Source organism: Microbacterium sp. DWRC1-3 (assembly GCF_049896645.1).
GTDB lineage: Bacteria > Actinomycetota > Actinomycetes > Actinomycetales > Microbacteriaceae > Microbacterium > Microbacterium maritypicum.
In genome coordinates, this window is sequence record NZ_JAFCUS010000001.1 from 909465 (window position 1) to 1022138 (window position 112674).

At 69.1% G+C, this 112674-nt stretch carries 106 protein-coding genes and 1 tRNA gene (2 of these 107 running past the window's edge); 44 read left to right on the plus strand and 63 right to left on the minus strand.

Annotated features, from left to right (window positions below; all coding sequences use genetic code 11):
• Positions 1 to 214: the end of a TetR/AcrR family transcriptional regulator gene (locus ACP699_RS04390; RefSeq protein WP_426169480.1), read on the plus strand. 368 nt of this gene lie to the left of the window's left edge; the window shows 214 of its 582 coding nt (coding positions 369-582); its start codon lies beyond the left edge, outside the window; it ends in the stop codon at positions 212 to 214.
• A gap of 2 nt (positions 215 to 216) precedes the next feature.
• A complete protein-coding gene (locus ACP699_RS04395; RefSeq protein ID WP_426169483.1) occupies positions 217 to 981 on the plus strand; it encodes an alpha/beta fold hydrolase in 765 nt (254 codons plus the stop codon).
• Positions 982 to 984: 3 nt separating this feature from the next.
• Here the strand turns inward: ACP699_RS04395 and ACP699_RS04400 are convergent, their stop codons facing one another.
• Entirely contained in the window at positions 985 to 1830 is an 846-nt protein-coding gene (locus ACP699_RS04400; protein WP_426169486.1) for a DUF2993 domain-containing protein, read from the minus strand.
• Positions 1831 to 1870: 40 nt separating this feature from the next.
• Complete coding sequence (gene argS, locus ACP699_RS04405; RefSeq protein ID WP_127482521.1) at positions 1871 to 3535, minus strand: arginine--tRNA ligase; 1665 nt, start codon at positions 3533 to 3535, stop codon at positions 1871 to 1873.
• A 92-nt stretch (positions 3536 to 3627) separates the two neighbouring features.
• Here argS and ACP699_RS04410 point away from each other — a divergent pair, with 92 nt between their 5' ends.
• Complete coding sequence (locus ACP699_RS04410) at positions 3628 to 4443, plus strand: SGNH/GDSL hydrolase family protein (RefSeq protein WP_051056627.1); 816 nt, start codon at positions 3628 to 3630, stop codon at positions 4441 to 4443.
• A gap of 16 nt (positions 4444 to 4459) precedes the next feature.
• A tRNA-Arg gene (locus ACP699_RS04415) sits at positions 4460 to 4532 on the plus strand.
• 110 nt (positions 4533 to 4642) lie between these two features.
• Here the strand turns inward: ACP699_RS04415 and ACP699_RS04420 are convergent.
• The 9 genes from ACP699_RS04420 to ACP699_RS04460 all read right to left on the minus strand — a co-directional run bounded on the left by ACP699_RS04420 (position 4643) and on the right by ACP699_RS04460 (position 16021).
• Positions 4643 to 5182, minus strand: a complete 540-nt coding sequence (locus ACP699_RS04420; protein ID WP_017831020.1) for a histidine phosphatase family protein — start codon at positions 5180 to 5182, stop codon at positions 4643 to 4645.
• Positions 5179 to 6246, minus strand: a complete 1068-nt coding sequence (locus ACP699_RS04425; protein ID WP_426169492.1) for an ABC transporter ATP-binding protein — start codon at positions 6244 to 6246, stop codon at positions 5179 to 5181. The genes ACP699_RS04420 and ACP699_RS04425 overlap by 4 nt, the downstream gene beginning before the upstream one ends.
• Positions 6247 to 6260: 14 nt before the next feature.
• Positions 6261 to 7931: an ABC transporter permease gene (locus tag ACP699_RS04430; protein WP_426169495.1), complete on the minus strand. Its 1671-nt coding sequence runs from the start codon at positions 7929 to 7931 to the stop codon at positions 6261 to 6263.
• A complete protein-coding gene (locus ACP699_RS04435; RefSeq protein ID WP_141386420.1) occupies positions 7932 to 8966 on the minus strand; it encodes an ABC transporter substrate-binding protein in 1035 nt (344 codons plus the stop codon). It lies immediately after the preceding gene.
• A 16-nt stretch (positions 8967 to 8982) separates the two neighbouring features.
• Complete coding sequence (locus ACP699_RS04440) at positions 8983 to 9771, minus strand: metallophosphoesterase family protein (protein WP_055869024.1); 789 nt, start codon at positions 9769 to 9771, stop codon at positions 8983 to 8985.
• The gene (locus ACP699_RS04445) at positions 9768 to 10439 is read right to left on the minus strand and encodes a tyrosine-protein phosphatase (RefSeq protein WP_426169500.1); all 672 of its coding nucleotides are present in this window, start codon (positions 10437 to 10439) and stop codon (positions 9768 to 9770) included. The genes ACP699_RS04440 and ACP699_RS04445 overlap by 4 nt, the downstream gene beginning before the upstream one ends.
• Before the next feature lie 122 nt (positions 10440 to 10561).
• The gene (locus ACP699_RS04450) at positions 10562 to 11425 is read right to left on the minus strand and encodes a MurR/RpiR family transcriptional regulator (RefSeq protein ID WP_235562524.1); all 864 of its coding nucleotides are present in this window, start codon (positions 11423 to 11425) and stop codon (positions 10562 to 10564) included.
• A 48-nt stretch (positions 11426 to 11473) separates the two neighbouring features.
• Entirely contained in the window at positions 11474 to 13069 is a 1596-nt protein-coding gene (locus tag ACP699_RS04455) for a DHA2 family efflux MFS transporter permease subunit (RefSeq protein ID WP_055872856.1), read from the minus strand.
• Between the two features lie 147 nt (positions 13070 to 13216).
• On the minus strand, positions 13217 to 16021 hold the full coding sequence (locus ACP699_RS04460) for a DUF11 domain-containing protein (protein ID WP_162243042.1): 2805 nt from the start codon (positions 16019 to 16021) through the stop codon (positions 13217 to 13219).
• 294 nt (positions 16022 to 16315) lie between these two features.
• Between ACP699_RS04460 and ACP699_RS04465 the strand changes: the two genes are divergently transcribed.
• From ACP699_RS04465 to ACP699_RS04480, 4 genes are all read left to right on the plus strand, one after another.
• Positions 16316 to 16489: a hypothetical protein gene (locus tag ACP699_RS04465; protein WP_017831028.1), complete on the plus strand. Its 174-nt coding sequence runs from the start codon at positions 16316 to 16318 to the stop codon at positions 16487 to 16489.
• 64 nt (positions 16490 to 16553) lie between these two features.
• Positions 16554 to 17846, plus strand: coding sequence for a Na+/H+ antiporter NhaA (nhaA, locus tag ACP699_RS04470; protein WP_055872861.1), 1293 nt, complete (start codon positions 16554 to 16556; stop codon positions 17844 to 17846).
• Between the two features lie 37 nt (positions 17847 to 17883).
• Complete coding sequence (locus ACP699_RS04475) at positions 17884 to 18561, plus strand: response regulator transcription factor (RefSeq protein WP_055872864.1); 678 nt, start codon at positions 17884 to 17886, stop codon at positions 18559 to 18561.
• The gene (locus ACP699_RS04480) at positions 18558 to 19532 is read left to right on the plus strand and encodes a sensor histidine kinase (protein ID WP_055872867.1); all 975 of its coding nucleotides are present in this window, start codon (positions 18558 to 18560) and stop codon (positions 19530 to 19532) included. The genes ACP699_RS04475 and ACP699_RS04480 overlap by 4 nt, the downstream gene beginning before the upstream one ends.
• Here the strand turns inward: ACP699_RS04480 and ACP699_RS04485 are convergent.
• The 3 genes from ACP699_RS04485 to ACP699_RS04495 are packed head-to-tail and all read right to left on the minus strand — an operon-like array spanning position 19510 to position 22234.
• The gene (locus ACP699_RS04485; RefSeq protein WP_055872870.1) at positions 19510 to 20322 is read right to left on the minus strand and encodes an FAD:protein FMN transferase; all 813 of its coding nucleotides are present in this window, start codon (positions 20320 to 20322) and stop codon (positions 19510 to 19512) included. The genes ACP699_RS04480 and ACP699_RS04485 overlap by 23 nt on opposite strands.
• Positions 20322 to 20798, minus strand: coding sequence for an FMN-binding protein (locus ACP699_RS04490; protein WP_055872873.1), 477 nt, complete (start codon positions 20796 to 20798; stop codon positions 20322 to 20324). Before ACP699_RS04490 ends, ACP699_RS04485 begins: the two co-directional genes overlap by 1 nt.
• A 14-nt stretch (positions 20799 to 20812) precedes the next feature.
• Complete coding sequence (locus tag ACP699_RS04495; RefSeq protein ID WP_426169511.1) at positions 20813 to 22234, minus strand: ferredoxin reductase family protein; 1422 nt, start codon at positions 22232 to 22234, stop codon at positions 20813 to 20815.
• 138 nt (positions 22235 to 22372) lie between these two features.
• Between ACP699_RS04495 and ACP699_RS04500 the strand changes: the two genes are divergently transcribed.
• Positions 22373 to 24283, plus strand: coding sequence for a heavy metal translocating P-type ATPase (locus ACP699_RS04500; RefSeq protein ID WP_055872878.1), 1911 nt, complete (start codon positions 22373 to 22375; stop codon positions 24281 to 24283).
• Between the two features lie 45 nt (positions 24284 to 24328).
• On the opposite strand, the gene ACP699_RS04505 is transcribed toward ACP699_RS04500, so the two are convergent.
• From ACP699_RS04505 to ACP699_RS04530, 6 genes are all read right to left on the minus strand, one after another.
• Positions 24329 to 25798: an amino acid permease gene (locus tag ACP699_RS04505; protein WP_426169515.1), complete on the minus strand. Its 1470-nt coding sequence runs from the start codon at positions 25796 to 25798 to the stop codon at positions 24329 to 24331.
• 76 nt (positions 25799 to 25874) lie between these two features.
• Complete coding sequence (locus tag ACP699_RS04510; RefSeq protein ID WP_426169518.1) at positions 25875 to 27245, minus strand: glutamate decarboxylase; 1371 nt, start codon at positions 27243 to 27245, stop codon at positions 25875 to 25877.
• 199 nt (positions 27246 to 27444) lie between these two features.
• On the minus strand, positions 27445 to 29562 hold the full coding sequence (locus ACP699_RS04515) for a heavy metal translocating P-type ATPase (RefSeq protein WP_426169521.1): 2118 nt from the start codon (positions 29560 to 29562) through the stop codon (positions 27445 to 27447).
• 165 nt (positions 29563 to 29727) lie between these two features.
• Complete coding sequence (locus tag ACP699_RS04520; protein WP_426169524.1) at positions 29728 to 31125, minus strand: hypothetical protein; 1398 nt, start codon at positions 31123 to 31125, stop codon at positions 29728 to 29730.
• 49 nt (positions 31126 to 31174) lie between these two features.
• Positions 31175 to 31516: an SHOCT domain-containing protein gene (locus ACP699_RS04525; RefSeq protein WP_055872888.1), complete on the minus strand. Its 342-nt coding sequence runs from the start codon at positions 31514 to 31516 to the stop codon at positions 31175 to 31177.
• A 1-nt stretch (position 31517) separates the two neighbouring features.
• Positions 31518 to 31952 carry a DUF6325 family protein gene (locus ACP699_RS04530; RefSeq protein WP_055869036.1) on the minus strand — a complete coding sequence of 145 codons (435 nt, stop codon included), beginning with the start codon at positions 31950 to 31952 and terminating at the stop codon, positions 31518 to 31520.
• A 215-nt stretch (positions 31953 to 32167) separates the two neighbouring features.
• Here ACP699_RS04530 and ACP699_RS04535 point away from each other — a divergent pair, with 215 nt between their 5' ends.
• Positions 32168 to 32554 carry a PLDc N-terminal domain-containing protein gene (locus tag ACP699_RS04535; RefSeq protein WP_055869037.1) on the plus strand — a complete coding sequence of 129 codons (387 nt, stop codon included), beginning with the start codon at positions 32168 to 32170 and terminating at the stop codon, positions 32552 to 32554.
• A 49-nt stretch (positions 32555 to 32603) separates the two neighbouring features.
• On the opposite strand, the gene ACP699_RS04540 is transcribed toward ACP699_RS04535, so the two are convergent.
• Positions 32604 to 35060, minus strand: coding sequence for a LuxR C-terminal-related transcriptional regulator (locus tag ACP699_RS04540; RefSeq protein ID WP_426169529.1), 2457 nt, complete (start codon positions 35058 to 35060; stop codon positions 32604 to 32606).
• A 187-nt stretch (positions 35061 to 35247) separates the two neighbouring features.
• Between ACP699_RS04540 and ACP699_RS04545 the strand changes: the two genes are divergently transcribed.
• From ACP699_RS04545 to ACP699_RS04555, 3 genes are read left to right on the plus strand one after another with little or no spacing between them, the layout of a single operon-like run.
• Positions 35248 to 35718, plus strand: a complete 471-nt coding sequence (locus ACP699_RS04545; RefSeq protein ID WP_200935137.1) for a MarR family winged helix-turn-helix transcriptional regulator — start codon at positions 35248 to 35250, stop codon at positions 35716 to 35718.
• 26 nt (positions 35719 to 35744) lie between these two features.
• Positions 35745 to 36167, plus strand: coding sequence for an organic hydroperoxide resistance protein (locus tag ACP699_RS04550; protein ID WP_017831045.1), 423 nt, complete (start codon positions 35745 to 35747; stop codon positions 36165 to 36167).
• 26 nt (positions 36168 to 36193) lie between these two features.
• A complete protein-coding gene (locus tag ACP699_RS04555; protein WP_288967781.1) occupies positions 36194 to 37171 on the plus strand; it encodes a zinc-binding dehydrogenase in 978 nt (325 codons plus the stop codon).
• Between the two features lie 73 nt (positions 37172 to 37244).
• Here the strand turns inward: ACP699_RS04555 and ACP699_RS04560 are convergent, their stop codons facing one another.
• The 5 genes from ACP699_RS04560 to ACP699_RS04580 form a co-directional block, all read right to left on the minus strand.
• A complete protein-coding gene (locus ACP699_RS04560) occupies positions 37245 to 37625 on the minus strand; it encodes a hypothetical protein (protein ID WP_127482540.1) in 381 nt (126 codons plus the stop codon).
• A 109-nt stretch (positions 37626 to 37734) separates the two neighbouring features.
• Entirely contained in the window at positions 37735 to 38127 is a 393-nt protein-coding gene (locus ACP699_RS04565; RefSeq protein WP_426169536.1) for a DUF1304 domain-containing protein, read from the minus strand.
• A 73-nt stretch (positions 38128 to 38200) separates the two neighbouring features.
• Complete coding sequence (locus tag ACP699_RS04570) at positions 38201 to 39091, minus strand: CPBP family intramembrane glutamic endopeptidase (RefSeq protein ID WP_302792830.1); 891 nt, start codon at positions 39089 to 39091, stop codon at positions 38201 to 38203.
• Positions 39088 to 39813, minus strand: coding sequence for a tRNA (guanosine(46)-N7)-methyltransferase TrmB (gene trmB, locus ACP699_RS04575; protein ID WP_055869043.1), 726 nt, complete (start codon positions 39811 to 39813; stop codon positions 39088 to 39090). The genes ACP699_RS04570 and trmB overlap by 4 nt, the downstream gene beginning before the upstream one ends.
• Before the next feature lie 56 nt (positions 39814 to 39869).
• The gene (locus ACP699_RS04580; protein WP_055869044.1) at positions 39870 to 40709 is read right to left on the minus strand and encodes a DUF3097 domain-containing protein; all 840 of its coding nucleotides are present in this window, start codon (positions 40707 to 40709) and stop codon (positions 39870 to 39872) included.
• A 122-nt stretch (positions 40710 to 40831) separates the two neighbouring features.
• Between ACP699_RS04580 and ACP699_RS04585 the strand changes: the two genes are divergently transcribed.
• The 4 genes from ACP699_RS04585 (at position 40832) to ACP699_RS04600 (ending at position 44988) form a co-directional block, all read left to right on the plus strand.
• A complete protein-coding gene (locus tag ACP699_RS04585; RefSeq protein ID WP_426169542.1) occupies positions 40832 to 42874 on the plus strand; it encodes a TPM domain-containing protein in 2043 nt (680 codons plus the stop codon).
• 58 nt (positions 42875 to 42932) lie between these two features.
• Entirely contained in the window at positions 42933 to 43676 is a 744-nt protein-coding gene (locus ACP699_RS04590) for a PspA/IM30 family protein (RefSeq protein ID WP_055869046.1), read from the plus strand.
• Between the two features lie 65 nt (positions 43677 to 43741).
• Positions 43742 to 44545 (plus strand): arginase family protein, encoded by an 804-nt coding sequence (locus tag ACP699_RS04595; RefSeq protein WP_426169546.1) that lies wholly within the window; start codon positions 43742 to 43744, stop codon positions 44543 to 44545.
• Positions 44542 to 44988, plus strand: a complete 447-nt coding sequence (locus ACP699_RS04600; RefSeq protein WP_055869048.1) for a hypothetical protein — start codon at positions 44542 to 44544, stop codon at positions 44986 to 44988. Before ACP699_RS04595 ends, ACP699_RS04600 begins: the two co-directional genes overlap by 4 nt.
• 89 nt (positions 44989 to 45077) lie before the next feature.
• Here the strand turns inward: ACP699_RS04600 and ACP699_RS04605 are convergent, their stop codons facing one another.
• The 3 genes from ACP699_RS04605 to ACP699_RS04615 are packed head-to-tail and all read right to left on the minus strand — an operon-like array spanning position 45078 to position 46806.
• Positions 45078 to 45548: an SIP domain-containing protein gene (locus ACP699_RS04605; RefSeq protein WP_055869049.1), complete on the minus strand. Its 471-nt coding sequence runs from the start codon at positions 45546 to 45548 to the stop codon at positions 45078 to 45080.
• A gap of 44 nt (positions 45549 to 45592) precedes the next feature.
• Positions 45593 to 46333: a tyrosine-protein phosphatase gene (locus ACP699_RS04610; RefSeq protein WP_426169551.1), complete on the minus strand. Its 741-nt coding sequence runs from the start codon at positions 46331 to 46333 to the stop codon at positions 45593 to 45595.
• The gene (locus tag ACP699_RS04615) at positions 46330 to 46806 is read right to left on the minus strand and encodes a carboxymuconolactone decarboxylase family protein (RefSeq protein ID WP_055869051.1); all 477 of its coding nucleotides are present in this window, start codon (positions 46804 to 46806) and stop codon (positions 46330 to 46332) included. The genes ACP699_RS04610 and ACP699_RS04615 overlap by 4 nt, the downstream gene beginning before the upstream one ends.
• Positions 46807 to 46978: 172 nt before the next feature.
• Between ACP699_RS04615 and ACP699_RS04620 the strand changes: the two genes are divergently transcribed.
• From ACP699_RS04620 to ACP699_RS04645, 6 genes are all read left to right on the plus strand, one after another.
• A complete protein-coding gene (locus ACP699_RS04620; RefSeq protein WP_055869052.1) occupies positions 46979 to 47905 on the plus strand; it encodes an alpha/beta fold hydrolase in 927 nt (308 codons plus the stop codon).
• Positions 47906 to 47997: 92 nt separating this feature from the next.
• Complete coding sequence (locus ACP699_RS04625) at positions 47998 to 49518, plus strand: ABC transporter substrate-binding protein (RefSeq protein ID WP_426169556.1); 1521 nt, start codon at positions 47998 to 48000, stop codon at positions 49516 to 49518.
• A gap of 17 nt (positions 49519 to 49535) precedes the next feature.
• Positions 49536 to 50486 (plus strand): ABC transporter permease, encoded by a 951-nt coding sequence (locus tag ACP699_RS04630; RefSeq protein WP_426169559.1) that lies wholly within the window; start codon positions 49536 to 49538, stop codon positions 50484 to 50486.
• Positions 50483 to 51352, plus strand: coding sequence for an ABC transporter permease (locus ACP699_RS04635; RefSeq protein WP_426169562.1), 870 nt, complete (start codon positions 50483 to 50485; stop codon positions 51350 to 51352). The genes ACP699_RS04630 and ACP699_RS04635 overlap by 4 nt, the downstream gene beginning before the upstream one ends.
• Positions 51349 to 52137 carry an ATP-binding cassette domain-containing protein gene (locus ACP699_RS04640; protein WP_055872927.1) on the plus strand — a complete coding sequence of 263 codons (789 nt, stop codon included), beginning with the start codon at positions 51349 to 51351 and terminating at the stop codon, positions 52135 to 52137. The genes ACP699_RS04635 and ACP699_RS04640 overlap by 4 nt, the downstream gene beginning before the upstream one ends.
• Positions 52137 to 52934 carry an ABC transporter ATP-binding protein gene (locus ACP699_RS04645; RefSeq protein WP_127482550.1) on the plus strand — a complete coding sequence of 266 codons (798 nt, stop codon included), beginning with the start codon at positions 52137 to 52139 and terminating at the stop codon, positions 52932 to 52934. Before ACP699_RS04640 ends, ACP699_RS04645 begins: the two co-directional genes overlap by 1 nt.
• Before the next feature lie 30 nt (positions 52935 to 52964).
• Here the strand turns inward: ACP699_RS04645 and ACP699_RS04650 are convergent, their stop codons facing one another.
• The 3 genes from ACP699_RS04650 to ACP699_RS04660 are packed head-to-tail and all read right to left on the minus strand — an operon-like array spanning position 52965 to position 55085.
• Complete coding sequence (locus tag ACP699_RS04650) at positions 52965 to 53582, minus strand: GNAT family N-acetyltransferase (protein WP_055869057.1); 618 nt, start codon at positions 53580 to 53582, stop codon at positions 52965 to 52967.
• A gap of 4 nt (positions 53583 to 53586) precedes the next feature.
• Positions 53587 to 54300, minus strand: a complete 714-nt coding sequence (locus ACP699_RS04655) for a uracil-DNA glycosylase (protein ID WP_426169568.1) — start codon at positions 54298 to 54300, stop codon at positions 53587 to 53589.
• A gap of 2 nt (positions 54301 to 54302) precedes the next feature.
• The gene (locus tag ACP699_RS04660) at positions 54303 to 55085 is read right to left on the minus strand and encodes an SDR family oxidoreductase (RefSeq protein WP_017831067.1); all 783 of its coding nucleotides are present in this window, start codon (positions 55083 to 55085) and stop codon (positions 54303 to 54305) included.
• Positions 55086 to 55280: 195 nt separating this feature from the next.
• On the opposite strand from ACP699_RS04660, the gene ACP699_RS04665 reads away from it, so the two are divergent.
• From ACP699_RS04665 to metX, 3 genes are all read left to right on the plus strand, one after another.
• Positions 55281 to 56603: a bifunctional o-acetylhomoserine/o-acetylserine sulfhydrylase gene (locus tag ACP699_RS04665; protein ID WP_017831068.1), complete on the plus strand. Its 1323-nt coding sequence runs from the start codon at positions 55281 to 55283 to the stop codon at positions 56601 to 56603.
• 124 nt (positions 56604 to 56727) lie between these two features.
• Positions 56728 to 57672: an endonuclease/exonuclease/phosphatase family protein gene (locus ACP699_RS04670; protein WP_426169573.1), complete on the plus strand. Its 945-nt coding sequence runs from the start codon at positions 56728 to 56730 to the stop codon at positions 57670 to 57672.
• Between the two features lie 124 nt (positions 57673 to 57796).
• Positions 57797 to 59002 carry a homoserine O-acetyltransferase MetX gene (metX, locus tag ACP699_RS04675; protein ID WP_426169576.1) on the plus strand — a complete coding sequence of 402 codons (1206 nt, stop codon included), beginning with the start codon at positions 57797 to 57799 and terminating at the stop codon, positions 59000 to 59002.
• Positions 59003 to 59012: 10 nt separating this feature from the next.
• On the opposite strand, the gene ACP699_RS04680 is transcribed toward metX, so the two are convergent.
• Genes ACP699_RS04680 through ACP699_RS04705 form a run of 6 tightly spaced genes read right to left on the minus strand, consistent with a single transcriptional unit; the run spans position 59013 to position 63757 of the window.
• Positions 59013 to 59624: an NUDIX hydrolase gene (locus tag ACP699_RS04680; protein ID WP_302792853.1), complete on the minus strand. Its 612-nt coding sequence runs from the start codon at positions 59622 to 59624 to the stop codon at positions 59013 to 59015.
• Between the two features lie 9 nt (positions 59625 to 59633).
• The gene (locus tag ACP699_RS04685) at positions 59634 to 60863 is read right to left on the minus strand and encodes an MFS transporter (RefSeq protein ID WP_055872941.1); all 1230 of its coding nucleotides are present in this window, start codon (positions 60861 to 60863) and stop codon (positions 59634 to 59636) included.
• A 4-nt stretch (positions 60864 to 60867) separates the two neighbouring features.
• The gene (locus ACP699_RS04690; protein WP_055869063.1) at positions 60868 to 61350 is read right to left on the minus strand and encodes a GNAT family N-acetyltransferase; all 483 of its coding nucleotides are present in this window, start codon (positions 61348 to 61350) and stop codon (positions 60868 to 60870) included.
• Positions 61343 to 61687 (minus strand): thiamine-binding protein, encoded by a 345-nt coding sequence (locus ACP699_RS04695; protein WP_426169582.1) that lies wholly within the window; start codon positions 61685 to 61687, stop codon positions 61343 to 61345. Before ACP699_RS04695 ends, ACP699_RS04690 begins: the two co-directional genes overlap by 8 nt.
• 4 nt (positions 61688 to 61691) lie before the next feature.
• Positions 61692 to 62927 carry a hypothetical protein gene (locus ACP699_RS04700; RefSeq protein WP_426169585.1) on the minus strand — a complete coding sequence of 412 codons (1236 nt, stop codon included), beginning with the start codon at positions 62925 to 62927 and terminating at the stop codon, positions 61692 to 61694.
• Positions 62924 to 63757, minus strand: a complete 834-nt coding sequence (locus ACP699_RS04705) for an NAD(P)H-hydrate dehydratase (protein WP_055872948.1) — start codon at positions 63755 to 63757, stop codon at positions 62924 to 62926. Before ACP699_RS04705 ends, ACP699_RS04700 begins: the two co-directional genes overlap by 4 nt.
• 56 nt (positions 63758 to 63813) lie before the next feature.
• Between ACP699_RS04705 and ACP699_RS04710 the strand changes: the two genes are divergently transcribed.
• A complete protein-coding gene (locus tag ACP699_RS04710; RefSeq protein ID WP_426169589.1) occupies positions 63814 to 64881 on the plus strand; it encodes an NADH:flavin oxidoreductase/NADH oxidase in 1068 nt (355 codons plus the stop codon).
• Between the two features lie 70 nt (positions 64882 to 64951).
• On the opposite strand, the gene ACP699_RS04715 is transcribed toward ACP699_RS04710, so the two are convergent.
• The 3 genes from ACP699_RS04715 to ACP699_RS04725 all read right to left on the minus strand — a co-directional run bounded on the left by ACP699_RS04715 (position 64952) and on the right by ACP699_RS04725 (position 68897).
• Positions 64952 to 66013 (minus strand): hemolysin family protein, encoded by a 1062-nt coding sequence (locus tag ACP699_RS04715; RefSeq protein WP_017831078.1) that lies wholly within the window; start codon positions 66011 to 66013, stop codon positions 64952 to 64954.
• Positions 66010 to 67329, minus strand: a complete 1320-nt coding sequence (locus tag ACP699_RS04720; protein ID WP_426169592.1) for a hemolysin family protein — start codon at positions 67327 to 67329, stop codon at positions 66010 to 66012. The genes ACP699_RS04715 and ACP699_RS04720 overlap by 4 nt, the downstream gene beginning before the upstream one ends.
• Before the next feature lie 113 nt (positions 67330 to 67442).
• Positions 67443 to 68897 carry a GuaB1 family IMP dehydrogenase-related protein gene (locus ACP699_RS04725; RefSeq protein ID WP_055869069.1) on the minus strand — a complete coding sequence of 485 codons (1455 nt, stop codon included), beginning with the start codon at positions 68895 to 68897 and terminating at the stop codon, positions 67443 to 67445.
• Positions 68898 to 69057: 160 nt separating this feature from the next.
• On the opposite strand from ACP699_RS04725, the gene ACP699_RS04730 reads away from it, so the two are divergent.
• Positions 69058 to 72795 (plus strand): multifunctional oxoglutarate decarboxylase/oxoglutarate dehydrogenase thiamine pyrophosphate-binding subunit/dihydrolipoyllysine-residue succinyltransferase subunit, encoded by a 3738-nt coding sequence (locus ACP699_RS04730; RefSeq protein WP_426169596.1) that lies wholly within the window; start codon positions 69058 to 69060, stop codon positions 72793 to 72795.
• On the opposite strand, the gene ACP699_RS04735 is transcribed toward ACP699_RS04730, so the two are convergent.
• From ACP699_RS04735 to ACP699_RS04745, 3 genes are read right to left on the minus strand one after another with little or no spacing between them, the layout of a single operon-like run.
• On the minus strand, positions 72755 to 74059 hold the full coding sequence (locus ACP699_RS04735) for a GNAT family N-acetyltransferase (protein ID WP_426169599.1): 1305 nt from the start codon (positions 74057 to 74059) through the stop codon (positions 72755 to 72757). The genes ACP699_RS04730 and ACP699_RS04735 overlap by 41 nt on opposite strands.
• 33 nt (positions 74060 to 74092) lie before the next feature.
• Positions 74093 to 74338: a zf-HC2 domain-containing protein gene (locus tag ACP699_RS04740; protein ID WP_017831083.1), complete on the minus strand. Its 246-nt coding sequence runs from the start codon at positions 74336 to 74338 to the stop codon at positions 74093 to 74095.
• Entirely contained in the window at positions 74335 to 74997 is a 663-nt protein-coding gene (locus ACP699_RS04745; protein WP_373695454.1) for a sigma-70 family RNA polymerase sigma factor, read from the minus strand. The genes ACP699_RS04740 and ACP699_RS04745 overlap by 4 nt, the downstream gene beginning before the upstream one ends.
• A gap of 70 nt (positions 74998 to 75067) precedes the next feature.
• Here ACP699_RS04745 and aroA point away from each other — a divergent pair, with 70 nt between their 5' ends.
• From aroA to bcp, 3 genes are read left to right on the plus strand one after another with little or no spacing between them, the layout of a single operon-like run.
• The gene (gene aroA / locus ACP699_RS04750) at positions 75068 to 76384 is read left to right on the plus strand and encodes a 3-phosphoshikimate 1-carboxyvinyltransferase (protein WP_055869073.1); all 1317 of its coding nucleotides are present in this window, start codon (positions 75068 to 75070) and stop codon (positions 76382 to 76384) included.
• 2 nt (positions 76385 to 76386) lie between these two features.
• Positions 76387 to 77457 (plus strand): ribosome small subunit-dependent GTPase A, encoded by a 1071-nt coding sequence (gene rsgA, locus ACP699_RS04755; protein ID WP_055869074.1) that lies wholly within the window; start codon positions 76387 to 76389, stop codon positions 77455 to 77457.
• Between the two features lie 9 nt (positions 77458 to 77466).
• Positions 77467 to 77940 carry a thioredoxin-dependent thiol peroxidase gene (gene bcp / locus ACP699_RS04760; RefSeq protein ID WP_055869075.1) on the plus strand — a complete coding sequence of 158 codons (474 nt, stop codon included), beginning with the start codon at positions 77467 to 77469 and terminating at the stop codon, positions 77938 to 77940.
• A gap of 55 nt (positions 77941 to 77995) precedes the next feature.
• On the opposite strand, the gene ACP699_RS04765 is transcribed toward bcp, so the two are convergent.
• Entirely contained in the window at positions 77996 to 78382 is a 387-nt protein-coding gene (locus ACP699_RS04765; protein ID WP_426169606.1) for a hypothetical protein, read from the minus strand.
• A gap of 230 nt (positions 78383 to 78612) precedes the next feature.
• Here ACP699_RS04765 and ACP699_RS04770 point away from each other — a divergent pair, with 230 nt between their 5' ends.
• Positions 78613 to 78861 carry a WhiB family transcriptional regulator gene (locus ACP699_RS04770; protein WP_017203224.1) on the plus strand — a complete coding sequence of 83 codons (249 nt, stop codon included), beginning with the start codon at positions 78613 to 78615 and terminating at the stop codon, positions 78859 to 78861.
• A gap of 63 nt (positions 78862 to 78924) precedes the next feature.
• Here the strand turns inward: ACP699_RS04770 and ACP699_RS04775 are convergent, their stop codons facing one another.
• Positions 78925 to 80409, minus strand: a complete 1485-nt coding sequence (locus ACP699_RS04775; RefSeq protein WP_055869076.1) for a sensor histidine kinase — start codon at positions 80407 to 80409, stop codon at positions 78925 to 78927.
• 24 nt (positions 80410 to 80433) lie between these two features.
• Positions 80434 to 80820: an Rv3235 family protein gene (locus ACP699_RS04780; RefSeq protein ID WP_017831090.1), complete on the minus strand. Its 387-nt coding sequence runs from the start codon at positions 80818 to 80820 to the stop codon at positions 80434 to 80436.
• A gap of 129 nt (positions 80821 to 80949) precedes the next feature.
• Here ACP699_RS04780 and ACP699_RS04785 point away from each other — a divergent pair, with 129 nt between their 5' ends.
• The gene (locus tag ACP699_RS04785) at positions 80950 to 81561 is read left to right on the plus strand and encodes a hypothetical protein (RefSeq protein WP_426169613.1); all 612 of its coding nucleotides are present in this window, start codon (positions 80950 to 80952) and stop codon (positions 81559 to 81561) included.
• On the opposite strand, the gene ACP699_RS04790 is transcribed toward ACP699_RS04785, so the two are convergent.
• Positions 81549 to 81827 (minus strand): helix-turn-helix domain-containing protein, encoded by a 279-nt coding sequence (locus tag ACP699_RS04790; RefSeq protein WP_017831092.1) that lies wholly within the window; start codon positions 81825 to 81827, stop codon positions 81549 to 81551. The genes ACP699_RS04785 and ACP699_RS04790 overlap by 13 nt on opposite strands.
• 97 nt (positions 81828 to 81924) lie before the next feature.
• On the opposite strand from ACP699_RS04790, the gene ACP699_RS04795 reads away from it, so the two are divergent.
• The gene (locus ACP699_RS04795; RefSeq protein ID WP_127482563.1) at positions 81925 to 82545 is read left to right on the plus strand and encodes an SAF domain-containing protein; all 621 of its coding nucleotides are present in this window, start codon (positions 81925 to 81927) and stop codon (positions 82543 to 82545) included.
• Entirely contained in the window at positions 82542 to 83783 is a 1242-nt protein-coding gene (locus tag ACP699_RS04800) for an AAA family ATPase (protein ID WP_426169618.1), read from the plus strand. Before ACP699_RS04795 ends, ACP699_RS04800 begins: the two co-directional genes overlap by 4 nt.
• Here the strand turns inward: ACP699_RS04800 and ACP699_RS04805 are convergent.
• Both ACP699_RS04805 and secA read right to left on the minus strand, forming a co-directional pair.
• Positions 83707 to 84933 (minus strand): pyridoxal phosphate-dependent aminotransferase, encoded by a 1227-nt coding sequence (locus ACP699_RS04805; RefSeq protein WP_017831095.1) that lies wholly within the window; start codon positions 84931 to 84933, stop codon positions 83707 to 83709. The genes ACP699_RS04800 and ACP699_RS04805 overlap by 77 nt on opposite strands.
• 67 nt (positions 84934 to 85000) lie before the next feature.
• Positions 85001 to 87802, minus strand: a complete 2802-nt coding sequence (gene secA / locus ACP699_RS04810) for a preprotein translocase subunit SecA (RefSeq protein ID WP_055869191.1) — start codon at positions 87800 to 87802, stop codon at positions 85001 to 85003.
• Positions 87803 to 87991: 189 nt separating this feature from the next.
• On the opposite strand from secA, the gene ACP699_RS04815 reads away from it, so the two are divergent.
• Positions 87992 to 88612 (plus strand): PadR family transcriptional regulator, encoded by a 621-nt coding sequence (locus ACP699_RS04815; protein ID WP_055872968.1) that lies wholly within the window; start codon positions 87992 to 87994, stop codon positions 88610 to 88612.
• 105 nt (positions 88613 to 88717) lie between these two features.
• Positions 88718 to 90046, plus strand: coding sequence for a hypothetical protein (locus ACP699_RS04820; protein WP_055869081.1), 1329 nt, complete (start codon positions 88718 to 88720; stop codon positions 90044 to 90046).
• A 74-nt stretch (positions 90047 to 90120) separates the two neighbouring features.
• On the opposite strand, the gene hpf is transcribed toward ACP699_RS04820, so the two are convergent.
• The 5 genes from hpf to mtrA all read right to left on the minus strand — a co-directional run bounded on the left by hpf (position 90121) and on the right by mtrA (position 95733).
• Positions 90121 to 90777: a ribosome hibernation-promoting factor, HPF/YfiA family gene (hpf, locus tag ACP699_RS04825; RefSeq protein ID WP_055869082.1), complete on the minus strand. Its 657-nt coding sequence runs from the start codon at positions 90775 to 90777 to the stop codon at positions 90121 to 90123.
• Between the two features lie 132 nt (positions 90778 to 90909).
• Positions 90910 to 91557 (minus strand): ComF family protein, encoded by a 648-nt coding sequence (locus tag ACP699_RS04830; RefSeq protein WP_151486160.1) that lies wholly within the window; start codon positions 91555 to 91557, stop codon positions 90910 to 90912.
• Positions 91558 to 91650: 93 nt separating this feature from the next.
• Positions 91651 to 93369 (minus strand): LpqB family beta-propeller domain-containing protein, encoded by a 1719-nt coding sequence (locus tag ACP699_RS04835; protein ID WP_229778893.1) that lies wholly within the window; start codon positions 93367 to 93369, stop codon positions 91651 to 91653.
• A complete protein-coding gene (gene mtrB, locus ACP699_RS04840; RefSeq protein ID WP_055869085.1) occupies positions 93366 to 95045 on the minus strand; it encodes an MtrAB system histidine kinase MtrB in 1680 nt (559 codons plus the stop codon). Before mtrB ends, ACP699_RS04835 begins: the two co-directional genes overlap by 4 nt.
• A gap of 7 nt (positions 95046 to 95052) precedes the next feature.
• Positions 95053 to 95733, minus strand: a complete 681-nt coding sequence (mtrA, locus tag ACP699_RS04845; protein WP_017831103.1) for an MtrAB system response regulator MtrA — start codon at positions 95731 to 95733, stop codon at positions 95053 to 95055.
• A 98-nt stretch (positions 95734 to 95831) separates the two neighbouring features.
• On the opposite strand from mtrA, the gene ACP699_RS04850 reads away from it, so the two are divergent.
• The 5 genes from ACP699_RS04850 to ACP699_RS04870 are packed head-to-tail and all read left to right on the plus strand — an operon-like array spanning position 95832 to position 101435.
• The gene (locus tag ACP699_RS04850) at positions 95832 to 97274 is read left to right on the plus strand and encodes a glycerophosphoryl diester phosphodiesterase membrane domain-containing protein (RefSeq protein WP_426169629.1); all 1443 of its coding nucleotides are present in this window, start codon (positions 95832 to 95834) and stop codon (positions 97272 to 97274) included.
• Positions 97271 to 97912: a DUF4129 domain-containing protein gene (locus ACP699_RS04855; RefSeq protein WP_055869087.1), complete on the plus strand. Its 642-nt coding sequence runs from the start codon at positions 97271 to 97273 to the stop codon at positions 97910 to 97912. Before ACP699_RS04850 ends, ACP699_RS04855 begins: the two co-directional genes overlap by 4 nt.
• A complete protein-coding gene (locus ACP699_RS04860) occupies positions 97909 to 99159 on the plus strand; it encodes a DUF4350 domain-containing protein (RefSeq protein ID WP_426169632.1) in 1251 nt (416 codons plus the stop codon). Before ACP699_RS04855 ends, ACP699_RS04860 begins: the two co-directional genes overlap by 4 nt.
• A 44-nt stretch (positions 99160 to 99203) precedes the next feature.
• Positions 99204 to 100127, plus strand: coding sequence for an AAA family ATPase (locus tag ACP699_RS04865; protein WP_208323723.1), 924 nt, complete (start codon positions 99204 to 99206; stop codon positions 100125 to 100127).
• A complete protein-coding gene (locus ACP699_RS04870; protein ID WP_288968138.1) occupies positions 100128 to 101435 on the plus strand; it encodes a DUF58 domain-containing protein in 1308 nt (435 codons plus the stop codon).
• 52 nt (positions 101436 to 101487) lie between these two features.
• Here the strand turns inward: ACP699_RS04870 and ACP699_RS04875 are convergent, their stop codons facing one another.
• Positions 101488 to 102480, minus strand: coding sequence for a stage II sporulation protein M (locus tag ACP699_RS04875; RefSeq protein WP_055869090.1), 993 nt, complete (start codon positions 102478 to 102480; stop codon positions 101488 to 101490).
• A gap of 16 nt (positions 102481 to 102496) precedes the next feature.
• Between ACP699_RS04875 and ACP699_RS04880 the strand changes: the two genes are divergently transcribed.
• Positions 102497 to 103306: an RDD family protein gene (locus ACP699_RS04880; protein ID WP_426169635.1), complete on the plus strand. Its 810-nt coding sequence runs from the start codon at positions 102497 to 102499 to the stop codon at positions 103304 to 103306.
• A gap of 47 nt (positions 103307 to 103353) precedes the next feature.
• Here the strand turns inward: ACP699_RS04880 and ahcY are convergent, their stop codons facing one another.
• The 5 genes from ahcY to ACP699_RS04905 form a co-directional block, all read right to left on the minus strand.
• Complete coding sequence (gene ahcY / locus ACP699_RS04885; RefSeq protein WP_426169638.1) at positions 103354 to 104799, minus strand: adenosylhomocysteinase; 1446 nt, start codon at positions 104797 to 104799, stop codon at positions 103354 to 103356.
• 43 nt (positions 104800 to 104842) lie between these two features.
• The gene (locus tag ACP699_RS04890) at positions 104843 to 106057 is read right to left on the minus strand and encodes an ABC transporter permease (protein WP_426169641.1); all 1215 of its coding nucleotides are present in this window, start codon (positions 106055 to 106057) and stop codon (positions 104843 to 104845) included.
• Positions 106054 to 106806: an ABC transporter ATP-binding protein gene (locus tag ACP699_RS04895; protein WP_082524237.1), complete on the minus strand. Its 753-nt coding sequence runs from the start codon at positions 106804 to 106806 to the stop codon at positions 106054 to 106056. Before ACP699_RS04895 ends, ACP699_RS04890 begins: the two co-directional genes overlap by 4 nt.
• Positions 106803 to 107729, minus strand: coding sequence for an efflux RND transporter periplasmic adaptor subunit (locus ACP699_RS04900; protein ID WP_127482574.1), 927 nt, complete (start codon positions 107727 to 107729; stop codon positions 106803 to 106805). The genes ACP699_RS04895 and ACP699_RS04900 overlap by 4 nt, the downstream gene beginning before the upstream one ends.
• A 100-nt stretch (positions 107730 to 107829) precedes the next feature.
• A complete protein-coding gene (locus ACP699_RS04905) occupies positions 107830 to 108036 on the minus strand; it encodes a DUF3499 family protein (RefSeq protein WP_021199833.1) in 207 nt (68 codons plus the stop codon).
• A 78-nt stretch (positions 108037 to 108114) separates the two neighbouring features.
• Between ACP699_RS04905 and ACP699_RS04910 the strand changes: the two genes are divergently transcribed.
• Positions 108115 to 108543, plus strand: a complete 429-nt coding sequence (locus ACP699_RS04910; RefSeq protein ID WP_229778928.1) for a hypothetical protein — start codon at positions 108115 to 108117, stop codon at positions 108541 to 108543.
• 29 nt (positions 108544 to 108572) lie between these two features.
• Here the strand turns inward: ACP699_RS04910 and ACP699_RS04915 are convergent, their stop codons facing one another.
• Positions 108573 to 109958 (minus strand): DUF5719 family protein, encoded by a 1386-nt coding sequence (locus ACP699_RS04915; protein WP_426169647.1) that lies wholly within the window; start codon positions 109956 to 109958, stop codon positions 108573 to 108575.
• Positions 109955 to 112674, minus strand: the 3' portion of a protein-coding gene (locus tag ACP699_RS04920) for a glycosyltransferase (RefSeq protein ID WP_426169650.1). It continues 295 nt past the right edge of the window; the window shows 2720 of its 3015 coding nt (coding positions 296-3015); the start codon falls outside the window, past its right edge — the gene reads right to left on this strand; its stop codon occupies positions 109955 to 109957. Before ACP699_RS04920 ends, ACP699_RS04915 begins: the two co-directional genes overlap by 4 nt.

Genomic DNA, 112674 nt, shown 5'->3' on the forward strand with positions numbered 1-112674 from the left:
TCGGCAGCGACGCGTGATCGAGTGGCTCCACGCACTGCAGGACCGGGGGGAGATCGTGGCGGACGTGGACGTCGAGGCGCTCGCCCTGGCGCTGTCGAGCGCCTCGATCGGGCTGCTCTCCGCGGCGCGACTGCTCGGCCCGTTCGAGCCCGCCCACCTCGAACGGGCCATCGACACGATCGGCCGCATGGCCGAGACCTTCGAGAGGAACTGACCATGCACGTCGAGACCTTCGGCGCCCGCGACGGGCATCCGCTGCTGCTCCTGCACGGCGGAGGCGTCGCCGGATGGATGTGGGAGCCGTTGCGCACCCATCTCGGCGAGGGCGTGCGCGTCATCGTCCCCGACCTGCCCGGTCACGGACGCAGCGCAGACGAGACCTATGTCTCTCACGCAGCCACGACGGCGGCACTCGCCCGCGTGCTGGAGCAGGAGGGCCGAGCGGCGACCGTCGTCGGGTTCTCGCTCGGGGCGCAGCTGACCGTCCAGCTCGCCGCACTGCACCCCGACCGCGTGAGGAATGCCGTCGTCGTCAGCGCGCAGGCCGTGCCGATGCGGGCGACCCGCCCCACACTCGCGCTCCTGTCCGCGACGGCGGGACTGGCGAAGCGGGAGTGGTTCGCGAGGGTGCAGGCACGGCAGCTGTTCGTCCCCGATGAACTGCTGGACGACTACCTGCAGGCATCGGGCACGATCTCCCGAGAGACACTGCTGCGCTCCGTCGAGGAGAACCTCCGCTTCGCACCTCCGGACACCTGGCGGTCCTACCCCGGCGCCGCGTCCATCCTCGTCGGCGCGAAGGAGAGGTTGCTCATGAAGCGGTCGGCCGCACTCCTGCATGCGTCGCTCCCCCACAGCGACCTGGAAGTCGTCGAGGGGTGCGGACACGGTATCCCGCTGCAGCGGCCCGCCTGGCTCGCACGCCACATCGCCGCGACGTTCGGCGACCGTCCCGACGTCGCTGAGCCTCCGGGGCACTGAGGGTCAGCTGGGGCAGACGCCCTTGTCCTGGAGCGTCGTGTCGGTGACGATCGCTCCGTTCACGTCGACGTCGATCACGGCCGCGCCATCGATGATCTCGAGCCCCGTGAGGGTGAGCCCGGCCGGCAGCTGATCGGCGATGCACACCCGCTGGGGCTGGGTCAGGCCTTCGCCGAGGGAGCCGAGAGTGGAGGCGACCCGGTCGAGATCGATGTCGAGTCCGCCGATGCTCGCCCCGACGGGTGTGAGCTCGAGGTCACCGTCGACCGTGCCGGGCGTGAGGGTCAGCGAGAGCGGCACCGCCGCTCCGAGCACGCTGATCGACCCGCTCACCGTGGCGTTCGGGGCCGCGAACTCCACCGATTCCACGGGCAGATCGGTGCCAGCGAGCAGTGCGGTGAACTGCTCCTGATCGATGCGGATCGTCCCGGTGGCACCACCGAGATCTCCCCCGCGCAGCGGGACGCCCGTCGCGGTCACATCGGCAGCTCCGGTGATGCCCTCCAGCGTCACGGAATCCGTGGACAGACGCAGAGTGTCGAGTGTGCCGCCGATCAACTGCGGCAGCAGCAGACCCTCCGTCTGCACATCGAGTTGCTGGTCGGAGGGCAGATCGAGCTGTTCCACGACGATCGACCGCACGACTCCTGGCAGCACGGCTCGTGCGATGAACTCCGCGGCGACCACGAGAGCGGCGAGGACCACGACCACGATGAGCAGCACCCAGGGCCACCGCGGCCGTGTCCGCGGTGCGGCGTCCGCAGCGTCAGGCGCGGAACCCGGGATCACGAGCGTCGGATGCTCCGCCGCGGCATCCGGATACGGCAGGGTCTGGTTGTCGTCGCTCATGACTGCCATCCTGCCGTACCGAGCAGGAGGCCTGCGTGCGCTACATGCGCTCCGGCGCGGAGACTCCGAGGAGGTCGAGCCCGTTGCGCAGCACCTGGCCGGTGGCGTCGTTGAGCCACAGGCGGGTGCGGTGCACGCTCTCGATCGGGTCGTCGCTCAGCGGGATCACGCGGCAGTTGTCGTACCAGCGGTGGTACAGGCCGGCGAGCTCCTCGAGATAGCGGGCGACGCGGTGCGGTTCGCGCACCTCGGCGGCGAACGCCACGATGCGCGGGAACTCCTGCAACGCGCCGAGCAAGGCGCTCTCGCTCTCGTGCGTCAGCGTCTCCGGCGCGAACTCGGAGCGATCGATGCCCGATTGACCGGCGTTGCGGGCGACGTTGTGCGTGCGCGCGTGGGCGTACTGCACGTAGAACACCGGGTTGTCGTTCGTGCGCTTCTGCAGCAGCTCGGGGTCGAGATCGAGCGGCGAGTCGGCAGGTGAGCGCTCCAGCGAGTACCGCAGCGCATCGGTGCCGAGCCAGTCGAGCAGGTCGTCCATCTCGATGATGTTGCCCGCGCGCTTGCTGAGACGGGCCCCGTTGATCGAGACCATCTGGCCGATCAGCACCTCGACGTTCTTCTCCGGGTCCTCCCCCGCCGCACCGGCGACGGCCTTGAGGCGGTGCACGTAGCCGTGGTGATCGGCGCCGAGCAGGTAGATCTTGTTCTGGAAGCCGCGGTCGCCCTTGTTCAGGTAGTAGGCGGCGTCGGCGGCGAAGTACGTGTACTCGCCGTTCGAGCGGCGGATGACGCGGTCTTTGTCGTCGCCGAAGTCGGTGGTGCGCACCCAGACGGCGCCCTCGTCGTCGAACACGTGGCCCTGCTCGCGGAGGCGATCGACGGCCTGATCGATCAGGCTCGTTCCGGAAGCATCCTTCGCGTGCAGCGTGCGCTCGGAGAACCAGACATCGAACGGCACGTTGAAGCGATCGAGCGAGCTCTTGATCTCGGCGAGCTGGAACCCGTAGGCGAGTTCGAGTGCGACGCTCGACTGCTCGGCGTCGGGGAGTGACAGCAGGTCGGGACGCGCTTCGAGAACGCGACCGGCGAGGGTCGTGATGTACTCCCCCGGATAGCCGCCCTCGGGGGTCGGCTCGCCCTTGGCCGCGGCCAGGACCGAGACGGCGAAGCGCTCCATCTGCGCGCCCGCGTCGTTGATGTAGTACTCGCGGACGGCGTTCGCGCCGCTGGCGAGGAGCAGGCGCACGATCGAGTCGCCGAGAGCTGCCCAGCGCGTGTGGGCGATGTGCAGGGGTCCGGTCGGGTTCGCCGAGACGAACTCGACGTTCACGCTGACGCCCGCCTGAGAGGTGTTCGTGCCGTACGCGGAGCCGGCATCGACGATGACCTTCGCCAGTGCACCGGCGGCAGCGGCATCGAGGCGGACGTTGATGAACCCCGGGCCTGCGACCTCGGCGCTCGCGATGCCGTCGACGGCGGCGAGGCCGTCGACGATCTGCTGTGCGAGCTCGCGCGGGTTCGTGCCGAGCGGCTTGGCCAGGCGCATGGCGATGTTCGAGGACCAGTCGCCGTGGTCGCGGTTGCGGGGGCGCTCCAGCACGATGTCGGATGCGGAGAGCTCCAGCGGCTCGCCGGGACGTCGTTCCTCGGCGATCGGTGCGAGGACGGCGAGGAGGGCTGCGGCGAGGGTTTCGGGGTTCATAGCCTCCCCAGTTTACGGGGCCGGAAGACCTCGGCCGACGGCGCGGACGACGACGAATTTGCGTTCGGCCTCCCGTGATCTACTCTCATGCCATGAAGCCGCCCACCGCCCGACGCCGTGTGGGAGCGGCGGGCATCGTCGCCGGGCTTCTGCTCGCCGTCGCAGCCGTGGTTCTCGGGGTGTGGCGGCCGTGGATCCCCGCACCGTCGACGACCCCGATCAGCGCCGCCGCCGATGGCGCATCCGAGACGTCCACGGTCATCGCACCGGCACCGCTCGTGCTGCCGGAGAAGCCCACGGTGCTCGTGTTCGGGGACTCGTGGACCTACGGCTCTGCCGCGACCGTCCCGACCCTCGGCTACGCCTACCTCCTCGCCGACCTTCTCGGCGGCGAGACGATCGTGGACGGCGTCCGCGGGAGCGGATATCTCAAGCCCGGACTCGACGGCCCCACCTTCGGGGAGCGCATCGCCGCACTCGACCCGTCCACCACGCCCGACCTGGTCATCATCCAGGGATCGATCAACGACCGCGCACAGGGCGTCGCCGGCTACCGTGACGCCGTGAACGCCGCGTGGGACACGTTGGCCGCCACGTACCCGCAGGCGACGATCGTGGTGCTCGGCCCCGCTCCGCACGAGCTCCCCGTCGGAGCGGCCACCGCACGCATCGACACCGATCTCTCCGCGCTCGCCGCCGCACGTGGCTGGTGGTACATCTCCCCGATCGCCCAGGAGTGGATCACCGCACAGAACTATCTCGACGTGATCGACGTGGAGGTGGGGCGCAAGCATCCCTCCACGAACGGGCACCGCTACCTGGCGGAGAGACTCGCCGCCGCCCTCGATGAACTGCGCACCGCCCCGGTCACCGAGGCCGGTGGGTCGGAGTCCACCCCCGACGAGTGATATTGTCGATCGGTACGCCTCCGTAGCTCAGTGGATAGAGCGCCGGTTTCCGGTACCGTAGGTCGCAGGTTCGACTCCTGTCGGGGGCACAAAGGTTGTACGGGTCACGTCCGTGAGCCCGTACATGAAGTTCTTCATCACGAGAGAAGCCGCCTGATTCCAGGCGGCTTCTCTCGTTCGTGCTCCGTGTTGCGGGGGGCTACTCCGTCAACCACCGTGCGGTGTACCCGACGGCTTCACTCCCCTCGAGCAACACGACGTCTCCGTTCGAAAGCCGTGAGCACGGGTGCCCCGTCACGGCTTCGATGCCGAGCCGCAACAGGGTCCCGTGAGCCACGACGACGGTGTCCACGTCGTCGCGGAGAAGCTCTCTCAGCGCGCTGGCGGCGCGGTCGGCGGTGGCAGCGACGGATTCTGCGCCGGGATAGTTCTGGTCGGGCCATCGCTCCCACGCTTCGGTGACCTGCAGACCGTCGGCCTCACCGTAGTGACGTTCGACGAGGCCGTCATGCACGCGGTACTCCGCATGGGGCATGTGCCTACGGATGATCTCGGCCGACTGCGAGGCACGTCGCAGAGGAGACGAGACGATCCGTGTCCAGACCGCCGTCGCCAGCAGACGACCGGCCGCTTCGGCTTGGGCTTCGCCGACCGGATCGAGAGCGATGTCGGACTGCCCCTGCATTCTGCGCTCGCGGTTCCATGCGGTGCGGCCGTGCCTGACCAGTGCGAGGGTCATGCCGACATCACCGCCTCGCGCTCGGGCGCGTCTTCCACAGACTGCGGGTAGACCACCGCATCCGTGATGTGGACGGAGACGGCGTCGCCGACCCGGTGCCGGCTGCCGTGGGTGCGCACCCGCAGATGCGTGCCGCGCCAGTCCACGACGACGTCGCTGCCGTCCGGTGTGAAAAGCGAGGAGCGGACGGTGGCATCGCCGCCGGGAGTGAGGGTGACGGCGGCCGGAAGCACGGCAGCGGTAGCCCGCGCGGCATTCGCCACTCCAGGACAGGGCACGGTCAGCGGGTGGTCGCCGGCGGAGAACCGGCCCTCGGTGACGCGCCCGTCGACCAGCGTCGCGTCGGAGAGGAACTTCGCGACGAACGGACTGTCGGGGCGGGCGAGCAGGTTCGACGGGGTGTCGACCTGCTGGATACGGCCCCCATCCAGCACCGCGACCCTGTCGGCGAGCGCGAGAGCCTCGGAGCGGTCGTGGGTCACGTGCACGACGGTCAGGCCCATCTCCCGGGTGAGGGTGTGCAGCTCGAGGCGAAGCCGGTCACGCAGCGGCTCGTCGAGGGCGGAGAGCGCTTCGTCCAGCAGGAGCACCCGGGGGCGGGCGACCAGCGCCCGGGCCAGGGCGACACGTTGCCGCTGCCCGCCGGAGAGTGTCGCCGGGTCCCGGCGCTCGTAACCGGCGAGTCCCACGAGGTCGAGCGCTTCGCCGACACGGGTGCGGCGCTCGGCGAGGGGCACCTTGGCGCGTCGCAACGGATATTCGACGTTGCGCCCCACGTCCCAGTGCGGCCAGACGGCATGCTGTTGGAACACCATCCCCAGCCGGCGCTGCTCCGGCGGTACGGCGACACCGGGACCGGCGATGACGCGGTCATCGAGCAGGATACGGCCCGCTGTGGGAGTCAAGAACCCGGCGATACTGCGCAGCAGCGTCGTCTTCCCGGATCCCGAGGGACCGACGAGAGCGAGGAACTCCCCGTCCGCGACCTGCAGGTCGACGTCGGCGAGGCCGACGGCACCCGAGCGGTATCGCAGAGAGACGTGTTCGAGTGTGACGGAGGCCATGGGCACCCTTTCTGTTACTTCGTCTTCGGGATCGCGAACCCGATGACAGCGAGTCCGAGCACGGCCACGATGAGCGACCATGCGGCGGCGGTGCTGAACGCACCCGCCTGCTGAAAGCTGAAGATCGCGACGCCGAGGGTCTGCGCCCCCGGTGACAGCAGGAGCACCGACAGCGTGAGCTCGCGCACGGCGGTGACCGCGACGATCACCGCGCCCGACAGCGCAGCCGGTGCCGCCATCCGACTGGAGATGTCGATCAGGGCGCGCACCCGTGTCGCGCCGCCGATCCGCGCCGCCTCTTCCGCACTGGTCGGTGTCGAGGAGAGCGGAGCGGCGACGGCCTGCACGACGAGCGCTGTGAACGAGGTGACGTAGGCGGCGAGGATAAGCCACGGCGTGTTGAACAGCCCCAACGCGGGCGCGAGCACCAGCCATGCGACCGCGATGACGATGCCGGGGACGGCCTGCGGCACCACGGCGACGGCCCCCAGCGCTCGGTTGGCTCGGCTCGGCACCCGCGCCACGAGCAGCCCGATGGCCAGACCGACGACGCCGCAGATAACGGCCGCCATGATGGCGAGCATCACGGAGTTCGCCGCCCCCTCCAGCGCGTTGCGCGTGGTGAGCGCGCGGACGAGGTGGTCGAGGGTGAGGTTGTCCCAGGTGAGCGGCACGCCGGGAGCACGCAGCAGCGTGTGCGTGAGCAGGGCGAAGAGCGGGAGGACCGTGATGAGGAGCACCACGAGCCACATCGCCACCCCCAGTCCCCCACGGGCGCGGCCCAGGGAGACGCGTTCGACGACGGCGCTCGACGAATCCAGCTCCCACCCGCGCCGACCGACCATGGCGTCGGCGACGAGGGCGAGGACCGCCAGGATCAACAGGACGACGCCGATCGTCGCGACCACGGCCAGCGGGTCCTCGACGGTGCCCGACTGCAGGTAGCGGTAGACGAGGGTGGCGAGGGTGGTGAAGCGTTCAGGGAGCCCGATGATCGACGGGATGCCGAAGTCGGCGAGGTTCCCGACGGCGATCAATACGAACGATGACAGCAGCGCCGGCCGTAGCAGAGGGATCGTCACCGAGGTGAGCGCTCGCACGGGACCTGCGCCTCCGACCCGCGCGGCCTGCTCCAGGTCGGTGGGGATACGGCGCAACGCCGCGGAGACGATGAGCATGGCGATGGGATAGCTGTGGATCGTGAGCAGCGCGATGACGCCGTCCGCCCCGTAGATCGACCAGAGCGGTCCGCCGAAGATGTCTCGCCACCACAGGTTCAGCGGACTCGTGGGGCCGGCGACTCCGAGCCATGCGATGGCGCCGACGAACGGGGGCATGAGCAGTGGGCTCAGAGCGAGCAGGCGAAGCGCCGACCGCCCCGGCAGGTCGGTGCGGTCCAGGAGCACGGCGAAGACAGTGCCGACCACGACGGCCAGCACCGCAGACACTCCGGCGGAGAGCAGGCTGTTCGCTCCGGCTTCGAGGACGTCGCCCTGGAGGAGCACCTCCGCCTGCTGCCCGCGGCTCGCCAGCACGAGGATCGCGCCGATGGGGAGCAGGATGAACGCGCCGCACGCCAGCCACAGGACGAGGGTGAGGATGCTGACGCCGTCGAGCCTCCGGCGCCCGCCACCGCGGGCCCGGCGCGATGCCGGACCCGCGGCGAGAGTGGAGATCTCGGTCATTTAGAGGAACAGCGAGCGGAAGGTCTCGACCGCAGCGTCCTGCGTGCTGCGGATGGTCTCGAGGTCCGGGGAGAGGATCTCGATGTCGTCCATCGACGGGGCGCCCTCGGGCGTGCCGACGTCGGAGCGCACCGGCAGGTACGACTGCTCGACGGCGAGCTCCTGGCCGGCGGCGCTCACCAGGAAGTCGACGAACGCCTTGGATGCTGCCTCTTCGTCGGTGTCGGCGAAGATGCCGACCGGCTGGGACACGTACGGCACGCCCTCGCTCGGGTACGACACGGCGATGGGCGACCCCTGTGCGGCGAGCTCGCGGACCAGGTAGTCCACCACGATGCCGACGGGCTGCGCGCCCGTGGCGACGGCCTGAGACACGGGGCCGTTGCTGTCGGCGATGACCGGACGGTTCTCGGCCAGGGCCGTCATCCACTTCTCACCCAGCTGGTCGTCGTCCAGCCACACGGCGGCGTTGTACGCCGCTGCCCCGGACACGTCGGGGTTCGGCATCACGATCTTGTCGGCGTACTCGGCGTCGGTGAGGTCCTTCCACGACTCGGGTGCCTCGGTGATGATGCCGGTGTTGTACGCGATGACGGTCGGGATGATCCTGGTGCCGGTGTAGAAGCCCTCGGGGTCGACGACGTCGGGATTCAGGGCGTCCACGTCCGCCGGCGTGTACTTCAGCAGCAGGTCGTCGGCGGCGTACCCCTCGAAGGTGCCGGCGTCGGCGGCGAGGAACACGTCGGCCTGGATGCCACCGGACTCCTGCTCGGTCGCGACTCGAGTGGTCAGGTCGCCGGTGCCGGCGCGGAACACCTCGACGGTGATCTCGGGGTGGACCTCGTTGAAGGCGGCGACGAGTTCGTCGGCCTTCTCCTGCGGCTCGGAGGTGTACAGCGTGATGGTCGCCGGCTCCAGGGCTGCGGCGGACTCCTCGGGCGTCGCGGCGGGAGCCGGCGTCGAGGAGCAGCTGGCGAGGGCGAGTGCGGCGACGCCGAACAGTGCCACGGGAGCGGTCTTGCGAAGGAATGACATGGTGTCCAATCAGGGTTCAGGTGGAGATGACGGAGGAGAAGATCGGTGCGGGCGAGTCGAGCCCGACGTTGGTGACGGCGACGCCGCCCGGCAGCAGATGCACGAGGGAGAACATCGCCAGGTCGTGGCCGCTGACGCGGTTCGGGCCGGCGTCCATCACCTGGTGATAGGCCAGCGACGGACCGACGAAGACGGGGATGCCGCGCAGGGTCGCGGACAGCGGGTGATGGAAGTGCCCGGCCAGAACCGCCCGCACGTCCGAGCCGGCCATGGCGTCGAGGAAGTCGTCCGCGTCCCGCAGCCCCGCCTTCGCCAATGTCGGCAGCGGAGAGCCCAGCGGCGCATGGTGAACAGCGACGACCGTGCCGAGGCCGTGCGGAGTGCGCAGCACGTCGCGGAGCCACGCCCGCTGGTCGACTCCGAGCTCGCCGCGAGACGAATCCAGGATGATGAAGCGGAGCTCGTCGACGATATGCACTCTGTGGTGGGTCTGCTCGTGGCCGCGCAGCACCCGCGCGGCCTCCGGCTCGTCGTGATTGCCGAGCGCGGTGAGCACCGGGACACCGGCGATCTCCGCGAGCTCGTCGAACGCCTCGCGCAGTGCCGGATAGGCATCCGCGTTCCCCCGCTGCACCAGGTCGCCGGTGACCACGACCGCCTCCGGTGTGATCCCGGCGTCGCGCAGGTACGCGCCCACGGCGCGCAGGCGAGCGAACCCGTCCACGGTGTCGTACAGAAGGCCGCTGCTCATGGCGTGGACATCACTGAGGTGCAGCACCGTCAACCGACCGGTCGCGCGACTCATGCCGACACCCCTTCCTTGCGGCGCAGCGCCGCGAGCTGATCGGAGCGGAGACCGTGCGCGCGGAGGTACTCCTCCGCCCCGCCGAACTCGCGGATGACCGCCAGCGCGTGCACGATGGCCTCCGGGGGGCTCTCCAGGTGCAGGCGCAGAACATCGGCGCGTTCCCCGGCTTCGACAGAGGCGGCGATGCGCTCGGCATGCTCCCCTCGCACCGGACGCACCTGTGGTGCGGAGAGCACGTAGTCCGCGACCACGTCGCCCTCGCTCGCCCCCGCGGCGAAGCGCGCCAGCGCGACGACGAGGCCGGTGCGGTCCTTGCCGGCGGTGCAGTGGACCAGGGCTGCGCCCTCGGCATCCGCGATGGCTCCGACCGCCGCGGTCAGCGCGCGCCCTCGGCTTCGCAGCAACCCCTCGTAGATCTCCTCGAGGGTGCCCGTGGCCGGGGGCTCGGTGCCGTAGACCGGGACGGACGCCGAAGGGATGCCGTGGACGACGGCTTCGCTCTCCGCGGGTTCGCGCAGGTCGACGATCACGCTCACCCCGAGCGCGATCAGGAGCTTCTCCCCCGCTTCGCTCAGCGCTTCGGGCGCACCGGAGCGGACCAGCCATGGCCTCCTGGTGTCACTCGCCCGGACGTTGAAGAGCCCGTCCACGTCAATCGCCAGCATGAGACCGTCCCGCCGTTACATGTATTTCGAACCACACGAAACGTCATTACAGTCGGGGTACGTCACCGTCTGCTGACCCGGCGATGACGCCCGGCTGGCCGGGAGGTGAACGGTCGGGTGCGCTACTCCTCGGCGATCGCTTCAGCGACGACGTGACGCATGCCCGCAGCGTCCGACGGGGCCACATCGCTGGCGAGGGCAGAGTGCAGCGCGTGCAGTACGACGGTGTGTCCGATTCGCGCGAGGAAAGGGTCGACGTCGTGCGTCAGGGCTGCAGGGCCCGTCGCGACGACGATGTCGGCGGTGCGCCCGATGGGCGAACGAGCGAAGCTGGTGACGACGGCGACGCGTGCTCCGCGGTCCGCAGCGGCAGCGCAGGCACGGAGCGTCTGGACGTTCGCACCGGAGTAGCTCAGCCCGAAGCACAGGTCGTCCTCGGTCAGGCTGTTGACGGCGAACTGCTGGGCGAGCGGGTCGACGGGCGCCTCCACCGGACGCCCCAGGATGCTGAGACGCATCGCGAAGTCCTGCAGCGGCGGCCCGGAGAACCCGTTGCTGACCAGCACCACGCGGCGGGCATGACGCAGCGCCGTCGCGGCCTCCTGAAGGAGCACCGGATTCACGCTGTCTTGGGCGAGGCGCACCGCTTCCACGGCGTCATCGAAGGTGTCGGAGGTGACATCGTCTTCCCGGGGACGCAGGGGCGTCGAGCGAGCGAGTTCCAGACGGAGGTGCTGGAAACCTCGGAAGCCCAGGCTCTGGCATGCGCGGATCACGGTTGCCGTCGACGTTCCCGCGGCCTGGGCGAGTTCGGCCGTCGACCACATGACGACCTCCGCCGGCCGCTCCAGTATCAGCGCCGCGACTCGCGACTCACTGGGCCCGAGCAGGGACGACGAGGCACGCACACGAGCGAGCACGCTGAGATCAGGGCGGGAGATGACCATGGCTTCCTCACCGGCGCACACGTCGGAATGCACCTGCATGGAATGTAGCGTCCGAAGTCGAACGGCGAGGAAACTCCGTCGCGTCCCTCAGACCTCGGCCTCTTCGGGGCGGGCGCGCACCGTGGCCGATCCGAGGGACACGGTCGCCAGCAACCCGAGCGCGAGGAACCCCGCGGCCGTCCACGCCGCATAGCGCGTGCCCTCGGAGAATGCCGCCTTCGCATCCTCAGCCGCGTCGGCCGTCGCAGCGTTCGCCTCGAGCCCGCTGATCGCCGCTCCCGCGCTGTCCACGACGGCCGAGACGATCTGGTCACGCTGCGCGGCGGGCACGCCCCGCTCGTCGAGCGAGGAAGCGAGGATTCCAGCCGTGCTGGTGAACAGCACCGTGCCGAGCACCGCGACGCCGAGAGCGGCGCCGATCTGCCTCGAGGTGGACTGCGTGCCGGATGCGGCCCCACTGTCCGCGACCGGGACCTCGGCGAGCACGACTCCTGTCAGCTGGGCGGTGGCAAGGCCCACGCCGAGCCCGTAGACGAACAGGAACGGGATGAGCGGTCCCCACGAGGCGTCGGGCCCGATCACGAACCCCACCCCCGCGACACCGACGATCTCTGCAATGAGGCCCACACGTACCACCCACACCGGAGCGATCTTCCCGCTCGCGGCGCCGGCGACACCGCTGGCGAGGAACGAGCCACCCGCCAGCGCCAGCAGGAGCAACCCGGTCTGCACCGCTTCGAATCCGAGGACGAACTGCAGCCAGAGCGGGAGTGCGAGGATGATGCCGAACTCCCCCAACGACACCACGGCCGCCGCGATGTTGCCGTTGCGGAAGGAGGAGATCGAGAACAGCCGCAGCGCCAGCAGCGTCGACTTTCCCGTGCGCTCGCGGTAGCGGCCCCAGAGGATGAACCCGATGACGGCGATGACGGCGACCGCGAAGAGCAGGGGTATCGGCGACAGCTCCCACGGCCACGCCCAGTCGCCGATCTGCGGACGCGTATCGATGAGCCACCAGCCGTATGTCCGCCCCTCGATGAGGCCGAACACGAGGCTCCCCATCGCCACGATGGAGAGCGCGGCGCCGACGACGTCGACTCTGCTGATGCGATCGCTGCGAGATTCCGCCACCGTCAGCAGCACGCCGATCACAATGATGATGCCGAGGGGGATGTTGATCCCGAACGCCCACCGCCACGAATACGCGGTCGTGAGCCACCCGCCCAGGAGAGGGCCGACAGCAGCCATACCACCGATCGTCGACCCCCACACGGCGAAGGCGATCCCTCGCTCTCGTCCTCGGAATGTCGCGTTGATGATCGAGAGCGTCGTGGGCAGGATCATCGCTCCACCGACGCCCTGGGCCAGACGCGCGAGGATCAGCATCCCCCCGTCCGGCGACAGCGCAGCGAACACCGACGACAGGGCGAACACGACGACGCCGATGAGCATCACCCGCCGCCGGCCGAAGCGATCGGCGAGGCTGCCGAACACCAGCAGCAGGGAGGCGAAGACGAGGGTGTACGACTCCTGCACCCACTGCACCTCGGTCGAGGTGATGCCGAGGTCCTCCACGATCGCAGGGATCGCCACGTTGACGATCGTCGAGTCGACGATGATCAGCGAGACCGCGATGCTGATGAAGACGAGCCCGAGCCACCGCAGGCGCACGTACCGTTCCATGATCGCTAGCTTAGTTAGCTAAATGGGATTCGGGTAGAGCGCCCTCCCTCCCCTGCTGCTCGCACGAAGAGCCCCCACCTGCTGCAGGTGGGGGCCCTTCGTTCATTTCTTCATCGGATCCTGCCACGAGGACAGGATCAGCCGATCTCAGTGCTCGATGTTCGAACGCCGGCGCCGACCAACGAGGAACAGCACGACGCCGATCCCCAGGAGCACCACGGCGGCGGTCCAGAATGCCGGCACCTCCGCACCGGTGTTCGCCAACGGGTCAGTGCTCGGCGAAGACGGGACCGGACCCGCAGGTGTCCGCGTGACGTTGGTCGAGGCGGACACCGACTGCGCACCAGGGGTCTCCCCGGCGACCGTCGCGACATTGCGCACCTCGCCCGCGGTCACATCCGCAGCCGTCACTCGGTACGCGGACGACACGCAATCGACCGTGTTTCCCGGCGCGAGCGCGCCGGTGGGGCAGACGACGTCGACCATGCGATCGTCCACAGTGACCTCGGACAGCGTGATGTCACCCGTGTTCGTCACGGTGATCGTGAAGACGATCTCCTCACCCGCATCGGCGCGGCCGTTGCCGTTGGCGTCCCTCAGGTCGGCGCTCTTCACCCCGCGGATCCCGGGGGTCGCCGCGCCCGTGGTCACCGTCGTCGACGGTGCGGATTCGACGGGCTCGCCGGCGGGCGGAGTACCCGTGGCCGTCGCGACGTTCACCACCTCCCCCGCGTCGATGTCCGTCTGCGTGACGACATACGACTCGTCAGCGACGCACAGTGCGGTGGCTCCGGGCGCGAGCGCCTCAGCCTCGCAGGTGACGCCGATGCCGAGGTCTTGCAGGAAGGGGTCACCGATCAGGACACCGGCGAGGGTGACGTTCCCGGTGTTCGTGACGCTGAAGGAGAAGAGGATCGTCTCCCCCACATCCATCGATCCGTCGCCGTCTCCGTCGGCGAGCTCTGCAGACTTCACCATCGCCAGCGCCGGTGCAGCAGCCACCGTGGGGAGCGTCGAGGTCGAAGGAGCGGACGACACCGGCGCTCCTCCCGGCCCAGCGGCCCCGGCCGTGGCCGTGTTCACCACTTCACCGGCGAGCACATCGGACTCCGTCACGACATAGGGATCGTCGGCCACGCAGTTCGTCGAAGCACCGGGCACGAGCGAGGCGACCGGGCACGACACACTCACCCCGACACCGGCGAGACGCGGGTCATCGACCGCGACGCCCTGCAGAGTGACATTGCCGGTGTTGGTCACGAGGAACGAGTAGTTGATCGACGCTCCGAGAGCCACGGGCCCCGCGGAGTCCGCGGACTTCACCAGCGAGACGGCCGGGTTGCTCGCGCTCGGCGCGACCGTGGAGGACGGATCGGATGCGACCTCGCCGCCCGGAGTGGTCCCGGCGGCGGTCGCCGTGTTCTCGATGCTCCCGGCATCGACGTCGCCCTGTTCGACCGTGTAGTCCGCCGTGCAGGTCGTACTCGCCCCCGGCGTCAACGACGTGGCAGGGCAGGACACGGCGCCCAGCGCGCCGGCCCCGGTGAAGGCCGTCTCATCGATGCGGAGGTCGGCGACCGCGACGTTGCCCGTGTTCGTCACGAGGAACGTGTAGGTGATGATCTGCCCCACGCTGATCGCTTCCTCGCCGGCATCGTTGGACTTCACCAGGGCGAGCGCCGGCGCCGGCACGATGACGGGCGAGACGGTCCAGCTGTCGGTGTTGTTCCCGGGGGTGGGATCCTGCTCATTGCCGGTGACGCTCGCCGTGTTGGTGAGCTCACCGGTCGTTCCCGCCGCGACGGTTCCCGTGACGGTGAGGGTGGTGCTCTCCGACGGCGCGAGTTCTCCCAGCGTGCAACTCAGCGCGTTGCCGTCGACATCGCAACCCGGAGTGGGTGAGGACACCGAGGTGACCGATGCGGGAATCTGGTCGGTGACCACGGATCCCGACGACGCTCCGGGCCCGTTGTTCGTGACGGTCAACGTGTAGGTGATCGTCCCGCCGGGCGTGTACTCGTCCGGTCCCGTCTTGGTGAGGCCGAGATCGACCGGCAGGCCGGGGATCGATGCGCCGTCGTTGTTGCTCGACGCCGGACCCGACGTCGAGGACACGAGCCGGAAGCCCGGCGTCGCGCTGCCGGGAAGGTCGATGGCGATCTGGAAGACCCGGCCGTCGACGTTGCGCGACAGGCCGAGGTTGCCGTTGCCGTACTGCCATTGGGCTCCGAAGTCTCCCGTGATGCCGAGCCCCGTCACCCAGGAGCTCACCTGTCCGTTGACGGGGTTGATGCGGTACATCCGGTCGTTGTTGTACATCCCCCAGAGGAACCCGTCCTTCCAGGTGATGTCGGACACGTTCGGCACCCCCGCCCCGGACAGGGCGATCCGCGTGGCCGACGCTGCTCCGGCGGCGGGAAGACTGCCGACGTTGATCGCCCACATCGAGTTCGCGTCGAGCTGGTTGCGCACGTACAGAGTTCCCGCGGTCGCGCCCGCCCCGAAGGAACCTTGGTTGTAGGCGTCATTCTCCGCGGGCGTCGGGAGTCCCGTCACACTGCCGAGACCGGTGACCTGGCCGTCCTGGCCGACGCGCTGCAACGAGGTCTTGTTTCCGCTCTCCACTCGCAGCCCGTACAGGTAGTTGTCGAGGCTGTTGAACCCGATGGCGTTGTAGGTGCGATCCGCGACCGGCCCTGTGGGCTCGAACGTCACCGCTCCCGCGCCCTGCACCGCGGTGTAGAGCTGCGTCGGCGACTGCTGCCCGATGAACACGGTCGGCACGCTCGGGTCGAACGGATCCCCCGCTGCCGCCAGCGCAGGCGCGGCCGGAACCAGCGCTGCGCCCACGGCCACGAGCGCGGAGAGTCCGAATGCGGCGGCTCCGCGCCACCGATCCTGCGGTCGCGGTCGTCTCCGCGAAGTCCGTGTCCGACGATCTGTGCCTGTCATGCCTGCTCCGATTCTCATGTCTCTCCCCTCCGCGTCCCTCGACGCCCGGCAGGAAGCCTCGGGGTGCGAGCGCACCCTCACGTCCGGGAGACGACAGACCACGGCCGACGGCGGGTCCTACGCCTCTCACCTAACCCAAGGAGAGCGAGCCGCACATAGCGATGGCGCACAATGGCCGCATTTTGACCTCCCTACGGGGGTCAAGATCGGAGGAGGCGACCGGAGCGGCGAGGAGATGCGCGGAGCCGTCCTCGTGCACAGAACGCTCAGCACACCTCGGGCTAGGCTGGACGCGTGCCCCTCCTCTCGATCGCCGGCTCGACGCGTGCCCCGCACCGTCTTCGCTCGGCGACCCCGATGAGGGAATGGATGCGGGTCATCCTGCACCCGGGCACGAACGGGTGGACCAGTGTGTGGGGCACGCTCTCGCACGGCGAGATCGCCGGCTGCCCGCCGCCACGGAACTAGACCACGCCTCGAACGGGGCGGTGGTCTTCTGCGCCATTCACCCCTTCTCGCGTGAGGTCTTTCCGTGTCCCCGAATTCATCACCTGCCCGTTTCTCCCTCGCCCCGCATGCGCTGTGGCAAGGCATCCGCTCCAACGCCCGCAGCGACGTCCTGGGCGGCTCCCTCCTGCTGGCGGCGACGTTCGCGGCCCTGATCCTGGCCAACAGTCCTGCCGCCTCCTGGTACGAGTCCGTGCGCGACTTCACGTTCGGCATCCCCGAGCTGCACCTCGAGCTCAGCATCGGCGCATGGGCGGCCGATGGGCTTCTGGCGATCTTCTTTTTCGTCGTCGGCCTCGAGCTGAAGGAGGAGTTCGTCGCCGGGCGGCTGCGCGACCCGCGCCGGGCCGCCCTGCCGATAGCCGCAGCTGTGGGCGGCGTCGTGGTGCCCGCGCTCATCTTCGTCCTGATCAACGCGGGCAGCGGAGCCGATGCGCTGCGCGGGTGGGCGATCCCCACCGCGACCGACATCGCGTTCGCGGTCGCGGTGATCGCCGTGGTCGGCAAGTTCCTCCCCCCGGCGCTGCGTGTGTTCCTGCTGACCCTGGCGATCATCGACGACCTGATCGCGATCACCATCATCGCGACGTTCTACACCGACTCGATCAGCTTCCCGTGGCTGATCCTCGCCCTGCTGCCGCTGGCCGGGTTCGCCGCGCTCGTCGCGAAGGGTGTCCGCGCATGGTGGCTGCTGCTCCCGCTCGCCATCGCCGTGTGGGTGTGCATCCACGCATCCGGTGTGCACGCGACCGTCGCGGGTGTGCTGCTCGGTTTCGTCGTCCCCGTCACGGCGACCGAACGCGCCAGGGTCCGCACCGGCAGCGACGATGAGGGCCTCCCCGTCTACGACGGCATGGCCGCCCACTTCGCCGACCGCTGGAGCGTCGTGGCCACGCTGTTCGCCGTTCCCGTCTTCGCCTTCTTCGCCGCCGGCGTCACGGTCGGCGGGTGGGACGGACTCGTCTCCGCGTTCTCCGACCCGATCACGATCGGGATCGTCGTCGGACTCGTCGCCGGCAAGCCGATCGGCATCCTTGTCACGACCTTCCTGCTGAGCCGATTCCCCGCACTGCGGCTCGACGAGACGCTGCGCTGGCCGGATCTGACAGGTATGGCCTTCCTCGCCGGAATCGGCTTCACCGTCTCCCTGCTCGTGGGAGAACTCGCCTACGGGTCGAGTTCCGTGGCGGACGAGCATGTGAAGATCGGGGTGCTCGTCGGATCCTTCGTCGCCGCGATCCTGGGTGGAGTGATCCTCGCCCGACGCAACGCACGGGGACGCCGCGAGCATCAGGAGGCGGAGGCGGGCGTACTCTGATCACCTAGATCACGGACGATTCCCGAGGACGGCCGCCATGAACCCGACCGATGCGCCGCGCGGATCGCTCCTCTACGTGGAGGACGATGCGGAGATCGCTGCCTTGACGGTCGAAGTGCTGGGCGACGTGTACGACGTGGATCATGCCTCGGATGGCGAGAGTGCCCTGCGGCTCGCGCTGAGCAGGCGCTACGACGCGATGGTCGTCGACAGGCGTCTGCCCGGCATGGACGGCATCGCCTTCGTGCGCGCGGTGCGAACGGCGCACATCACGACGCCCGTCCTGATGCTCACGGCGCTCGGCACGGTCGATGACCGCGTGACGGGTCTCGACGGCGGTGCGAACGACTACCTGGTGAAGCCGTTCGACTACGACGAGCTGCTCGCCCGCCTTCGAGCGCTGCGGAGAGCCTTCCGCGTGGAGGGCACGCGCAGACCGTTGGGTGAGTGGGTCTTCGTCCCCGCTGCCCAGGCGGTCTATGACCCCTCGGGATTCCGCGTGGCGTTGACCGCGACCGAGAGCGCGCTCCTGGAGCTGCTGACGGACAGTCCCGAGCACGTGTTCTCCCGGGAGGAGATCCTCCGTGCCGTATTCCACGAAGGCGACACGACGAGCTCGGTCGACACCTACGTGCACTACGTGCGGCGGAAGACGACCCCCGACGTGATCGAGACGATCCGTGGACGCGGCTATCGAGCGGGGACTCCCGCATGAGCGACGACGCGGCGCAGGTCCGTCGAGCGGCGTTGTCGATCGGGCTGTGGGTGGGAGTGGCATCGGGAGTGATCGTCGCGATGGGGATCGGGATCCTCATCGCGGTGATCCTCGCCACATCGCGCCGCGAAGGCGAGGAGCACGGTGGCGGATGGTTCGACGGTCCCGGCGGTACCCGCGATGACTTCATCGTCGACATCGACGTGGTCGTGCCGACCGTGATCGTGTTGGGAGTCATCGGCGTCGTGCTGCTGGGTCTCGTCGCCGCCATCGCTGCGCGCCGTTCGGTTCGGCCCCTCGGCGAGGCGCTGCGCCGCCAGCGCAACTTCGTCGCCGACGCGAGCCACGAGCTGCGCACGCCGTTGACGACGCTGACCAGCCGCATCCAGGTGATGCAACGCCGTCTCGAACGGGGGGACGACATCGGGCCGGGCCTGGTCGAGCTGCGTCGCGACGCCGACTCCCTGGGCGACGTGCTGAACGATCTGCTCATCTCGGCCGAGGGCGAGTCCCACGCCGAAGGTGAGGCCGACGTGGCACACGCGGCCTCCACGGCCGTCGCCTCGCTGTCGACGATCGCGCACGAATCGGCCGTGACTCTCGCTGTGGACGCCGACGCCGACGCCGTGGCCCGGATCCCGGCGGTGACACTGGTGCGCATCCTCGTGGCCCTGCTCGACAACGCCGTGCAGCACTCGCCGTCCGGAGGAACGGTCACGGTCCGCATCGGGCGTGCTTCCCGCGATGTCACCGTGCGTGTCATCGACGAGGGGACCGGGATCGAGGGGATCCCCCCGGATCAGATCTTCGAGCGGTTCGCCCGACCCGCCGAGAGCGGTCGACCCCGCGGCTTCGGTCTCGGACTCTCACTCGTGCGCGACGTCGCGCGCCGGGCGGGCGGCTCGATCGAGGTCGAGAGCTCGAGCTCGAGCGGTACGACCTTCCTCCTCACGCTGCCTGCGATCCGCTGACCTCGCACACATCGATCACCGTCGAACCGAGCCAGCGCGTCACGGCGCCGTCGTCATCCACGACGATGCCGGTGCGCGTTGCCGACGGCCCGATCCACGAGTGGTCCGTGCGTCCGGCGACGACGGCTGCGGTCGCCCAGACATCCGCCTGAGCGAGCCCATCGGCGACGATCGTGGCCGACGCGACCCCGGTCGCAGGCTCACCCGTCCGAGGGTCGAGGATGTGCAGGCCGCGCTCGGCGGTGCCCGACGTGGCGACGGCGCCGTCGGCGATGTCGAGGGTCGCGATCATCCGACCTCGCTCGTGCGGATCGGCGATTCCCACGTGCCAGCGCCAATCGGCTCCTGGCGCGGTGAAGAGCTGCAGGTCTCCGCCCGCATTGATCCCGACCGCGAGTGCCGAGGACAGCAGCGGAGCGAGGTGTCGACGACTCGCCTCCTCCACGGCCCACCCCTTCACCCATCCCGTGGGGTCGAACCACCCCTGCCAGTGTCCCGAGAACAGCCCACCGGTCGCCTGTTCCGCACGTTCGCAGGCCGCAGCGGCCACCCCCACCCGGGGGTCGGCATCGGCGAGCGCCACCTCTCCCCGACGGATGCGGTTGATGTCGGAATCCGGCCGATAGGTCGAGAAGACACGGTCGATCTCGTGCAGCTCGTCGAAGCACGCTCTGACGGCCCGTTCGGTCGTCGCCTCATCCCGCTCCCCCGCGGAGATCAGCTGGACGCTCATCGGGATGCCCATGATCTCCTCGACCCAGACCCGCGTCTGTCGATGTGCCGCGCGCATCAGCTCTGCGCCTGATCGATCGCGTTCTGCAACGACGACAGGTAGCCGTCGCTCGTGTATGTCGCGCCGGACACCATCTGGATCTGCGCACTCTGCGACTGCAGTGTCTCCGACACGAGACGCGGGATCGCTGTGCCGTTGATCTGGCGGTCCCTGCCGTTGCTGTCGGGATAGTGGATCGCCTGCACGTCGCTGATCTGACCGCCCGAGACCGTGATCTGCACCTGTACCGGGCCATACCGCGTCTGCGACGAGTCGCCCGTGTAGGTGCCGTCAACGAGCCCGGTGCCCGAGGTCGCACCGGAGGCGCCCGTCCCGGAGGTCGAGCCCGAAGTCGGCGTCCCCGAGCCGCCCACGGATCCCGTCGCCGCCGGAGCGGTGTCCTGCGGCGCCACCGCGTCGAGCGACGTGCGATAGCTGAACAGGAGCACGAGGCCGCTGACGGTCGCGAGCACGGCATACAGGATCTTCTTCATGGTGTTCTCCCTGGTCAGATCGTGAAGGACTCGGAGTGGAGACGGTGCGGAGGGAACCCGGCGCTCTCGAGGTCGCGCGTGAGGTCCTTCATCCACGCCGCCGTTCCGCAGATGAAGACGTCATAGGCCTCGGGGTCGGGGACGAGGTGGCGGAGGAGATCGGGTCCAGCCCAGGCGCTGTGGCTGGCCGCGATCCAACTCGACGGGCCCGACGAGCGCGGCCCGACGAACGGCAGATACCGCACCCCGCGACGGGAGACGAGGTCAGCGATCGCACTCTGACGAACGGCATCCTCGGCGACCGAGTCCCGCGTGAGCAGGATGGCATCCCGCGGCGCGTACTCCTCGGCCTCCAAGAGGGAGACGAGGGGCGCGACCCCCGCTCCCGCACCGATCATGAGCAGCTTCGTCCCGGTGCGGCGCTCCCCTGTCATCTCCCCGTAGGGCCCCTCCACGATCACCCGAGTGCCCGGTGCGAGCGCCGCGAGGCGGCGCGTGCCGTCACCGACCACGCGGGCCGTCAGGGTGACCTCTCGCCCCGGCGCAGCGGACAGGGAGAAGGGATGCCCGCGCGTCCACCCCGGCCCGTCGAGGAAGCGCCAGACGAAGAACTGCCCGGCTCGGGCGCCCAGCGACGAGAGGTCGCGTCCGGCGACCCGCACGGTCACTCCCCGCGCTCCGTCCGGTTCGACGCTCGCCACGCGCAGGCTATGACGGGTCGAGCGCAGCACGGGCATGCCGATCCGGAAGACGAGGACGGACGCCGCTGCGAGCGCCCAGATCGACCACCAGTACAGGGTGGCGAGCGGTGAGGAGAGGAAATCCGCACCCGTCCACAGCTGGTGCGGGAGCGCCAGCCCCACGCCCAGATAGGCGTAGAGGTGCAGGAGGTGCCACGATTCGTAGCGCAGACGCCGACGCGCACGGCGGATCGAGGTGATCACGACGAGCAGGATCAGCAGCGTGCCCGCCGCGGCCAGGAGCATCCCCGGGTAGTCCCAGATGAACCCCCACAGCTGGACGACCGGATTGATGCCGGCCGTGATCGCGTAGCCCAGGGCGAGCAGGGCGATGTGCGCGCCCATCAACCAGAACGACCAGAACCCGACGAAGCGATGCATGCGCGTGATGCCATCACGACCGAATCCGCGTTCGAAGAGCGGCACACGCGCCATGAGCAGCACCTGGTACAGCAGCAGATTCGCAGCGACCAGACCGGTCAATCGCCCCAGCGTGGTCACGGTCTCGCCGTTGAGTCCCAGGACGGCGGCGACGCCTCCCCCGGATACCCAGAGCGCCACCACGAAGAGGCTGGTCGCCCAGATGACGGTGATCGCTCCCACCCGCCATGCCCGCGCACGGCGACGGCTCGTGTGCTTCGAGGCTCCGGCCTTCGGAGGGACGGAGGCTCGGGGTCGCGTCGTCAGTGTGGTCATGAGGCCATGGTGCGGACTCGGCTCTGAGACAGCTCTAAGGAACGATGTACCTCAGAGTACTCACAGGGATTCCATGGGATTCGCCGGGGCACGCCGTCTCCCGCTGGTACTGCGTACCGATTCGCGGGAAGCTGGGGCATGAGGTTTCTCCGCCTGCTGTGGCGCTATCCGGCCATCACCACCACCGTTCTCGTGTTCATCGGCGTGCTGCTCCTCCACGCCGTCGACGCCACGGTCGCCGGTCGATGGATCGCCACCGGCTACGTGGCGGCGTTCGTCGTCTGGACCCTCGTCGGGATGGTGCGCGATGTGCTCCGCGGTCACGTCGGGCTCGACATCCTCGCCGTGGTGGCGATGGTGGCGACTCTCGCCGTCGGGGAGTACATCGCCTCGCTCATCATCGTGCTGATGCTCTCCGGCGGAGAGGCTCTCGAGGACTTCGCCGGCCGCCGCGCGAAGCGTGACCTGTCCGCCCTGCTGGATCGCTCTCCGCGCATCGCGCACGTGCTCCTGCGCCCGCAGTCCGCGGATTCGGATGAGGTCAGGGATCTGCCCGTCGACGAGGTGGACATCGGAGACGTGCTGCTCGTGCGTCCGGCGGAGATCGTGCCCGTCGACGGCGAGCTGCTCACCGAGACCGGGACTTTCGATGAGTCCTCGCTGACCGGCGAGAGCATGCCCGTGACCCGCGAGTCCGGGGGCGAGGTGCTCTCCGGCGCCATCAACGGAAGTCGGGCCGTGCGGATCAGAGCCGTGCGCACGAGTTCGGACAGTCAGTACCAGCAGATCGTCGCGCTCGTACATGCGGCGGAAGACTCCCATGCCCCCGTCGTACGACTCGCGGACCGCTTCGCCATCCCGTTCACCGCGGTCTCGCTCGTGCTGGCCGGAACCGCGTGGGCCCTTTCCGGGGATGCGACGCGTTTCGCCGAGGTACTCGTGCTCGCCACGCCGTGCCCGCTCCTGATCGCCGCACCGGTCGCGTTCCTCGGCGGCCTCTCCCGCGCGGCGAAGACCGGGGTGATCATGAAGGGCGGTGCGGTGATCGAACAGATCGCCCGCGTGCGCTCGGCCGCGTTCGACAAGACCGGCACGCTCACGCAGGGACGACCCGAACTCGTCGCCATCCGCCCGGCGGAGGGCTTCGACGAGGATGAGATCCTGCAGCTCGCCGCCTCTGCGGAGCAGTACTCGACGCACGTGCTCGCTGAAGGCATCCGTCGCGCTGCGCACGCGCGCGGACTCGCGCTCCGCAGCGCTTCCGAAGCCCGGGAGGAGGCCACGAACGGCGTCGTCGCCGAGATCGACGGCCGATCGGTCGTGGTCGGCAAACCGGCCTACGTGGCCGCACTCGCGCCCGACACCGTGCGGGCGACGCTGGAGCTGAGCCAGGCCGCGGCCTACGTCGCGGTGGACGGACGCTTCGCCGGGGTGCTGGTGCTCGCCGACCACCCGAGGCCCGAAGCGGCGGCCGTCGTCTCGTGGCTGCGCACGCACGAGGTGGACCGCGTGGTCATGCTCACGGGCGACGTCGGCCCGACGGCGGAGTCGGTGGCCCACCAGGTGGGCATCTCCGAGATCCACGCCGAGCTGCTCCCTCCCGAGAAGGTCGCGCTCGCCGCTGAGCTGCAACCGCGCCCGGTCATGATGGTCGGCGACGGCGTCAACGACGCCCCCGTGCTCGCCGCCGCCGACATCGGCGTGGCCATGGGGGCGAAGGGCGCGACCGCGGCCGGGGACGCCGCTGATGTCGTGATCCTCGTCGACTCGCTGGCGAAGCTCGTCGACGCCGTCGCGATCGGCCGTCACACCCTGCGGGTCGCGCTCACCGCGATCTGGATCGGCATAGGACTGAGCATCGGACTCATGATCGTGGCGATGACCGGACTCATCCCCGCCGTCGTCGGTGCGCTCGTCCAGGAGCTCGTCGATCTCGCGACCATCCTCTACGCGCTCCGCGCCCTGAGCGGCCCCTCCACGGTGCTTCCCGCAGCGCCGGCCCGCCCGAGCACGAGGACCGAGGCGGTTGCTCCGCAACGCGCGGACTGACGAGCCACCGCTCCCATGCTCGGGTCACCCCCAGAGACCAGCGGCTCAGCGGTGCTTCGCCGCCGCCGACGACCCCGGCCCCGGGGGAACCGGCGCCTCAGGGTGGGCATCGCTCAGGAGACTGCCGTCAGCGGGGCGACGGTCCCACGCAGGCTTGCGCAGAGCGTAGAACAGCAGCGGAGGGCCACCGAGGATCACGATGACCGCCCCGACGATCCATGGGTACGCGGCAGGAGAGAAGGCGGTGAATCCATCGGGAGGGATGAAGGCGAGAAGGAAGGCCGCGAGACACGCCACGAATCCGACCCCCGCCACCAGCGGCAGTGCGGCCACACGATAAGCACGGTGCACCGTCGGCTCCTTGCGACGCAGCACGATAGCGGACGCGAACATGAGCATGTACATGATCAGGTACAGCGCCGCGGCCATGTCGATCAAGGCCACGAAGGCCGCGCTGACGTTGGGAACGACGATGAAGATCGCCGCGAGGATCGTGACGATCGTTCCCTGGAGCATCAGGATGCCCGACTGCACTCCGGCCTTGTTGCGCTTCTGCAGCATCGGCGGGAGCAGGCCCGTCTCCGCAGCGGCGAGCACTCCCTTGGAAGGGCCGGCGACCCAGGTGATCACCGAAGCGAGGGCACCGGCGGCGATGAGCGCCGATACGACGGCCGTCGCCCAGCCCATTCCCCAGTGGTCGAAGTAGACCCCGAATGCGAGCATGATGCCGTTGGTGAGCCCTAGTTCCTTCGACGGGACGGCGACCGAGATCGCCAACGTCGGAAGGATGAACACGAGCAGGATCAGGCCGGCCGCGAGGAACACCGAGCGTGGAAAGCCCTTCCCGGGATCCTTCATCTGGTTCACGTGCACGGCGTTGACCTCCATGCCCGCGTAGGCCAGCACATTCGACACGATCAGCACGATCGATGCCAAGCCGGTGAAGGGAGGAATGATCGCCGAGGCCTCGAGCGGCACCTGTGACTTCTCGCCGCTGAACACCCAGATCGCCCCGAACACGATCAGCAGAGCCGCCGGGAGCAGCGTACCGAGGATGCCGCCCCAGGAGCCGAGCTTGGCGAAGAGGTTGCCGCCGCGCAGCGTGACGAACGTCGCACCCCAGTAGAAGACGATGATCACCACGGCGGTGAAGAAGCCGGAGCTCGACAACGACGGGTCGACGAAGACGAAGGCGAGCGCTCCCGCGATGAAGGCGAGCTGGGTGGGGAACCAGACGACATTCTGGATCCACTGCAGCCACACCGCCGTGAAGCCCCAGCGGTTGCCGAGGGCCTCACGTACCCATACGTAGATACCGCCCTTCCATCCGGTCGCGAGCTCCGCCGCCACGAGCGCGGTCGGCACCAGGAAGACGATCGCCGGAATCAGGTACAGCATGATGCTGCCGAGGCCGTACGTCGCCATCGCCGGCAGCGAGCGCAGGCTGGCGACGACGACGAGGGTGAGCAGGGCGAGCTGTCCGACGCCGAGGATGGCGACGGCGGGCCGCGACACCTGCGTAGCGGCCGAGATCTGAGGGGCGGATTTCGGTTCGGGGGTGGCCCCCGTGTTCGAGGTGGACATCGTCGGCTCAGTGGTGGAAGGCCGACTGGGGCTTCTCGGTCGGCATCGGCGACTCGAGTGCGTCGAGGTACGCGACCTCGGTCTCGATGGCCTGGAGCAGCTCGGCAGCGAGGTCCATGCTCAGTCCGTTGCGGACCACGATGCGCTGCACCGTGATCTGCTCGAGATCAGCGGGCATCGGATACGCCGGAATCAGCCAGCCCTTCATCCGCAACCGATCCTGCAGATGGTAGAGCGTCCAGTTCTTCGTGTGCCCGTCTTTCAGACGCCAGGCGAACACCGGGATGTCGCTGCCGTCGTTCCAGAGCTCGAACGCGTCGAGTCTCGCGATGCCGGCGGAGAGGAACTTCGCGACGTCCTGCGACGCCTGCTGCACGGCGCGGTACCCCTCGAACCCCAGGCGCAGGAACAGGTAGTACTGGAGCACCACCTGCGCACCGGGTCGCGAGAAGTTCAAGGCGAACGTGGGCATCTCCCCGCCGAGATAGCTGACCTGGAACACCAGGTCCTCCGGCAGCCACTGCGCGTCGCGCCAGACCACCCATCCGAGCCCCGGGTAGACGAGACCGTACTTGTGACCCGACGTGCTGATCGAGTGCACCCGGTCGAGACGGAAGTCCCACACCAGGTCCGGCTGCAGGAACGGCGCGATCATCGCCCCTGACGCGCCATCGACATGGATGGGGATGTCGAGCCCGGAGCTCTTCTGGATCTCGTCCAGCGCCGCAGCGATCTCGGCCACGGGCTCGTACATCCCGGTGTACGTCACGCCCATGATCGCGACGACGCCGATCGTGTTCTCGTCGACGTACTTCGCCAGGTCATGCCCGTCGAGCGTCTTGTGCTCCGCACTGATCGGCACGTACCGCGGTTCGACATCGAAGTAGTTGCAGAACTTCTCCCAGCACACCTGCACCGCCGAGGACATCACGAGGTTCGGCGACGACGCGTCCTTCCCCGCGGCGCGCCTCGCCTGCTGCCACCGCCGCTTGAACGCAAGGCCGCCGAGCATGCACGCCTCGGACGAGCCGATGGTCGAGGTGCCGATGCTCTTCTCCGCATCCGGAGCGTTCCAGAGATTCGCCAGCATGTGCCAGCAGTTGTCCTCGATCGCCGCCGTCTGCGGGTACTCGTCCTTGTCGATCATGTTCTTGTCGAATGACGCCGCGTACACCTGTTTGGCGTCGTCGTCCATCCAGGTACTCACGAACGTCGCGAGGTTCAACCGCGCATTGCCGTCGAGGATCGTCTCGTCCTCCACGATCTGCTTCGCCGTATCGGGAAGAGACTCTGTCGTGGGAATAACGTGACGCGATGTGAGCGTCGCCTCCCCCGGCCTTGTGAACATCGGCTGGTCGTCGCTGGAGGGAGCACTCATGTCCGGAACCTTTCGCATCGCGTGGCTTCACGCCGGCGACACGCTCGATCCTCGTCGCTGGTCGTGTGCCGACCACTATCGCAAGCTCGTCAGCGTCGCGCCATACGACCTTCGGCCAGAAGCGACGACCTCTCATCCACCGAGGAGGCCCTTGAAGGGGGAACCGTGGCGCAATGTCGGCGACGCCCACCTCAGGCGGTCACCGATCGAGGATGGCGCGGGTCGTCACCTCCGGGCGCAGGTCCAGGCGCCGCAGCAGCTGGGCGTTGAGCGCCACGACGATGGTCGACAGCGACATCAGGACCGCTCCGACCGACATCGGCAGCACGAAGCCGATGGGTGCCAGAACGCCGGCCGCGAGTGGCACCGAGAGCAGGTTGTACCCCGCCGCCCACCACAGATTCTGCTTCATCTTGCGGTACGCGGCGCGTGAGAGTTCGATCACCGAGAGCACGGAGCGCGGGTCGTCGCCGGCGAGGATCACCCCGGCCGAGGCGATCGCGACATCGGTGCCGGCACCGATCGCCAGACCCACGTCGGCCTGCGCGAGCGCGGGTGCATCGTTGACGCCGTCACCGACCATCGCAACCTTGCGCCCCTCGTGCTGCAGCTCCTGCACCTTCGCGGCCTTGTCCTCGGGGCGCACGCCGGCGAAGACTCGGTCGATGCCGAGATCTGCCGCGACCGTCTGCGCGACGGCCTCGGCGTCGCCCGTGATCATGACGACCTGCACACCGAGTGCGTGCAGTGCGTCGACGGCCTCGTGGGACTCCGGCCGCACCTCGTCGGCGAGTTTCAACGCCCCGATGACGTGACCGTCCTGAACCACGTGCAGGATGATGGCGCCGTCCCCGCGCCACCACTCGGCGACGGCGAGCTCATCCGCGTGCTCCTCGGCGAGCAGATGCGGGCCGCCGACGCGCACAGTCGTCCCCTCGACGGTCGCCGTGACCCCGACCGCCGGTGACGACGTGAAGTCGCGGCTCTCCGGAACGGACAGGTTCTTCGCGGCGGCGGCGCGGACGATCGCCTTCGCGAGAGGGTGCTCGCTGTCAGCCTCGGCAGCGGCGGCGAGCGCCAGCACTCGATCGCCGTCGTGCTCCCCGGACACGGACACCTCGGACACGACCGGCTCACCCTTGGTGAGCGTCCCGGTCTTGTCGAACAGCACGGTGTCGACGGTGCGCATGCTCTCCAGTGCCAGGCGGTCCTTGACCAGCACTCCCCCGCGGGCCGCACGCTCGGTGGCGATCGACACGACCAGCGGAATCGCCAGCCCGAGTGCGTGCGGGCAGGCGATCACGAGCACGGTGATGGTGCGGATCACGGCCGCATCGGGCAACCCGACCAGGCTCCACACGATCGCGGTGATCGCCGCGGACCCGAGCGCGAACCAGAACAGCCACCCCGCCGCGGTGTCGGCGAGGCGCTGCGCGCGCGAGGAGGAGCTCTGCGCCTCGGTCACCAGGCGCTGGATGCCGGCGAGCGTGGTGTCGTCCCCGGTGGCGGTGATCTCGACGCGGAGCCCAGAGTCGGTGGCCACCGTGCCGGCGGTGACCTGGTCGCCGATGCCTCGCGCGACCGTGCGCGACTCCCCCGTGACCATCGACTCGTCCATGGACGCCCGGCCGTCGACGATGTGCCCATCCGCGGGCACGCTTCCGCCCGGCCGCACGACAACGACGTCGCCGACCGCGAGGTCTGCGGGTGAGACGATGACGACCTGCCCGGCTTCCACGCGCTCGGCCTCGTCCGGCAGGAGCGCGGCGAGCGAGTCGAGAGCAGAGGTGGTCTGCGCGAGCGAGCGCATCTCGATCCAGTGCCCGAGCAGCATGATCACGATGAGGAGCGCCAGCTCCCACCAGAAGTCGAGCTCATGGTGGAGGATGCCGAGACTCGCTCCCCACGACGCGAGGAAGGCCACCGTGATCGCCAGACCGATGAGCAGCATCATGCCGGGCGTACGGGCTCTGATCTCACTGACGGCCCCGACGAGGAAGGGCTTGCCGCCCCACACGTACATCACGGTTCCGAGCACGGGTGAGACCCATGCCAGGCCCGGCACGTCGGGGAGCGTGTATCCGAGGATCATCGCGAACATGCCGGAAAGCGCGACGGTCGGGACGGCGAGGACGAGCATGATCCAGAACAGCCGCCGGAACTGTGCGACGTGGTCGCCGTGGCCCCCGTGACCTGCGTGGTCCCCGTGACCCGGGTGATCGTCGTGGCCCTCGTGCGCCGCGTGCATGGGTGCGGAGCCGTCCGACTCGTGATGCGGCGCGGCGTGTGCGGTGCCCTCGTGGTGCGAAGCGCTCATTGCTCTCCTCCTCGGAAAGACGATGCCGTGCAGGCAGCGGATGGAAGCCCCGCACAGATGGAGCGGGTCGTCCCGCTCACTCCTTCGGGTCAACCGAGTACCCTCCTGGGGTATTCCCACCCGCACCTCGCCCCGACGTTCGCACCCTCAGGTGCCATCCGCCGCTCAGGGAGCCGGCGCCGTGGCGTGGGAGTCCGGCTCTGGGGTGTCGTGATCGACCGTCGCGGATTCGCCGGGCTCCTCTGTCGGGAGCTCCTCCGCCGCGGACGCGTCCGCCGTGGACGCGTCCGCCGCGCGCGGGCGCCGGAGCAGCTCGATCACGACCGCGAAGACCACGAGCCCCACGGTCACCCCGATCACCGTGCCGAACGCGACCGGCCGCGACGTGATGAGGATGAGAACCGCGACCGCGAAGGCGGCGATGAGGATCGGTCCGTGGAAGCGATCGACCGCGACGCCCAGGCGGCCGGTCGACAGCCCTCGTCGCTCCCACGTGCTCCGGATCGCGGTGAACCCGCTCTCCAGGAGGCCGCGGATGGCCACAGCGCTGCGGCTCGACCCGGCGAGCCAGGCCCACACGGCGACGAGCACTCCGACCAGGGCCAGCGCCACGATCGTCGAGCTCAGCAGCGAGGTGACCTCGTCGAACAGCGACTGGGCCGCCCCCGCCGTCATGACCGACGGACTCACCGCGCCGATGAAGAACGTCCTCCCGATTCCCATCCCCGCGGACAGGAGCAGGAAAGCGACGGCGAAGCCCACGCTGGTCCACAGGAGGGCACGCGCGCGATCTCGCGCGATCAGGATGCCGACGACGACGAGCCCGAGCAGCACCCATGGCAGCCAGAACCCCGCGGCGACCGCGATCTGGTAGACGGTGCGCACCAGGACCAGCGCGTCGGCCTGGGCGATCGGGACCGACCTGTCGATCTCGGGGATGAGTGCGGCGAATCCGACGCCACGCTCGGTCAGCACCACCTTGACCCGGTCGACGACCTGACCGAGGTCGATCGAGAGCACTCCATCGTCAGCGAGCTGCACGGCGGTGTCCGGGCTGTTCTGCAGGATCGCGACCGCGCGTTCGTGCGTGAACCGCAGCGATTGCGCCCAGATGTCGGCGAACTGATCGGATGCCACGACGTCGTGGATCACGCCGTCGACGAGGGAGGTGAGCCCGCTGGCCGCCGGGGCCTCCAGCAGGGAGAGTGCGGATGACGCGCGGGGCGGAAGGTCGAGTTCACGGATTCCGTCGAACACCTCTGCGACGATCGCACTGAAGTCCACCTGCTCCTGGATGGCGGCGCTGACCTGATCCGCGACGAAGTCCTGCACGTCGGGATCCTCGGCGAGCGGCGCGAAGGTCGCGACGAACCGATCGGCATCGACGAGCTGCAGCCGGGCCCAGGTGCCCATCGCTGCTATCGGAGCCATCAGGACCGCGAGGGCGAGCACGATCCCCGCGACGACGCTCCTCCCCACCGGCCGGCGGCGGGGCCGCTTGAGCGTCTCGTTCTCGTGCTCGAGGAGGACGACGCGGGCACGCAGGTCTTCCAGTTCACTCATTCGCTGTCCTCGTCTCGGCTGTCGTTCCGACGGCGGGCTGCCGGTCTCGTCAGCTCAGGAGCTTCTGCTTCGCCGCGGCGAACTCCGCATCGGAGAGCACGCCGGAATCCTTGAGGGATGCGAGCTGCTGCAGCTTCGCGATCAGATCGTCAGCGGCGGCGGGTGCCGCCGGAGGCGGAGACGAGTACTGGGCCGCTGCATTCTTGGCGGCGGCATCGACCTGCGCCTGCTGCTGCGCGGCCGCGTACTGCTGCTGCTCGTACTCGCCCTGCGCACGCTCCTGCTGATGCCGCGACATCGCGCCGCCGACGGCCGAAGCCGTCCCTGCGACCACTGCGGTCCTGGCAGCGAGGCCGATCAGTCCGGGGCGGCCGAATCTTCTCATGGGCATGTCATTCATCTTCCTGGTCGAGGATGTCCATCACCGCATTCACGACGGGCGCCGGCACACGCTCGCTGCGCAGCACCTGTCCGCCCGCAGCAGCGAGTTTCTGCGCGAGGGTGCGCGCGAAGGCGAGCTCGAGCACCACCAGGGCGGCGGACTGCCCTGGGGCGATCGCGGCGGCGAGCGCTTCGACGTCCTCCTCACCGGCGAGACCCGCCGCGATCGGCTCGAAGCCGTCGAGATCGAGCTTTCCGTCCTCATCGTCGAGCTCGACGATCTCGACCTCTCCGGTCGCCGACTTCGCGAGCACGACGAAGTCGAGCAGTCGCACGACGCCGCTGTCCACGAGCTCCGTCAGCGCGCGGAATGTCGCCGGATCCGGGCGCTGACCCTCGAACCCGACGAGGTAGACCTCGGCCGGGCCGAAACGGAAGTCATTCATGGGTCGTCCCTTCTCCTGGCGCACGTCGCCCGTGACTGGGATCCATGCTCGCATCGCGGTCACGGGCGAGGAGTCCGGCCTCACCCCGAGAGGATGAGTGCTCCGTCGCCGGCAGCCCGTCACGGGGTCGCCCGCTCGGGGTGAGGGACGCCCCCGCTCATCTGCTCACCCTGCCACGATCGCCCTACGCAGTAACTCGACGAAAGAGGTGCGAAGTGTCCATTTGGGAAAGCTTCTGGGACATCATCTGGTGGTTCTTCTGGGTCTTCGTGTTCGTCTCCTACCTCATGGTGCTCTTCAACATCGTCGCCGACCTGTTCCGCGATCACACGCTCAACGGCGGGTGGAAGGCCGTGTGGATCATCTTCCTCATCTTCGTCCCGTTCCTGACGGCGCTCGTCTACCTGATCGCCCGCGGCAGAGGCATGGGCGAGCGCAGCGCGTCGGCGTACCGCGAGCAGCAGCACGCCGCCGACTCGTACATCCGCAGCGTCGCCGGCTCCAGTCCCAGCGACGAGATCGACAAGGCATCCAAACTGCTCGCCGCAGGGACCATCACCGCCGACGAGTTCGCCGCCATCAAGGCGCGTGCGCTGAGCTGACCCGCATCCGCGGCGGGCAGCGAGAGCCGCATCGGCGCGCCCGTCCCGATCAGACGGTGGTGCGCACCGCCTCGCGGCGGGACGACACCCCGAGTTTGCGGTAGATCGCGCGCTGGTGGGTCTTCACCGTGTTGATCGACACCGCCAGTTCACGTGCGATCTCCTGCAACGTGCGAGCGGTCTGCAGCTGCTGGAAGACATCGTGTTCACGCCCGGAGAGGGCATCCACCAACGACCCTGCCGAGCCCTTCGCGAGACACCTGCCGATGAAGTCCTCGAACTGCGTGCCGAAGTGCACATGCTCGCCGAGCAGTTTGCGCACGGCCGTCTCGCGGGGCCCGAAGAGAAGGCGGATGTTCTCCCCCGAGGCGACGGCGACACCCGCCTCGCACAGCTCATGCGCCTGGTCGTGGTGTCCGGCCTGACGTCGGAGCAGGGCTGCCGTGAGCAGAGTCGCCGATTTCACGTAGGACACCTCCGCGAAGACGCGCGGAGCCCGCAGCATCTCCAGGGCGGTGGTGTAGTCGCCGGCGCGGCGCAGAACGCCGGCGAGGGCGACGTTGACGACGGGAAGGTCCGGGCACTGGATGTACTTGCGCGCGATCCGCATCGCTCGATCCGTTCGTCCGACGGCTTCTTCGAGCAGGGCGACCGACGATTCGCGGAACGCCGGCCAGGAGACGCCGTGCACGACCTCCAGGGGGATCTCCTGGATGCCGATCGCCGCACGACGGCAGGCGGAGACATCACCCGATTCCGCCGCCGCGTAGGCGATCATCATGCGCGCCACATTCGTGAACGAACGATCGGAGCCCCCGTTGGCGATCACGGTGCCGAACTCGCGGATCGCTTCGTCGAGCTCACCCGACCAGTACGAGACGTATCCCGCGGCCGCGGCAGCACTGCCCCCGGCGTAGGTGCTCCAGGGAAGACCGACATCCTCCGCCCCACGAACGGCGATGAGCGACCGTCGCGCCTCGATGAGATGACCGGCCCAGGTCTGCCCGAAGGCGAGATGCCCCAGCGCGCGCTTCGCCAGTTCTCGATCTCCCAGGCTCTGCGCCTCCCTGGCCGCGGCGGAGAAGTACTCGAGCGGGACCATCGGGTTGCCGCGATGCCGGATCTCGGTCCACCCGAGGAGATAGTTCAGCGCCGCGCGGTCGCCGAGATCCGTCGAGTCCGCGTCGAGGAGCATCTGCTGCACCTTCGCGCTCGCCTCCGCGACCTCTGCACGCTCGTCGGCGATGAAGAGCCGGGCGATCTGCAGCACCGCGGGCTCATCGTCGTCGCCCGATCGACCGATCATCGCCTCCGCGCGCCGGAACAGCTCACGGGCCACCCGATGATCGCCGAGCACGTCGCTCGCACACGCGCGCACCAGCAGCACCTGCGCGTCATCGGGCGTGCGTCGCAGCATCAGCATCGCTGTGCATTCGACCTCGTCGGCTCTCGCCCCCACCACCAGGCCGAGCCAATGGTGAAGGAGGGTCTCGCGTGCGGTGAGGAACTCGGACGCATGGAGGGAGTGCGTGATCGATGCCGTCGGATCCGTCGCCTGCAGCGCGGCAGCGGCGCGGCGGTGGCATCCAGCGGCGCGTTCGGCATCGATGTCCAGGATCTCGGCGCATCGCCTGGCGAAGGAGGCATGCCAGCGGTACACGACCCCGTGAGGGCCCTCGAAGCGGTCGAGGAACAATCCGAGGCGCACGCAGGTCTCGAGCAGGGCCGCCGCGTCGGGGCGTCCGGTCACCGCGGCCGCGAGCGCAGGGGTCAGCTCGCTGCAGACGCTCGCCTCGAGAACGAAGTCGGCGACCTCAGGAGGGAGCGTCGCGAGCACGTGCTCCCGCACGTAGTTGCCCAGGAAGCCGGCGGCGCTCTGTGCGCGCTGGTCGGGCCTCGCTCCGCCGATCATCATCAGTCTGACCGCGATCGGCCACCCCTGGGTCTCCTCGAAGATGGTCTGCGCCGAGAGGCCGTCCGTCTCCCCGTCGAGCAGCAGCCGCACTTCCTCTTCCGTGAAGCTGAGCGTGTCCGCGCCGACGAAGGAATCCGGATGCGTCACGCGGTGCCGGGAGAGGGTCACCTCGAGCAATGTCGTCCCCACCAGCACGATCCGCAGGCTGTCCGGCGCCTGCTCGGCTAGCATCCCCAGAAGTCCCGCACGCCAGTCCTCCCCTGCGCGCTGAGCATCGTCGACGATCAGGTGCACGCGCTCGTCCGCATCCTCCAGAACTCTGCAGATCTCCTGGTACGCCCGGTGCGGGTCGTCCAGATCCCGGTCCAGGTCCAGGCGACGCCCCGAGCGCTCCGCGCCCCGGATCAGCGCGTTCACCACGCCCTGGGTCAGCCGCGACGGGTCGGAGTCGAAAGCGTTGAGCCCGAGCCACGCCACGTGTTCGAGCCCTGCCGCCCACTCGGCCACCGAGGTCGTCTTCCCGAATCCGCTGGGGGCACTGATCACGGTCAGCGGGTCTCTGGCGACGGCCTCCGAGATCACCGCGCTCACCCGATCGCGTCGAAGGGCACCCGGTTGGGGTGCCGGCGACCGGAATCGCACCGTGGGTCCCGGCCTCGTCGAGCGTACGGGGTGCGACATGGCACCAAAGCTAGTGCTGTGCCGGATGCACCTTCAAGGGCATCCTCGCGCGTTCAATCGAGTTGTGCACAATTGAATCGTATGCAATGCTTTACTCATGCCCGTGACCGATGAGATGGTGTGCTTCTCCCTCTACTCCGCTGCGCGCGCCACCACGCAGGCGTACCGGGCTCTGCTCGCCCCCTGGGGGCTGACGTATCCGCAGTATCTGGTCCTCGCCATCCTGTGGCACGAGGGCGATCAGACGATCGGTTCGCTCGGAGACGCCATGCAACTCGACTCCGGGACCCTCTCGCCCCTGGTACGCCGCCTCGAGCAGGCGGGCCTGGTTGCGAAGACGCGCAGCCCCCAGGACGAGCGCGTCGTCACGGTGCAGCTCACCTCCGCAGGCCAGGCGCTCCGCGGGGACCTCGCGAAGATCCCTGCCCAGATCGCGCAGCTCTCCGGCATCCGCGACGACGCGCACCGCCGCCGGCTCATCGCAGAACTCCACGAACTCACCGCTCTGCTGCAGAGCGGTGTCTCGACACCGGCCGCCGGCGCCACCGCGCTGCGCGCCGGCGAATGACCACCCTCCCGGAAGGAAACCCCTCAATGGAAGCCCTCTACACCGCAGAAGCCCTCGCCACCGGCGCCGGCCGCAACGGACACGTCGCCACGAACGACGGTCGCGTCGAGTTCGATCTCGCCATCCCCAAGGAGATGGGCGGCAGCGGCGACGGGGCCAACCCCGAGCAGCTCTTCGCGGCCGGATATGCCGCATGCTTCCACTCCGCTCTGCAGTCCGTCGCGCGGGCGCAGAAGATCAAGATCGACCACAGTTCGGTCGGCGCGCGCGTGCAGATCGGGTCGAACGGCGCCGGCGGCTTCGGCCTCGCGGTCGAACTCGAGGTGGTCATCCCCGAGCTCGCGCACGATCAGGCCCAGGCACTCGCCGACGCCGCACACCAGGTCTGCCCGTACTCGAACGCGACGCGCGGCAACATCGACGTCACGATCACCGTGTCGGACGACTGATCAACGGAAGGAAAGGAAACCACATCATGCGTGCACTCATCCATTCCCGATTCGGCGAAGCCGAAGACGTCCTCGCGGTCGAGGAGCGTCCCGTTCCGGAGCCCGCAGCAGGGCAGGTCCGCCTGCGCATCGTCCTCTCCCCCATCCACAACCACGACCTGTGGACCGTGCGCGGCACCTATGGGTTCAAGCCCGAGCTGCCTGCGGCCTCCGGTACCGAGGCCCTGGGCATCGTCGACGCCCTCGGTGAGGGCGTCGAGCACCTCGCGGTCGGACAGCGCGTCGCGACCGGCGGCACCTTCGGCGCCTGGGCCGAGTACATCGTGGCGAACGCCGCCGGACTCATCCCCGTGCCCGATTCCCTCTCCGACGAGAGCGCGGCCCAGCTCGTCTCGATGCCGTTCAGCACGATCAGCCTGCTGCAGTTCCTCGACGTCAACGAGGGCGACTGGATCGTGCAGAACGCGGCGAACGGCGCTGTCGGTCGCATGCTCGCGCAGCTCGGCGCCGCGCGCGGCGTGCACGTGCTCGGGCTCGTGCGCCGCGCGGAGGGTGTCGAGGAGCTGCGTGCCCAGGGCATCGACAACGTCATCTCGACCGATCAGGACGACTGGCGCGAGCAGGCTGCGCGCCTGACCGGCGGCGCGCCGATCGTCGCCGGTGTCGATTCCGTGGGCGGCTCGGCCTCCGGCGACGTGCTCTCGCTCCTCAGCGAAGGCGGCACGCTCGTCGCGTTCGGGGCGATGAACTCCCCCGTCATGGAGATCGCCTCCTCCGATGTGATCTTCAAGCAGGCCATCGTCAAGGGCTTCTGGGGCAGCAAGGTCATCCAGCAGCTCGACGCCGCCACGCGCGGGGCCCTGTTCGGCGAGCTCATCCAGCGCGTCACCGATGGGACGCTGACCCTCCCCGTCGCCGGCGTGTTCGACGCCGCCGATATCGCCGATGCCGTGCGTCTCAGCATGACGCCCGGCCGCGTGGGCAAGGTGCTGCTGCAGTTCTGATCGATCTGCCGCTTCGAAAGGGTCGTCCGCACACGGGCGGCCCTTTCGAAGCGCCGCCCTGCGGCGGCCGCGCTCAGTTGAGTTCGTCCGCCTCGGCGATCCTGTCGAGACGATCGACCAACAGGTATCCCGCGCCCTCCATCGCTGACGCCGCGTAGACCACGACACCTATCAGGATCACCGCGAACACGATGATCCCGGCGATGTTGCGGCGACGGGTGATGGTGATCACGAGCGCCGTCGCCGCGCCGCCGATCGCCACTGTCTGCCCGGCGATAGTGGCACACGCCATGCGGATCGCCGATTCGACGGTCAACGGGCCATAACTGTTGAGCAGTACCGCGAGCAGCACAGGTATGACGACCACGCTCAACACGAGGATCACCCGTCGGCGGGACCACCACGGCACGGGCCGGGCGAGAACCGGTGCGGTCTCCAGCGACAGTGTGCTCATCCCGTCACCATAGTGAGGGCGCTCCCAGGAGTCGAGTTCCCGCCGCCACGCCCCAATCGCGCGATCGGGTTGTGACCTCTCCCGCGACTGATTGCGACCCCAGCAGAGCTCAACCGATGGCGACGGCGATGGCCGTGGCGATGATCGCGAGCAGCGGAAGGGTTCCCTGCATCGCGGCGGCGCGGACCTTGGTGGAGTCCGACAGGACGAGCACCAGAGCAGCGGCGACCATCATGCCGGTGCCGGCGAACACGAGGGTCAGACCCACAGTCGCGAAGCCGACGATCGTCAGACCGATTCCGAGCAGCGCGGTCAGCGCGAGGAACAGGTTGTAGATGCCCTGGTTGAACGCGAGCGCCTTCATCGTCACGGCATCCGCCTCGCTGGCGACGCCGAAGATCTTCCTCGTCTCGGGCTCGGTCCACTTCAGCGACTCGAGCGCGAAGATGAACACGTGGAACGCGGCGGCAGCCGCGGCGAGGACCAGACCGACGATGAGCATACGGCGATTGTCCCGCGCCGGGGTGCCGCACACCAAACGCCCCCGGGCACCCGGCGCGTCTCGATGTGCCGTTCTAGACCAGGAAGATCGACAGCAGTCCCGGGTTGTGCGCGTGCACCAGAACGGCGAAGACCACGGCGTCGAAGAGCAGGTGCACGGTGACGACGTAGGCGAGCGAGTGCGTGCGGAGGAAGATGTAGCCCTGCAGCAGGGCGAACGGAATGGTCAGCAGTGGTCCCCACTCGCGGTAGCCCAGTTCCCACAGGAACGAGACGAAGACGATCGCCTGCAGCAGGTTCGCGACGAGATCCGGGAAGTGGCGCCGCAGCAGAGCGAACACCGTGCAGATGAAGAACAGCTCATCCCAGATGCCGACAGCACCCACGCCGACGAAGAGCCTCGCGATGAGATCGGGCGTGTCGACCACCGGCCAGTTCTGGTACACGCCGCTGGTGATGAAGTAGAAGGGCAGGATCAGCCACCCGAGCACCAGCACCGCCACGAGCCAGCCCCACTGCAGCCGGCCCCAGCGCTTACGGGTCCGCCAGGGGAAGCTGATCGCGCGGTCTCGATAGACGAACCGAGAGATCAGGTACGGCACCGCGACCGCCCCACCCAGTGCGAGGGTGAATCGCAGCATCGCGAGATTGTCGAGCTCTGCGGCCAACGGGATGATGCTCACGATCAGAAGGCCGATCGCGATCAGGGAGAGATCCCTCGTGAGAGACGGGGGCCGGTGCAGGCCGATCGCCCTCGCGCTCTCCCGGCGCGAACCCACGCTCACGACCTGGTCCTCGGGATGCCGACCCCGCTCGATCAGAGCGGCCACGGCGATGCCAGCCGCGAGCAGCGTCCAGCCGAGCCAGGGGATCTCCAGCACGAAGAACGCCGGAGCCGCGGCGCACACGAGCAGCGCCGGCACGAAGCTCCACCGCTGCCTCGTGTCGCGCCGCACGTCGGTCATGTGCGCGTCCTGCGCCGATAGACGAGGTCGCGGATGTCCCGCCCCTTGGCGATGCCCTTGCGCTCGAACGCGGTCATCACCCGACCGTCGAAGCGATCTGCCCATTCTCCGTCGAACGCGCGCTCGAACGACGGCTCGGCATCGAGCACGTCGCGCATCTGCAGCGCATAGTCCTCCCAGTCCGTCGCGAGCCGCAGCAGTCCGCCGTCACGCAGTGCCCTCGCGGCGGTGTCGCCGAATCCGGGCCGCACCAGACGGCGCTTGGTGTGCTTCTTCTTGTGCCACGGGTCGGGGAAGAAGATCCACACCTCACGCGCGGCCGCCTCGGGCAGGAACGAGGAGAGCACCTCGGGTGCGTTGGCCTCGACCACGCGCAGGTTCCGAGCGCCCTCGCGATCGGCATCGAGCATGGTCCGTGCGAGTCCGGCGCGGAACACCTCGACGGCGAGGAAGTCGTCATCCGGGCGCGACGAGGCCGCCGCCACGATCGCATGCCCCTGCCCCGAGCCGATCTCGACATAGAGATCCGCCGAGCGTCCGTACTCGGTCGCGGGGTCCAAGCGCGCCTCGGGGTGCACTGAGGTCCAGGCGACATCGCGCGGCACGTCGAGCAGATAGTGCGGGCCGAGCTCGGTGAAGGCGCGCTCCTGCGCGTCGGACATCCGGCCGCTGCGGCGCACGAACGAGACCGGCTCGTCTCGGAAGGTACGGGGTTCGGGCATGTTTCCAGGGTAGCCGCCGGCGTCGTGGCCTCCGGTGCCGCGGCGACCGCGGCGTCTCAGACCGCCGGTGCCGTGACGAAGTCGATGAGCTCCTCCACACGGCCCAGCAGCGCCGGTTCGAGGTCTCGATACGTCGTGACCTTGGAGAGGATGTGCTGCCAGGCGCGGGCGATGTCGGCCTGTGTCTCGTGAGGCCAGCCGAACGCGCGGCAGATTCCGACCTTCCACTCGATGCCGCGCGGGATCTCCGGCCACTTCGCGATGCCGAGAGCTCGCGGCGTCACGCACTGCCAGACGTCGACGAAAGGATGCCCGACGATGCGGAGATGGCGTCCGTGCGGGCCGCGCGCGACGGCGTCGGCGATCCTCGACTCCTTCGAGCCCGCGACGAGGTGATCGACGAGGACGCCGTAGCGTCGCGTCGCACTGGGCGGCTCGGCGGCCAGCAGATCATCCAGCAGATCCACGCCCTGGAGGAACTCGACGACCACTCCCTCGACCCGCAGGTCGGCGCCCCACACCTTCTCGACGAGTTCGGCATCGTGCTTGCCCTCGACGAGGATCCGACTGGGCAGGGCCACGCGGGCGCGCTGGTCGGCGACGACGAAGGAACCGGATGCCGTCCTGCGAGGTCCCTGCTCCTTCGCTGCGGGGACGACCAGCCGGACAGGTGCGCCGTCGATGAGGAACCCCCCGCCGAGGGGGAACAGGCGCCGGCGCCCGAGGCGGTCCTCCAGCTCGACGTTGCCGCCCTGCACTCGGGTGACCGCACCGCAGAAGCCGTCGTCGGCGACCTCGACCACGAGATCCGCCTCCGCCGCGACCTGTGGCACCTTCTTCGCGCCGCGGTCGCGCCAGCCCGTCGCCAGCACATCCGAACCGTACATGTCGTCCATGCCTCCCAGCGTATGTGTCTGCGCTGAGGGCGAACGGCGAACCCGCCGTGAGTGCTGTCGCGTGTCGGACGGAGTGCATAGACTCAAGGCATGGGGCTCGGCTGCCGGTCGGAGGGAACACGATGACGAAACGGTGGCTCGCGCTGGCCGCACTCACCCTCGCTGCGGTCGCCGGGGCGTTCACCGCCTCCGCGGCATCCGCCACCGATCCGGTCACGCTCGACGCCGGCTACGTCACCGACCAGGCCGGAGTGCTGAGCGCCGACGAAGAAGCCACCGTCGAGGCCAGGCTCCAGGAGCTGACCGACAACTCGAACGCCGATCTGTTCGTCGTCCTCGTCGACGACTTCACCAATCCCACCGACAACGTGCAGTGGGCCGACACGGTCGCGCAGAACAACAACCTCGGCACCGAGCAGTATCTCCTCGCGATCGCCGTCGACGGGCGCAGCTACTACATCTCCGCTGCGCCCGACGGTCCGGTGAGCTTCGGCCAGCTCGACAGCATCGAAGACAAGATGGTCCCCTTCGCCGCAGACGGCGACTGGGTCGGAGCGATCACCCTCGCCGCCGACGAGATCCAGGGAGACGGGGGCGCCGGCGCACTGCGCATCGGACTGATCGTGGTCGCCATCATCGCGGTGGCGCTTCTTCTCTGGCTCGTCATCGCCCTGGTGCGCCGCGCACGCCGCAGGGCCGAGATCCGCGAGCGCGGAGCCATGCCGGAGACGCCCGACCCCGCCGATCCCTTCTCCACCCTCACCGACCAGCAGGTCGAGACGCAGGCTGGACTCGCGCTGGTGCAGGCCGACGACGCCATCACCTCCAGTAGAGAGGAACTCGGCTTCGCCGTCGCGCAGTTCGGTGAAGGAGCGACCGAGGAGTTCACGCGCGTCGTCGACGCCGCGAAGGCGAAGATCTCCGAGGCCTTCGACCTCAAGCAGAAGCTCGACGACGAGATCGAGGACACGATCCACGACCGCAGGGCGTGGCACATCCGCATCATCCGGATCGCAGACGAGATCGACGACATCCTCGACGACAACACGGCGGCCTTCGACGCCCTCCGCAAGCTGGAGCAGAACGCCCCGCAGGAACTCGAGCGGGTCCGCGGTGAGCGCGCAGCCCTCGACCCCGTCCTCGCTTCGGCAGCTCCGGCTCTCGCCGCGCTGTCGACGACCTACGCCCCGGCGGCACTCGCGATGGTCGCAGACAACCCCGCCCAAGCCCGCGAACGCGCCGATCTCGCGGATCGGTCGATCGAGGCGGCCGCGGCGGCGATCGCGGCCGGGCGCTCGGGCGAGGCGGCCTTCGCCATCCGCACGGCCGAGCAATCCGTCGCGCAGGCCGCGCAGCTCGCACAGGCTGTCTCGACGCTGGGGGCCGAGCTCTCCACGATCGAAGCGCAGTCCCAGGCGCTCGTCGCCGAGCTGCAGGCAGACCTCGCGGCAGCGCAGCAGCTTCCCGACCCCTCGGGCACGATCGCCGCAGCGGCCTCCGCGACCGCGCAGCAGCTTCAGGTGGCGCAGACCGAGCTCGCCGGTTCCGCGCGCAATCCGCAGCGTGTGCTCGAGGCGCTCAGCGCGGCCAACGCACAGATCGACGCGGCGATCGCGCAGGGTCGGGAAAGCGTCGAACGCGCCCGCCGTGTGCAGCAGATGCTGGAGCAGACCCTCGCGCAGGCGAACTCCGAGATCCGTGCCGCTCGCGAGTTCATCGAGACCCGTCGTGGGACCGTCGGCTCCACCGCACGCACGCGTCTCGCCAACGCCGAGGCGAGTCTGTCGCAGGCGCTGAATCTGCGAGCCACCGACCCGAACGCCGCGCTGGCGGAAGCGAATCGTGCGCTCGCTCTGGCGGGACAGGCAACGTCCGCGGCGCAGTCCGACGTGCAGTCCTACAACCCTCCCGGCTTCGACCAGGGCGGCTTCGGCGGCCCCTTCGGCGGTTCCGGATCGTCGTCGGGCGGTTCGGGGATCGGCGGCGACATCCTCGGCGGCATCATCGGCGGCCTGCTCGCCGGAGGAGGCGGAGGCTCCTCTCGTCGAGGAAGCAGCAGCGGCTGGCGCTCCTCGGGAGGGGGAGGCTTCCGCAGCTCCGGTTTCGGAGGCGGAGGCTCGCGCAGCAGCGGCCGCAGCGGCCGATCGGGAGGTAGACGCTTCTGATCCCCTACACAGACACTTACGACAAGCTCTCGAAGACGCCCTCTGAAAGGAACCACGCATGACCAAGCAGTCCATCTTCGGACGTATCTCGACCCTCGTCCGCGCGAACATCAACTCCCTGCTGGACTCTGCGGAAGACCCGCAGAAGATGATCGACCAGCTCGTTCGCGACTACACGAACAGCATCGCCGACGCCGAGTCCGCGATCGCGGAGACCATCGGCAACCTGCGCCTGCTCGAGCGCGACCACGAGGAAGACGTCCAGGCTTCGACCGAGTGGGGCAACAAGGCCCTCGCCGCCAGCCGCAAGGCCGATGAGATGCGTGCGAGCGGCAACACCGCCGACGCCGACAAGTTCGACAACCTGGCCAAGATCGCTCTCCAGCGTCAGATCAGCGCCGAGCGCGAGGCCACGGGCGCCGAGCCGCAGATCGCGGCCCAGACCGAGATCGTCGACAAGCTCAAGAGCGGCCTGAACGGCATGAAGGACAAGCTGGTCGAGCTCAAGAACAAGCGCAGCGAACTCCTCGCCCGCGCCAAGGTCGCCGAGGCGCAGACCAAGGTGCAGGACGCGGTCGGCTCGATCAACGTGCTCGACCCCACCAGTGAGCTGGGCCGTTTCGAGGACAAGGTCCGCCGCCAGGAGGCCATCGCACAGGGCAAGATCGAGCTCGCAGCGTCGAGCCTCGACGCCCAGTTCGAGAGCCTGGAAGACCTCGGCGAGCTGACCGAGGTCGAGGCGCGCCTCGCCGAGCTCAAGGCCGGCAGCACCGCTCCCCGCCAGGCCATCGAAGGCAACTGACACGACCGGCGGATGCCCCGAGCTGCGTGCCCGGGGCATCCGCCCTCTCTTCTTCGGAGGCACCCATGGTGCGATTCCTCGTCATCCCGCAGTGGCAGGGCTCGCCCGCACCGCGCGCGATGCTGCTCACAGACGGCGCCTCGGCGATCTCCGGTGATCTCCCCCGGGCTGCCACGACCGTGCTCGACGTGCCGGTCGAGGCCGGCGAATCCCTGGGCACCGGAGTCCGCCGCCTGAGTGCGCTTCTCCGCACCCGCGAACTCGTCCACGGGCACATCGACTCCGACACCGTCGTGATCGGTGGTGATTGCAGCGTCACCGTCGCCGCCCTCGATGCACTGCCCGGGGGCACCGAGGGCCTTGCCGTGGTGTGGTGCGATGCGCACGCCGACATGCACACCCCCGAGACCTCGCCGTCCGGTGCGTTCTCGGGCATGGCGCTGCGCGCTCTGCTCGGCGAGGGAGAGGATCAGCTCGTGCTCACGCCCGCGATCCCTGCGAGCCGCGTGATCACGGTCGGGATCCGCAATCTCGATGACGAGGAGGTCGACCAGATCGCCCCTCTCACCAACCTCTCGGTCGACGACCTCGCCCGCCCGGAGGCGCTGCTCGACGCGGTCCGCGCGACCGGGGTTTCACGCGTGTGGGTGCACATCGATGTCGATGTGCTGGACCCCTCCGACTTCGCCGGCGTCTCGTCCTCGGTGCCCTTCGGGCTCTCCCCCGCAGCGCTCAGCACCGCCATCCGCGCCCTGCGCACCGAGGTGCCGCTCGCAGGCGCGACCATCGCCGGGTTCGCACCCCGCTCTCCGGCCGATGCCGTCGACGACCTCGGTGCACTGCTGCGGCTGGTCGGAGCGGTGGCGTGACCGCCGGTGCCGACTGGCGAACGCGAGCCGATGAGATCCTCGCTCGTGGACGACGATTCGACCGCCGCATCCCGTCCTTCCTGCTGCGCTCTCCGGTGAGCAGGCTCGGCTACCTCTGGGGCACGGCCGTCGGCTGGGTGTGGGGATCCCTGTGGAGCACCGGCCCCGTCGAGCGGCGTGCCGGACTGTGGATCTTCCAGGGCATGCCGAGCTGGACCTTCAACCGCGGAGGAGTGTGCGTCGGCGGCTGCTTCCTGACCGGTGACAGCCGTCCCAGCGAGGCGGTGCTCCGTCACGAGGCTGTGCACAAGGCGCAGTGGCTCCGCTACGGCTTCCTGATGCCCGTTCTCTACCTGTTCGCCGGCCGAGACCCGCTGCGCAACCGCTTCGAGATCGAAGCGGGGCTGGAGGACGGAAACTACGTGCGACGCACGCGCCGATAGATTGGCAGTCCGCGAGACGCACCGCAGCTCACAGCACCGCGCTCAGGAGGACCATCGCTGCGCGCGAACGCGGACCGGCAGAGGCCCTGTCAGTGTTCGACGGGCAGCAGGCCGAAGCGCTCGGGAGCATGGATGAGCGCCGGCGAGATCTCCAACGACGTCGTCAGGTGCTCGACGATGTCCGCCGTGCCCAGGTAGCCGCCCAGCAGGGTGACGTGGGTCTCGATCTCGTCGTCGCACATCATCTCGTCGGCCCACGCACAGGTCGCGCGCGCCAGCGCCTGGCCCGGTGCGCATGCACGACCGCTTCCGGGGGCACCCGATCGCTGCTCTCGCGCCAGCCATGTCACCGTCATGCGGCCAGGGGCCTCGATGAAGCCGATATCGGCGACCTCGGGCACCTCGATGAAGATGCGGCCGGACGCGCACAGCGGCAACGTCGTCAGGAACACCTCGAGCTCGGTCAGCGAGCGCTCGTCCGCCGTCACCAGGTGGTGGGAACGCCGACGGGCTGCGCGACGTTCGGCGCGCGTGCCGCGAGTCTCGAGCGAGGTGTTCATGGTGTCTTCATCGTACACCAAGTGAAGGCTTCCCTAACCTTGCATCAGCTGGGCAGCGACGAGGTCGACGGCTCCGACGCATCCTCCACGAGTGCCGCCGACAGCGCGGCCAGCTCTGCGTCGGTCATCCCCTGCGCGCGCAGGTATCCGGCAGCAGACCCCCACCGTTCGTCCACCTGCTCCAGCAGGCGCCGCATCACCGGCGCCGGAGACTGGGTGGCGAGCGCCACCGCGTGCACGGCTTCCGGGTGCTGGGTGCGAAGGTAGTCGGCGATCCGCTGCGAACGCTGAGTCGGGAGCTGGGACTCCGTGAGCGCATAGTCGGCGATCACGGCCTCCCGATCGGCGCCGACGGCGGAGAGGGCGAGGGCGACGGTGACCCCCGTGCGGTCCTTGCCGACCGTGCAGTGCACCAGCGTGCGCTCCCCCGCGGCGATGATGCGGATGGCGTCCGCGAGCCGTTCCCCGCTCTCCTCGAGGAGATGCAGATACAGGTCGTCGAGGCTGGTGTCGGCTTCGAAGAAGGATCGCACCGACCCCAGGAACAGCGGCAGGTGCGTGGTGTCAGGCCCCTCGATCTCCGAGGGCTCCGCTGCGACCTCTTCGCCGTCACGCAGATCCACGATGTGCTGGACACGGGCCCGCAGCGCGGCGGCACCCGAGGTGGTCGCCCCGGAGAGTTGCCCTGCTCGCAGCAGAGCGCCAGAGCGGATGCGCCCGCCGTTCGCCGGCATGCCCCCGACATCCCTGACGTTGAAGACCCCTTCGATCTCGAGGATGGTCATGCCTGGGCCTGCGGGGCGCGAACGGGAACCGGGTATCGTCCGGCGATCACGATGCGGTTGAACGCATTGATGGATACGCACGCCCAGCTGAGCGCCGCGTACTCCTTCTCGGTGAACACGCTTCCGACCTGGTCGTACACCTCATCGGAGATCCCGTCCTCGGCGATGAACGTGAAGGCTTCGGCGAGCTCGAGCGCAGCGCGCTCGCGATCGCTGAACACGCCACTCTCTCGCCAGGTGGGAATCTGCGTGAGGGTGTCGATGTCGACTCCGGCCGCCACCGCCCTGTCGACATGGATCCGCGCACAGTAGGCACAGCCGTTGAGCTGCGAGCAGTGGATCATGACGAGCTCCTTGAGGCGCTCGTCGATGCCGTTGGCCGCGCAGATCTGCCCCACGGTCTTCGAGAATGCGTCAAGCGCCTGGTACGCGGCCGGTTCGGTCTTGGACAGGTGCACACGCGTCTCACTCATGACTCCATGATATTCGGCGTCTCACAGCGGGCCCCGACCGGAGCCATCCACCACTGAAATGCACTACGACAAGAACATCTTGTCAACAGTGGACATATTGCGAGCCGTGAGACGGCATTCTGTTGCCATATTGATCCGGCATTTCCGGCATGTCGGGCGGAGGGAGCAGAATGTGGAGGTGGCGATCGACAACAGCGAGTTCAGCTATCTTCCCGCACAGGCCGAAGCGCTCGGCGTCCCCCTTCCCCCGGTGGAACGTCTCACCCTTCCGCTCGCCGACGGACGCACCCTGAGTGCCCTCCGCTTCGGAAGCGAAGCCCCGCGCGTGACGCTGCTGCACGGCGCGGGCCTGAACGCGCACACCTGGGACACCACAACGCTCGCGCTGCAGCAGCCCCTCCTCGCGATCGATCTCGCCGGGCACGGCGACTCCTCCTGGCGAGACGACGTCGACTACACGCCGCGCACCCTCGCCCGCGACGTCGCTGCCGCGATCGAAGCCTGGACCACGCAGCCCCAGCTGGTGGTCGGGCAGTCGCTCGGAGGCCTCACGGGCGCCGCTCTCGCCGCCTCGCGACCCGATCTGGTGTCCGAGGTCATCATCATCGACATCACGCCCGGCATCGACGTGACAGCCGGTCCTGCGGCGTTGCGCGAGTTCTACGCCGGCCCGACCGACTTCGCCTCACGGGACGAACTCGTCGACAAGGCGATCTCGCTCGGCTTCGGCGGGACGCGCCCCGAGACGGAACGCGGCGTCTTCTTGAACACGCGCGTGCGCGCGGACGGACGTGTGGAGTGGAAGCACCACTTCGCCCATCTCGCCGCCCAGGCACTGGCGGCTCACGATCCCGGATCGGCGACGGCGCCGTCGGTGCTCCACGAGACGGGCTGGGACGACCTGGCAGCGGTCACCGCGCCGATCACACTGGTGCGCGCGGCGCGCGGCTTCGTCAGCGAAGAAGATGCCGCGGAGCTCCAGCGACGCGTCCCCACGGCGCATCTGGTCGTCCTCGATGCGACCCACAATGTGCAGGAGACGGCTCCGGTCGCTCTGGCCGGGCTCATCGAATCAGCGACCCCCGCCCGCAGAATATGACGTTCCGTTCCATACCCGACCCTCACCCCGCCACACATCTCTAGGCTCGATCCCACGGCACACAGCAGCTGCCGCACCGAGAGGAAACGCCCATGTTCCGACGTACCCGACGTCTCGCGCTGATATCCGCGCTCGCGGCCACCGCCGTGATCCTGAGCGCATGCTCCGGCACTCCCGACCCCGAGCCCAGCAGCGCGCCGGGAACACCCGACCCCAACGCGACGCTGCACGTCGGTCTCGTCCTCGAGCCGACCAACCTCGACATCCGTCACACCAGCGGCGCCGCCCTCGAGCAGATCCTGATCGACAACATCTACGAAGGCCTCGTGACCCGCACGCAGGACAACGAGATCGAAGGTCGGCTCGCCTCGGACTACGAGGTCTCCTCCGACGGCCTCACCTACACGTTCACGCTGAACGAGGGTGTCCTGTTCCATGACGGAACGCCTCTCACCTCGGCCGACGTCGTCTCCTCCTACGAGACCGTCCGCACCGATGCGACCGTGCAGGGCAACGCGGACTTCGCCGCCGTCACGGCGATCACCGCGCCCGACCCGACGACGGTCGAGATCACGCTGTCCGAGCCGAACCAGAACTTCCTGTTCGCCCTCACCGGGCCCGCAGGTCTCGTCTTCAAGTCCGCGGACACGACCGAGCTGAAGACCGCGGAGAACGGCACCGGACCCTTCACGCTGACGCGCTGGAACAAGGGCAGCACCATCACGTTCGCGCGCAACGACGCCTACTGGGGGGATCCTGCCGGGGTCGCCCAGGTCGAGTTCCAGTACATCCCCGACTTCACCGCCGGCGTCAACGCAGCGCTGGCCAGCGACGTCGATGTGCTCACCGCCGTCGACCCGAACCTCGCGCCTCAGCTCGAGGACTCCGGCGACTTCGCCCTCACGACGGGACGCACGACCGACAAGGCGACACTCGCCTTCAACAACAAGAAGGCACCGCTCGACGACGTCCGCGTGCGCGAAGCGCTGCGCCTCGCCATCGACCACGACGCCCTCATCGAGGCGGTCGGCGCGGGAACGCCCCTGTACGGTCCGATCCCCGAGCTCGACCCCGGTTATGAAGATCTGTCGGATGTCGTCTCCTATGACCCGGAGAAGGCCAAGGCGCTGCTCGCCGAGGCCGGCCAGAAGGATCTGGAGCTGACGCTCACGATCCCCTCGTTCTACGGGACGACCGTTCCCAAGGTGCTGATCTCCGACTTCAAGAAGGTCGGTGTGACCCTCGAGGTGAACGCGGTCGAGTTCCCGACCTGGCTGGAAGATGTCTACACCAACCAGGACTACGACCTGAGCTTCGTGCTGCACGTCGAGCCCCGGGATTTCGGCAACTTCGCCAACGCGGACTACTACTTCGGGTACGACAACGCCGAGGTGCAGAGCCTGTACGCGAAGGCGCTGGCCGAGGTCGACCCCGACAAGTCCGCTGAACTGCTCGCACAGGCTGCACGCCTCGTGTCGGAGGACCACGCCGCCGACTGGCTGTACAACGGCGAGACCATCACGGCGGTGAGTCCCATCGTGACCGGATTCCCCGAAGACTCCATCAACTCGCGCATCAACCTCGCCGGCGTCACCGTCTCCGCCGAGAAGTAGCGAGCGGTCACCCCTTCGTGCTCCGCTACGCGCTCGTCCGAGGAGCCCTGCTCATCGCAGGGCTCCTCGTCTCGAGCGTGCTCATCTTCCTGACGCTGCGCGTCTTCCCCGGCGACGTCGCGCAGCTCATCGCGGGCACGCAGGCCTCCCCCGTCGAGGTCGAAGCCCTTCGCGAGTCCCTCGGTCTGAACCGTCCTCTGCTCGCCCAGTACACGGACTGGATCGGGGGGATCTTCCGCGGCGACCTGGGCACCTCGTTGCTGTCGGGGACATCCGTCGGGGAAGAGCTGTTCCTCAAGGCCCAGGTCACCGTTCCACTGGGGGTCATGTCGCTGCTGATCGCCGTGCTCATCGCCGTGCCCTTCGGAATCCTGGCCGCGCTCCTGCGCAACCGTCGCGGCGGCACCGCACTCAGCGTCGGCGCCCAGACGCTGGCCGCCGTACCCGTGGTGTGGGCCGGCATGATGCTCATCGTCGTGTTCTCGGTCTGGCTAGGGTGGCTTCCTCCGCAGGGCTTCCCCCGCACCGGCTGGTCGACCCCGGGGAAGGCGATCGAGTCCCTGTTGCTCCCCGCCTTGACGATCGGCATCGTCGAGGGGGCGATGCTCATGCGATTCGTCCGCAGCGCGACCCTGCAGGCCGCCGGGCAGGACTTCGTCCGCACCGCGGCGGCGAAGGGCCTCACCCGCACCCGCGCTCTCATCCAGCACGGCATCCCCGCTGTCGGCCTCTCGATCATCACGGTGCTCGGCCTGCAGGTGGCCGGCATCATCGTCGGCTCGGTGGTGATCGAGCAGCTGTTCACCCTGCCGGGGATCGGACGCATGCTCGTGGCCGATGTCGGCACCCGCGACCTCATCAAGGTGCAGAGCGAACTGCTGGTGCTCACCGGCTTCGTGCTGGTCGTGGGCTTCCTGGTCGATCTCCTGCACCGCGCGATCGACCCTCGGCAACGGGAGACCGCATGATTCCGCGCTGGCTCGACCGACTCTGGGTCACCTCGACAGGGCGCTTCGGGATCATCGTCGTCGCGGTGATCGCCGTCACCGCTCTCGTGTCGCTGTTGTGGACGCCGTTCGACCCGCAGGCCTCGGACATCGGCGACCGCTGGCTGCCGCCGAGCTGGCCGCACCTCCTCGGCACGGACGACACCGGACGCGACATCCTGAGCCTGCTGATGGCGGGGGCACGCACGACGGTGTTCGTCAGCGTGGGCGCCGGCATCGTGGCCACCGTGGTGGGCATCGCCCTCGCCGCGCTCGGAGCGCTGACGACGCGCTGGCTGCGAGAGACCGTCGCCGTGCTCGTCGACATCCTGATCGCCTTCCCCGTGCTGCTGATCGCCATGATGATCTCCTCCGTCTGGGGTGGTTCGCTCTGGGTCGTGATCTGGGCGGTGGGCATCGGATTCGGCGTGAACATCGCGAGGGTCACCCGGCCGGAGCTGCGCCGCGTGCAGCAGAGCGACTTCGTCCTGGCCGCGCGAGCCGCAGGACTCACTCCCTCCCAGAGCCTCGTGCGCCACCTACTTCCGAATGTGGCGCCGGTCTTCATCGTGCAGCTGTCGTGGTCGATGGCCGTCGCCGTCCTCGCCGAGGCCGGGCTGTCCTACCTGGGCTTCGGCGCTTCCGTGGTCGAGCCGAGCTGGGGCCTGCTGCTCGCCGATCTCCAGCGGTACATCGGGGTGCATCCGCTCTCGGTCATCTGGCCAGGACTCACGATCACGATCACCGTGCTCGCCCTCAACCTGCTGGGCGACGGCCTGCGCGAGGCGACCGATCCCACCCTGCGGCATCGCGCCGCCGAGATCCACACCCCGGGGGTGGTCGCATGAGCCTGTCAGTGCACGACCTCGTGATCGAGATCGACGGACGAACGGTGGTCGACGGCGTCTCCTTCGACGTGCCGGACGGCGCTCGACTCGGTCTGATCGGCGAATCCGGCTCCGGCAAGTCGCTCACCGCCCTCGCGGTGCTGGGCCTGCTCCCCGACGGCGCGACCGCGAGCGGCAGCATCCGCTGGGACGGCACCGAGTTGATCGGGATGCCCGATCGCGAGCTCGCCCGTCTGCGCGGCGACGACATCGGCATCGTGTTCCAAGAACCGCGCACCGCTCTGAACCCCATCAGGACGGTCGGTCGGCAGATCGCGGAGTCGATCCGCATCCATCAGGGACTGGGCCGCCGCGAGGCCAGGGAGCGGGCGATCGTCGAGGCCGCCCGCGTCCGGCTTCCCGATCCCGAGTCGATCGTCGACCGCTACCCCCATCAGCTCTCCGGCGGCCAGAGGCAACGCGTCGCCATCGCGATGGCGCTTGCCTGTCGCCCACGCCTGCTCATCGCCGACGAGCCGACGACCGCGCTCGACGTCACGATCCAGGCCGAGATCCTCTCCCTGCTGCTGTCCCTCGTCGCCGACGAGGGGATGTCCCTCGTCTTCATAACGCATGACCTCGCCGTGCTCGCCCAGGTCGCGACCGAGGGCGTCGTGCTCGAACACGGGCGGGTCGTCGAGGCCGCTCCGGTCTCGACCCTCCTGTCGACCCCTGCGTCCCCGGTCACCCAGGGACTGCTGCGAGATGCGACGGCGACGCTGTGGCGACCGGACGGGGACGCCTGATGAACCTGATCGAAGCTCGCGGACTCGGACGGGACTTCTTCGTCCCGAAGCGCTCCGCCTTCGAGCGCACCAGGACCCAGACCGCCCTGGCCCCCACCGACCTCGATGTCGTCGAAGGATCATCCGTCGGCATCATCGGCGAGTCCGGATCGGGAAAGTCCACCCTGGTGAGACTGCTCCTGGGGCTCGACCGAGCGACCTCCGGCACCGTCCGCATCGACGGTCGCGCGGTGGACGCCACAGCCTCGGCGAAGTCTCTGCACTGGCTGCGCCGGGAGACCGGGCTGGTGTTCCAAGACCCCTACGCGTCGCTCGATCCCCGCATGACGGCCGGTCAGATCGTCCGAGAACCGCTCTGGGCACTCGGCGTCGAGGGCGACCACCGTGCGCGGGTCCGCGAGGTGCTCGCGCAGGTGGGTCTGGAGCCGGAGATGGGCGACCGCTACCCGCACGAATTCTCGGGCGGGCAGCGGCAGCGGATCGCCCTCGCGCGGGCGATCGTGCATCGCCCGCGCATCCTGGTGGGCGACGAACCGCTGTCGGCGCTCGACGTGACGGTGCGTGCGCAGATCCTCGACCTGCTGATCGAGCTGCGACAAACGAGCGATCTGACCCTCGTGCTCGTCTCGCACGACATCGGCGTCGTGCAGAACCTGTGCGACACGGTCGTCGTGATGAAAGACGGGCGGATCGTCGAACGCGGCTCCACGACGGACGTGCTCCTGCACCCGGAACAGGACTACACGAAGAAGCTCCTCGCGGCGATCCCCGTGATCCCCGGCTCTCCCGGGCGGTGATCCGACGCCGGTTCGAGTGGACGCCGACGGTCAGCGCCGCGCGCCGAACAGACTCCCCCGTCGCCGTCCGGTGGGCTTGAGCACGCGGCGCATGTAGACGGTGCCGAGGTCGCGGCCGAACTTGTATCCGACGCGCCCCATCCGTCCGGCCTCGATGAAGCCGAGCTTCTCGTGCAGCCGGATCGACGCCTCGGCGCCGTGGTCGCTGATGACCGCGACCATCTCGCGCAGCCCGATCTGCTCGCAGGCGTCGATGAGCGCCTGCAGCAATGCTGCCCCCAGGCCCTTGCCTCCGGCGCCGGGACCGAGGTAGATCGAATCCTCGACCGTGTACTTGTAGGCGTTCTTGCCCGCCCAGGGCTGCGCGAGCGCGTAGCCCATCACCTCACCGCCCGGCGACACCGCGACGAGGAACGGCAGCTGCAGCCTGGTCAGCAGCGCGTACTTGTCCCGCCAGTAGGGGATGCTGCTGCGCCGCTCGTCGAGCGTCACGGCCGAGTTGCTCACGAAGTGGTTGTAGATCTCCCGCACGTGAGGGAGGTCTGCGGGCCGGGCAGCACGGATCGTGTAGGAGAAGACCTCTGGGGCAGGTGCGGGCCGAAGATGGCGCGGCAGAACGCGGCGACGGTCCCCCGGCTCGAACTGCATGCGCTCAGCTTAGAGACGGACCGGCTTCGCCTTCCACTCTCCAGTCGACCGGATCGGCTCCCTGCTCCTCGAGCAGCGCGTTCGCGCGCGAGAACGGGCGGGAACCGAAGAAGCCGCGACGGGCCGAGAGCGGAGAAGGATGCGCCGATGCGATCACCGGTGTCTCGCCCAGGAGAGGCTGCAGGTTGGCCGCATCCTTCCCCCACAGGATCGCGACGAGGGGCTGATCACGGGCCACGAGCGCGCGGATCGCGAGCTCGGTGACCTTCTCCCACCCCCAGCCGCGGTGCGAGGCGGCGACGCCCGGGCGCACCGTGAGCACGCGGTTCAGCAGGAGGACGCCCTGTTCGCTCCAGGCGGTGAGGTCTCCGTGTGGTGCCGGCGGGATGCCCAGGTCGCTCTCGCGCTCCTTGTAGATGTTCGAGAGGCTGCGCGGAAGCGGACGCACATCACGGTCGACGGCGAACGACAGCCCGATGGGATGCCCGGGAGTGGGATACGGATCCTGCCCGGTGATCAGCACGCGCACGTCCGAGAGAGGACGACAGAAGGCCCTGAGCACGTTCTCGCCGGAGGGCAGGTAGCCGTGGCCCGCCTCCTGCTCGGAGCGAAGGCGTTCCCCCAGAGAGGTGATCGTGTCCTGGACCGGGGCCAGTGCGTCCGCCCAGCCGCCGTCGATCCGACCGTCCGTGGCGAGCTCTGCCAGGGTCTGCGCCATCGTCAGTCGATGGACCGCACGCGCAGCGGACCCCGGGCGAGCAGATGCTGTGCCGACTGCGCGACCGGGCGCATCGTGATCAGATCGAGGTTCACGTGGCCCGGAGACTCCAGCGCATAGGCGATCACATCGGCGACGTCGTCGGCCAGGAGCGGGGCATCCACGCCCGCATACACGGCTTCGGCCGCGACGGAGTCGCCACCCAGTCGGTTGAGCGTGAACTCCTCGGTGTGTACCATTCCCGGTGCCACCTCGACCACACGGATCGGCTCGCCGTTGAGTTCCTGACGCAGGACCTTCACCAGCATCCCCTCGGCGGCCTTCGCGGCGTTGTAGCCCGCGCCCCCGGCATACGCGTTCTGCGCGGCAGTGGAGGTGACGAAGATCGTGTCGGCATGGCCGTCGGCGGCCGCCGCGCGGCGCAGCAGCGGAAGCAGACCGGCGACGAGGCGCTGACTGGCCAGGACGTTGGCGTCGAACATCCACTGCCAATCCTCGACCGAGGCGTCCTCGATGCGGTCGGTGCCGCGGGCGCCTCCGGCCACCTGTACCAGCGCGTGCACCGGACCCGACCTCTCGAGCTCGCCCACGAGCGCCTCGACGGCCGCGGCGTCCGTGAGGTCGCAGGCGATGGCCGAGGCTCCGGTCTCCGCGGCGAGCGCTGCGAGTCGATCCTCGCGCCGCGCGACGCCGACGACGTCCCATCCCCGGGCGCGCAGCGCCCGCACCGTCGCTGCGCCGATGCCCGAACTTGCACCTGTCACCACTGCACGTCTGTTCACCATGCCTCCACCGTACGGCGTTCTCCCCGGATTGCAGACTCCCCCACGGGGCTGTCGCGGATCCCTCAGCCCCGTGATTCCGGGCCTCCGCTCTGTTACGTCACATTTCCCGTCTGTTGTTGACACGCACCGATATTCCGTACTCTCGCAGCAACGGCATCCGCCACCCGACCTTCCGACCACTTCTGGGGGAACCACATGTCCGCACCCGAGTCCTGGCGTTTCGAGACCAAGCAGATCCACTCGGGCGCTGCCCCCGACCCGGTCACCAAGGCACGTGCCACGCCGATCTACCAGACCACCTCCTACGTGTTCGACAGCGCGGACCACGCCGCCAACCTGTTCGCCCTCGCGGAGTTCGGCAACATCTACACCCGCATCCAGAACCCGACGCAGGACGTGTTGGAGCAGCGTCTCGCCGCTCTCGAAGGCGGCACCGGAGCCCTCGTCCTCGCCAGCGGCCAGGCCGCATCGACCTTCGCGGTCCTGAACATCGCCGAGGCCGGCGACCACTTCGTCGCCTCCAGCTCGATCTACGGCGGCACGTACAACCTCTTCAAGTACACGCTCGCGAAGCTCGGTATCGAGGTCACGTTCGTCGAGAACCAGGACGACCCCGAGGAGTGGCGTCGCGCGGTCCGCCCGAACACGAAGCTGTTCTTCGCGGAGACGATCGGCAACCCGCAGATCAACATCCTCGACATCCGCACCGTCGCCGACGTCGCGCACGAGAGCGGCGTCCCGCTGATCGTCGACAACACGATCGCCACCCCGTACCTGATCCGTCCGTTCGAGTTCGGCGCCGACATCGTCGTGCACTCGGTGACGAAGTTCCTCGGCGGCCACGGCACGACCATCGGCGGCGTCATCATCGACGGCGGAAAGTTCGAGTGGTCGAAGAACGTCGACAAGTTCCCCGGCCTCACCGTGCCGGACCCCTCGTACCACGGCGCCAGCTACACGGCCGCGGTCGGCGACGCCCTCGCCTACATCATCAAGGCCCGCGTGCAGCTGCTCCGCGACCTCGGCTCGGCGATCGCCCCGCAGAGCGCCTGGAACCTCATCCAGGGAGTCGAGACCCTGTCTCTGCGCATCGAGCGTCACGTGCAGAACGCCCAGGAGATCGCCGAGTGGCTCGACAGCCGTGATGACGTCGCGACCGTCAACTACTCGGGTCTGCCCTCCTCGCCCTGGTACGCCAAGGCGAACGAGTACGCCCCCAAGGGCGTCGGCGCTGTGCTGTCGTTCGAACTCAAGGGCGGAGTCGAGGCGGGCCGCGAGTTCGTGAACAGCCTGTCCTTGTTCAGCCACCTCGCCAACATCGGCGACGTGCGCTCGCTCGTCATCCACCCCGCATCCACCACCCACGCGCAGCTGACGCCCGAGCAGCAGCTGACCGCCGGTGTGACGCCGGGCCTCGTCCGCCTCTCCGTCGGCATCGAGAACGTCGACGACCTCAAGGCCGACCTCGACCAGGCTCTCGCCGCGGCACGCCGCGTGTCGGAGGCTGCGCGCGCCTGACCCGCCTGCACTGCGAAGATGCCCCGGAGCTCACCGCTCCGGGGCATCTTGGCGTGCACGGCTCGCTCGTCCGGCTGACCCACAGGCGGTTCCGTCGAGAATGGGATACCGCCGTGAGGAGAGCATGATCGACGTCGAACACCGACCGCCGCGCATCCGGCGATCCGCCACCGCCGCCGCGCGGTGCATCGCCGTCGCCAGCGCCGCGCTGCTGCTGGTCGTGGCCTGCGGCTGGATTCCGGGTGTCGTCGGCACCGCGGTCTCCGCCGTGCTCCCCTGGCTCGGACTCGTGCTGCTCGCACTGGTGGTCGCTGCGCTTCTCCGCGCGCGCAGGGTTATCGTGCTCGTCCTGGTCCCTGCCCTGCTGTGGGTGCTCGCGATGGCACCGGCGTTTCCCGGGCTCCCCGGTCAGACGAGCGCGGAGTCGGCATCCGCATCCGCGTTGACGGTCGTGAGCCAGAACGTGCGCGCACGATCCGGTGGAGCCGCCGCGTCCGCGACCGAGCTCGCGCAGAGCGGTGCCGACGTGATCGCCCTCGTCGAGCTCGACGGAGACAGCCTCTCGGCCGCTCAGAGCGCCCTCGCCGCCGACTACCCGCACTCGTACACGGTCGGAACCGTCGGCGTCTGGAGTCGCTATCCGCTCGCGAACGCCGAGCCGCTCACTCTGGGGCTCAGCTGGAAGCGGGCGCTCCGCGTCGAGGTGCAGGCCCCGTCGGCTCCGGTCGCCGTGTATGTGCTGCACGCCGCATCGGTCCGGCCGGGACACCAGCAGGACCGCGACACGATGCTGAGCGGAATCGCGGAACAGGTCGCCGTCGATCCTGCAGAATCGCTCCTCGTCGTCGGCGACTTCAATGCGCCGTCGACGGATCCGAGCCTGTCCGCTCTGCGCGCGGAGGCCGACGGAGTGCGTCCGACCGACGGGACGCTCGGGTTCACGTGGCCCGTCGCCTTCCCCCTCGTGCGCATCGACCAGGTGTTCGTGCGCGGTCTCGACGTCGTCACCTCGACCACGATGCGGGCGGGGAACAGCGATCATCTCGCCACCCTGACCCGAGTGCGCTGACCCCGAGTGCGCTGACGCCGAGTGTGCTGGGCCCGACGTCTCGATCGGCAGTCTCAGTGGCGCCGCACGCAGGTCGGATCGTAACCTGCCACCGACAGGCTCCGCACCAGGCGAGAATGGGGACATGGACTGGCAGACGACCTCCGAGGACACGGTACCTTCGGCACCCGTGACGGAGGCCGACGTCCGGTTGCTCCGTGCCCGCCCGCCGGCGACCGGCGCATGGCGAGACGGAGACCCTGTGGGAGGGCGACGCTTCGCCGCCTCCGGTCCCTTCTCCACCGAGAGCGGTGCGCAGCTGCCCGCCATCCGCATCGCCTACGAGTCCTGGGGCGAGTTGAACAGCGCCCGGGACAACGCCGTCCTGGTGCTGCATGCGCTCACCGGAGACAGCCATGTGCGCGGCCCCGCGGGCGCGGGTCACCCCACCGGCGGCTGGTGGGAGGACATCACCGGTCCCGGTGCTCCGCTCGACACCGACCGCTGGTTCGTGATCGCCCCGAACATGCTGGGAGGCTGCCAGGGCTCGACGGGGCCGGCAAGCGTCGCCCCCGACGGCTACGAGTGGGCGTCACGGTTCCCGTACCTGACCATCCGCGACCAGGTCGCCGCTCAGGTGCGCCTCGCCGACGCTGTGGGCATCGAGAGCTGGGCAGCCGTGATCGGCGGCTCCATGGGAGGCATGCACGCGCTGGAATGGGCGGCCACGCATCCCGAGCGCGTGCGGCGACTCGCTGTGCTCTCTTCGCCACCGGTGACGACCGCCGACCAGATCGCGCTCAACACGGTGCAGCTGGAGACCATCCGGATGGATCCGCGATTCCAGGGCGGTGAATACTACGACCTCGGTGACGGCGACGGTCCGCACCGTGGCCTCGCCTTGGCACGGCGCATGGCCCTGCTGAACTACCGCAGCCCGATCGAGCTCAACCAGCGCTTCCAGCGATCCTGGCAATCGGATGTCTCGCCCCTCGGCCACGGCGGTCGCTTCGCGGTGGAGTCGTACCTCGACTTCCACGGCAACAAGTTCACCCGCCGTTTCGACGCGAACAGCTACATCACGCTCGTCGAGGCCATGAACTCGCACGACGTCGGCCGCGGGCGCGGTGGCGTCGAGGAGGCGCTGCGTGCCGTCACCGCGACCACGCTGGTGCTCGGCATCGACAGCGACCGCCTCTTCCCCGTCGACGGGCAGCAGCGCATCGCGCGCAGCATCCCGAACGTCATCGACGACGAGGCGGTGGTCATCACCAGCGACTTCGGGCACGACGGGTTCCTCATCGAGACCGAGGCCGTCGGCACGAACCTGCGCCGTCTGCTGGACAGCTGATCCCGCCCGCTCAGGTCTCGATGAACCGCCACGGCAGGGCACCGGCTTCGAGGCGTCCCTGATCCCACGCGAAGGCGCGGCCGGCGTCGGAATCGAGCACCCTGGTCCGGAACAGCTGCGCGACGCCACTCGCCGCCACGGCAGCGGCGACATCGCCGAACACCGAGAGCTGGTGGAGGGTGATCCACGTCGGGGGATACAGCGTCCACTCCCCTGCCGCGTGTCTGGCGAGCGCCTCCGCCGGCCGCACCCAGGCGATCTCCGCGACCTCCTCCGCAGAGGGCGAGGGCTCCTCATCCGACGCCTCCGCCAGGAAGAACCACGTCCGGATGCGGGTGGGGGCCTCGAGCGGCGGCTGCCACTGCGACAGCGGCACGAGGTCATCCACCGTGAGCCCCACCTCCTCGCGGGTCTCCCTGATCGCGGCCCGGCGAGCGTCTTCGGCCTCGTCGTCGCCGTCGCGCACGTCGCCGGGCTCGACCTTGCCCCCGGGGAAGACCCAGGCTCCCGCGAAGGATCCGCGATCGGGGCGCCGCATCAGCAGCAGTTCGAACCCCGGGTCCGCTGCGCGCAGCACCACGACGGTGCCGGCGACGGGCAGGGACGACTCAGGGGCGCTCACCCCGTCACTCTACGACGCGACCAGCTCCGTCGCCGCAGCGCGACGCTCTTCGACGCGATACGACAGCAGCGCGATCAGCAGGCCGGCCCCGGCGAGCACTCCCCCCGTCCACGCCGGTGCGGTGAAGCCCCAGCCCGCGGCGATCACGACGCCGCCGAGGAACGCGCCCAGGCTGTTGCCGATGTTGAGCGCCGAGTGGTTCATGGCCGCCGCGATCGACTGGTTGTCGCCCGCCACGTCCATGAGCCGCGTCTGGATCGTCGGGCTCAGCACCGACGACACGAAACCGACCACGAGCACCACCGCGGCCAGGCTGACGATCCAGAACGAGAGGAAAGCCAGCAGCGCGAAGACGACGGCCATCGCGGCGAGGCCGAACAGCAGCGTGCGGCGCAGGTCGATGTCGGCGAGGTGACCGCCGACCAGGTTCCCCGCCGTCATCCCGAGTCCCATCAACACGAGGACGATCGGCACCACCCATTCCGGTGAACCGGAGACCTCCGTCACCAGCGGGGCGATGTAGCTGTAGACGGCGAAGAATCCGCCGAAGCCGATGGCTCCGACACCGAGCGTGAACCACACCTGCGGGATGCGGAACACCCGCAGCTCCTGGCGCATCGTGCGGCCGGGGTCTCCGGGATGCTCCGGGACGAAGACGGCTATGCACAGCGTCGCGAGAGCGAACACGAGCGCCACGACCGCGAAGGCGGAGCGCCAGCCCCACTGCTGTCCGAGGAACGTTCCCAGCGGCACGCCGATGACGTTGGCGACCGTGAGCCCGGTGAGGATGAAGGCCACGCCCTTGGCACGGTTGCCCGGTCCCATCACATCGGCGGCGACGAGCGCTCCGATGCCGAAGTAGGCGCCGTGCGGAAGCCCCGCGAGGAAGCGGGACGCGGCGACGAGCTCGAACGTGGGCAGCACCACCGTGAGCGCGTTGAACACCGTCAGGGCGAGGGCCAGCACGATCATGACACGATGCCGCGGATAGCGGGCGACGAAGCCGGCGATGGTCGGCGCACCGACCACCACGCCGAGCGCGTACAGCGAGATCAGCCAGCCGGCCTGGCTCAGGGCGTCTTCCCGACTGGTCGCCCAGAGCGAAGGCAGCAGGTCGGCGGCGATGTTGGGCAGCAGACCCATGACCACGAATTCGGTCATGCCGATGCCGAAGCTGCCGATGGCGAGAGAGAGGAGCGCCCACTTCGCCGCACCCCTCGATTGCGTCGAGGGATTCACCGGATCAGCTTAGCGGCCGTCGCGGGTGCGCGACCGCCCGGCCCGTCCGCTCTCGCGTCATGAACACGTCGACGTCGTCCTGCGAGTCGACGACGAACCCGTGACGCTCGTAGAGGCTGCGCGCCGGACTGCCCTGGAGCACGTTGAGCCGGTACAGCCCGTCGTCATCGAGGATCATCGCCAGGACCCGGCTGCCGACGCCCCTCCCCTGGTGCGAGGCGTCGATGTAGAGGTGCTCCAGCCAGAAGGCGTCTCCGTCGGGGCGGAGGGCGACAGAACCGACGTCCGCGGCGTCCACGACGATGATCCGCGTGTACGCCGGCTCGAACGCATCGCGGAACCGCTGCCGGACGCGCGTCTGGTCGTAGCGCCCCAGCCGCTCCAGGTCGGCGCGGAGCACATCGGCCCGCAGCTCGGCGATCCACTCCGCATCCTCGGCGAGCGCCGGTCGGAGAACGACCGACGAGAGCGAAACGGGATCAGTCACCGGACTCCTCGACGGCTGCCTCCTCGATCGCGCTCTCCAGACGTTCGATCTTCGCGTCGAGCTCTCCGGAGTACCCCGGGCGGATGTCGGCCTTGAGCACGAGCGAGACCCGCGACCCGAACGGCATGACCGCTTCGGTCGCGCGCTTCACGACGTCCATGACCGTGTCCCAGTCCGGGCCCTCGATCTCGGTGAACATGCTCGTGGTGCGGTGCGGCAGCCCCGATTCGCGCACGACGCGCACGGCAGCGGCCACCGCGTCGTGCACGGAGGCGTCGGTGCGCTCTGCACCATCGGCGGGGGCGCCGCTGGGGGCGACGGAGAAGGCGATCAGCATGGGTTCACTCCTGGGTGCGGGGATGACGGACGGGCACCCGCACGAGAGCGCGGATGCCCAGGACGAGCAGGACGATGAGAAGCACGTTGCGCACGGTGAGCACGGCGACGGAGAGGGCATCCGCCCGCAGCAGCGCGTCGTAGCCGAGCGGATAGACGAGGCAGGTGAGCAGACAGAGGGCGAGGACGACGACGGCCGGTGTGCGTGCCCTCACCCGATCGAGCACGAGCCACAGGATGACCGGGGCGATCAGCCAGGTCTGGAACTGCGGTGAGCCGACCTTGTTGGTGACGATCAGCAGCGTCACCAGCGTGAGAGCGAGCGGAGGGAACAGCCGCGGGAACGTCGCACCGCGCACCGCCTTGAGCGCGCCCACCGCGGTGACCGCCAGCACGGAGACAGCCATGAGCGGTGTGAGCGCGGCGGCGACGGCATCGACACCGGGCGCGGTGATCTGGAAGGTCAGGATCTCGAAGCTGTACTCGATACGGGCGGCCCCGGCGACCGCGAGCCACAGGAAGGGCGTGGCGGCCACGGCTTCGATCTGCAGCCCTCGTCCGGTCTGCTCCGTCAGGAACCCGAGGATCTCGGTGTCCGCTCCGAGCAGCAGCAGCGTCGCGACGACGCCGGCGGTGACCACCGCTGCGGCGAACAGCACCCGCATCCGTGCCCGGAGCGCGACGACGGCGGCGAGGACGAGCGCACCGGGCCAGATCTTGATCCAGGCTCCGATCGTGAGAAGCGCGGCGCCGACCGCCGGCCGCGACACCAACCAGAGTCCACCGATCACGGCGATCGGGACGGTGATCGCATCGATCCGATAGAGCGCGATCGGCCCGAGCAGAAGCACGGCCGCACACCAGAACCAGGCGGCGATGCGTCGAGCGCGCGCGGGAGAGCGCCCGATGAGCACACCGAAGGCGATCGCGTCGAGGATGACGACCAGGGTCGCCCACCCCACCAGGTACGCACTGGACACGCCGAGCAGAGGCACGAGCGGCGCGGAGAGAGCGGCGGCGATGAGCATCGGCACGAGGGCGAGCTGGGGGTAGACCCAGGTCTCGTCGATGCCGACGATGCCTCCCCCGCTGAGCGCCGAGGTCGCCCAGGGCTCGTACACGAGCACGACATCGCCCATCGGCTGGCTGGGATACACCCAGCCGAGCCAGGCCGTGAGCAGGTGAACGAGGAGGAAGACGCACCACAGCGCGACCACCCTGCTCGTCGACGTGCGATTCACGCGAGGACGTCCGCGATCGCGTGCGGCAGTGCTGCCGCGACATCCATCGCGACGATCGGATGCCCCGCCGCACCGTCGCGCGTCCCGGCGGCGATCCGCCCGGCATGACCGTGCACCCACGCTCCCGCAGCGGCGACTTCGGCGATCGGTCGTCCGGGGTTCGCCGCGAGCACCGCACCCAACACCCCGGCGAGCACGTCGCCCGTCCCCGCGGTCGCCAGCCATCCGGTCCCCGCATCCACGGCGATGACGTCTCCGTGGGGCGACGCGATCAGCGTGCGTGATCCTTTGAGCAGCACGGTGCCCCCGAGCCTGTCCGCCATGTGCTGCGCGGCCTGCGCACGATCCTCCTCGGCCGAGGAGACGCCGAGGCCCTCCTGCAGCCGTGCGAACTCGCGCGCGTGAGGCGTCACGAGGAACGGTGCCGTCGTCCCCTCGGCGAGATCGAGCGCTCCGGCGTCGATGACGACGGCCGCGGGCCCGGTGAGGATGTCGCGCAGCGCGGTGGTCTCCGCGGCGCTGCGGTGCGTCGGGTCGGTCCCCGAGCCGATCACCCAGGCGTCGACGCGAGCGCGACCCGTATCCGCGCCGGTGACGGTCTCCGGACGCCGGGCGAGCACGGCATCGGCAACCCGCTCCGCCCCGATGTAGCGGACGAAACCGGCCCCTGCGCGCCATGCGGCCTCGACGCCGAGGACCGCGGCTCCGGGATAGGCGGGCGATCCGGTGCGAAGAGCCACCACACCGCGGGCGTACTTGTCGTCGTCCGCGGTGGGCACACGGAACAACCGCGCCGTGTCGCCGCGTGTCCACTCGCGCACTTCGACCATGACTCCACGTTAGTGCGACGGCCCGTCCTGCACCCGCCGAGCGGTAGCGTCGAAGCGTGAGTGTTCTCTTCTCCCCGCTGCGCATCCGTTCCGTCACCTTCCGCAACCGTCTCTGGGTATCGCCGATGTGCATGTACAGCGCTGAGGACGGCGTGGTGCAGGAGTGGCATCACACCCACCTCGCCCAGTTCGCATCCGGTGGTGCCGGACTCATCGTCGCCGAGGCGACGGCCGTCGTTCCCGAAGGCCGGATCTCGCCGCGTGATGTGGGCCTGTGGAACGACGCGCAGCGCGACGCCCTGGCCCCGATCGTCCGGGCGATCCACGATCGCGGAGCGCGTGCGGGGATCCAGCTCGCCCACGCCGGCCGCAAGGCGTCGACGTGGTGGCCCTGGGCTCCCGAGCGCGGGTCGGTGCCGGCGGCTGAGGGAGGGTGGACGACAGCCGCGCCGTCGGCCGTCGCCTTCGACGGCTTCGATGCGCCGGTCGCCCTCGACCTCGCAGGCATCGACCGCGTGGTCGAGGCGTTCGCCGTCGCAGCGCGACGTGCGGTCGATGCCGGGTTCGACGTGCTGGAGATCCATGGCGCGCACGGCTACCTCCTGCACCAGTTCCTGTCCCCGCTGTCGAATCTGCGCGACGACGAGTACGGCGGATCGCTCGAGAACCGCGCCCGGCTGCTGCTGCGCGTGATCGACGCCGTCCGTGAGGCTGCGGGTGACGACCTCCCGCTGTTCGTCCGCATCTCCGCCACGGACCACGCCGATGGAGGCTTCACGCCCGAGGAGGCGGCGATCGTCGGCGACTGGGCGGTGCAGCACAGCGCCGACCTCATCGACGTCTCCAGCGGCGGCCTCGTCGCGCACCAGCGGATCAGCGTCTTCCCCGGGTACCAGGTGCCTCTCGCCGAGACCGTGCGTCAAGGCGGTCGGATCCCCGTGTCGGCCGTCGGTCTCATCACAGCGGCCGCCCAGGCCGAGCGGGTGCTCGTCGATGGCGCGGCCGATGCGATCTTCGCCGGACGGGAGTGGCTGCGCGACCCGCACTTCGCTCTCCGCGCCGCCCATGAGCTCGACGCCGACATCGCCTGGCCGCCGCAGTACGAACGCGCGCGCCTGCGCTGAGTCTCCTCGGCACGATGAAGGCCGCCGGTCCCCTGAGGGGTCCGGCGGCCTTCATCGTCGCGATCGACGATCAGCGTCCGCGGAAGCGACGGGTCGCGTCCTGCACCTCTCCGACCAGTTCCTCCAGGATGTCCTCCAGGAACAGCACAGCGGTGGTGTTCCCCTGTGCGTCGCGCACCTTCGCCAGGTGCCGACCCGCACGACGCATGACCGCGAGAGCGTCTTCCAGATCCGTGTCCTCCTGCACCGGCACCATGTGGTGGATGCGCTTGGCCGGAACGGGCTCGATCATCTTGGCCTCCGCGTCCGGGCCCTCGGATGCCCGAAGGATGTCCTTCAGGTGCACGTAGCCGATCGGCACGGACTCGTCGTCGACGATCACATAGCGCGAGAAGCCGTAGCGGGCGACCGCCTTCTCGATGTCCTCGGGCGTGGTCGACTGCGGCAGCGTCACCAGATCGCTCAGGGGGACGGCGACGTCGCGTGCCTTCTTGTCGGTGAACTCCACCGCAGCGGCGACGGTTCCCGCCGTGTCCATGAGCACCCCCTCGCGACGCGACTGGCTGACGATGGTCGCGACCTCGTCGAGCGTGAACGTGGATGCCGCTTCGTTCTTCGGCTCGACGCGGAACAGGCGCAGCACGCCGTTCGCGGCCGCGTTGAGCACCCAGATCACCGGCATGAACACCTTCGACACCCACACCAGCGGCGGGGCCAGGAACAGCACGGCCCGATCCGGCACCGAGAACGCCAGGTTCTTCGGCACCATCTCGCCGAACACCACGTGCAGGAACGACACGATCAGCAGCGCGATCGTGAACGAGACCGCGTCGACCGCGCCATCGGGCCAGCCGAGCGCGTGCAGCGGCACGGAGAGCAGGTGGTGGATCGCCGGCTCCGAGACGTTCAGGATGAGCAGCGAACAGATCGTGATGCCCAGCTGCGATGTGGCGAGCATCAGCGTCGCGTGCTCCATCGCGTACAGGGCCGTCTTGGCCGCGCGCGAACCCTGATCGGCGAGAGGCTCGATCTGCGACCGCCTGGCCGAGATCACCGCGAACTCGCCGCCGACGAAGAAGGCGTTCGCGACAAGGAGCACGACGAGCCAGGCGAGTCCTCCCCAATCGCTCATCGGGTCACCTCCTCGTTGATGTCGTCGAGCGGTCTCGGAACGTAGCGCACCCGATCCACCCGTCGCCCGTCCATGCGCACCACCTGCAGCACACCGCTGTCGAGCGGTACCTCGTCGCCGACCGAAGGAACGCGCTCGAGCACGCTCATGACATAACCGCCCACCGTGTCGTACACGTCGCCCTCCGGCACTTCCACACCGGCACGACGACGCAGCTCATCGGGTCGCAGCTCACCGGGGAACGTGATGCCCTCCCGGTTGCGGATGACTCCGGCCCTGGTGCGATCGTGCTCGTCGGCGACCTCACCGACGAGTTCCTCGACGAGGTCTTCCAGGGTCACGAGACCCGCTGTGCCGCCGTACTCGTCCACGACGATCGCGAGCTGGTAGCCGCGGGCGCGCAGCTCCGCGATCAGGGCGTCGACGTGTACCGTCTCCGGCACGCGGAGCGGTTCCGTCGCGAGAGCGCCGACGGGAACCTCGGTACGACGATCGCGCGGCACGGAGATCGCCGCCTTGAGGTGCACGACGCCCATGATGTCGTCGAGGTCGTCGCCGTAGACCGGGAAGCGGCTGTGGCCCGTGCGTCGCGCGAGCTGGATGACATCATCCACGGAATCGCCCGCGGCGATCGCGTGCATGCTCGGCCGAGCGGTCATCACGTCATCGGCCGTCAGCCGCGAGAACATGAGGGTGCGATCGAGCAACGACGCGGTGTCGGCCTCCAGCAGGCCCGCGTTGGCGGACCGTCGCACGAGCGAGGACAGCTCCTCCGCGCTGCGGGCGCCGGAGAGCTCTTCCTTCGGCTCGATGCCCATCCCGCGCAGCACGCCGTTCGCACTGCCGTTGAGCACCACCACGGCGGGCTTGAACACCGTCGTGAACGCGATCTGGAACGGGATCACGAGCTTCGCGGTGGCCAGAGGCAGGGCGAGGGCGAAGTTCTTGGGGACGAGCTCACCGAGGATCATCGAGAGCACCGTCGCCACCAGCATGGCCACGACGGTCGCGATCGGCGCGACGGCGGCCTCAGGGATGCTCCAGGCGATGAAGGTCGGGCGCAGGAGGTTCGACAGCGCCGGCTCCATCGTGTAACCGGTGAGCAGCGTCGTCAGCGTGATGCCGAGCTGCGCCGCCGAGAGATGCGTCGACGTGTGCTTGAGAGCGCTGATCGTGAGCGAGAGCCGGGATTCACCGCGCGCCTGCCTGGCCTCGAGCTCGGCGCGATCGAGGTTCACCAGTGCGAACTCGCTCGCGACGAAGAGGCCTGTGCCGACCGTGAGCAGGAGCCCCACGCCCAACATGATGTAGTCCATCAGAGGTTCCTCTCCGGTGAGAGAGGCGGACAGTGGGGCGATGTTCTACAACTGGGAGGGTCGTCCATTATGCCGACGATTGTACCGAAGACAGCGGGGTGTGCGCTCGACGATCACCAGCTGACCGGCAGCGCCTTGCCCTCCTCGTAGCCGGCCGCCGACTGCAGCCCCACCACGGCGCGGTCGTGGAACTCGGGCACGGTCGCCGCCCCCGCGTAGGTGAAGGATGAGCGCACTCCGGAGGTGATCATGTCCAGAAGGTCCTCGATGCCCGGACGCAGCGGGTCGAGGTAGATCTTCGACGAGGAGATGCCCTCGGCGAAGAGCTCCTTGCGGGCACGCTCGTAGGCGTCGAGCCGACCGAAGCGCGCCTGGACCGCCTTGGTCGACGCCATGCCCCAGGATTCCTTGAACAGGCGCCCATCGGCATCGCGCTGCAGCTCCCCCGGCGCCTCGATCGTGCCGGCGAACCACGATCCGACCATGACGGACGCCGCACCGGCGGCGAGGGCGAGCGCCACATCACGCGGATAGCGCACCCCGCCGTCCGCCCAGACATGCGCGCCGAGCTCACGTGCCGCCTGGGCGGTCTCGAGCACGGCGGAGAACTGCGGGCGTCCGACCGCCGTCATCATGCGGGTGGTGCACATCGCGCCAGGACCGACGCCGACCTTGAGGATCGACGCTCCGGCATCCACCAGGTCGGCCACGCCGTCGGCTGTGACGACGTTGCCCGCCACGACGGGCAGGCCGAGATCGAGTTCGGCGACGGCGCGCAGAGCCCGCAGCATGCCCTCCTGGTGGCCGTGCGCGGTGTCGACCACCAGCACGTCGACACCGGCGGCGGCGAGTGCCTTGGCCTTGGCGGCGACATCGCCGTTGATGCCGACGGCGGCAGCGACCGCGAGACGTCCGTCGGCATCGACCGCCGGACGGTAGAGCGTCGAGCGCAGCGCGCTGCGGGCGCTCAGCGTGCCGACGAGATGGCCGTGGTGCACGACCGTCACCATCTCGACGCCCGCGTCGGTGATCACATCGAACGCGTGCCGCTCCGAACCGATGTCGTCCGCGTCGATCGACGGCGTGCCGTGGTGCACCAGGTCGCCGAGCTGCGCATCGGGAAGCGCCGTGGCCAGTCTGGTCGCGGGGAGGATGCCGAGGATGTGCTCGACGCCGATCGGCGCCGCGCCACGGGCGACCACGATCCCGTGGCCGCTGGCCGCCGGGAGCAGACGAAGCGCGTCGGCGGCCGATGCCTCCGGCGGCAGCACGAGAGGCGTGTCCCAGAGCACCGGCTGCGACTTGACCTCGCGGATCGCGGCGTCCAGATCCTGCAACGGCATGTCCTGCGGCAGGACGCCGAGGCCGCCACGCCGCGCGAGCACGGCAGCGATGCGGGGGCCGGTCACGGAGTTCATGTTCGCGGCGACGAGCGGCAACGTCGCCGGTGTGCCGTCCTGCGGGGCGAGATCGACCTGCAGACGGCTGGTGACAGCGGATCTGCGCGGCACCAGGAAGACGTCGGAGTAGGTCAGATCGACGGTCGGCTGCTCTCCAGAGAACTTCATGCCTCCACGGTACTCAGATCGCGACGCGGTGGGCGCACGGCTTCGACGATTCCCCGAGCGAAACACGTTAGGCTTGTTGGTCGAGAGTGTGCGGGCCCGAACGCATCCTGCGTCGACGTCCGCACCAGAGAGCTTCAGCGATGAAAGAGGGCGATCGAGCGTGTCGAACCAGGTGACCGGCGTCAACGGCGACGGGGGGTTCGGAGCCAATTCCTGGCTCGTTGAAGAGCTCTACGAGCAGTTCAAGGTGAACCGCGACTCCGTCGACAAGGAGTGGTGGCCCATCCTGGAGAAATACCACTCCGAGACGGCGACCGCGGCTCCCGCAGCAGCGTCCGACGCACCGGCCCCGACGGCTCATCCCGTCACGGCGCCGATCCCCGTGATCGGCTCGCAGCCCGTCGCCCGCACGACGGCCAAGCCCGCCGCCGCAGCACCGATCCCGGCGCAGGCTCCGAAGCCCGCAGCGAAGTCCGAGTCGGCGGAGGCTCCGGCCGCCGTCGAAGAAGACAAAGTCACGCCCCTTCGCGGTCTGCCCAAGACACTCGCGGCGAACATGGACGAGTCGCTCACCGTCCCGACCGCCACCAGTGTGCGCACGGTGCCGGCGAAGCTGATGATCGACAACCGCATCGTCATCAACAACCACATGGCGCGCACCCGCGGCGGCAAGATCAGCTTCACCCACCTCATCGGCTGGGCGCTCATCCGCACGCTGGACGAGTTCCGCAGCCAGAACGTGTTCTACGCAGAGGTCGACGGCAAGCCCTCCGTGGTGGCGCCGGCGCATGTCAACCTCGGCATCGCGATCGACCTGCCCAAGCCCGACGGCACGCGCGCCCTCATGGTGCCCAGCATCAAGCGCGCCGACACGTTGACGTTCACCGAGTACCTCTCCGCCTACGAGGACCTGGTCACGCGCGCACGCGGCAACAAGCTGACCGCGGGCGACTTCCAGGGCACCACGGTGTCGCTCACCAACCCGGGCGGCATCGGCACCGTGCATTCGGTGCCGCGTCTGATGAAGGGCCAGGGCTGCATCATCGGCGCCGGCGCCCTCGAGTACCCGGCCGAGTTCCAGGGTGCGAGCGAGAAGACGCTCAACGAGCTGGCGATCGGCAAGACCATCACGCTCACCAGCACCTACGACCACCGCGTCATCCAGGGAGCGGGCTCCGGCGAGTTCCTCAAGAAGGTGCACGAGCTGCTCATCGGTCAGCGCGGCTTCTACGACGACATCTTCGCCGCTCTGCGCATCCCGTACGCCCCCATCCGCTGGAACCCCGACATCGCCGTCGACCTCGCCGAGCGCGTCGACAAGCAGTCGCGGGTGCAGGAGCTGATCAACTCCTTCCGCGTGCGCGGTCATCTGATGGCCGATATCGACCCGCTCGAGTACGTGCAGCGCTCGCACCCCGACCTCGAGATCGAGAGCCACGGTCTGACCTTCTGGGACCTCGACCGCGAATTCGTCACGGGCGGCTTCGGAGGACGGCGCATCGCGAAGCTCCGCGACATCCTCGGCGTGCTCCGCGACTCCTACTGCCGCACGCTCGGCATCGAGTACATGCACATCCAGGACCCGGAGCAGCGCCGCTGGTTCCAGGAGAAGGTCGAGGTCAAGTACCAGAAGCCCGGCCACGACGAGCAGCTGCGGGTCCTCCGCAAGCTCAACGAGGCCGAGGCCTTCGAGACCTTCCTGCAGACCAAGTTCGTCGGCCAGAAGCGCTTCTCGCTCGAGGGCGGCGAGTCGCTGATCCCGCTGCTCGACGAGATCCTGCAGGGCGCGGCCACCGCCGGGCTCGAGGGCGCCGCGATCGGCATGGCCCACCGCGGCCGCCTGAACGTGCTCACCAACATCGCAGGCAAGACGTACGGCCAGGTGTTCCGCGAGTTCGAGGGCACGCAGACGCCGGGCAACCAGCGCGGCTCCGGAGACGTGAAGTACCACCTCGGCACCGAGGGCACCTTCGTCGCCGACGACAAGTCCGAGCTTCCCGTCTACCTCGCCGCCAACCCCTCGCACCTCGAGACGGTCGACGGCGTGCTGGAGGGTATCGTCCGCGCCAAGCAGGACCGCAAGCCGATCGGCACGTTCGCCTGGCTGCCGATCCTCGTGCATGGCGACGCGGCCTTCGCAGGCCAGGGCGTCGTGGTCGAGACGCTGCAGATGTCGCAGCTGCGCGGCTACCGCACCGGCGGCACGATCCACGTGGTCGTGAACAACCAGGTCGGTTTCACCACGACGCCGAACGACGGTCGCACCTCGATCTACTCGACCGACGTCGCCAAGACGATCCAGGCGCCGGTGTTCCACGTGAACGGCGACGACCCCGAAGCGGTCATCCACGTCGCTCAGCTCGCTTTCGAGTACCGCGAGCGCTTCCACCGCGATGTCGTGATCGACCTGGTCTGCTACCGCCGACGCGGCCACAACGAGGGAGACGACCCCTCGATGACGCAGCCGCTGATGACCGATCTCATCCAGGCGAAGCGGTCCGTCCGCCGCCTGTACACCGAGTCGCTCGTCGGTCGTGGTGACATCACCGAGCAGGAGTACGACGAGGCCAAGGCCGACTTCCAGAACCGTCTGGAGATCGCCTTCGCCGAGACGCACGCCGCCGAGACCGGCGCTCTGCCGATCTCCCCGGAGCTGCCGCCTGTCGACGACCAGGTCGGCGCTCCGGAGATCACCGGTGTGCCGAACGAGGTCATCCAGATGATCGGCGACGCCTTCGTGAACAAGCCCGAGGGCTTCACGGTGCACCCCAAGATCCAGCAGCTGCTGGAGAAGCGCCTCGACATGAGCCGCAACGGCGGCATCGACTGGGGCTTCGGCGAGCTGCTCGCGTTCGGCTCTCTCCTCGTGGAAGGCACCCCGGTGCGTCTCGCCGGTCAGGATGCTCGTCGCGGGACGTTCGTGCAGCGCCACGCGACTCTGCACGACCGCGCGAACGGCCAGGAGTGGCTCCCGCTGTCGAACCTGTCCGACGCACAGGGCCGCTTCTTCGTCTACGACTCGCTGCTCAGCGAATACGCCGCTCTCGGCTTCGAGTACGGCTACTCGGTCGAGGCTCCTGAGGCCCTCGTGCTCTGGGAAGCGCAGTTCGGCGACTTCGTCAACGGCGCCCAGTCGGTCATCGACGAGTACATCTCCGCGGCCGAGCAGAAGTGGGGACAGCAGTCCAGCGTCACCCTACTGCTCCCCCACGGCTACGAGGGCCAGGGACCGGACCACTCGTCGGCGCGCATCGAGCGCTTCCTGCAGCTGTGCGCGCAGGACAACATGATCGTGTCGCGCCCGTCGACGCCCGCGTCGTACTTCCACCTGCTGCGCCGCCAGGCCTACGCCCGTCCGCGCAAGCCGCTGATCGTCTTCACTCCGAAGGCGATGCTGCGTCTGCGCGGCGCGACGAGCCCGGTCGAAGCGTTCACCCAGGGTCGGTTCGAGCCGGTCATCGACGACGACCGCGGTCTCGACCGCACGGCCGTCAAGCGCGTGCTCGTGCACTCGGGCAAGGTGCACTGGGATCTGCGGGCCGAGCTCGAGAAGAACCCGAATCCCGAGGTCGCCCTCGTCCGGCTCGAGCAGCTGTACCCGACGCCGATCGATGAGCTCAAGGCGATCACCGACTCCTACCCGAACGCCGAGCTGGTCTGGGTGCAGGAAGAGCCGGAGAACCAGGGCGCCTGGCCGTTCCTCGCGCTCGCCTTCGCCGACGTTCCCGGCGACCGATCGTTCCGCCCGGTCTCGCGCACGGCTTCGGCATCGCCGGCGACGGGATCCTCGAAGGTCCACGCCGCCGAGCAGGCAGCACTGATCCGCGCGGCCGTCACCCTCGTCTGTGCGGTGCGGATCAGTACCAGATGTCGAGAGACGGAGCGGGGAAAGAGATGAGCGCCCGGTCGAACGCCTCGACGGCCGCAGGGCTGGCCGTGATGCGTCCGGCACCGTGCAGTGTCGTGGCGCGGACTCCACCGGCATAGAGCGCCGAGAGCATCGAGACGTCGAGCGTGATGTCGGCCTCGGCGCCCTCGTCTGCGGCGTCGACTGTCGCGATGCCGTCGTCGTCCACGCGCAGGCGCCAGCCGCCGTTCGTGAAGCCCAGCGAGTCCTCGACCCGGAGGACCGTGTCGATCGGGGCCGAGTACCGACGTGCCGTCAGCGCCGTCGGGAGGTCGAGGATGCGCAGCCACCCGTGGTCGTGCACCTCCTGCTTCACCCCGCGGGTGTCGTGCACCAACCACGGCAGGGGGTCATCTATCGGGCGGAGGTCGGCGACCACCTCATCGACGAGGTCGTGCTGCAGGGCGAAGCGCCAGAGCGCGGCGCGCGCGTCAGCCGTCTCCGCGACGAGCAGACGCACGTCCATCCGGAAGCGGAAGGTGCCGGTCGCCTCACCCACGGTGTAGGCCATCACCCCGCGCAGCGCACCGTCCTCGTCGCGGTAGCGCACACCGCGGGCCTGGTCGCGATCCGGGGTGGGCGCGACTCCTGCGTACCCCTCCCATCGGCCTTCCCAGCCGGGGATCTGTCCCGATGCTCTGCCTCGGGCGCGCTCGTGCACCGCACCGAGGTCGGCGGCGAGCGTCTCGCGATCGATGTACTCGAGAGTGCCGGTCGGCGTCGGTCCGCTCCAGCCCGCACGTCGCGTGTCGACCGTGTGGCGCGCGACCGGAATCGCTGCACCGAAGCCGTAGCGGCCGTAGATCGTCGCCTCGGACACCGTGAGCCCGGCGATGGCCACTCCGGCGGATGCCGCAGCCCGCAGCTCCCCTTCGAGAAGCGCCCTGGCGATCCCGCGGCGGCGGTGGGTCGCCGCGACCGTGACCACGCTGATCGCCCACATCCCGATCTCGGCGCCGCCGGGGACGGTGAGGGGTGTGATCCAGCCGTCTATGGTCGCCACGGGCAGCGCAGCGGCCGGGGCGTTCTTCTCGTACACCCCGACGTTCCGCCGCTCCGCGAAGGTCTTTCGCACCTGGGCGAGCATGTCGCTCGTCGGCTCGGGGCCGAGGAATCCGCGGTCGACGGCACGCTCGAAACCCGAGGCGCTCGCGTCATCGCTCAGATCGACGACGCGGTAGTCGAGGCCGGCTCCGGCCAGTCTTTCCGTCGAGGTGGTGTCAGCGGGTACGTCGCGCGCATCGATGGAGGTCATCCGTCCACACTACCGACGGCCTCCGGCGTGCGGTCAGTGCTGCGAGGCCTGAACGGCGCGCAGACGCTCGAAGACCTGGTCGCGCAGCTGCTCGGGAGCGGTCTCCTTGCAGGCGCGGGCGATCACCTCGGTGAGGGTCGTGGCGACGAGAGCCTCATCCCGACATGACGGGCAGTTCTCGAGGTGCTCGCGGATCTCGGTGTGCTCGGTCTTGCACACCTCGTTGCGGAGGTACTCCTCCAGATCCTGACGGGCTTTGTCGCAGCCGCAGTCGCTCATTTCTTGCTCCTCGTCTCAGCCGCGGCGATGCCCCGCTCAGCGGCGTAATCTGCCAACAGCTCCCGCAGCATCCGCCTGCCACGGTGCAGGCGGCTCATCACGGTGCCGATGGGGGTCTTCATGATGTCGGCGATCTCCTGATACGCGAAACCTTCGACATCTGCGAGATAGACCGCGAGGCGGAAGTCCTCCGGCACGGCCTGCAGCGCATCCTTGACCACCGAGGCCGGCATCCGGTCGATGGCCTCCGCCTCGGCCGAACGGCTGTGCGACGCCGTGGTGGACTCGGCTCCGCCCAGCTGCCAGTCCTCGAGCTCGTCGATCGTGCCCTGGAAAGGCTCGCGCTGGCGCTTGCGGTAGATGTTGATGTACGTGTTGGTGAGGATCCGATAGAGCCACGCCTTGAGGTTCGTGCCCTGCGAGAACGTCGCCCAGGACCCGTAGGCCTTCACGAAGGTCTCCTGCACGAGATCGGCGGCATCCGCCGGGTTGCGCGTCATGCGCATCGCGGCGGCGTAGAGCTGATCCATGAAGGGGATCGCCTGCTCCTCGAACTCGCGCCGAGGGTCGCCGACGGTGTCTGCGGTTACGGTGTCATCCATCACCGGCCAGTCTAGGCCGCTGAGGTCGATCACCTCGCGCTCCAACGTCGCCGGCATACTCTCTCCTTCGGGTCGGGAGGCCTGTCTTTCGCGACGAAGCTCCCTGCGTTTACTAAGGTGAGAACCGATGAGCGCCAACAGGTATTCCCCCTCCCGTGTGCAGGGCGCCTATCCCGCGCCCACGACCGACGTGCCCGTGCACGCCGAACTCACGATCCCCGGTTCCAAATCGCTGACCAACCGCGAGCTGATGATCGCCGCGATCGCCGATGGACCGGGCCGGTTGATCGCCCCCTTGCACTCCGACGACTCCGCACGCATGGTCGACGCGCTGCGCGCCCTCGGCGTCGGCATCGAAGAGGTCGACGCCGGGAACGAGTTCGGACCCGACCTCGTCGTCACCCCCGCGAAGCTCAGCGGCGGCACCACGATCGACTGCGGTCAGGCCGGCACCGTCATGCGCTTCATCGCCCCGCTGGCGGGCCTCGCGGCGCACGACGTGCACCTCACGGCGCACGAGACGGCGCTGCATCGTCCGATGGGCGCGCTGATCAGCGCGCTGCGCGACCTCGGCGTCGACATCGACGACGAGGGCACGTGGGCTCTCCCCTTCACGATCCGCGGCCACGGGCGAATCCGCGGCGGACGCGTCGAGATCGACGCCTCCGCGTCGAGCCAGTTCGTCTCCGGTCTCCTGCTCGCCGCCCCCCGCTTCGACGTCGGCCTGCACCTCGTCCACACCGGCGAGCACCTGCCGAGCCTTCCGCACATCGACATGACGATCGAGGCTCTGAGCCGCCGCGGCATCCGCATCGAACGCCCCGCCGTCGGCGAATGGCTGGTCGAGGCGGGCGTTCCGCGGGCCAAGGAGATCGCGATCGAACCCGATCTCTCCAACGCCGCGCCGTTCCTCGCCGCCGCGCTGGTCACCGGCGGATCGGTGTCGATCACCGGCTGGCCCGCACATTCCACTCAGCCCGGCGCCCTGCTGCCCGAGATCCTGCAGGCCACGGGGGCGCACGTCGGCCGTCACGGCGGCACGCTCACCGTGCGCGCCGGTTCCGGCATCCGAGGCCTCGACCTCGACCTGTCCGCGGCGAGCGAGCTCACCCCGACGCTGGTCGGCCTCGCCGCCTTCGCGGAGTCTCCGACCACGATCCGCGGCATCGGACACATCCGCATGCATGAGACCGACCGGATCGCGGCGCTGATCGGCAACCTCCGCGCGCTCGGCGGCGAGGCCGAGGAGCTCTCCGACGGACTGCGCATCATCCCCCGGCCTCTGCACGGCGGAAGCTGGGCCGCACACCACGATCACCGGATGGCCACTACCGGAGCGCTCATCGGCCTGCGCGTCCCCGGCGTCGAGATCGACGACATCGGCACCACCGCGAAGACCCTCCCGGAGTTCACGATGCTCTGGGAGAGGATGCTGCGGGGCTGAGGGTGAGCTGGCTGGACGACGCCGACGACCTCGAAGACGACTTCGAGGACTTCGACGAGAGCAGCATCCGCACCCGTCCCAACCCGAAGGCGAATCGCCCCCGCACCAAACGGCGACCCGCGCACGAGGACGCGCAGGTGGGACGAGTGCTCGGCGTCGACCGCGGACGATACTCGGTCCTCCTCGGTGAGGGCACCGCCGAGGAGCGCATGATCACCACGACGCGCGCGCGCGAGCTGCGACGCATGCCCATCGTCACGGGCGATCAGGCACGGGTGGTGGGCGACACCTCGGGAGACGAGGGCACGCTCGCGCGCATCATCGGCATCGTCGATCGCACCTCTCTGCTGCGCCGCAGCGCCGACGACACCGATCAGGTCGAACGGGTGATCGTGGCGAACGCCGATCAGATGCTCGTCGTCGTCGCGGCCGCCGACCCGGAGCCCCGCGCGCGCCTCGTCGACCGTTACCTCGTCGCGGCACTGGATGCCGGCATCCGCCCGCTGCTCGTCGTCACCAAGACCGACATCGCCGATCCGACCGAGTTCCTGACGCACTTCGACGGCCTCGACCTGCGTGTGTTCACCAGTGCGCAGGACGAGATGCCCCTCGAGGAGATCGGCGACGCGCTGGTCGGACACTCCACGGTCTTCGTCGGACACTCCGGGGTGGGCAAGTCGACGCTCGTCAACGCCCTCGTGCCGTCGGCCTTGCGCGCCACCGGGCACGTGAACCAGGTCACCGGACGCGGTCGGCACACCTCGTCATCGACCGTGTCGCTGCGCTACGAGGGTGCGGACGGCACCGGCTGGGTGATCGACACCCCCGGCGTGCGCTCCTTCGGACTCGGACACGTCGATCCGGCGAACATCCTGGCCGCGTTCACCGAACTCGCCGCGATCGCCCAAGATTGTCCCCGGGGCTGCACCCATCTCGCCGATGCACCCGACTGCGCTCTGATCGAGGCCGCCGAGCGCGGAGAGCTGGGCGAGACCGGGCGTGCCCGACTCGATTCCCTGCAGCGTCTGCTGCAGACGTTCGCGGACAAGGCGGATCAGGCCCCCGGCCGTTAGGCTGGAGACGTGACCCAGCGCCTCGAACCAGGAACCGCAGCCCCCGACTTCTCCCTCCTCGACCAGGACGGGAACATCGTCCGTCTCGAGGATCTGCGCGGCCAGAAGACCGTGCTGTACTTCTACCCGGCGGCGATGACTCCCGGCTGCACCACCCAGGCGTGCGACTTCCGCGACAGCATCTCGTCCCTCCAGGGCGCCGGCTACCGCGTCATCGGGGTCTCACGCGACGAGCCCGCCACGCTGGCGAAGTTCCGCGAGCGCGATGGGCTGACCTTCCCGCTCCTCAGCGACCCTGACCACGCCGTCCACTCCGCCTACGGTGCGTGGGGCGAGAAGATGAACTACGGCAAGCTCGTCGAGGGGGTCATCCGCTCGACGTTCGTGCTCGACGAAGACGGCAAGATCGCTCTCGCGCAGTACAACGTGAAGGCCACGGGTCACGTGGCACGGCTGCGCAAGCAGCTCGGCATCGACGCCTGACCCGCAGCTGTCCGCGAGGTCAGCAGACCTCCCCGACGTCCGCAGCTCTCGGAGGTCACTCCGTCGCGCGCTGCGGACCTTCTCGACGTGCGCTCGAGATCAACAGCGCGAATCCGAGCAGTCCGGGAAGCCCGACCCCGAGGGTGAACGGCCACGAGATCGGCTGCAGCGTGAGAGAGGCGAGCGCGAGGGCTACGGCGAGTACCTGAAAGACCACTCCGCCTGATCGAGCCCACGACTTCCCGACCCGCGTGCCCACCGCGAAAGACACGAGGGCTGCGGCGCCGATCAGCGTGAGCACGATGAGCGCCAGGGCCGTCGGCAGGGATGCCGCATCGCCCGCCCCGAGACCGGCGAGTTCGACTACGGCGAAGACCAGGAGCGCCACTGCTTCGAGGGCGAGGATCGCCGCTGCCGCCAAGGCGATTCCGGGTGCGCGCACGGTGTCTCCCAAGGATCGAAAGAAGAGAAAACCCTTGATTTCATGGTTTTCATGTAACAGAATAGAGAAAGTCATGTGCTCCCACAGCGGCGTGGGGCGAGCATTCACGCTCGCATCACAATTCGCGGGCATTCCGTCCGCATCTCAACAGGGTAGCGGAACCCGAACTTCTACCCGAATCCGAGAGGTCGCATCGCGACATCTCTTGAAATCCACACCGAGGAGCCCCCATGGACTGGCGCGATAAGGCCGCCTGCCTGACTGTCGACCCCGAGCTTTTCTTCCCCGTGGGGAACACTGGCCCTGCCGTCGATCAGATCGAGAAGGCGAAGACGGTGTGCGCCACCTGCACCGTCACCGAGATCTGCCTGCAGTACGCCCTGGAGACCAGCCAGGACTCGGGCGTCTGGGGCGGGCTCTCCGAAGACGAGCGCCGCGCTCTCAAGCGTCGCGCCGCTCGCGCACGCCGCGCCTCCTGAACATCCGAAAGCGGCCTGAGATCGACTCTCAGGCCGCTTTCGTCTGTTCGGATGCGGCAGCTCTCACCTCTCGAGCCAGCGCAGGGGGATGTCGATGACCACTTCGGTGCCCTCGCCATCGCTCCCGTGCCACTCGATCGTTCCACCGAGCTCACCCTGGATGAGCGTGCGGATGATCTGAGTGCCGAGGCCCTGGCCGATGCGCCCTTCCGGCAGACCGAGACCGGTGTCCCGCACCGTCACGCGCAGATTGTCCTCGGTGCGCTTGGCGTCGATCGTGACGAAGCCCTCTTGACCTGCGAGACCGTGCTCGACCGCATTCGTCACGACCTCCGTCAGAGCGAGCGCGAGAGGTGTCGCGTACTCGCTCGGAAGAACTCCGAACCGTCCGGTGGACTGCGTCCGCGCGCGCGTGTTCGGAGCCGAGGCGACCTCGGCCACGAGCTTGAGCACGCGGTGGAAGACCTCGTCGAAGTCGACCTTCTGCGTCAGCCCCTGGGCGAGCGTGTCGTGCACCACGGCGATCGCATCCACGCGGCGCATGGCCTGTGTGAGGGCGTCGCGCGCCTCGTCTGAGTGGGTGCGTCGCGCCTGGATGCGCAGAAGCGAGGCGACCGTCTGCAGGTTGTTCTTCACCCGGTGGTGGATCTCGCGGATCGTCGCGTCCTTGGTGATGAGCTCCTGCTCCTGGTGGCGCAGTTCTGAGACGTCGCGGCACAGCACGATCGCCCCGATGCGGGTGCCGTGGTCCTTCAGCGGGATGGCACGCAAGGACACCGTCACACCGCGGGCTTCGATGTCGGTGCGCCAGGGAGCGCGCCCGGTGACCACCACGGGCAGCGACTCGTCGACCTGCCGGGACGGCGGGACGAGACGAGTGGTCACCTCGGCGAGAGACTCCCCCTCGAGCTCGTCGTCGAATCCCATCCGGTTGAAGGCGGAGAGCGCGTTCGGGCTGGCGAAGGTGGTGATCCCGTCGACATCGATGCGAATGAGACCATCGGAGGCCCGAGGCGCTCCCCGACGCGGTGACGTCGGAGCCGTGAGGTCGGGGAAGCTCCCGTCGGCGATCATGCGGAACAGGTCGTTCGCGCACTCGTCGAAGGTGATCTGCTGGCGAGACGGCGTGCGCACCTCGCCGAGGTTCGTGTGCCGGGTCACCACTCCGATCACGGTCGAGTGGGCGTCGGCACCGCGACCGACGCTCAGGATCGGCACGGCCCGCACGCGCGTCGGCGTCTCCTCGAACCAGTCGGGCGAGGAGGAGTCGACGATCTCGGCCGATTCGAAGGCTCCCTGGACCTGGGTGCGCCACTGGGGCCGCACCCGCTCTCCGACGATGTCGCGATAGAAGAGCGTCGCCGCGCCGCTGGGTCGCGCGTGCGCGACCGCGATGAACGAACCGTCGTCGGTCTGGATCCAGATCACGATGTCGGCGGAGGCGAGGTCCGCGAGGAGCTGTCCGTCCCCGGCGAGACGGTGGAGCCATTCGACATCGCTGTCGTTCAGGCGCCCCTGGGCATGGGCGAGATCACTGAGGGTTGACACCTGACCAGCCTACGGTCAGATGCCTCAGAGAATGGCCAGCGACGTCGCCCGCCAGCGACGATCGATCCCTTCCAGGCGCACGGCGACGGCGCGGGTGCGCCCAGGACCGGCCACCACGACGACGGCTTCGATCACGCCGTCGAGCGGCTCCGTGACCCTCAGCGCCCTGATCTCGAACGTGGGTCGGGCGGGAGCGACCCCGCGCGCGCTGCGTGCCCTCGAGGAGAGGTTCGCGCGCGTGACCAGACTTCGGAATGCGTCCTCACTGAACCACCTGGCGAGCTGATCGACCTCCCTGACACCGGCCAGCACCTCGAGGACGCCGTGCGTGAGGCTGCGCAGAAGCGGCACGGGGTCGGGAAGCTCGCTGGTCGATGTCGGCTGGGGTGCGAAGTACTCGTGCGGCGTCATGTCGAACTCTCGGTCGGGGAGGTCTGCGAGTGAGCAGTACAGCACCGTGCCGCCAGCGCCGGAGTGGGGTGAGGCGAAGAATGTGGATAACTCGTACGCGCCCGAGCGGGGTCGCCTACGCTCTGTCGGATGCACTGGGACCGACTGTTCGAAGACCTCGAAGGCCAGCTGACCGCGGAGTGGGAGGCGGAACGAGCGGTGCTGGACGCCGAGTCCGAACGGCTGCGCATCGCACGGTTGGACCTGCGCGCGCGGCTGCGGACGCTGTGCAGCGCAGGAGCGGACGTCACGATCGGTCTCGTGAACGGGCGACGGATTCCGGTCTCGTTGCAGACGCTCGGAGCGGACTGGGTCGCCGTCTCCACGCGCGGCACCGGCGAGGAACGCAGCGCACCCGCCGGCTTCTTCCTCCCCCTCGCGGCCGTCACCGGCATCACGACGGATCACGGCATGATCCTGGCGAGCCTCGACGAACCACCCACCGCAGATCCCCCGCTCCGAGAGCGGATGACCCTCGGATTCGTGCTGCGTGACCTCGCACGCCGTCGTGTGCCCGTGCACATCAGCACCCATGTGGGCGACGACGTCCACGGCACGATCGATCGAGCGGCGTCCGATCACCTCGATCTCGCCGTGCATGATCCGGGCGAAGCGCGCCTCGCCCGAGCGGTGCACGGGTTCCGCATCATCCCGTTCGCGTCACTCGTGGCCGTGCGTACTCCGGTCGATCAGGTGCCGTGAGCCGAAGAGGTGCCCCAGACCTCGGGGAAGCTCGCGGTCTGGGACTGGCGCCACAGCGCCATCCGCCGAGAGTTCTCCGATTCTTCGGCCAGGTACCCGTCGAGGCTGGACTCCTCCACTCGCCAACGAGGCGGTGATCCCAGCTGCGCTCCCCGCAGTCTTCCCTCCTGCACCAGGGCGACGACCTCGTCGACCCCGATGCTCAGCAGCTCCGCCACCTGCGAGGGGGCGAGGTAACGCGGTGCGCGAACAGGGAATGCAGGCATCCCCTCATTCTCGCCCACAGGTTCGCCGGATTCGGGTCCGCTCGTCCCTTGTGGATAACTCCGGGAGCCCCGCCGCCGTTTCTGTGACGATATCGCCATGGCTTCCTTCTCTGTTCCTCGGCGCGCGTTCTGGGGCGACGTCCGCTTCCTCGTGGGCATCGCGCTGGTGGCTCTCTCGATCGCCGGTGTCTGGCTCATCGTGTCGGCGTTCGACGACGCCGTTCCGACGCTCCAGGCCACCCGGACCATCACGCAGGGTGAGGTGCTGACGTCCGACGACTTCCAGGTCGTCGACGTCGGTCTGGGGTCGCTGGCCGACGACTACCTCGGCCCGGACGACGTCCCCACCGGCAGCATCGCGTCCCGCACTCTCGAGAGCGGAGAACTCGTTCCGTCCTCGGCTGTGACCGATGCCGACCGCAGCCGCTCCACCACGATCGTCATCCAGAGCAGCACCGGTATCCCGGAAGGAGTGGAGGCGGGCACGGTCGTGGAGGTCTGGCAGGCGCCGCCCCTCGACGAAGGACGCTCCTACGATGTCCCCCGCATCCTGGTCGCCGACGTGATCGTGCACGACGTGCTCGATGCGGAAGGCGTGCTCGCCGACACCGGAACCCAGCTCGAGATCGTGATCGATCGGGCCGATGTGGCCGACGTGCTCGCCGCCATCACGGGTGGGGCCGCCCTTTCCGTGGTGCCGGTCGGGGCCGGGTCGTGACCGGCGTCGTGGTGGCGATCCCTCAGCCACGGGCGGGTGAACTGGCGGCGGAGCTGGCGCTCGAAGGCATCGATGTCCTCGCGATCCTCTCCCCCACCGCCGTCATCGAGGTGCCGCCGGGCGCGGAGGCGATCATCGTCCCCGCCACCAGAGCGGTGCTGAGCGCCGACCTGATCTCCGCATGCGACCGTGCCGGGGTGCGCATCCTAGCGCTCGGCGGCGCAGACAGCCGCCTGCTGGGGCGTCTCGGGCTGTCGGAGGCCCTCCGCCCGGAAGCGGCAGGATGGGAGATCGCTGCCGCGCTGGCATCCGAGACAGACACCGTGCCACGCCCGCAGTCCGTCCTTCCGCATCGCGTGATCGCGGTCTGGGGACCGCACGGCGCTCCGGGGCGGTCGACCCTCGCCATCCAACTGGCCGTGGAACTCTCCCGCCGCGGACGCAGGACCGCGCTGGTCGACACCGACACGGTCGCGCCCGCGCTCGCCCTGCTTCTCGGTCTCAGCGACGACGCGCCCGGTGTCGCCGCAGCGTGCCGACGGGCGGAACGCGGTGCGCTCGACTCCGCCGAGCTGACAAGACTCGCCACGACGGTGGCCACGGGCGGCGGTGATATCGAGGTGCTGCCCGGTATCAATCGTCCCAGCCGCTGGCCCGAGCTGTCATCGACCCGCCTGCGGGCCACGCTCGTCGCCTGTCGCGAGTGGTCCGAGGAGACGGTCGTCGATGTGGCCGCTGCCTTCGACGCCGACGAGGAGGTCACGTACGACCTTGCCGGGCCCCGTCGCCACGCTGCGACCACTGCCTCGTTGAACGAGGCAGATCTGATCATCGCGGTCGCATCGGCCGACCCGCTCGGCATCAGCAGATTCGTACGTGAGCACGCCGAACTGCGGCGTCTCACCGCCCCCACGCCCGTCGTCGTCGTCGTCAATCAGGTGCGACCGGGCCCGCTCGGCATCGATGCGCGTGGTCAGGTGCGACGCACGCTCGAGAGGTTCGCGGGCATCACCGATGTCGTCTTCCTGCCGTTCGACCAGCGCGCAGCGGATGCCGCTCTGCTGCACGCCCGACCCATGACCGATGTCGCGCCCCGTTCGCCGTTCCTCGCAGCCGTGAGACGACTGGCGTCGACGCTCTTCCCGGCGGACGCCGCGTCAGCTACTGCCGATAGCTCGAGAGGAAGTTCCCCAGTCGTTCGACGGCTTCGCTCAGCACTCGGGGCTCGGGGAGCGTGACCAGGCGAAGGTGGTCAGGGGTGGCCCAGTTGAAGCCGGTGCCCTGGACCAGGAGGATGTGCTCCGAGACCAGCAGGTCGTAGACGAGCCGCGCATCGTCCCTGATCTCATGCACGTTCGGGTCGAGCCGTGGGAACGCGTACAACGCCCCCTGAGGCTTCACGCACGAGACGCCGGGGATCGACTCGAGACCTTCCCAGGCGATGTCCCGCTGCTCGTGCAGGCGCCCGGTCGGAGCGATGAGCGCCTCGATCGACTGCACGCCGGAGAGCGCCGCCTGCAGGGCGTGCTGGGCCGGGACGTTCGGGCAGAGTCGGGTCGACGCGAGCAGCGTGATCCCCTCGATGAACCCCTTGGCGTGGTCCTGCGGCCCTGTGATGACCATCCATCCCGAGCGGAATCCGGCCACGCGATACGTCTTGGACAGGCCGTTGAAGGTCAGGCAGAGCAGATCAGGGGCGAGAGTCGCCGTCGGGATGTGCACGGCGCCGTCGAACAGGATGCGGTCGTAGATCTCGTCGGAGAGCAGCAGCAGCTGGTGCTCTCGAGCGATCTGCACCAAGCCCTCGAGGATCTGGCGGGAGTACACCACTCCCGTGGGGTTGTTCGGGTTGATGATGACCAGCGCCTTGGTGCGCGGCGTGATCTTCGATCGGATGTCCTCGAGGTCGGGCTGCCACTGGTCATCCTCATCGCAGAGGTAGTGGACGGGAGTGCCGCCGGCGAGGCTGGTCATCGCCGTCCAGAGCGGGTAGTCCGGCGCCGGGATGAGGACCTCGTCGCCCTCGTCGAGCAGCGCCTGCATCGTCATCGTGATGAGCTCGGAGACACCGTTTCCGAGGTACACGTCGTCGGGGTCGAACCGCGGGAAGCCCTCGATCTCCTCGTACCGGCTCACCACGGCACGTCGAGCCGAGACGATGCCCTTGCTGTCGCTGTATCCGTGGGCCGTCGGCAGCGCGGCGAGCATGTCGCGCACGATCTGGTGCGGGGCGTCGAAGCCGAAGATCGCCGGGTTGCCGGTGTTCAGCTTGAGGATCTGATGCCCCTCCGCCTCCAAGCGCGCCGCCTCGACGAGGGCGTTTCCGCGAATCTCGTACAGGACGTTCTTGAGCTTCGACGACTGGTCGAAGTTGCGCGTTGGGGTCATCGACCAAGCCTACAGCGACGAGAGGAGGGCCAATCCACGCGGACTGGCCCTCCTCTGTGCGGAGAGACTACTTCTTCTTCTTGCCCTGGGCGCGCCGCTGCTCGCGGTTGCCGGCGGCGGGAGCCTCGGCCTCGGCGCGCTGCCCGAAGGCGCCACGCGGTGCTTCCTCAGCCTCGGCCTGCGGAGCCTGGGCACGAGCCGCCGCCTGACGGACGCGATCCGTCGCCGCCTGCTGGACCTGACCGCGATCGTTGCGGACCTCGACCTCACCCGCATCATTCGCCGCGGAGTACTCGAGGCGCTGCTCACCGCCGTCGGAGGCGAGCCCCTTGGCCTCGACCTCGGCTGTCTCCGAGTCACCGGCGCGACGCACCTCGACCTCGAGGTTGTAGAGGTAGCCGACCGACTCCTCCTTGATCTGGCCCATCATCGACTGGAACATGGCGTAGCCCTCACGCTGGTACTCGATGAGGGGGTCGCGCTGAGCCATCGCACGAAGGCCGATGCCGTCCTTGAGGTAGTCCATCTCGTAGAGGTGGTCGCGCCAGCGACGATCGAGCACCTGCAGCACGACACGACGCTCGAGCTCGCGCGTGGCGGCCTCGCCGAGAGACTCCTCACGCGTCTGGTAAGCGATCTTCGCGTCGGAGAGCAGCTCACGGGTGAGCCCGTCCGCATCGATGCCGCCCTTGCGGTCGGCGGCCTCGGCCACGACCTCGTCGATCGTCACGCCCACCGGGTAGAGCGTCTTGAGCTCGGTCCAGAGGGCATCGAAGTCCCAGCTCTCGTTGTGGCCCTCGCCGGTGTGGTCTCGCACGACGCCGCTGATGGCGTCCTCGATGAAGTGCTGCACACGATCGGCGATGTCATCGCCCTGGAGGATGTGCCGACGATCCGCGTAGATGGCCTCACGCTGGCGGTTCAGGACGTCGTCGTACTTCAGGACGTTCTTGCGCATCTCGGCGTTGCGGGACTCGACCTGCGACTGGGCGCTGCGGATCGCTCGGGAGACGAGCCCCGACTCGATCGGCACATCGTCCGGGAAGTTGGTGCGGGCGAGGATGGCCTCGGCCGCCCCCGACTGGAACAGACGCATCAGATCGTCGGTGAGGCTCAGGTAGAAGCGGCTCTCACCGGGGTCACCCTGACGGCCGGAACGACCGCGAAGCTGGTTGTCGATGCGGCGCGACTCGTGGCGCTCGGTGCCGAGCACGTAGAGACCGCCGGCCGCGATGACCTTCTCGGCCTCCTCCGCGACGACGCTCTTCATCGCCTCGTAGGTCTCGTCCCACGCGATCTCGTACTCCTCGGGCGTCTCCACGGGGTCGAGCCCCTTGCCCTTGAGCTCCTGGACCGCGAGGAACTCGGCGTTTCCGCCGAGCATGATGTCGGTTCCTCGTCCGGCCATGTTCGTGGCGACGGTGACTGCGCCCAGGCGGCCGGCGCGCGCGACGATCTCGGCCTCGCGCGCGTGGTTCTTCGCGTTGAGGACCTCGTGCTTGATGCCCTTCTTCGCGAGCAGGCGCGAGAGGTACTCGCTCTTCTCGACGCTGACCGTTCCGACCAGAACCGGCTGGCCCTCCGCGTGCCGCTCGGCGATGTCCTCGACGACCTGAGCGAACTTCGCGGTCTCGTTCTTGTAGACGAGGTCGGACTGGTCCTTGCGGATCATCGGCCGGTTGGTCGGGATCGGGATGACGCCGAGCTTGTACGTCGACATGAACTCGGCGGCCTCGGTCTCGGCCGTACCGGTCATGCCGGCGAGCTTGTCGTAGAGACGGAAGTAGTTCTGCAGGGTGACGGTGGCGAGGGTCTGGTTCTCTGCCTTGACCGGCACGCCCTCCTTCGCCTCGATCGCCTGGTGGATGCCCTCGTTGTAGCGGCGACCGACCAGGATGCGACCCGTGTGCTCGTCGACGATCATGACCTCGTCGTTCATCACGACGTAGTCGGTGTCCTTCTTGAACAACGCGAGTGCCTTGATCGAGTTGTTGAGGAACGAGATCAGGGGGGTGTTCGCCGACTCGTAGAGGTTGTCGATGCCGAGGTAGTCCTCGACCTTCTCGATACCGGGCTCGAGCACGCCGACGGTGCGCTTCTTCTCGTCGACCTCGTAGTCCACGCCGACCTCGAGGGTGCGGGCGATCTTGGCGAACTCGGCGAACCAGCGGTTGGCCTCGCCCGACGACGGGCCGGAGATGATGAGCGGGGTGCGGGCCTCGTCGATGAGGATCGAGTCGACCTCGTCGACGATCGCGAAGAAGTGCTCGCGCTGGACGAGGTCCTCCTTGCGCCACGCCATGTTGTCGCGCAGGTAGTCGAAGCCGAACTCGTTGTTCGTGCCGTAGGTGATGTCGGCGGCGTACTGCTCGCGACGCACCGCAGGCGTCTGACCGGAGACGATGATGCCCGTGGTCATGCCGAGAGCACGGAACACACGCCCCATGAGCTCTGCCTGGTAGCTGGCCAGGAAGTCGTTGACCGTGATGACGTGCACGCCCTTGCCGGCGATCGCGTTCAGATACGCGGGCAGCGTCGCGACGAGGGTCTTTCCCTCACCGGTCTTCATCTCGGCGATGTTGCCGAGGTGAAGGGCGGCACCACCCATGATCTGCACGTCGTAGGCACGCATGCCGAGGGTGCGCTTGGCGGCCTCTCGCACCGCGGCGAACGCCTCCGGCATCAGCTGATCGAGGGTCTCACCCTTCTCGAAGCGGGCGCGCAGCTCGACGGTCTCGTTGCGCAGCTCGTCGTCGGTGAGCTTGGAGATGTCCTCTTCCAGCGCTCCCACTGCCTTGACGACCTGATTCAGGCGGCGGATGACCCGCCCCTCGCCCGCACGCAGCAGCTTCTCAAGAGGATTGGCCACGGATGTCATCTCCCTGTCAGTGGGTAAATCGCCGGCCATCGGTGAACCCGACGCCAGGCATACTTCGCCATGTTACCGGGCCGTGACCTGCACGTCGCCTGCATGGTGGTCCCGCGCGTCGGTCCGGGGGTGCGACCGATAACCATATACTCGGTATCGCATTCCCACGCACGGTAACGGAGATGAACGATGTCAGTACGCCAGAGCCTGCTCGCCATCCTCGCGCAGGGGCCCTGCTACGGCTACCAGCTCCGACACGAGTTCGATCGCCGCACCGGCTCGATCTGGCCGCTGAACGTCGGGCAGATCTACAACACCCTCGAGCGTCTGGAACGCGACGGGCTGGTCTCGCGCGGGGACGCCGACGACCACGGTCATGTGTACTGGCAGATCACGGATGCGGGGCACACGGACGTCGAGAACTGGCTCTCCTCCCCCGTCGTGCGCTCCCAGGGCACCCGCGACGAACTGGCGATCAAACTGGCCGTCGCAGCGACCCTCCCCGGCGTCGACGCCGCAGCCACGATCGACGCGCAGCGATCGGCATCGATGCGACAGCTGGAAGCGCTCCAGCACGAGCGACAGGCGCGAGGAGACGGGGACGACCCCGAAGGACTCGCGTGGTCGCTGGTCGCCGACTCCATGATCTTCGCCGCGGAGGCCGAAGTCCGCTGGCTCGATCACGCGGCGCAGCGCCTCAGCGGGCATCCCCGCCATGCGCTGTCGCTCGAGCTCACCGCCGAACGCCCCAAGCGCGGGAGGCCGGCGAAGGCCAGAGCCCCGATCGCCGCGCCCGTGCCCGCCCTGTGACCGGCGTCGCCGACGTCTTCCGCACGCCGCGACGGGCGTGAGATCCCCGTTCGCCCCGAGCGGATGCTCAGCCACCACAGGCCCCGGGGAAACTAGGATCGGTTCATGGCTGGATTTTGGGGCAAACGCAAACGCGAACAGGAAGAACTCGCCGCACAGGACGCCGATCTGGCTCGCCGTGCCGAACAGGCCCTGGTCAGCGCCGACGAGCGGATCCGCACGACCTCGGACGAGCTCTCCTTCGCCGAAGCGGAACTCGGCGAGTCGCTCACCGGTGACCTGCGCAAGGCTCTCGCCGCGGTGCGCACCCACCTGCGCGAGGCGTTCCAGCTCCACCAGTTGAACCACGACGAGATCCCCGACACCGTCGAGGAGCTCCGTACCCGCAACGCCCGCATCCTCCAGCTCTGCGACTGGGCCCAGGACCTGCTCGACGAGAAGACGTCGGTCCTCGCCGAGTCGGTCGCCAAGGTTCGCCGCGCGCCCGAGATCATCGCGCAGGTACGGGCCGAGGCAGCCGCCCTCAGCGCTCGGATCCCGCAGACCAACGAGGCCGTCGCTCGGCTCTCGGCCCGATACTCCGATTCCGCCATGCACCAGATCACGGCCAGCGCGGCGGAGGCCGAGCAGCTCATCAGCTTCGCGACGCACAGCGCCGATGTCTCGGAGCGTCGTCGCGCGGCGAAGCAGAACGAGGAGGCGAACGTCGCCCTGGAGACGGCGACCGAAGCCACACGACGCGCGTCCGCGCTGCTCGATGCGGTGGAGGACTTCGAGATCGAGGCGCTGCGCGCCGAGTCCACCCTCGCCGAGGTCGTGGCCGACTCCCGTGGGGATCTCATCGCCGCTCGCACCGCGCCGAACGTACCCGCCGTCGCCCAGGCCGTCGCCGAGCTGCAGAGCGCCCTCGCAGCGCTCACGCCCTCCGGACAGCCGAACGACCCGTTCGCCGAGCTCTCCCAGCTGCGCGACGCCAACTCGGCGCTCGACGAGGCGATCGCCAAGGCACGTCATCGCGCGGACAACCCGCTGCCGAGCATCGCGCAGGTGCAGCACGCGATCGATGACGCCGACCGCCAGCTCGGCGTGGCCCGCGGCCTCATCTCCGGACACCGCGGATGGATCGGCGCAGACGCCCGCACCCGCCTCGCCGAGGCGGAGAGGCTTCGTGTGGATCTGTCGGATCTGCTGCCCGCCGAGGACACCCGCGAGGCGGCACTCGTGCAAGCCCGCCGGGTCGCTCACCTCGCATCCGAGGCACTCCAGCTCGCCCAGCGCGACATCGACTCCTCCCGCCCGCAGGACCAGGGCTGGGGCGGTGGCGGCGGCTGGGGCGGTGGCGGCGGACGACGCGGCGGTGGCGGCGGAGACCTCGCGTCCGGCATCCTCGGCGGTCTCGTGATCGGCAGTCTGCTCGACGGCATCTTCGACTGATTCCGACGCGTCTCGGCATCCGGACATCACGACGGCCCGATCCCTTCCGGGATCGGGCCGTCGTGCACTGCGGATCAGGAGGCGAGAGCCTCGGAGGGCGGAGCCTGAGTGCTCAACGCGATCACACCGTAATCCCAGCCCTTGCGGCGGTAGACGACGCTCGGGTGGTCGGTGCGCACATCCACGAAGAGGAAGAAGTCGTGTCCGACCAGTTCCATCCTGTCGACGGCTTCCTCAACGGTCATCCACTCCGCATCGAAGCTCTTCGTGCGGATGACGACGGGCGAGTATTCTTCCTCTTCGCTCTGCTGCACCGGCATGCTGCCGGTCGCCACCGCGTGGAGGATGTCGGCCGACGCCGGCTGGACGTCGATGCCCTCGAGCGATCCGCTTCCCTTCTCGAAGTGCGCGCCGCGAGGGTGCTGTCGTCCGTCGACTCGCTTCTCCTTGGCGCGACGCAGTTGCTCGGACATCTTGTCGACAGCGAGATCGAGGGCGACGAACTTGTCTCCGTCCGTCGCCTCTGCGCGAACGACCGGTCCCTTCCCGATCAGTGTCAGCTCGACGGTCTCGTCGGGGACACGACCGTTGCGATACACGCGATGGGTGACTTTCACATCCAGTCTCTGCGCGCGAGACGCGAGCATCTGGATCTTGGCGATCTTCTCTTCGACAACGGTTCGGAAGCGATCGGTGATACCCACTCCGACGCCAACGATGCTTGTTTCCATTGCTGCCTCCTTGTCCCGGTCCTCCCGGCCAAGGGCGGACCGTGGTCGCCTTGTGTCCCCCCACCGTAGTCCGCTGATCGGCGGATGTCACGGCCTGGTTCCCCTGTGTCGCCGGTGCATCCCCGATGAGGTTCATCCGAATCCGCTGCGACGCGGCGTGGCGGCGAGCGCGACCGCCGCCACCACACGGAATCCGGCTGATCTCAGGGCTCGCGACGCTTCATCCAGCGTCGCCCCGGTGGTGACGACGTCGTCGACGATCACCGCTTCGGCGCCCTCCCCCCTCCGACGCGCACGCAAGGCTCCGCGTACGTTCGCCTCTCGTGCCCGCACACCGAGATCACGTTGGTCGACCGTGCGGCTCGCGAGGGAGAGCAGCCGCTGCGGCTCGGACTGCGCTCGACGGATCAGGAGGTCGGGGACGCGATAGCCGCGCCGACGGAACGCGCTCCTGGTCGTCGGCACCGGCACGACCCACGTCGCCGCGCCCACCGAAGGCGCGAGCACCGTCGCCAGGGCCGCGCCGAGCGGACGGGCGAGGAGCGTCTCGCCCTCACCCTTGAGGCGACGGATGCACCGGGCCGCGACACCCTCGAACCGAAGGGCGGCCGTGACCTGCATCCCTCGAGGCGTCACCGCGATCTGCGGGGTCGGTGCGAGCGCCTCTCGGCATTGCGGGCACAGGAGTGTTCCCGGCTCATCACAGCCGGCACACGACGCTGCGAGGAGGAACGCGGCGATCTCCGCGCCGACGCCGAGCAGCTGGGGCTTCGTCCACATGCGAGGAGTATGCGGCCGTGGATCCGCCCGGTTCCGCCACCGCGCTCCGTTCTGCGCACGATCGTGTGACGACCGCCGTCGGTGCAGGGAATGTCACTCGCCGACGCGAGTGGCGAGCACGGAGACGCCGGACGCGACCTCGCGCCATGCCGACCCCGCGTGGGCGAACAGCTCGCCGTTCGCTCCGAGGATCCGCACGCCGGAAGCGGTGCGAGCGCCGGCGATCGAGATCGCATTGCTCGGGGCGGCCTCTGCCGAACCGGGCCCTCCCACCATCTGAGTGAGAAGACGCGGGCTGTTCGGATCGACGAGGACTCCCACACGGTCTGCACCCAGCCAGGACAGCCCCGTCGCCGGCTCGAACAACTGGGTCAACTGCTTGACCTCGCCGAGCTCGATCGGGATGCCCGCCGAGTCGCGAACCACGGCTGCGACCACGACCCACATCTGCTTGCCGACGGTCACCACGGCAGCCACCCTGGCGCCGTCCGGTGCGACCCTCAGATGAGAGATCGCCGAGGCGCTCGGCCACGCCGTCGCGACTTGATGCGCCACGGCATCGCTCCCCGACGCCTGCAAGGCCGTGGGCGCTCCCGCGGGGACGGACCAGGTGTACCCGTAGGAGTCGAGCGAGGGTCTGATGAGCCCTGGACGGGAATCGAGCTCGTCGAGGCTTCCCTCGCCGATCAGATAGACGTGCTGGTCACCGAGCTGCGTGGCGGCGCGGGAGTCATCCGCGGCCACATCGATCGAGACGATGGGTTGCGTGATGGCGGTGATCTCCGAGCTGATACCGGTGAGGGGCGAGATCTCATCGCCGACGATCCGCCCGAAGGCGCCGTTCTGCAGCACGAGTGTGCCGACCTCGGCCGACGGCTCCACCACGTCCGCCACGCCGGCACCGAGGTCGCGCCCGTCGACGGTGAACCGCACCTGGGTGACCGCGACGCCGGCGCCGCGAAGGGTCGCCTGCAGCTGGGTGCGCATGCGGGCGAGAGTGGCCGCATCGAGGCCCGAAGCGGGGCGCGTGAGCGCGACATCGGCCACCTGCCCGACGATGGGCACCGCGTCCTGTGCCAGCTGCACGTCGGCGGGGAAGGCGTTCTGCACCGCCGGGTCCAGCCATCCGCTGGGCTCGCCGCCGATGAGGGCCCGCGTGACGGTCGTCGCGGGACTCTGCCGCCGCGGGAACCAGCGCATGTCAGGCACCAGTCTCGACCAGCCGAGGTCGAAGTACTGCAGCGGATACCCTTCGAAGACCTTGGTGAAGCGCGTCTCGTCGATCACGACACCGTCCGGCGCCTGCGTGATGCGCCATTCGCCGCTCTCCATCCGCTGCAGCGTGAACGCCACGTTGGATGACCCGAGGGCCTCGGAGTAGCCGCCGGAGTCGTCGACGCTCGCGACCAGGTCGAGCGTGACCTGGACCTCAGCGGTGTCTGCACCCTCCACCTCGTCGTCGGGGACCGAGGAGGTGATGGTCCTGGTATCCGTGCCGACGTCGATCGACACCCCTGCCGAGGGACTCCAGCTCCGCTGCAGCGAGGGCGAGAGGAAGTCGCGTGCGGTGTCCCAGTTCTCGGTCGTCGTGATCCCGGCCTCGAGGAAGCCCTCGACGATCTCCTCGGGCCCGGCACCCGTGATGGGGCCGGAGGCGACCGGCAGGATGTCGACGTCCTGCGGGGACTCCCCGAGCTTCAGGCCGACGGCGACATCACCGCTGGTGGGCAGTCCCGCGCACGCAGGAAGCACAAGCGCGGTGAGTGCCAGCGCGATGGCCAGCATCCTCCGTGTCCCTCGTCGCCGGGTCATGACCGGTCCTCCTCGTCGAACAGACCGGCGGGCGCGTCCGTCAACGAGATCGGCTGCGTCGCGTCGCCGATCTCCGCGAACGGCTCCTGCGGCTCGATGGAGATCGGGCTCGGACCGTCCAGGATCCCGTCGTGCCGGGGGATCGTGAGCACGAAGTTCGTTCCCACACCGAGCTCCGACCAGACCTCGAGCGTGCCGCCGTGCAGACTCGCATCCCCCAGGGCGATGGAGAGCCCGAGTCCCGTGCCGCCGATCGTGCGCTGACGCGAGGGGTCGGCGCGCCAGAAGCGGTCGAAGACCCGCTCCGCGTCGGCGGGCTGCATCCCGAGGCCGAAATCTCGCACCCCCGCCGCCACGGCGTGCTGGTTGCTGTCGACCGTGACGACGACGGGACGTCCCTCGCCGTGCTCGATCGCGTTGCCGATCAGATTGCGCAGCACCCGGCGCACGCGCCGCGGATCCATGTCGACGGGTGAGTAGCCGCCAGGCGCCACGAGCCGCAGCTCGGTGCCATGGCCCTCCGCGAGCGGGCGCATCTGCTCGATGATGTCCTCGGCCAGGTGGGTGAGGCTCGTCGCCTCGAGTTCGAGCTGCACCGATCCCGCGTCATAGCGGCTGATCTCCAGCAGATCCGACAGCAGCGTCTCGAACCGCTGCACCTGGGCGTGCAGCAGCTCCGCCGTCCGCGCGGTGGTGGGGTCGAACTCCTCGCGCTGGTCGTTGAGCATGTCCGCGGCGAGGCGGATCGTGGTCAGCGGTGTCCGCAACTCGTGCGAGACATCCGACACGAAGCGCTGCTGCACCATCGACAGCTCGCCGAGTTCCTTGATCTGCGACTCGATGCTGTCCGCCATCGCGTTGAACGAGCGTCCGAGCGTGGCCAACTCGTCCTCTCCGTGCACCTCGAGGCGCACCCCGAGGTCGCCTGCCGCGAGCCGTGCGCTGGTCTCTGCGGCCTGCACGATCGGGGTGGAGACCGCGCGAAGGACGATCCACGAGATCGCGGCGACGATCGCGACCAGACCGATCCCGGCGATCCAGAGCGTGCGCTGCACGAAGACGAGGGTCTGATCGGCATCGCCCAGGTCGTAGGCGAAGTAGATCGCGAACGCTCCCGCCTCGGGCACCTGGAGCTGCTGGCCCACGATGATGCCGGGGACCTCTCCCCCGTCCGCGACGGGCAGCGCCACGGACTGCCAGGCCTGGCGATCGTCGAACTCCACGACGCGGGCCTGGAGCTCGGGGCTCAGCAGGCTCCGACTCAACCCCGCCTCGAAGCCGTTCAGGCGGACGCCCTTCGCGTTGTCGATCTTGAACCCGGCGAGCTGATCCGTGCTCGATGTGCGCGTGAGATTCGACTGGACGCTGTTCCAGAGTTCCGTGAGTGCAGCGGAGTCGTCTCCCACCTCGGCCACATCCAGGATCCCCTGCGCCTGATCGACCGCGCGGCGGGAGTCTTCGAGAGCGACGTCCTTGCGCGAGATGAACAGATCGTTCTGGATGACCAGGGCCATCGTCACGCACGTGATGAAGATCGCCAGGGAGGTGGCGAGCAGAGTTATCGAGAGCGTGCGGAAGCGGAGCGAGCGTCGCCAGAGGATGGCGAGCATCGTCGGCCAGCCTCGCCAGTCGCGCAGGACAGCGACCGTCGTGGTGGTCGCTGTCGTCGCGGCCATCGTGCTCCTAGCCGACGCTCCCGGCGCGGTAGCCCACGCCGCGCACCGTCATGACGATCTTCGGGTTGTCGGGGTCGAGCTCGACCTTCGCGCGCAGACGCTGCACGTGCACGTTCACCAGCCGGGTGTCGGCCTTGTAGTGATAGCCCCAGACCTGCTCGAGCAGCATCTCCCGGGAGAACACCTGCTGAGGCTTCGAGGCGAGCGCGACGAGAAGCTGGAACTCCAGCGGCGTGAGAGCGATCGGGGCGGTGCCGCGACGGACCTCGTGCGCGTCGACGTCGACGGTGAGATCCCCGACCCGGAGCTGCTCGCTCGTGGCCTGCGGCGTGGGCCGGAGCCGCGTGCGGATGCGCGCCACCAGTTCCTTCGGGTTGAAGGGCTTGACCATGTAGTCGTCTGCGCCGACCTCGAGTCCGCGGACCACATCGGCGGTGTCGCTGCGTGCGGTGAGCATGATGATCGGCACGCCGGACTCGGCACGGATGCGGGTGCAGATCTCGATTCCGTCCATACCGGGGAGCATGAGATCGAGCAGCACCAGGTCGGGCCGCTGCGTGCGCCACTCGTCGACGGCGCGCGCACCGTCCGCGCAGAACACCGGCTCGAAGCCTTCGGTGCGGAGCACGATCCCGATCATCTCGGCGAGCGCGGTGTCGTCGTCGACCACGAGAATACGTGAGGTCATAAGAGTTACCTTATGGCACCGAGTCCCGCCGACCCCAGGTCTGCGCGCCACGCATCGGATATGACACGATGGGAGCGCGCGATGGAGAGGGAGTGCCTGTGACCGGCCAGACGTGGACGCCTGCCCCGAAGAAGGGCATCATTCCCCTTCATCCACTGTCGTTCGGGATGCTGCTGGGCAAGGCCTTCGCGGCGCTGCGGCACAACCCCAAGGTGCTCTTCGGCTTCGCCGTCGTGATCCAGCTCGTCGTGGTCGTCGTCACCGCCGTGGTCATGGGCGTCGTCCTCTTCACGACCTTCAGCCGCCTGGAGACGGTCTCGCCTTCCTCTCCGGATTTCGAAGCGGTGATGGCCGGCACCATCGCGGTGAACCTGATCGCCGGACTCGCCGTCGGACTGGCCTCGATCGCCTTCACGGCGATGATGCAGGGCGTCGTCGCCGCGGAGATCGGGTACGCCGCGATCGGGGTGAAGGCGACGCTGCGCATGCTCTGGCGCCGGATGGCCCCCGCGTTCTGGCGACTCGCCGGGTTCGCCTCCCTCTCGGTGGCTGCCGTGTTCGGCATCTTCATCATCGCCGCGGTGATCATCGCCGCCTTCATCGCCGGGGGTCTTGGCGGCAGCGTCGAGATGGTCGGCGTCGTCGTCCTCGTGGTGATCGTCATCGTCCTCGCCTGCATCCCGCTCGCGGTGTGGCTCACCACGAAGCTGCTGCTGGTGCCCTCGATCCTGGTCCTCGAGCGTGCGCGTTTCCGTGACGCCTTCGTGCGATCCTGGCGACTCACCCGCGGGCGCTTCTGGGTCGCGTTCGGGGTGACCTTCCTCATCAGCGCGATCATGGGCATCGCGGCGCAGGTCGTCAGCGTGCCCGTCACACTGCTCGGTTCCCTTCTCGGTTCCGTGGTCGCACCCACGGGCGCCGAGGACCCCAGCGCTGTCATCGCCTTCATCGTGACGCTCATCGCCCCGCAGATCCTGCTCCTGGTCATCCAGGCGATCACGCTCGTGGTGCAGAGCACCGGTTCCGCACTCGTCTACCTCGACTGCCGGATGCGCTACGAAGGGCTGGATCAGACCCTGATCGCGTACGTCGAGCGCCGCGACCTCGGCTGGACCGATGAGCAGCAGGACGATCCCTTCCGCGTCGACCCGACGCGCGCTGTCACCTCGGCACCGCCGCCCCGCCAGGTGCCGGAGCACGTCATGATGTCGCAGGGGTATGCGTACGCGCAGTACGGCGCACAGCAACCGGTCACGCAACCGGGGGCTGCGCCGTCGTTCGCTCCGCAGTACTCTCCAGCACAGCCGTACGCGGGGACGCCGTACCCGTACGCACCGGGCTCGCCTGCACAGCCTCCTGCGCAGACGCAGAACGGAGCAGCGGCCTCGGCGCCCTCCGTCGCCTTCCCCGCACCGCCGCCTCCTGCGCCTCCCGTTCCTCCCGTCCGGACCAGCGCGTCCCCGACGCCCAGCAGCCCTGCCGCCGGAAACGCTCCCACTGACGGCGGTTGGACAGCGCCAGGGGCCGACGGCGCCGCATGATCCGACGGTTCGACGACCTCTTCGTCCCCGATGGGGACGACGCACGACGCTGGGCGGAGGAGGAGCTCTCGAATCCCCGCTACGCCGACGCGAAGCCCACGTGGTTCGATCTCCTCGCCCGTGACATCGGCCGCTTCCTGGCTGACCTCTTCAGCTCGGGCAACGGCGCGAACGTGGGGCCGTCCGCGCTCATCATCGTCACCGTCATCATCGCGGCCGCACTGATCGCCGCTCTCATCATCTGGGGAAGACCGCGCAGCTCCCGCGCGGTCAGGCGCCCGACCGGCGACCTCCTCGGAGCAGCCGACGATCGCAGCGCCGCACAGTTGAGGTCGGACGCCGACCGGGCCGCGCGCGAGCGCGACTGGGATGCAGCGACCATCCTCCGCTACCGGGCCATCGCGCGCAGCCTGCGCGAGCGCGACCTGATCGATCCGGCCCCCGGCGCGACGGCCCAGTCGATCGCCCGCGAGGCGAGCACGGTGTTCGCCGACGAGGCCGGCGCGATGCGTCGAGCGGCCGTCTCGTTCGACGACGTCCGCTACCTCGGGCACTCCGCGACGCCGGAGACGTATCGCGACCTCGTCGACACCGATGACCGGATCCGCGCGCGCCGCCCCGAAGGAGTGCCGGCATGAGTGTGATCGATCACGAGCCCACCGTCTCCCCCACTGCCGCATCGTCCCCGGGTGATCCCTCCACCGCGGAGCACCGCCCGAGTCGGGCGAAGACGATCATCGGGTGGACGATCGTCGCCGCCCTCGTGCTGATCGTCGCGCTGGTCGGTCTTCGTGTCGCCGCGACCGCACCCGGAGCACGAGGAGCGCTCGATCCGGAGGCACGTGATGACGCCGGCGCGCTCGCGCTCGCCGAGATCCTGCGCGACCAGGGGGTCGACATCGAGGTGCACCGCTCTCGATCCCAGGCGCGCGCGGCGATCGACGAGAGCACGACGCTCGTGATGTCCAACCCGTACACGCTCACCGACGAGGCCCTGCAGACGCTCACCGAGCCCGCGGAGCGCGTCGTTTTCCTCTCCACCAGCACACACCTGCTGAACGAGCTCGGCATCGGCGACAACGCCACGGGAACACTGTCGGCAGCGACGGCGGACTGCGACGTCGCCGAGTTCGCCGAGGTGGGGACGATCCGCGCCGACCGCCTGTTCACTCCCGCGGACGGTGTGCAGGCCTGCTTCGGAGACGCCGACGGTGCGGCCGTGCTCGTGGACCGCCGCGCCCGTCCGCAACGTGTCGTCGTGGAGGGCACGAGGCTCTTCAGCAACGCGACTCTCGCCGAGAACGGCAACGCCGCCCTCGGCCTCGCCCTGCTGGGCCAGACCGACCGCATCGTCTGGTACGTCCCGAGCTTCGCGGACTCCGATATCGAAGCCGAGCCGATCGACACGCTCGGAAGCCTCACACCGACCTGGGTCACTCCTGCGATCCTGCTGCTGATCGCCGCAGGGATAGCCGCTGCCCTCTGGCGCGGCCAGCGGTTCGGCCCCCTCGTCGCCGAGACGCTTCCGGTCACCGTGCGCGCATCCGAGACCATGCACGGACGTGCACGTCTCACGGCGAGAGCTGCGGATGCGGCGCACGCCGCGCAGGCTCTCCGCGAGGGGACGCAGCGCCGGCTCGCCCGACGACTAGGACTCACCGACCACGCCGGCGCCGACGAGGTCGCTGATGCGGCCTCTGACCGACTGCGCATCCCGCGCGGCACACTGCAGACCCTGCTGGCCGGGCCGCTCCCCGACGACGACGCAGGCCTGGTCGACCTCGCCAGACGCCTCGACCAGCTCGAGACCGCCGTGGACGACAGCACCCAGGCCGACCGATCAGATCCGACCACCCATCCCCGAGAATCAGAGGGAAACACGTGACCGTTGAGAACCATCCCATCGACGACGCCGCGCTGCGTCAGGCCATGCACCGGGTGCGCACCGAGGTCGACAAGGCGGTGGTGGGCCAGGCTGGCACCGTCACCGGACTGCTCGTTTCCCTCCTCGCCAGGGGCCACGTGCTCCTGGAGGGAGTCCCCGGTGTCGCGAAGACCCTGGTCGTCCGCTCGTTCGCCAGGGCACTCGGGCTCGACACCAAGCGCGTCCAGTTCACCCCCGACCTGATGCCCGGCGACGTCACCGGGTCACTCGTGTACGACGCACGCACCGGCGAGTTCGATTTCCGCGCGGGTCCGGTGTTCACGAACATCCTGCTCGCCGACGAGATCAACCGCACGCCGCCGAAGACCCAGGCCGCACTCCTGGAGGCCATGGAGGAGCGCCAGGTGTCGGCGGACGGCGTCAGCCGTCCCCTGCCCGACCCGTTCCTCGTCGCCGCGACGCAGAACCCCATCGAGCACGAAGGCACTTATTCGCTGCCCGAGGCGCAACTGGACCGCTTCCTGATGAAGCTCGTCGTCGGCATGCCGGAGCGAGACGCGGAGGTGTCGGTGCTGCGCCGACATGCCGAGGGCTTCTCCCCTCGCGAGCTCACCGGCGTCGAGGCCGTCGTCACCGCCGACGAGATCAGGGCGGCACAGCAGGCGGCCGCAGCGGTCGAGGTCACCGACGACGTGCTCGGATACGTCGTCGACCTCGCTCGTGCGACCCGCCAGTCGCCGTCGGTCGAGCTGGGAGCCAGCCCGCGCGCCTCGACCGGTCTGCTCGCCGCGGCGAAGGCGTGGGCCTGGCTGAACGCCTCTTCCGCGGTCACCCCCGACCACGTGCAGACGATGCTGGTTCCGGTGTGGCGTCACCGCCTCCAGCTGCGACCCGATGCCCAGATGGAGGGCGTGTCCGCCGATGCGGTGCTCACCTCCGTGGTGCAGCAGACCAGGGTGCCGATCTAGGTGTTCGTCACCGGCCGCCTCGCCGTCGCCCTCGCCGTGGGCCTCATCCCGCTCGTCATCGCCGGGCTCGCGGGCTACCCGGCGTACGCGGTTCTCGGTGCCTGGATCGGTCTGTGCCTGCTGCTCGTCGCCACCGACGTCGCCCTCGCCGCGAGTCCTCGCTCGGTCACGGTGAGCCGCAGACTCCCCCGACGCGTGCGCATCGGAGAGCCCGTCCCCGTCAGCGTGGCCGTGCACAACCACGGCACGAAGGTGCTGAACGCGGTGATCCGTGACGCCTGGCAGCCGACGGCGGGCGCGCCGACGGAGCGACAGCGTCTGCTCCTGCCCCCGGGCGAACGCGGCCGTGTCGCGATCCCGCTGCTTCCGCGCCGCCGCGGTGAGCTGGTCAGCGAGTTCGTGATGATCCGATCTCGCGGCCCTCTCGGCATCGCGGGCCGGCAGGCGCGTCATTCGGTTCGTGGTTCGATCCGCGTGCTCCCCGCGTTCTCCTCGCGCAAGCACCTTCCGTCCCGCCTCGCGCGGCTGCGTGAACTGGATGGCAACACCAGCATCCAGGTGCGCGGCCAGGGCACCGAGTTCGATTCGCTGCGCGAGTATGTCCGCGGCGACGACGTGCGCTCGATCGACTGGCGGGCGACCGCCAGGGCGGGAACGACCATGCTGCGCACCTGGCGACCGGAACGCGACCGCCATGTGGTGATCATCATCGATACGGGGCGCACCGCGGCGGCGCGTGTCGGCGACGGCACGCGCGTGGACGCCTCACTCGAGGCGGCCCTGCTGCTGGCCGCGCTCGCTTCGCGCGCGGGCGACCACGTGCACCTGCTCATGTACGACAGGGTGGTGCGCGGTCGAGTCACGGGGGTCGATGGCGCTGCTCTCCTCCCGGCGCTGACCGACGCCATGGCTCCCGTGCACGCTCGACTGGTCGATACGGACTGGCATGGAGCTTTCGCCGCCGTGCGCACGCTCACCACGCGTCCCTCGCTGATCGTGGCACTGACGGCGCAGGATGCCGCCGAGTCGGCCCGTGGATTCCTCGGAGCCTTCCCGAACGCGTCTCGTGCGACGACCGTGCTCGTCGGATCCGTGACCGACGACGGGATCTCTGCGCTCGCGCGCCGTCGCGACTCCCGGGAAGAGGTGTACCTGGCAGCGGCCGCCGAACGCTCCCTCCGCGACGCGGAGAACGTCGCGGACGCGATCCGCAGAGCCGGCGGGGAGGCGATCGCCGCCGACCCGGAGGAGCTTCCCCCGAGGATCGCCGATCGCTACCTCGAGCTGAAGGCGGCGGGTCGTCTCTGACGCCGAACCGATCGAGACCGAGCCCCGGGTCGGCCTCACCCGGTGCCGGAAGTCAGCCGACGACCAGGCGCGGGGTGCCCGCTTCGTATTCGACGAGATCGCCGGTCTCGCCCTGGCGATGCGCCCTCCCGCCGATCACCAGCATGTAGATGAGGAACACGGCGAGCGCGGCGGCGCCGATGCCGATCTTCACCGGCCACGGCAGTGCCCAGCCGGTCACGAAGCCCTCGACGAGACCGGCGAGGAAGAGGGCGAACACCAGCCCCATCGCGACGGTCGCCAGCGCGCGCCCCTCCTCGGCGAGCGCTTCCCCTCGCGTGCGGTGGCCCGGTGCGACCCAGGCCCAGAACACATGCAAGCCGGCGGCAGCGGCCACGAAGATGCACGTCATCTCGAGCATTCCGTGCGGGAGGATGTACAGGACCATGAGGTCGGCCTTGTCGTGGACGGCCATCACGGCCCCGGTGGTGCCGAGTCCCATCGCGTTCTGCACGAGCACGTAGACCGGCCAGATCCCGGTGACGCCGAAGAGCACGCACTGCATGGCGATCCAGGCGTTGTTCGTCCAGACCATCCCCATGAAGGCAGCGGCCGGGTTCTCGGTGTAGTAGCCCGTGAAGCTCTCGTCCGCGTACTGCTCGAGGGCCGCCGGGGAGCCCAGGGTCGCCACCAGCGCCGGATCGCTCGCGATCCAGGCTGCGGTACCGACGGCGACCGCGATGAACGAGATCGCGATCACCAGCGTCGTCCAGCGCAGGCGGTACAGCGCAGCCGGAAGCTGCAGGCGGAAGAATCGTCCCGTCTGCGTGAGGATGCTGTCGGACGCGCCGGTGAGGCGCAGCCGGGCGCGAACGAGGATGGTGGACAGATACGCGCCCTGGGGCGAGTCGCCGACGGATGTCTTCAGCTCGGCCAGATCGGCGGAGGCGGCGCGGTATCGCACGATGAGCTCGTCCACCCCGTCGCCGTCGAGTCGGGCGCGACTGAGTTCGTCCAGTCGCTCCCACTCGGCGCGGCGTGCATCGGTCAGCGCATCGGCATCCACCTGATTTACTGTACTCATGTCCGTCCCGATCGACGTCTCCGACGAGGTGCTCTCCGGCGAAGCCGTCGCGATCGATGTGCAGCCCGTGGGGTTCCTCCTGCGGGCACTCGGCGCCGCGATCGACATGCTCCTCGGATACGCCGTGTTCATCCTGTGGATCTTCCTGCGCATCTGGCTGCTGGATGTCGGCGTGCTGGATGAGACCACCGACCGCATCGCCCTGGTCTCGGCGTTCGTCGTGAGCTTCGTCGTCCTGCCCATCACGATGGAGGTCGCCTTGAAGGGGCGCAGTCTCGGCAAGCTGGCGGTCGGCGGCAGGATCGTACGCGTGGACGGTGGTGCCGCCGGGTTCCGTCACGCCTTCATCCGAGCCCTTCTGGGTGTGCTCGAGATCTACATGACCTTCGGCGGCGTCGCCGTGCTCACCGGCGCGTTCAACGCGCGGTCGCAGCGCTTGGGCGACCTGGTCGCCGGAACCTACAGCCAGCGCGTGCGCACACCGGCACTCGTCTCGCACGTCCCGGTGCTCCCTCCGGCCTTGGCCGGTTGGGCCCAGATCGCCGACGTCGCGCGTCTCTCCGACCGGCTCGCCCGCCGGATCTCCCAGTTCCTGCAGAGCGCTCCCCGCATGATCCCGGCCGCGCGGGAGCGGGTCGCCCTCGATCTGCTCACCGAGGCGAGCCCTTTCGTCTCCCCGATGCCCTCCGCACCGCCGGAGCAGATCCTGATCGGGATCACCGTGCTGCGCCGTGAGCGCGAGCGCAGAGCACTGCAGAACTCCGATCGGCGCGCCGAGCGGCTCACCGGTAGACGCGTCGGCGTCTGAGCCGGTACTCGGCGCCTCCTGTCAGCACCGTTCCGCAGTGGGCGTGCTCAGTACCGATAGTGCTCGAGCTTGTACGGCCCCTCCACGGGTACCCCGATGTAGGCGGCCTGCTCGTCGGTGAGCGTGGTCAGCTGCACACCGAGAGCGTCGAGGTGCAGGCGGGCCACCTTCTCGTCGAGCGCCTTGGGAAGCACGTAGACGCCGGTCGGATAGGCAGCGATGTTCGTGTAGAGCTCGAGCTGTGCGAGCACCTGGTTGGTGAACGACGCGCTCATCACGAACGACGGGTGCCCCGTGGCGTTGCCGAGGTTCATCAGGCGTCCTTCGCTGAGAACCAGGACGCTACGACCGTTCGGCATGCGCCACTCGTGCACCTGCGGCTTGATCTCGACCTTCTCCACGCCGTCGAGCGCTTCGAGCCCTGCCATGTCGATCTCGTTGTCGAAGTGACCGACGTTCGCCACAATCGCGAGGTGCTTCAGCGCCTGCAAATGCTCGGTCGTGACCACGTCGCGGTTGCCGGTGCCGGTCACCAAGATGTCGACCTCGCCGGCCACGTCGAGCAGACGCGCGACCTGGAAGCCGTCCATGGCGGCCTGCAGCGCGCAGATCGGATCCACCTCGCTCACGATCACGCGCGCACCCTGACCGCGCAGAGCCTCAGCAGCCCCCTTGCCGACGTCTCCGTAGCCGCAGACGAAGGCGACCTTGCCGCCCATGAGCACGTCCGTCGCACGGTTGAGACCGTCGGGAAGCGAGTGCCGGATGCCGTACTTGTTATCGAACTTGCTCTTGGTGACCGAGTCGTTCACGTTGATGGCGGGGAAGAGCAGCTCCCCCGCGGCCGCGAGCTCGTACAGCCGGTGCACACCGGTCGTGGTCTCCTCGGTGACGCCGATGAGGCCCGCGGCGAGCCTGGTCCAGCGATCGGGTGCGACCGCGAGCGAGACGCGCAGCAGGTCGAGGATGATCGTGTACTCGTGGGAGTCGGTCTCGGTCGGCTCGGGAACGGCACCGGCCTTCTCGAACTCGACGCCCTTGTGCACGAGCAGGGTCGCATCTCCGCCGTCGTCGAGGATCAGGTTGGGTCCGTCGAAACCTGCAGAGGACCAGTCGAAGATGCGATCGGTGCAGGCCCAGTACTCGTCGAGCGTCTCTCCCTTCCATGCGAACACGGGAACGCCTGCCGGCGCGTCGACGGTGCCACCGGGGCCGACCACGACCGCAGCCGCTGCCTCGTCCTGGGTGGAGAAGATGTTGCAGCTCGCCCACCGCACCTGGGCGCCGAGCGCCACGAGCGTCTCGATGAGGACGGCGGTCTGCACTGTCATGTGCAGCGAGCCCGCGATCCGGGCACCCTTCAGGGGTTGCGCGGCGCCGAACTCCTCACGAAGCGCCATGAGACCCGGCATCTCGTTTTCGGCGAGTCGCAGCTGGTGACGGCCGGCTTCGGCGAGGGACAGGTCGGCGACGCGGTACTCGAGCTCGGTCATGCGCTCATTCTTCCATCATGAAGTGGCCGACATCAGGCGTGTGTCAGAAACGGATCGCATCGATCACCTTCACCCGCAGCGCGACCAGGGCGGGGATGAATCCCGACACCGCCCCGACGATGACGGAGGCGAGGAGACCGATGAGCGCTGCGCGCATGGGGAAGGGCGGGATGTCCTGGATCCCGTAGAACATCGACGTGATGATCCACTCCGAGCGCAGCACGGCGACGACGATCGCGATCCCGATCACGCCTGCCACGGTCGTCGCGACCAGGCTCTCCAGGAAGACGGCGAAGAACACCCGCCCCGAGCTCGCTCCGAAGGCGCGCCGCACCCCGATCTCTCGCACGCGCTGGCGCATCGCCACGAGTTGGATGTTGATCAGACTGAGCGCACCGAGAGCGAGGATCAGCGCTGCGATACCCCCGGTGACCATCTCGAAGGTGGCCTGAGCGTCCAGAGCTACCGGCTGCGCCGCCCAGTCGGAGCGGTTCACCGTGACCGTCTGTCCCTCGGGCAGGCCCGCTCGGAGATCCATCGCGAGCACCGGCGCGATCTGGTCGACCTGCCCCGTTCCCATCCAGATCTCGTACTGCGTCCAGGCGTCGGCGGGCAGCGCATCCACGCGCGCGCGGTACGCGTCGTAGAGCAGGTCCACGCGCAGCTCCTCGTCGCCGAAGCCCTGGCGCGGTGTGATGCCGACCACCTGGTAGGTGCCGCCGGCCGGGCCACTGAGCGTGACCGTCGGGTGCTGCGTCAGCGGCACTCGTCCCAGACGCTCCCAGAGCGGCTCCGTGATCACGACGGGCGGCGCCATCGCCTCGACGTCGGAGTCGAGGAACCAGCGCCCCTCCAGAAGCCGCTCCCGGTGGATCTGCGAGAACGCGGGGTCCATGACACGCGCGGCGACCGGCGTTATGCCGTCGGGGAGCTGCACGTCGAGGAGCACTCCCTGGGCGATACGCGCCGTGTGGCTGAACCCGAAGCGCTCGGAGACACGGCTGAAGCGCGCATCGAACTCGTCGGCGTCGACAGGTGTGCCGTCATCGCTGCTGACGGAGACGACGACCGTCGCCGCTCGCCCTCCCCATCGGTCGGACTGCTCGGCCTGGAATTGGCGCTGGTATTCCGAGATCGCCACGACCGCGGTGAGCGCCCCCACCGACACGGCGATCCCGATCAGGCTGAGCAGGACGCGCAGCTTGTGCACGCGGATCTCCGCCCAGGCGTCGGAGAGAGCGCCGAGGAAGCCGGTCATGCGACGAACTCCGGCGGCGCGGACGGCACCGAGGCCGCCAGGGTCGAGGCCTCGAAAGCGCGGCTGAGGTCGACCGTCTCCAGACGCCCGGCGTCGAGCCGGTAGTGCCGGCGCGCACGCGCGGCGACGTGGAGGTCGTGGGTGATCGTGACCAGCGCGGCGTCCGTCTCGGTGGCCACCTCGTCGAGGAGGGACATGACGGATGCCCCCGTGTCGATGTCGAGCGCGCCGGTCGGCTCGTCCGCGAGGATCAACACGGGCTTGCGAACGAGTGCCCGCGCGATGGCGACGCGCTGCTGCTCACCGCCGGAGAGTCTGTCGGCGATCTGCTCGATGCGATGCCCGAGGCCGACCCGCTCGAGCATGTCGGCGGCGATCTGACGACGATTCCAGAACATGCGTCCCTTGGCATGGCCGAGCGGCATCATCACGTTGTCGATCGCGGTGCGCCCGGGGAGCAGGTTGAACTGCTGGAAGACGAAGCCGACGTTGTCCCCGCGCAGACGGTCGAGCCGTCCCGAGCGCATCCGGCGCACCTCACGTCCCTCGAACGCGACCGATCCGGATGTGGGTGCATCCAGCATCCCCAGGATGTTGAGCAGCGTCGACTTCCCCGACCCCGACCGTCCCACGATCGAGACATGGTCTCCTGCAGCCACTTCGAGCGTGATGCCACGAAGGATCTCCAGGCGCGAGTCATCGGCCAGCAGGACGCTCTTGGAGACGTCGTCGAGCGCGACGAGACTCACCAGCTCATCCCGCTGTCGCACTGCTCCACTCCCGGGGAGACCTCGTAGCAGAACTCCTCGACCGGAGCGACGAAGCCGGGCACGAACTGGCGGATGCTGTCTCCCTCGGCCAGCCCCTCCGTCACCTCGACCATGACGCCGTCATTGACGCCGAGCGTCACCGAACGCTCCTCGGGGTCGGACCCGTCGCCCGCGTCGACCCACACCTTGCCGGATCCCGCGCCGCCCTGGACAGCCGTCACCGGGATCACGAGCGCATCGTCGACCTGACCGAGTGCGAGATCCATCTTCGCGGGGAGCCCGGCGAAGACCGTCTGGTCCGCGGGTACAGCGCAGCGCACGCTCGCGGTGCCCTCAGCCGTCACCTGCACCCCGACGCCGGTGCACGCGAAAGGTGCCGGGCCGCCCGTGATGGTGACGGTCGCCTCGGTCGGGGCGTTGACGAGGCGGTACAGCTGCACGGGATCGACGGTGGCCAGCAGATGGTATCGGGCCGGGGTGAGCTTGTAGGTCTCGGTCCCGACCGTGGTGGTCTGTCCCTTGACGATGGCGAGCTCCGACACGTCGCCGGCCTCGGGCGCGAGCACGTCGATGTCCTTGCGCGGGTCGTCCTGGCGCACGGTGTAGAGCTTCTGGCCGGCAGCCACCGCCGCGCCCTCCCCCACGTGCACGGCGAGCACCGTGCCGTTGAGCTCCCCACGCACGGCGTAGGCGTCGTCACGCGCGACGTTCCCGCTCAGGCTCAGGGCGTTCACCACCGACCCACGCTCCACTGCGACGATCGGATCCGTGACAGAGGCCTCGGGGCTGACGACGCTCTCCGCGCGGTCGGGGAAGAAGGCGATCTTGACGAGAGCGGCTGCGCACGCTCCGAAGATCACGACGAGAAGCAGGGGGAAGATCCAGCGACGCCAGACGATCACGAGTGCCTTTCCGGCAGCGCCGCCCTGGCACGCCTGCGGTCAGCGTATCCAGAGTTCGGATCCGGGCCGACCGGTGCGTCCGCGTGTCGAGGCGACGACCTCAGGCGCGCAGAGCCTCGTGACGCACGACGAGCCAACCGGCGGGAACCGAGAGCCGGTCCGCGTGCGGAGAACACAGATCATGCGCCTGAGGATCATTCGCGGCACCGAGCGGGCCGAGGGCCGCCATCTGGTCGCCGTAGTCGTAGGTGAGGGTGGCCACGGCTTCTCGCGCGCAGCCGACCTTCGAGCACAGTCGTCCGTCCATCTCCGCCAGCGTACGGCGCACCCCGTCGCGGCCGCGGATGCCGCGCCGGGCGCGCCGGGCACCGCCTAGACTTTCGTCATGCCTCGTCGCCGTGCCACTCACACCTCCGCAGCCCCTCGGCGCGGGGCGCGACACGGCCGCCACGGCCGCCTCGGCCGCAGCGAGGTCGTGCGGCCACCGCTGGCTCCGCTCGACGGCCGCCTCGACAGATTCGATCTCACCGTCGGCACCGCGGTCGAATTCCTCCGCGGCACATGGCCGGAGTTGCAGGACGTGAGGTTCGAGATCGGCGCGATCCCGGGATTCGATGCGACCGAAGAGGTGCCGCGCTGGTACCTCGACCGCAAGAACAAGCGCATCGTGCTGTTCCGTCTTCCCATCGAGCGGCTCCTCCCCCCGGGGCACGACGATGCGGCGCACCGCCGTATGGCGATCGAGAGCGCCGTGTTCCGGGCAGCGGCGGAGTACGTCGGCCGCGAGCCGTGGGATCTCGGCCACGACCACTGAGATTCCCGCTGCGGAGACTCTCTCCTCGGTCAGGGATAGACCGTGATCGGCTTCTCTCCGGCACCGCTCGCCTGAACGGGCAGCACCGCGATCGCCCCGGGTCCCGTGAGGGTCACCGCAGCATGCACGGGGGCTGTCGTCTGCATCCGATAGGTGGTCCGCCCGGGCACCTCGAGTCCGCCGGTGCGTCCCGCCGGGATGACGATCTCCTGCGGCTGGCCGCCGTCGAGGGATTCCAGCGTCACCGTCGCATCGCGGTCGGACGTGTTCGCCAGCTGCAGTCGGGCGTCGGGGCCGGCCGGAACCGCGAACACCACGTCGACGTCGAGCTCCGGGGAGGGCATCACCCAGGCGAAGTCCGAGTCGAGACCGAATCCGTCCTGCTGCCTGATCGCGGCGACCAGCGGCACGTCGGATTCGACCTCGACGGTGTACTGCCCCGGCTCGAGGCCGGAAAGCGACACCTGAGAGGGCAGATCGGCCTCGACCGGGACCGTGAACGCGTCAGCGGCGCCCGTCGCGCCCTCCGCGCGCACCGTCACCTGGACGCGCGCGGCGACACCCGGTGAGAGCACTCGCAGGACGGCCATCTCCGCATCATCGCCGCTGGCCGCGAAGGCCTGCACTCCCGTGAAGACGAGCTTCTGCTGCGGCCCCGCCACCGAGTCCTGGAGGTCGATGCCTGCGGGATCGAGAACGCGCACGAGCGAGGACTGGAGGGCGGCTCGCACCGGTGCGCCCACCGCGCTCACCTTGACCACCGGCACGTCGTTGCCGGTGGCGAACGATGTGAGCGGGAGAGCTGCCTGCGACCGAGCGGGGACGATGACCGTCCGGGTGCTGCGGGCAGGTCCGTACACCGAGAGTGTCACCGTCGACGGGACGTCGGCCGCGTTCGTGAGCGTGACGATGTCCTCGGTGCCGGTGTCGATGCTCCCCCCGACCAGCCAGGACTCCAACCGCGGCACCCCGCAGGGCAGCGCGGCGTACCCCGCGAGGTCGTCGGCGGCGATCGTGACGGACTCCGCGCCGGCGATCAGGGGCACCGAGCGTCCGTCGACCGCGCCGGTGAGCACCTGCGGCCCCCCTGCGTCCGGGAGGTCCGTCATCGCGAGTCCCTCCGCCGCAGGGTCTCCCCCCGTGCCTCCGGTCGTCAGGGTCGGCGACGCTGCCGAGAGCATGTCCAGCGGGGCCGACGAGTCGCGTCCGAGAGCGCGGAGATCGCCGTTGCAGACGAGAGTGCTGTCGCCGGGAACGGGCGTGACCTCGACCTGTGCGGGGTCGTGTTCGACGACCGGCCATGGCGCGTGCACCGCTGTCGCGACCCCGACCACGCAGGCGGCGATGACGGCGACACCGGTGATGACTCGAGCGCCCGTCGCAGCGACTCGGAATGCGCGGGTCCCGCTGCTCATCGGTCCTCCTCGGTCGACTTCGGGTGCTGCTCATCGATGGCGGTCGATGCTTCGACACTCGGTGCCGGCGCGTCATCGATCACCGGCTCGGCGATCGGGGCCATCGCCTCGTCGTTCAGGGCGGGCTCATCCTGGGGATCCTCGATCGCCCCGACCGGGACGTCGTCGAGGAGCTCCCTGTCCTCCGCGTGCCGCGGCAGGACAATCGGCTCGTCGGCTACGCGACCGACGATCCGGGACTGCGCGCGCGCCGCACGGCGTGACGCACGGGTCGGGATCGACAGCAGGAGCGCGGCGAAGACCGCCAGCAGCTGGAGGGTGATCACGAGTCGTGCGGTGCCCTGCTGGCTCGAGGTCATCGACGACTGCGCGGCCACCTCGGCCTCGAGCCGCCAGAGCACGCCACGATCGGTCGTTCCCGCGTGGACGAGTCCGGCGCGCTGGTCGATCGAGGCGACCGCGGCCGTGCGCAGAGTCCTCGCCTTGTCGCCCTCGCCCGGAACCTGGGCGACCAGCACATAGCTGATGCCCATCTGCGCCAGCTCCCCGGGAGCATCGAAGTCACGGGCCGAGAGGAGATCCACAGCGAGGCCGGAGATGTCGGCGCCCTGCGGCTCGACGGCGGTGGAGAGCATCGTCGACTGCGAACCGAGCGTCTCGCTCGCGCCCCAAGCCACCTCTGCGGCGAGCCCGCCGTCGTTCTGAGGGGTGAGCACGAGGGTCGCGATCGGCCGATCGCCCGCGGCCTGCGCCGCGACGTACGCCGGCAGCGTGGAATCGGGGCCGTTCGTGAGCGCCGAACGGTCCATGTGGAGTGCGCTGAGCGCAGGGACCGCGCAGACCGCCAGGGCGGATGCTGCGACGACGGCGGCGAGGATCCGCAGCCGGGGAAGGGTGAGAGCGGTATCCAAGGTGACGACAGCCGCGCCGACCACACCGATCCAGGCCAGGCTGAGGCCCGTGCCCGGCCAGATCGCGACCGGAGTGCCCTGGGCGAAACTCACCGTGACGCCGACCGCGAGGAACGCCGTCGCAAGCCCGGAGAGCGCGACGACGAGCAGCGTGATGCCCGCTCGCCACCGCGGAGCCACCGCCGCGCCGAGCGCGAGCGCGGCGAGGGGAGCGCACAGCAGCGGTGCCCAGGCGGCGATGGGTGCGGGGATCACGTCCATCCAGCCGGCCAGCGCCTCCGTCGGGAACCCTCCGGCGAGTGCGAGACGCCCGGTGGCATCCGCTGCGGCCTGGGGCCCCGCCCAGATGAGTCCCGGGTCTCCCAGGAGTGCCAGAGGCGTGCCGTGAGAGAGCTGCCAGATCGCGAGCGGCGCGAAGAGCGCGATGGTCGGCAGCGGCAGCCAGAGCAGTCGTCCCGCACCTCGGAACTGCGCGGTTCCCAACACGATGCCCAGCGCGATGATCCAGAGCAGGGCGAGGGCGGGGGCCAGCGACGGCGCGCAGGCGATGACGGCGGCGAGGAGGAGTGACGCGCTTCCGGCCGCGCCCCACGACCTGTGCGCGACGACGGCGCTGTGGAAGAGCCAGGGAAGCAGGAGGTGGACGAGCACCGCGGTCGGACGTCCGTCGATCAGAGCGGTGAGGAAGGTAGGCGCGAGAGCCCAGGCGACGCCGGCGAAGATCCGCAGCCCCTCGCGGTCGGTCACGCGCGTGGCGGCGAACCACCCGCCCAGGACCGCGAGCGGAAGCGCGAGGAGCCACAGCAGCACCATGGCGAAGGACGGACCGGCAGGCCAGAGCGAGCCGAGCACCGCCACGACGGCGGCGAAGGGATCGGCGGGTCCGACGAGGCCGACGGCGACGTCGCGCACTCCCCATGCCGCGTCGCTCCAGAGTGCGGCGACGGTCTGCCGGAGAGGGAGCAGTCCCCCTCCCCCGAGCGTCGGCCAAGCCAGCAGACTCGTGAAGGACGCGATACTGACGACGAGCGCCGCCAGCACGGCCCAGGCTCCACCTCCGGAGAAGAATCGCAGTTCGCTGACCGCACCGCCCTCGCTGCCGTGACCGTCGTCCAGACGCCGTCGCAGCTCGGACGAGGTCACGCGCAGCGGCGCGATGCTGGCCCAGGTCGACGTGCGGAAGGCCTTGATCCTGGCACGGGAGCGCGCGATCGCGCCGAAGCGGAACATGGCCGTGAGCGCGGCCCCCCATTCGGGCAGAACGGCCTCCGGCCGCTTTCCGACGAGGTCGGTGACGGATCGCCATAGCGCGAGCGGAAGCAGGCTGAGCCAATGCAGCGGCACGGCAGCCGCCGGTGCGTAGACCAGGCGCCGGTGCAGTTGAGCGAGGCGGGTGACGTAGGCCCGGCGCGATCGGCCGGACGGCAGCGCGGCAGGCCCGCCGGGAGAGACGGATATCCGCGCGCTCGGTGCGAGCACGACGCGGCCTCCACCCAGGCGGGCGCGCACACCGAGATCGAGTCCTTCGTCGGCACCGGCGAGTGCGGGATCCGGGCGCAGGGCGTCGCGGACCTCACCCCGAATGAGGAGGCCTCGCACATCAGCGCCGAGGGCATCGTCGGAGCGGTCGTGCTGTCCCTGGTCGAGTTCCCCTGCGGCGAGTTCGACCGAGCGCCCGAGCGTGGTCATGCTGACGCCCAGGGAGACGATCTCACGGTCGTTGTCCGTGGCGACGAGTTTGGGAGCGATGATGGCCGCGGAGGGCGAGCGCTCCAGTGTGCCGCTCAGACGCTCCAGCGCCCGCG

What these genes read in the sequence shown, in the direction of transcription:
- ACP699_RS04815 (WP_055872968.1), top strand. Translation starts at nt 87,992, where the DNA reads ATGTCAGTACGCCAGAGCCTGCTCGCCATCCTCGCGCAGGGGCCCTGC.
- ACP699_RS04830 (WP_151486160.1), bottom strand. Translation starts at nt 91,557, where the DNA reads ATGTGGACGAAGCCCCAGCTGCTCGGCGTCGGCGCGGAGATCGCCGCG.
- ACP699_RS04605 (WP_055869049.1), bottom strand. Translation starts at nt 45,548, where the DNA reads ATGAACACCTCGCTCGAGACTCGCGGCACGCGCGCCGAACGTCGCGCA.
- ACP699_RS04625 (WP_426169556.1), top strand. Translation starts at nt 47,998, where the DNA reads ATGTTCCGACGTACCCGACGTCTCGCGCTGATATCCGCGCTCGCGGCC.
- ACP699_RS04560 (WP_127482540.1), bottom strand. Translation starts at nt 37,625, where the DNA reads ATGAGCACACTGTCGCTGGAGACCGCACCGGTTCTCGCCCGGCCCGTG.
- ACP699_RS04585 (WP_426169542.1), top strand. Translation starts at nt 40,832, where the DNA reads ATGACGAAACGGTGGCTCGCGCTGGCCGCACTCACCCTCGCTGCGGTC.
- ACP699_RS04915 (WP_426169647.1), bottom strand. Translation starts at nt 109,958, where the DNA reads ATGAGCAGCGGGACCCGCGCATTCCGAGTCGCTGCGACGGGCGCTCGA.
- ACP699_RS04445 (WP_426169500.1), bottom strand. Translation starts at nt 10,439, where the DNA reads ATGCTGGCGATTGACGTGGACGGGCTCTTCAACGTCCGGGCGAGTGAC.
- ACP699_RS04480 (WP_055872867.1), top strand. Translation starts at nt 18,558, where the DNA reads ATGAGCGACGACGCGGCGCAGGTCCGTCGAGCGGCGTTGTCGATCGGG.
- ACP699_RS04570 (WP_302792830.1), bottom strand. Translation starts at nt 39,091, where the DNA reads ATGACCGACGTGCGGCGCGACACGAGGCAGCGGTGGAGCTTCGTGCCG.
- ACP699_RS04645 (WP_127482550.1), top strand. Translation starts at nt 52,137, where the DNA reads ATGAACCTGATCGAAGCTCGCGGACTCGGACGGGACTTCTTCGTCCCG.
- ACP699_RS04790 (WP_017831092.1), bottom strand. Translation starts at nt 81,827, where the DNA reads ATGCCTGCATTCCCTGTTCGCGCACCGCGTTACCTCGCCCCCTCGCAG.
- ACP699_RS04420 (WP_017831020.1), bottom strand. Translation starts at nt 5,182, where the DNA reads ATGACCCTCGCACTGGTCAGGCACGGCCGCACCGCATGGAACCGCGAG.
- ACP699_RS04450 (WP_235562524.1), bottom strand. Translation starts at nt 11,425, where the DNA reads ATGCAGGTGCATTCCGACGTGTGCGCCGGTGAGGAAGCCATGGTCATC.
- ACP699_RS04795 (WP_127482563.1), top strand. Translation starts at nt 81,925, where the DNA reads ATGGCTTCCTTCTCTGTTCCTCGGCGCGCGTTCTGGGGCGACGTCCGC.
- ACP699_RS04595 (WP_426169546.1), top strand. Translation starts at nt 43,742, where the DNA reads ATGGTGCGATTCCTCGTCATCCCGCAGTGGCAGGGCTCGCCCGCACCG.
- ACP699_RS04400 (WP_426169486.1), bottom strand. Translation starts at nt 1,830, where the DNA reads ATGAGCGACGACAACCAGACCCTGCCGTATCCGGATGCCGCGGCGGAG.
- ACP699_RS04550 (WP_017831045.1), top strand. Translation starts at nt 35,745, where the DNA reads ATGGAAGCCCTCTACACCGCAGAAGCCCTCGCCACCGGCGCCGGCCGC.
- ACP699_RS04410 (WP_051056627.1), top strand. Translation starts at nt 3,628, where the DNA reads ATGAAGCCGCCCACCGCCCGACGCCGTGTGGGAGCGGCGGGCATCGTC.
- ACP699_RS04515 (WP_426169521.1), bottom strand. Translation starts at nt 29,562, where the DNA reads ATGAGCGCTTCGCACCACGAGGGCACCGCACACGCCGCGCCGCATCAC.
- ACP699_RS04860 (WP_426169632.1), top strand. Translation starts at nt 97,909, where the DNA reads ATGAGTGTGATCGATCACGAGCCCACCGTCTCCCCCACTGCCGCATCG.
- ACP699_RS04780 (WP_017831090.1), bottom strand. Translation starts at nt 80,820, where the DNA reads ATGACGCCGCACGAGTACTTCGCACCCCAGCCGACATCGACCAGCGAG.
- ACP699_RS04500 (WP_055872878.1), top strand. Translation starts at nt 22,373, where the DNA reads ATGAGGTTTCTCCGCCTGCTGTGGCGCTATCCGGCCATCACCACCACC.
- ACP699_RS04610 (WP_426169551.1), bottom strand. Translation starts at nt 46,333, where the DNA reads ATGACCATCCTCGAGATCGAAGGGGTCTTCAACGTCAGGGATGTCGGG.
- ACP699_RS04805 (WP_017831095.1), bottom strand. Translation starts at nt 84,933, where the DNA reads ATGACCCCAACGCGCAACTTCGACCAGTCGTCGAAGCTCAAGAACGTC.
- ACP699_RS04720 (WP_426169592.1), bottom strand. Translation starts at nt 67,329, where the DNA reads ATGGACTACATCATGTTGGGCGTGGGGCTCCTGCTCACGGTCGGCACA.
- mtrA (WP_017831103.1), bottom strand. Translation starts at nt 95,733, where the DNA reads ATGACCTCACGTATTCTCGTGGTCGACGACGACACCGCGCTCGCCGAG.
- ACP699_RS04785 (WP_426169613.1), top strand. Translation starts at nt 80,950, where the DNA reads ATGCACTGGGACCGACTGTTCGAAGACCTCGAAGGCCAGCTGACCGCG.
- ACP699_RS04655 (WP_426169568.1), bottom strand. Translation starts at nt 54,300, where the DNA reads ATGGCGCAGACCCTGGCAGAGCTCGCCACGGACGGTCGGATCGACGGC.
- ACP699_RS04530 (WP_055869036.1), bottom strand. Translation starts at nt 31,952, where the DNA reads ATGAATGACTTCCGTTTCGGCCCGGCCGAGGTCTACCTCGTCGGGTTC.
- ACP699_RS04485 (WP_055872870.1), bottom strand. Translation starts at nt 20,322, where the DNA reads ATGCGCGCGGCACATCGACAGACGCGGGTCTGGGTCGAGGAGATCATG.
- ACP699_RS04865 (WP_208323723.1), top strand. Translation starts at nt 99,204, where the DNA reads ATGCACCGGGTGCGCACCGAGGTCGACAAGGCGGTGGTGGGCCAGGCT.
- ACP699_RS04580 (WP_055869044.1), bottom strand. Translation starts at nt 40,709, where the DNA reads ATGGACGACATGTACGGTTCGGATGTGCTGGCGACGGGCTGGCGCGAC.
- ACP699_RS04910 (WP_229778928.1), top strand. Translation starts at nt 108,115, where the DNA reads ATGCCTCGTCGCCGTGCCACTCACACCTCCGCAGCCCCTCGGCGCGGG.
- ACP699_RS04615 (WP_055869051.1), bottom strand. Translation starts at nt 46,806, where the DNA reads ATGAGTGAGACGCGTGTGCACCTGTCCAAGACCGAACCGGCCGCGTAC.
- ACP699_RS04520 (WP_426169524.1), bottom strand. Translation starts at nt 31,125, where the DNA reads ATGAGTGAACTGGAAGACCTGCGTGCCCGCGTCGTCCTCCTCGAGCAC.
- ACP699_RS04525 (WP_055872888.1), bottom strand. Translation starts at nt 31,516, where the DNA reads ATGCCCATGAGAAGATTCGGCCGCCCCGGACTGATCGGCCTCGCTGCC.
- ACP699_RS04880 (WP_426169635.1), top strand. Translation starts at nt 102,497, where the DNA reads ATGTCCGTCCCGATCGACGTCTCCGACGAGGTGCTCTCCGGCGAAGCC.
- ACP699_RS04495 (WP_426169511.1), bottom strand. Translation starts at nt 22,234, where the DNA reads ATGACCACACTGACGACGCGACCCCGAGCCTCCGTCCCTCCGAAGGCC.
- ACP699_RS04425 (WP_426169492.1), bottom strand. Translation starts at nt 6,246, where the DNA reads ATGGCCTCCGTCACACTCGAACACGTCTCTCTGCGATACCGCTCGGGT.
- ACP699_RS04460 (WP_162243042.1), bottom strand. Translation starts at nt 16,021, where the DNA reads ATGACAGGCACAGATCGTCGGACACGGACTTCGCGGAGACGACCGCGA.
- ACP699_RS04740 (WP_017831083.1), bottom strand. Translation starts at nt 74,338, where the DNA reads ATGAGCGACTGCGGCTGCGACAAAGCCCGTCAGGATCTGGAGGAGTAC.
- ACP699_RS04475 (WP_055872864.1), top strand. Translation starts at nt 17,884, where the DNA reads ATGAACCCGACCGATGCGCCGCGCGGATCGCTCCTCTACGTGGAGGAC.
- ACP699_RS04650 (WP_055869057.1), bottom strand. Translation starts at nt 53,582, where the DNA reads ATGCAGTTCGAGCCGGGGGACCGTCGCCGCGTTCTGCCGCGCCATCTT.
- aroA (WP_055869073.1), top strand. Translation starts at nt 75,068, where the DNA reads ATGAGCGCCAACAGGTATTCCCCCTCCCGTGTGCAGGGCGCCTATCCC.
- ACP699_RS04820 (WP_055869081.1), top strand. Translation starts at nt 88,718, where the DNA reads ATGGCTGGATTTTGGGGCAAACGCAAACGCGAACAGGAAGAACTCGCC.
- ACP699_RS04715 (WP_017831078.1), bottom strand. Translation starts at nt 66,013, where the DNA reads ATGAGCGATTGGGGAGGACTCGCCTGGCTCGTCGTGCTCCTTGTCGCG.
- ACP699_RS04430 (WP_426169495.1), bottom strand. Translation starts at nt 7,931, where the DNA reads ATGACCGAGATCTCCACTCTCGCCGCGGGTCCGGCATCGCGCCGGGCC.
- ACP699_RS04905 (WP_021199833.1), bottom strand. Translation starts at nt 108,036, where the DNA reads ATGGACGGACGACTGTGCTCGAAGGTCGGCTGCGCGCGAGAAGCCGTG.
- mtrB (WP_055869085.1), bottom strand. Translation starts at nt 95,045, where the DNA reads ATGGCCGCGACGACAGCGACCACCACGACGGTCGCTGTCCTGCGCGAC.
- ACP699_RS04835 (WP_229778893.1), bottom strand. Translation starts at nt 93,369, where the DNA reads ATGACCCGGCGACGAGGGACACGGAGGATGCTGGCCATCGCGCTGGCA.
- ACP699_RS04640 (WP_055872927.1), top strand. Translation starts at nt 51,349, where the DNA reads ATGAGCCTGTCAGTGCACGACCTCGTGATCGAGATCGACGGACGAACG.
- ACP699_RS04555 (WP_288967781.1), top strand. Translation starts at nt 36,194, where the DNA reads ATGCGTGCACTCATCCATTCCCGATTCGGCGAAGCCGAAGACGTCCTC.
- ACP699_RS04635 (WP_426169562.1), top strand. Translation starts at nt 50,483, where the DNA reads ATGATTCCGCGCTGGCTCGACCGACTCTGGGTCACCTCGACAGGGCGC.
- ACP699_RS04440 (WP_055869024.1), bottom strand. Translation starts at nt 9,771, where the DNA reads ATGAGTCGCGCGACCGGTCGGTTGACGGTGCTGCACCTCAGTGATGTC.
- ACP699_RS04395 (WP_426169483.1), top strand. Translation starts at nt 217, where the DNA reads ATGCACGTCGAGACCTTCGGCGCCCGCGACGGGCATCCGCTGCTGCTC.
- ACP699_RS04770 (WP_017203224.1), top strand. Translation starts at nt 78,613, where the DNA reads ATGGACTGGCGCGATAAGGCCGCCTGCCTGACTGTCGACCCCGAGCTT.
- ACP699_RS04490 (WP_055872873.1), bottom strand. Translation starts at nt 20,798, where the DNA reads ATGAAGAAGATCCTGTATGCCGTGCTCGCGACCGTCAGCGGCCTCGTG.
- argS (WP_127482521.1), bottom strand. Translation starts at nt 3,535, where the DNA reads ATGAACCCCGAAACCCTCGCCGCAGCCCTCCTCGCCGTCCTCGCACCG.
- ACP699_RS04435 (WP_141386420.1), bottom strand. Translation starts at nt 8,966, where the DNA reads ATGTCATTCCTTCGCAAGACCGCTCCCGTGGCACTGTTCGGCGTCGCC.
- ACP699_RS04695 (WP_426169582.1), bottom strand. Translation starts at nt 61,687, where the DNA reads ATGCTGATCGCCTTCTCCGTCGCCCCCAGCGGCGCCCCCGCCGATGGT.
- ACP699_RS04665 (WP_017831068.1), top strand. Translation starts at nt 55,281, where the DNA reads ATGTCCGCACCCGAGTCCTGGCGTTTCGAGACCAAGCAGATCCACTCG.
- ACP699_RS04510 (WP_426169518.1), bottom strand. Translation starts at nt 27,245, where the DNA reads ATGAGTGCTCCCTCCAGCGACGACCAGCCGATGTTCACAAGGCCGGGG.
- ACP699_RS04890 (WP_426169641.1), bottom strand. Translation starts at nt 106,057, where the DNA reads ATGACCGGCTTCCTCGGCGCTCTCTCCGACGCCTGGGCGGAGATCCGC.
- trmB (WP_055869043.1), bottom strand. Translation starts at nt 39,813, where the DNA reads ATGCCCGAACCCCGTACCTTCCGAGACGAGCCGGTCTCGTTCGTGCGC.
- ACP699_RS04745 (WP_373695454.1), bottom strand. Translation starts at nt 74,997, where the DNA reads ATGCCGGCGACGTTGGAGCGCGAGGTGATCGACCTCAGCGGCCTAGAC.
- ACP699_RS04545 (WP_200935137.1), top strand. Translation starts at nt 35,248, where the DNA reads ATGCCCGTGACCGATGAGATGGTGTGCTTCTCCCTCTACTCCGCTGCG.
- metX (WP_426169576.1), top strand. Translation starts at nt 57,797, where the DNA reads ATGGACTGGCAGACGACCTCCGAGGACACGGTACCTTCGGCACCCGTG.
- ACP699_RS04590 (WP_055869046.1), top strand. Translation starts at nt 42,933, where the DNA reads ATGACCAAGCAGTCCATCTTCGGACGTATCTCGACCCTCGTCCGCGCG.
- ACP699_RS04735 (WP_426169599.1), bottom strand. Translation starts at nt 74,059, where the DNA reads ATGACCTCCATCGATGCGCGCGACGTACCCGCTGACACCACCTCGACG.
- ACP699_RS04725 (WP_055869069.1), bottom strand. Translation starts at nt 68,897, where the DNA reads ATGAAGTTCTCTGGAGAGCAGCCGACCGTCGATCTGACCTACTCCGAC.
- ACP699_RS04565 (WP_426169536.1), bottom strand. Translation starts at nt 38,127, where the DNA reads ATGCTCATCGTCGGTCTGGTCCTCGCCGCGGCTGCCGCCGCGTTCCAC.
- ACP699_RS04670 (WP_426169573.1), top strand. Translation starts at nt 56,728, where the DNA reads ATGATCGACGTCGAACACCGACCGCCGCGCATCCGGCGATCCGCCACC.
- ACP699_RS04705 (WP_055872948.1), bottom strand. Translation starts at nt 63,757, where the DNA reads ATGGTCGAAGTGCGCGAGTGGACACGCGGCGACACGGCGCGGTTGTTC.
- ACP699_RS04855 (WP_055869087.1), top strand. Translation starts at nt 97,271, where the DNA reads ATGATCCGACGGTTCGACGACCTCTTCGTCCCCGATGGGGACGACGCA.
- ACP699_RS04660 (WP_017831067.1), bottom strand. Translation starts at nt 55,085, where the DNA reads ATGGTGAACAGACGTGCAGTGGTGACAGGTGCAAGTTCGGGCATCGGC.
- ahcY (WP_426169638.1), bottom strand. Translation starts at nt 104,799, where the DNA reads ATGACCGAGCTCGAGTACCGCGTCGCCGACCTGTCCCTCGCCGAAGCC.
- hpf (WP_055869082.1), bottom strand. Translation starts at nt 90,777, where the DNA reads ATGGAAACAAGCATCGTTGGCGTCGGAGTGGGTATCACCGATCGCTTC.
- ACP699_RS04455 (WP_055872856.1), bottom strand. Translation starts at nt 13,069, where the DNA reads ATGGAACGGTACGTGCGCCTGCGGTGGCTCGGGCTCGTCTTCATCAGC.